Below are 112775 nucleotides of genomic sequence, written 5' to 3' on the forward strand. Positions count from 1 at the left end.
ACGGGCAGGGTTAACCCTTCGTTGACCGTGCCACGCTTGGATCACGGGGCCGTCCCATTCTGGTCACGGCCGGCGTCGATAGGGCGGCCGCTTCGAGAAACCCGGCCGACAGAGCCGGGCCGATGCAAGGACCGATCTAGAAGAGGACCAATGATGGGGGTTTTCCCGGAGCCGGCGCATCGCGCCGACGACGTGAACCGACTCGTGCCGCAAATCCTGAACGGCGCGGGCCATTTCGAGGATGAAGCCGTGGCGTGGCTGCCGCGGGCTGGACGCAAGACAGAGCGCCGGTCACTTCGCCGCACCGGCCTTGGCCGGCTCACCGGGACGCTGGCGCTCGGCCTCGTCGCCGGGTTCGGCCTGCCGCAGGCAGCCTTCGCGCCGGCCGCCCAGGCTCACGACCGGATCGACACCAGCCCGCGTGCCGCCCAGTCGCTGGCTCAACGGGCGTCGGAGCCCACGGTTCCCGCCGAGGGGCCGGCTTCGTCGGCCGCGGAGGCCTGGAAGGGCCTGCCCGTGCCGGAGCAGGAGCCTGCCACCACGGCCCTGATTCAGGAAGACCTCGCGGCCCTGCCGCGGGTGAAGCAGGACCAGGGTCAGGATGCGGTGCAGTTCGGCGAGCGGAGCGTCCCGCGAAAGGTGGTCGACACCATCGTCAAGGCCTCCGACGAGGCCGGGGTCGACCCCGTCTACATGATGGCGCTGGCCGACAAGGAATCGAGCTTCGACACGGACGCGAAGGCCGCGACCTCCTCGGCGGCGGGCCTGTTCCAGTTCGTCGCCCGCACGTGGCTGGAGATGATCCGCGACTACGGCGCCCGCTACGGGCTCGCCGAGGAGGCCGCCGCCGTGAAGGGCCGGGGCTCCGCCATCACGGTCACGGGCAGCATGCGCGCCCGGATCCTCGGGCTGCGCAACGATCCCCGCGTCGCCGCCCTCATGGCGGCCGAGCTGATCAAGCGCGACCGCGAGCGGATCGAGGCCCGGGTCGGGCGCGCGCTCACGACGACCGAGCTGTATCTCGCCCATTTCCTCGGCACCGCGAGCGCCGGACGCTTCCTGTCGCTCTCCTCCGAGAAGCCGGACGAGGTCGCCGGACGCGAGTTCCGGAGCGCGGCCCGGGCCAATCGCAGCCTGTTCACCGAGAAGGCGGGCGGCAAGCGCCGCAGCCTCACGGTCGCGGAACTGCACGGTCGGCTCGACGACATGATCGACCGGCGCCTGACCCGCTACCAGGGTGTCGCGGCGGTGGCCGAAGCGCTCGACAAGGCAGGGGCCGCGACCGACGTGGCGTCCGACGAGTCCGGCCGGAACGCCGGCACCCGCCGCGTCGAGGTGACGGAGGCCCTGCCGCCGGACGGGGTGTGATGATCCTGTCGGGCCGCGGGCCTTCCGGACCGGGCCGCGTCGTCCGGCGGGACCCGAGGGCCGCGCGATGCGCGGCTCTCCCGTCCCCTTAATGCCCCCCTGCCGGTGCGCCGCCCCCGAGCTTGACGCTCTTCAGGCTCAGGGCCAGGGGCACCGCGCAGGCGGCGACGAGGCCCATCACCCAGAACACGTCGATATAGGCCCAGTAGGCCACCTGGGTGCTGAGGATGTTGCCGAGCCACGCGGTCGCCTGGCTCTGGGCCTCGACGCCGGCATAGCCGTGTTCGGAGAAGTACTGCGTCGCCTGCCGCATGGTCTCCTGATAGGCCGGTGACGTGGGGTTGACGCTCTCGACCAGCCGGCTCTGGTGGAACTGGCTCCGGTAGGCCAGCATGTTCTGGGCGAGGGAGACGCCCATCGACCCGCCGACGTTGCGGGCGACGTTGATCAGCGCCGAGGCCTGATCCGTCTGATCCTTGCGGAGCCCCTCGTACGAGGCGGACGTGATCGACAGGAACACCATCGGCAGGCCGAGGCCGATATAGACCCGCGACCACGCGAAGAACGAGAACGTGGTCGAGCCGTCGATCCGCGTCAGGTCGTACATCCCGAGGGCGACGATGGTCATGCCGGCGGCGATCAGCCATTTCGGCTGCAGGTAGGCGGAGACGCGTCCGGTCAGGAACATCATCACCACGGTGACGATGCCGCCCGGACCGAGCACGAGGCCCGACAGGGTGGCGGTGTAGCCGTAATATTCCTGCGTGATCTGCGGGATGAACTGCGTCGTCGCGATCAGGATCGCGCCGGTGAACATCATCACCAAGAAGCAGGAGCCGAACTGGCGGTTGCCGATGAGGCTGAGGTCGACGGCCGGGTTCTTCTTGTTCAGGAGCCACGGAATCATGGCGGCGAACGAGACCACCATCAGCACGCCGGATACGTTCATCAGCGTCGAAGTGCCGAACCAGTCCTTCCGCTGCCCCTCGTCGAGGATCACCTCCAACGAGCCGAGGAACAGGGCGACCAGCACGAAGCCGACGATGTCGAAACGGATGCCCTTGCGGACCAGGGCGCGCCGCTCCTTCTTGGCCGCCGCGCTGTCCTCGATCAGCCAGTACATCAGCCCCAGGGCGATGACGCCCACCGGCCCGTTGATCAGGAAACACCAGTGCCAGGAGGCGTTGTCGGAGAGCCAGCCGCCGAGCGTCGGGCCGATCACCGGCGCCACCACGATGGCGACCCCGTAGAGCGCGAAGGCCTGGCCGCGCTTCGCGGGCGGGAAGGAATCGGCCAGGATCGACTGCGCAAGCGGCGCCATGCCGCCGCCGCCGAGCCCCTGCAGCACCCGGAACAGCAGCAGGGATTCCAGGCTCCAGGCGAAGCCGCACAGGATCGACGAGACGGTGAACAGCGCCACCGACCACATGAAGAACGCCTTGCGTCCGTAGCGCTTGGCCAGGAAGCTCGAGGCCGTCAGCGTGATCGCGTTGGCCACGAGGTAGCTCGTCACCACCCAGGCCGCCTCGTCGGGGCCGACCGCGAGGCCGCCCGAGATGTAGCGAAGCGCCACGTTGGCGATGGTGGTGTCCAGCACCTCCATGAAGGTCGCCAGCGCCACCACGCCGGCGATCAGCCACGGATTGTGGCCGCCCGGCGCCTTGGCCGACGCCTTGCTTGACGCCTTGCCCGACGCCGTGGCGGACCCTTTGCCCGACCCCTGGCCCGAAGCTCCGGCCGTCTGCGCCCGACCCGCGTTCGCGCTGCGGCCGGACGCGGCCGCGCTCCCCTGACCGGCCACAATGCTCACCGCACCGTGACGGTCGGGACGATCGACATGCCCGGGCCGATCGACACGTCCGTCGGCCAATCCCTGACGACGATCTTGACCGGGATGCGCTGGGTCACCTTCACGTAGTTGCCGGTGGCATTCTGGGCCGGGAGCAGGCTGAAGGCGGTGCCGGAGCCCGGCTGGACGGAGGCCACCGTCCCGTGGATCTTGCGGCCCGGATAGGCGTCGATCTCGAGATCGACCGGCTGGTCCGGGCGCATGTCGGCGATCTGGGTCTCCTTGAAGTTCGCCGTCACCCAGATGTCGTCGGGCACGAACATCGCCAGGCTCTGGCCGGCCTGCGCGAGCTGGCCGACACCGCCGGTGAGCCGGACGACGCGGCCGGCCTGCACGGCGCGGACCGTCGTGTAGCCGAGGTTCAGCTCGGCCTGCTCGACCTGCGCCTTGTCGCGGGCGAGCTGCGCCTGGGTCGAGGCCTTCTGGGCCTGGAGGGCGCCGATCTGCTTCTGCGCGGCGACCACGCTGGCATTGGCGCTCTGCACGGAGGCCTGCCGCTGCTGCAGCGTCGAGGTCGCGGATTGCGACTGCTGGATCGAGCCGGAGCCGCGCTCGGCGAGGTCCTTGTAGCGGGCCGCATCCTCCTGGGCGAACTTCAACGCCGCCTCGGCGGTGGCGACCTGCGCCTTGGACACGTCGATATTGGCGTCCTGCGCCTGGATCTGCGCGTCGAGGTTCTTGATGCCGGCCTCGTCGGCCTCGACCTGCGCCTGCGCCTGATCGAGGGCGATCTGGTAGTCGCGCCGGTAGATCTGGAACAGGATCTGGCCGGCCGCGACATGCTGGTTGTCGGTGACCGGCACGTCGACGAGGTAGCCACCGACCTTCGGCTGGATCGCGATACTGCGCGCATCGACGAAGGCGTCGTCCGTGCTCTCGTAGGGGTGCATGTACAGCAGCCAGTAGAAGAACACGCCCACGCAGAGCGCGACGACGGCGAGGCCGCCGAGCAGGAACGCGAACGGGTGGCGGCGCAGGATGTTGGGACGTCCCTCATCGTCGTCCGCGTCGTCCGGCTCCACGCCGTCGTCCGCCTCCGGCGCGTCGGGCTCCTCAACGGCTCCGTCGTTCGTGCCGGGTTTGCGCGCCGACGCGTCGTCCGCGGCGGGCGGATCGAAGGTCGCTCCGGCCGATCCGACATCGAGGACATCGCGATCGGGCGCGCCGCTCCGGCCGCCGGCCGAACGCGCGCGTGCCGCGTCCTCGAAGGACTGCCGCTGATCGTCAAACATGGGAAGTCGCCGCCCGATGGGCCGGCCACCTGTCGGTGACCGGGCTTGTCGCATCGCCCGCCTCAGGCAGCACAAGCCAGTCGCCGGTCCAAGGTTCCATGCGTGGCGCCCCCGGGTCAGGAACGCATGCCGCACTGCGGCGTTCTGCGCACGGAACCTTTGCCGTTCTCGGCTCGAAGACCCAGGAGTCCGCCATGACCAGCAGCCCATCCCCGAGGCCGCACATACCCGGCACCGGTTCCACGACCTCGCCCACCGGCATCCCGCTCGTCGGTGTCGCCCGCCTCGATGCCATGAGCGCCGCGCTCGCGCGGAACTGGTGGCTCGTGGCCCTGCGCGGGGTCGTCGCGATCCTGTTCGGCGCCATCGCGTTCATCGCGCCCGGGGCGTTCGTGCTCTCCCTGGTGCTGTTCTTCGCCGCCTACATGTTCGCCGACGGCGTCATCGCCATCGTGGGCGCGGTCCGGGCCGCGCAGCGGCACGAGCGCTGGGGCTTCATGCTGATCGAAGGCCTCGTCGATATCATCGTGGGCGTCGCCGCGGTTCTCGTGCCGGCGGCGGCGGTCTGGGCCTTCGTGCTCCTGCTCGCCGTATGGGCGCTGGTGACCGGCGGCCTGATGATCGCGGCGGCTTTCCGCCTGCACCTCCATTACGGGCGGTGGTGGCTGGTCCTCGGCGGCCTCGTCTCGATCCTGTTCGGGGTCGCCCTGATCCTCGAGCCGGGCATGTCGGCCCTGGTGCTGACGTGGTGGATCGGATCCTACACCTTCGCCTTCGGCGTGCTGCTCCTGATCCTGGCCTTCAAGCTGCGCAGCCGGTACGGGCCGGCCGCGGGACCGACCCCGCCGCTCGGCCGCTGAAGCGGACCGGACGCCGGCTCGAACTCCGTGGCCCGATCCACACGGTCGCGGCGCGATCGGCCTGCCGGTCCGTCTGCGTCGTCACAAGTGGGGGACACGGGATCGGATGCGGCTTAGAAGACGCCCTCGACCGGAAGGGCCGGTCCCGGAACCCGCAACGCGATGACGCCCGACGCGCCGGAACGCGCCCCGGCCGACGAGCCGAACTCGACGAGGCCGGTGCCTGCCACCGAGAGCCCCGACCCGCGCCTCGCCGCCCGGGAGGCAGGGCGCGCGGCCCGCGACCTGCTGCGTCACCTCTGGGCATTGATCGCCGCCGCCGGGCTCGGCGTCGCGCGCCTTGGCCGGAGCGTCTCCGCAGGCGCGGCCGAGCGTCTGGCCCGAGTGCGCGCGACCCGTCCGGCCGCACCGGTCGATCCGAGCCGCCCGGCCGTCGAGCCGCGGGTGCGGCGTCGCTGGCGGCCGCCGGCCCTCGCTCGCCTCGGGCGGCGCCCCGCCCTTCTCGTCGCCGGCGCCGTGATCCTGCTGCCGGTCCTGGCGCTCGCGCTGTTCCTGATCGCCGCGCTCGTGACCCTGCCGCCGCTCGGCGGCGCCGTGGTCGAGACCGGCCAGCGGGCGATCACCGTGGAGGCCGATGACGGCCGGGTCTTCGCCACCCGCGGCAGCTTCCGCGGCCAGAAGCTCACCGCCGCCGACCTGCCGCCGCACCTCGCCCAGGCGATCGTGGCGATCGAGGACCGGCGCTTCTACAGCCACTGGGGCATCGACCTCCGCGGCCTCGTCCGGGCGGCGTGGCGCAATTTCCGCGGCGGCGGCGTGCGCGAGGGCGGCTCGACGATCACCCAGCAATATGTCCGGCTGATCTCCCTCAACCAGGAGAAGACGCTCTGGCGCAAGGTGCAGGAGGCCATCCTGGCGCTGCGGGTCGAATCGACCATGAGCAAGGACGCGATCCTGCTCGGCTACCTCGATTCCGCCTATTTCGGCGCCGGCGCCTACGGGGCCGACGCGGCGGCGCGACGCTATTTCGGCAAGCCGGCCAAGGCCCTGAACCTGCCGGAATCGGCGATGCTCGCCGGGCTGGTGCGGGCGCCCTCGCAGCTCGCCCCGACGCGCAACCTCGGCGGCGCCAAGGAGCGGGCCGATGTGGTGCTCCAGGCCATGGTCGAGTCCGGCGCGATCACGCAGACCGAGGCGGATGCGGCGCGCAAGCAGAGCGTGACCCTGAAATCACCCCCTGAGGCGCCGCCCGGCACCAACTACTTCCTCGACGTGATCGCGGGTGACGTGAAGCGCCTCGCCGGCACCGACGGCGACATGACGGTGCGCTCGACCCTCAACCTCGACCTGCAGAGCCTCGCCGAGGGTGTCGTCGCCCGCCGCCTCGACAAGGACGGCGCCCGCCGCAAGGTCGGCCAGGCCGCCATGGTGGTCCTGTCGAAGGAGGGGGCGATCCTCGCCATGGTGGGCGGCCGCGACTACGAGGACAGCCAGTTCAACCGCGCCGTCCAGGCCAAGCGGCAACCCGGCTCGCTGTTCAAGCTCCTCGTTTACCTGACCGCCTACGAGAAGGGTTACACGCCGGACTCGGTGCTCGTCGATCGCCCGGTCCAGATCGGCGAATGGGAGCCCGAGAACGACGACGGGCGCTACCGCGGCTCGGTGCCCCTGCGGACCGCCTTCGCGCTCTCGATCAACACGGTCGCCGCCCAGCTCGGACAGGAAGTCGGTATTCCGGCGGTGATCGCCACCGCGCGCAGGCTCGGGATCCAGTCGGACCTGCCGAACGTGCCGAGCCTCGTCCTCGGCTCCGGCGCGGTCAGCCTCTTGGAGATGACCCGTGCCTACGGCTCGGTCCTGTCCGGGCGAACCCCGCTCCAGGCCTACGGAATCCAGGCGATCCGGGGCGGGGCGCCGCAGCCGCTCTACGTCCGCACGGACCCGGCGCCGGGCTCGACGCTGGCGCAGGGGCCGCGCACCATGATGCTCGATTCGCTGCAGGCGGTGGTGGAATCCGGCACCGGCCGCGCCGCGCGGGTGCCGGGCCAGATCATCGGCGGCAAGACCGGGACGAGCCAGGATTTTCGCGATGCATGGTTCGTCGGGATGACCCCCGACCTCGTGGTCGGAATCTGGGTCGGCAACGACGACGACAGCCCGATGAACCGCATGTTCGGCGGGGAGATGCCGGCCGGGATCTTCCACGACTTCGTCCAGCGCGCCGCGGAGAAGCTCGCGAAGGGCAAGCCCCGCCCCTCGGCGGAGCGGGCCGAGCCGGCCCGGGCGCCAACGCCCGCGGCGGAGCCCGTCGCGGCCGGCGAGATCCGCGGCGTGCCGGATGTGATCGACACCGGCACGCTGAACCTGCGCGGGCGCGTCGTCCACCTTCTCGGCGTCGTCGGTGAGCGCGGGCATCTCGCCCGCCAGCTCGCCAGCTACCTGCGCCGCCGCGAGGTGGTCTGCACGGGGATCGCCGACGGGGCGACGGCCCGATGCCGCATCGAGGGCGACGATCTCGCCGGGCTGATCCTGGCGGCGGGCGGGGCGCGGGCGTCGGAGGATGCGCCGCCGGACCTCCTCGGCGCGGAGGAGCAGGCCCGCGCGGAGCGCGTCGGCCTGTGGGGGCGGTGAGCCGCTAGGCCGCCCCGAGCTTCGCCAGCGTCCGCGGATCGGGGGCGCCGTCGAAGTAGCGTGCCAGCGCTTCGGCGAAGAGCGGCTCCCCGGGCACGGCGCGGGCGAACAGCGTCATGCTGGAGCGGAACTTCAGGTCGTCGGGCGATCCGAAGATCGCGTGGGCCGACCGCCCCGCGACGGCGTTGACCGCCGCCGTGCAGGCACGCAGGCGCGCGCCCAGCACCGGATGCGCCGCATAGGCCTCGGCCTCCCCCAGGGATCCGATCGCGTAACGCTGCGCCATCGGGCTCGCGCCCAGCCCGGCGATCTGCGGAAAGACGAACCACATCCAGTGGCTGCGTTTCGCGCCAGCCTTCAGCTCCACCAGGGCGCGGTCGTAGACCCCGTCCTGCGCGGCGACGAAGCGTCCGAGGTCGTAGGCGTCGGTCATGGTGCTGCTCCGATCGTCCGGTCCCGCTTCCTCGATAGCGCTCCGCCGGCCCCCGGGGCGGGCCGCCGCAGACGCAGCGTCCGGATTGGTGTAAACGCCGCCCATGCTCGGAACGCTCGTCGCCTTCATGGTCGCGAATCCGGCGATGAGCCATGCCATGACGGCGATCCTCGAGACCGTCGGCATGGCGGCCGCGCTGATCCTCCTGCGCAGCCCCCGCCCGGAAGGTATCGCGGCCCTGGTCGTGTCGACCTATTATTACGGCCGCGAGGCCGGCCAGCGGGAGCATGACATCAAGCATGCCGGCTGGGATGCCGTGCAGGCGCATCTCGGCGCCGAGTTCCTGTACGGGTGGTCGCTGCCCAACCTGCAGCAATGGGTGGCCCCGACCTGTGCGGCCTGGGCGGTCGCGAGCCTGATCTTCCTGTTCCGGTCGCGAACGGCGCGCGCCGCCACCGTTCGGGTGCTGAGACCCGGGCCGCCCTGAAGCGTGCGGACGAGCCGGGTTCGGCCCCGGCCTTCCGTGCTCAGGCGTGCAAGAGCGGACCATCCGACGGTCCGATCTCACTGCGGTCGCCGAGAAGCCGCCGTCCCGAGGCGATGATCTGGACGGTCTCGCGGCTGCCGCACTCGCGGCGCGCGAGGGCTTCCAGGTCGCGCAGGTAATCGATCACCGGGCGCCGCTCCCTGTCGCCGCGGCCGATCACCGGCTCGACCTTGGCGGTCACCAGCCCGGCAACCGACTCCCAGAATTCCGCCGGGCGGATTTCGGCGTTGTCGATCGAAGGTTCGTGCATCGCTCGTACCCTCCTGATTTGCAGCCGCCGTTGTCGAGCGCTTCATCGGCGCGCGCATTGACCCATGTTGGACCCGGCGCGCCGATCCGCGCCCATGCCGGACGGCTCGCGGCATCGTCATCCCGGGGTGGGGCGGAGGCAGCGAGACGGCCATGACCGGTCGCGCCGCCGCGCGTTTGTCTCGGATGGATCTGAGGGAGGCCGCCTGCACGCCGACGATATGTCAGCCCATCGCCGCCCCATCCCCGGGAAACAGCCGACCGCCGCCCGGGGAGTATCGCGTCCGCTCGATCGCCAAAGCCGTGAGCTTGCGCGTCGTCGGAAGTCTCGACACGCTGCTGTCCTATCTATTCACAGGGACCGTCCTGATCGCCGGCTCGATCGCCTCGACCGAGACTGCGACGAAGACGCTTCTGTACTAGCTGCACGAGCGCGGATGGGGCTTCATATCCCTGGGCCGCGCGTGAGCGACGAAGCCGTCGGGGAGTTCGCGATGCCCTCCATCATCGAAACCTTCGACAAGCGCACCTCCAAGACATCCGGCGCGCGAAGCGGGCCGAGTTCGAGGATGCAGGCGCCGATCCTGTCGGGACGGCCGGCCTGTTTGAGCGCGTGATGATCACGCGCTGGCGCAGACCCACTCGCGCCGGCACCTGCTTCCTGCCGGCGTCCCACCCCTGAAAGCCACGGACCGGAGTGAACAGCATGCCACAGATCGATGTCGGGGGAATCGGGTTCCGCTATCTCCTCGAAGGCCCCGGGGACGCACCCGTGGTCGCGTTCTCGAACTCCCTGGGTGCGACCCTGGAGATGTGGGATGGGGTTCTCCCCGCGCTCGCCGGGCACTTCCGCACGCTGCGCTACGACACGCGCGGCCATGGCGGCTCCGAGACCCGCGACCGGCCGACGGAGGTGGTGGACCTGGCCCGAGACCTCGCGGGCCTGCTCGACGCCCTCGGAATCGGCCGCGCCCACCTGGTCGGTCTCTCGCTGGGCGGCATGACCGTGCAGGCTCTTGCGAGCGCCGAACCCGGTCGCGCGCTCAGCGCGACTCTGATGGCGACGGCCGCCTACATGCCGAGCGCGCAGAGCTGGAACGAGCGCGCCGCGACCGTCCGCGCTCAGGGGACCGCGGCCGTGGTCGAGGCGACGCTGGGGCGCTGGTTCACGGCGGATTTCGCGCGGAACAATCCCGCGGCGATCCAGGCCGTCCGCGAGCGGTTCATCGCCTGCGATCCGGTCGGCTACGCGGTGAGCTGCGGCGCGATCGGGCGCATGGATCTACGGCCGGCCCTGCCTGCCATCGCAGCCCCGACCCTGGTGATCGCCGGCCGCGACGATCCCTCGACGCCCCCGGCCATGGCAGAGGAGATCTGCGGCGGCATCGCCCAGGCCGAACTCCTCGTCCTGCCCCGCGCCGCGCATCTGCTGGCCGTGGAGCGCGCCGAAGCCGTCGGCCGGTATCTGCGCGCCTTCCTGGACCGGGCTGCGCTGGAGGCGCGGCCGACGCGTCAGTGACAGGGTATGCCGGCCTCGGCGGGCGACATCCCGCGCGCCAGTCTCCGCCCGGTGTGCAACAGGGCCTTGCCGATGAGGGCGAGGGTCAGCGGGTCACCGTCCTTCGCCGCGAGGCCATAGGCGATCAGCAGACTGTCGCCGATCTCACCGAGCAGATCCGCCGAACCGGGATCCGGATCGACGGCCTGAGCGTCGCTCTCGGCACCGACCGTCGCCCCGTGCCCGTCACCCACCGGCCGTCCCGCCCCAGTCTCCCGCGACGCATCGGTGATGGCGCTCGTACCTGCCGGTTGAATCGTATTCGCTCCGTCCCCGGATCGGTTATTGCGCATCGTGTCGGTCCCTCAACCTCCCTCAGGTTGCACCCACAGGTTGCGGACCGTCAACTGCGTCAGCACGTCCCGAATGAGCGGTCGAGCGTCGCAGCTCGCGCCCTGTTCACCACGCCCGACCTTCCGCCAAGCGCGCGTCACACAGGTGAATTTCGGCTGACAGGCGCCCGAGAAGTCGGGTGCCCCACGACGTCGCCATCCTAAGCCACACGCCAAGGCAGCGACGGGGGCGTGGCAACGATCACGCCTGGACCGTCAGGCTCGAGACGCGATCAAAATTCAACTTTTAGATGCAGCGTCCAGAAATCTGCAGCCTGTAGAGGAGCTGGAGGACCGCCGGATACGCAACAAGGCCCCCGCGATGTTGTCGCGGGGGCCTTGCTCGTTCGCGCTCCTACGGACCGCCGGGTCGGGTTTACTTGATGAGGGCGAGCAGCGACTTGCCGGCCTTCGAGTTCAGCTCCTTGGCATCCAGCGTGCCGTCGCCGTCCGGATCGGCCAGCTTGAAGCGCTCGCCGACAGCCGCGAGGTATTCCTTCTTGTCGAGGGTGCCGTCGCTGTCCGGATCGGCCTGCTTCACACCAGCCTGGCTGAGGCGACCTTTCAGCTCGCGGGTATCGAGGGTGCCGTCGGCATCCTTCTCCAGCCGGTCGAAGGTCGCGGAGGCAACCGCCTCTACTTCCTTCAGGTCGACGGTGCCGTCGTTGTCGGTGTCGATCATCTTGACGGCGCTGGTGCCGCTTGCCGGCTTGGCCAGGGCGGCCGGGACAGACAGGCCGCACACCGCCAGGGTCACTGCCGCGAACCCACTGATGAAACGAAGGGTCATTGCCAAATGCTCCTAAAAAATGCTGCCCGAACTTCCTAGTCATCGAGGTGGCGTGCTGCAAGTGCGAAATGAGCCGATGCGGGCGGCTCGGTGCGTCCTGGGGCTGTCGCGTCAGGGGCGGGGTGACCGGGCTCGGCCGGTGACGCTGGTGGTACCCCTGTCGGCGGAGGGCGAACGGCGCGTCGATAGCCTTTCGGAAGCCACACCAGCACATGGATCGGCGGTCGTCATCGAATCACGCAGGCAGGAATTCCAACCGGCATCATCGGGCGAGATCCGGCCGACACACGACGCGCAGGACGTCGGAAGCGTGTCCAAGCGCCGCCTGATCATACCAAGTCGGTGGCTTCAACTCCTTGCGACGCCGCACATCGGTTCGAAAGGCTGGCATCCACGGCGTCGGACTGCGTCCTCGCCGCGGGTTCGGAGGCCCGCACTCTGGCCGTCTGGACCGAACGCGATTCGCTGCGGTGCAGCAATCGCAATGGAGGCGGCCCCGGGGGACGTCGGAAAGATCGGCGGCCCGCACGGCGTCGGTTGGCCGGCTGCCCGGGACTCGCCGTCCTGCGCGAAGACCCGGCCGGGTCTTCGCGATCATCTTGTTCACCCGTCCGTCTCCCACTTCCGGGCGAGACGGGTCCGAGCGGATCAGGCCAGCGTCGCCAGATCCTGAAACCAGTGCTGTGCCTGGACATAGTTCTTCACCCGCGGCGACAGGGCATGCGGGTTGGTGTCGTGGACCACCCAGACCTGCACGGCGTCGTCGACGACGATCTCGTGGATGCGGGCCAGCAGCTTGTTCTGTTCCGTCACGTCGAGGCTCGCCTTCACCTTGTCGCAGAGGGCATCGACCTCGGGATTGCGGTAGTGGCTCCAATTCACCCCGTTCGGTGCGATCTGCCGCGAATCGTAGAAGCGCAGGATCGCGTAGAACGGGTCGGAGGTGACATAGGCAATGTTGCCGGCGCTCACGCCCTTGAGGCTCGGATCCGCGGCGCCCTGGCGCCACGCCGTGTAGGCCACTTCCAGTTCGACGGTCTTGAACTCGACCTGGATGCCGACCTCCGCCAGGCTCTGCTGCACGAATTCGTTGATCGGCAGCGACAGCATTTGCCCGGTGCCGCCGGTCGGGATCAGGATCGTAGCCTTCACGGGGTTCTTCACCGAGAAGCCGGCCTCCTCGACGAGCTTGCGCGCCGCGTCGACGTCGGTCTTGATCTTGAAGCCCGGCTTACCGAACCACGGACTCGATTCCTGGACCTGCCCAACCGCCGGCTGCGCGAGGCCGCCCATCAGCTCGACGACGCCCGCGCGGTCGATGGCGAGGTTGGCGGCCTTGCGCAGGCGCAGGTCGCGCCAGGGCGACCCCTCCAGCATCGACAGGTGGTAGTTCCAGACATGGGGCGTGTCGTTGCCCACGACCCGCATGCCCGCGGCCTTCAGGCGCGGGACCGCATCGGGCGCCGGCGCCTCGATCAGGTCGACGCTGCCCGACAGGAGCGCGTTCACCCGGGCGAGATCCTCCGGCACGCAGGTGAGGGTCAGCTTCGCGAGCTTCGGGACGCGTTTCGGGTTCCAGTAACCGGCGTTCGGCAGCAATTCGAGGCGCACCCGCGGCACCAGCTGTCCCATCCGGAACGGCCCCGTCCCCGAGGGCTCGAAAGCGAACTTCGCCCAGTCCTTGCCGACTTTCTCGTACTGCGCCGGCGAGGAGATCAGGAACCAGAGCATCTGGTAGGGGAACAGGCTGTCCGGGCTTTTCGTGATGACCTGGATGGTCTTGGCGTCGAGCTTCCGGTAGCTCGCGACCCCGGGCAGGCGGGGGCGGACCTGAGCCGCCTGCCGCTGGTCGAAATGCGGTGCCTCCTTGTTCAGCACCTTGTCGAAGTTCCAGATCACCGCGTCGGCATCGAAGGCCGAGCCGTCGTGGAAGGCCACGCCCTCCCGCAGGTGGAACGTCCAGACCTTCGGATCGGCCGGATCGGCTTCCCACGCGGTGGCGAGACCGGGCACCATCTTGCCAGGCCGGTCCGAGACATCAAGTTCCCAGGCGACCAGGGGATCGTAGAGGGTCAGGCCGGTGAATTGGTATCCGCCCGCGCCCCGGTCCGGCTGGCCTGTGGTGAGCGGCAGATCGGTCATCGAGATGCCGTAGGTCAGGGTGCCGGGGGCCGCGCCCTGCGCGCCGGCCCGGCCCGCCGCCCCGAACGCGGCCAGGGCGACGCCCCCGGCCATCAGTGAGCGGCGTGTCGGCTTGATCGGGTCCATCATGTCTCTCGGCTGAAAGCGGATGCGCTGCACGGAGCGCCCTCGCCCTCAGGCGCGCCGCGGCGCTGCCCGGGCCGTGACCTCATGCTGCATACAGTATGATGCACGCATCGTGCCCAACCGCCGGAGCCCGGCGGCCGGGGCGTTCACGCCTGCCAGACCTGGCCGGGCCTCAGGGCCACGAACCGTTCGGCCGGGATATCGGCGTCGAAGAGCGCGGCCGACAGCGCCTCCGCGGGACGCTCGACGCCCTCGTCGGTGAGCTGAAACGTGCCCCAATGGTGCCCGAGGGCCTGCTCGCCGCCGAGCAGCGCGAAGGCGGCCACCGCCTCGTCCGGGTTCACATGCTGCGCCTGCATGAACCAGCGCGGCTCATAGGCGCCAATCGGCAGGGTCGCGAGCCGGGGCGGGCCGAAACGGGCTCGGATGTCGCGGAAGAGCGCGCCATCGCCGAAGCCGGTGTCGCCCACATGGTAGTGCACGCCGCGGGGCGAGGTGATCACGAAGGCGCACCACAGCGCCATCCGCCGGTCGTTGACGCCCCGCGCCGACCAGTGGTTCGCCGGCGTCAGGTGGACCTGCAGGCCGTCGCCGAGATCGACCGACTGCCCCCAGTCGCGGGTCTCCACGTGCATCGTGTCGTCGTAGCCGCGCAGGATCGCGTCGTTGCCGAGCGGCGCGACGATCAGCGGCTGGTGCGCCTGCCAGATCCGGGCAAGGCTCGGCCCGTCGAGATGGTCGTAGTGATTGTGGGTGATCAGGACCGCATCGATCGGGGGCAGGTCGGCGAAGGCGATGCCCGGCGGGTTGACGCGCTTGGGACCGGCGAAGCGGACCGGGCTCGCGCGCTTGGCGAAGACCGGATCGATGAGGATGTTGCGGCCGGCGACCTGCACGAGGTAGCTCGCATGGCCGATCAGCACGACCCTCAGGCCGGCGACGCGCTCGGGCGGACGATCGGCCGGATAGGGGCTGGGAACGCTCTTCGGCCAGGTTTCGCGCTGCCGCTTGGCCTGCCAGCGCAGCACGTCAGGCAGCGACTTGTCGGTGGCCTGATCCGGCAGGAAGAAGCGCAGGCCGTCGAAATGATCGGAGGTCGGCCCGCGGTAATAGGGATTTCGGCCGCGCCGATGCGCGGCATAGCCGACTCCGCCGAGCGTCATCACCGTGGCCGCACTCGCGACCGTGAGCAGGCTGCGCCGTTTCATGGACCGGAGATGGCAGGAAGCGCGTCCCGGTCAAGCGCCCGGGCGGCGCGGCGGGGCGCCTCAGGCGTGCCGGGACGCGGTCGGGCTTATTCGACCAGCTCGGCGGCGAGCGACAGGCGCGCCCGGTAGACCACCTTGCCGACTCCGTTGCGGACGCAGGCGACGTAATCCTGCCGCTCGACATCCGGCAGCATGTCGCGGGCGATCGCCGACATGATCCGGGTCACCTTGGCGCGGGCCGCCGGCAGGTCCGGCAGGTCGAACCCGACCTCATCGTGGATCGGCTGTGAGCCGTCGTGCAGGTCGATGAAGAAGCGAGGCATCGGCGCGAAGCGTCTCAAGGAGAAGTAATCTGCCGGGAAGATTGGTCTCGCTATGGTTAATAACGTCTTACATTCGGCGTCCGAGGGTGACGCCGGGCCTCCGGTCAGGAGCGCCAGCGCAGCTCGCGGCGCTCCAGCGGATTGGCAAAGGGACGCCGGTCGCGGGCCGATTCGAGCGCCTCGCGCTTGAGCCGGAAATACCATTGCGACGGCAGGTCACCCTGGCCGAACAGGACCATGGTGGGCTTGCGGTCGAGCCCATCCTGGGCGTGCTGGAGCACCTGCTGGTCCTGGGTCAGGAACTGGCGCATCAGCGGACGCGCGATCGGCTTGAGCAGGTTCAGGACCGGCATGCTCCAGTAGAGGACGTTCGTGAGCAGCGTCCGATCCGGCGTCAGCGGCGTCGCGAAGGTGTAGTTCGCCACACACTTCTCCCCCGCGCGGATGCGCTCCAGGCGCACCCCCGGCAGGCGGAACTCGATCTCGACCTCGGGCACCCCGCCGAGCAGCCGGTAGACCGGCGAACTCGTCGTGGTCGCGTGGCTCGTCATGACGAAGCCGTGCGGCACCGGCTGAAAGGTCTTCACCTTCTCGCGGAGCTGCTTCGAGGGGCGGAACCACCAGGAATCGTGGACGAAGGCGACGTGACCGGGATCGACGAGGCTCAGGGTCGTGAGGTCGAAGGAGGCCTCGACCTCCAGTTCGACGACGAGGGACCCGGCCGGCTCGAAATCCAGCTCCGGAACCGCCGGCACATCTCCGGCGGCGGAGCCCAGATGCGGGTTCACCCAGAGGAAGCCGGCGCTCTCGCGAACGGGAAAGCGCTGGACCTGGATGCGGGAGAAGTCGGCGACATCGTGCTCCGACAGGGTCGGCACGTCGCGACAGCGTCCGTCGGTGCCGAAGCGCCAGCCGTGGAACGGGCACATGAGCGTGTCCCCGTCGAAGCGGCCCTTCGACAGGGCCATGCCGCGGTGGGGACAGCGGTCGCGCAACGCGAAGGGCGTGCCGTCGGGGGCGCGGCCCAGCACGATCTGCTCCCCGTTCAGGGCCACGGCCCGCAGGCCCGACGTCCCGGCCAGCCGGCCCCCCGACCGGCCGAGGCTTCGGGACTGCCCCACGCAGTACCATGCATTGCCCAGGGGCTGGCGCATCGCATCGGGGTCGAGGGCGGCCTCGTCGGCGACAGGCGGCGGATCGGCGAGGGACGCGGTCAAGGCGGTTCGGGCTGCCATCGGGACGCCCGTCATACGCCCCGGGGAAGGAGCGGGAAAGCGCCGGCCGGGGGAGGACAAACGGGCGCAGGCCCGGGACTTCACAAGCCCGGCGCGGCCACCTACCTTCGCGTCATCCGCAACCAACGAAAGGAGGTGATCCAGTGTCTCATTGTCATCAGCCGTGTGTCTCGGCTCATCGGACCTGGACCGTCGCCTCCGGCGCGTCGCTCTAAGACGCGTCAGAGACCCGATCTCGGGACGGTTCCGCCGGACGACACGGTTCGGCAATGGAAGGGCCACCCTCTCGGGTGGCCCTTCGGCATTTCAGGGTGCGGTTTCGGCCGGCCGTCAGCGACGCTGGGCCTGGAACAGCGGTTGGGCCAGCGCCTCCGTCCGGGCGCGCCACAGGTCACGCTCCTCGCGCAGGACGTCGCGCTCGCCCGCCAGAGCGAGCCGCTCGGACCGCAGCGCATCGCGCTCTGCGACCGCCCGGTCGCGCTCGGCCCGCATCTCCTCGCGCTCGATCCGGAACCGCTCCCGCTCGCCGCGGAACTCGTCGCGCTCGATGCGGATCTCCTCCTGCTCGGCCCGCAGATCCTCGAGCGAGCCGATCTCCTCCCGGATGTGCTCGCGGAGGATTCGGATCTCATCCGCAAGAATTGCCTGCAGCTCGTCCTGGCGCTCGGCCTCGACCCGGAGCTTGGCCTTGAGCATCAGGTTCTCGGCCATCAGCTCGGCGATGTCGGGATCCTCGATCGCAGCCCGGGGCGCCTCGGCCGGCTGCACGACCCGGGGCGACCACGCCGCGTCGCCGGCGCGAACCCGCTTGGGTTCCGGCAGGGGCTCCTCGGGCCGCGCCTCGACGCGCAGCTCCGACGGCGCCTGGGCCTTCATCGCCGCAAGCCAGTCGCGCAGCGGACCGGTCGCAGGAAAGTTGCCGGACTCCGGCGGCGTGAGAGAGCGGGCGGGTTCCGACATCGGCGGGCGTCCTGAGCGAATACGGACCGAAGACAATCCCAACATGCTTAACGATCGGTAAAAGTTAACTCCGCCCGCTGACCCAATTCCGGGCTTCGGGCTCGCGCAGCGGACCGGCACCCCGGCGAAAAATTGACTTTCCGCCCGGGTGCGGCTACGCCCCGCCCTCCCGATCCGTTGCAGATCGACCCGTTCCAAGCCGACCGGTCCCCAGAGGCCGGAGGTCAACGCCCGACAGCGCGTCCGCGCCCTCGGGCGCGATGGGCGTTGGGCCGATCCGCGGCGACGGGACCCGCCGGGCGAGGCATCCGCATGACGCGAGAGCAAGAAGCGTTGAACATCGAGGACGCGATCAACGAGACCTGCCCCTGGTCGGGCAAGCCGATCTCGGCCGATTCGCTGACCCTCTACAACGGCGCCGTGGTGGGATTCTGCAACCCGGATTGCCGGGACAAGTTCGCGAGCGCCCTGCGCAGCTTCGAGGCCGCCCTCCAGGCGCGCCGCGTCGAGCGCGCCGGCCTCGAACAGTAACGGCGGGACTTCAGAATCATGTTCGAAGGCCTGTCCGACCGCCTCTCCGGCATCCTCTCGGGACTGACGCGCCGCGGCGCGCTCACCGAGGCCGACGTCACCGCCGCCATGCGCGAGGTGCGCCGTGCCCTGCTGGAGGCCGACGTCGCCCTGGAGGTGGTCCGCGGCTTCACCGACCGGGTGAAGGAGAAGGCCGTCGGCGCCGTCGTGCTCAAGTCGGTGACGCCCGGCCAGATGGTCGTGAAGATCGTCAACGACGAGCTCGTGGCGATGCTCGGCACCGATGCCGAGACGGTCGACCTCAACGCCCCCGCCCCGGTGCCGATCCTGATGGTCGGCCTGCAGGGCTCGGGCAAGACCACCACCACCGCCAAGATCGCGCGGCGCCTCTCCGACCGCGAGAAGCGCAAGGTCCTGCTCGCCTCCCTCGATACGCGCCGCCCGGCCGCCATGGAGCAGCTCGCGGTCCTGGCGAAGCAGGTCGGCGTCGAGTCCCTGCCGATCATCGCCGGACAGTCGGCGGTGCAGATCGCCAAGCGCGCCATGGATGCCGCGCGGCTGGGCGGCTTCGACGTGGTCATGCTCGACACCGCCGGCCGCACCACCGTGGACGAGGCCCTGATGGCCGAGGCCGCCGAGGTGAAGGCCGCGACCCGGCCCCACGAGGTGCTGCTGGTCGCCGACGCGCTGACCGGCCAGGACGCGGTCAACACCGCCCGCGCCTTCGACGAGCGCCTCGGCGTCACCGGCATCGTCCTGACCCGGATGGACGGCGATTCCCGCGGCGGCGCGGCCCTGTCGATGCGCGCCGTCACCGGCAAGCCGATCAAGCTCGTCGGCGTCGGCGAGAAGGTCGACGCGCTGGAGGAGTTCCACCCGGCCCGCGTGGCCAACCGCATCCTCGGCATGGGCGACATCGTCTCCCTCGTCGAGAAGGCGGCCGAGACCATCGACCACGAGCAGGCGCTCCGCACCGCGGAGAAGATGCGCAAGGGCAAGTTCGATCTCGAAGACCTGTCCATGCAGCTCGGCCAGATGGAGAAGATGGGCGGCATCGGCGGCCTGATGGGCATGCTGCCCGGCATGGGCGCCATCAAGAAGCAGGTCGAGGGCGCCAACCTCGACGAGAAGATGTTCAAGCGCCAGCGGGCGATCATCTCGTCGATGACCCCGCAGGAGCGGAAGAACCCCGACCTCCTCAAGAACAGCCGCAAGAAGCGCATCGCGGCGGGCTCGGGGGTCGACGTCTCGGAGATCAACAAGCTCCTGAAGATGCACCGGACCATGGCCGACATGATGAAGGCGATGGGCCAGGGCAAGCGCGGGATCGGGCAGGCGCTCGGCTCGATGTTCGGCCTGGGCGGCGGCGGGATGGGCGGCATGCCCGGCCTTCCCCCCGGCATGCCGGAGCCGACGCCGGAGCAGATCGCGCAGCTCGAGAAGCAGTTCGGCGGCAAGCTGCCTCCGATGCCGCCGGGCCTGGGCGGGGGCGGGATGCCCAAGATGCCGGGTCTTCCCGGCCTCGGCGGTCCGAAGCTTCCGGGTCTCGGCGGGTTCATGCCGGGGAAGAAGAAATGAGCCTCCTCTCCGCTCAAGCCGTAGATCCCGAACTGGCACGCCTGCGCGACAGCATCGACAATTTCGATGCGGCGCTGATCCATCTCCTCGCCGAGCGTTTCCGCTGCACGCAGCGGGTCGGCGAGTTGAAGGCCCGAAAGGGGATCCCCCCTTCCGATCCGGACCGGGAGGCCCGTCAGGTCGCCCGGCTCCGCAAGCTCGCGGTCGACGCCAATCTCGACCCCGATTTCGCCGAGAAGTTCCTGGCCTTCGTGGTCAAGGAGGTCATCCGGCACCACCAGTCGATCGCGGCGACGCACGAGTCGGCGACCGACACCGAGAGAAAGTCCTAAGTCATGGCCCTCAAGATCCGTCTCACCCGCGGCGGCGCCAAGAAGCGCCCCTACTACCGTATCGTCGTCGCCGATGCCCGCGCCCCGCGCGACGGCCGCTTCATCGACAAGGTCGGCGCCTACGACCCGATGAAGGCCAAGGACGATCCGGCCCGCATCGTGCTCGACAACGAGAAGATCCAGGGCTGGCTCGCCAAGGGCGCGCAGCCGACCGACCGCGTCCTGCGCTTCCTGGATCAGGCCGGCCTCGCCAAGCGCCCGACCCGCAACAACCCGCAGAAGGCCGAGCCCGGCGAGAAGGCCAAGGAGCGCGCCGCCAAGCGGGCCGAGAAGGCCACCGCGCCCGCCGAGGACGCCGCCGCGTAAGGCGCCTCGATCATGGCGCGCCGCCCCGCAGGTCCCTCCCCCCGCGACGGCGGCCGCCGTGGCCGCTTGAATGCGGCGATCGGCGCGATCGCGCCCGACGCCGCGACATCGCCCAAGGCGCCGGCCCAGAAGCCGGCACCGCAACCCGCGGCCTCCGACCCGAACCTCGTCCTCCTGGGCGAGTTCGGGCGGGCTCACGGGCTCAACGGCGAAGTCCGGCTGAAATCCTATACCGCCGACCCGTTGGCGATCGCCGGCTACGGCCCGCTCCTGACCTCCGACGGACGCACGGTCACGCTGTCGACGGTGCGCACGGCGCCGGGGTCGTCGCCCGACATGCTGATCGCCCGGGTGACCAGCGTCAGCGCGCGCAACGCCGCCGAGGCCCTCAACCGCGTCGCGCTGTTCGTCCCCCGCGACCGCCTCGCGAAGCCCGAGGATGACGACGAGGTCTATGCCGCCGACCTCCTCGGGGCCACGGCCGTGGACGAGGCCGGGACCGTCGTCGGAACGGTCGTCGCGGTGCCGAATTACGGCGGCGGCGACCTGCTCGAACTGCGCCCCGCCGCCGGCGGCGCGACCGCCCTCCTGCCATTCACCAAAGCGTTCGTGCCGGTCCTGGATCTGGCGCAGGCGCGCGTGACCGTGGTCCTGCCGGACGACTTCTTCGCGCCGGCGGGCGAGAAGCCGGCCGACGATCCTGGCTGAGGCGGCTCGGGGCATCCCGCTCCGGGATCGGAGCCGCTCAGCGCGGCGTCGCGGCGTCCCGACACGGGCGAATCGAGGACGGGCTCGGTCGGTCTTCGGGGGCGGGCGCCGCGAACACCGCCAGATAGGCGCCCCCGTTCAGGGGCTGGAATCCCGTCTCCCGGTAGCCCGCAGCGGCCAGCTCGCAGCGCAGGAGTGCCGGCGGCGTGCCGTGTCGGGAGGGGATGTCGTCCGCGTCGACGATGCCGATCCGGCCGCCCGGACGCATCGCCGGGGCGAGATTGTGGAGGAGCCCGAAGGGCTGGGCGATTTCGTGGTACATGTGCACGAGGATCGCGGCATCTACGGAAGCCGGGGGCAGGCGTGGGTCGTGCGGCTGGCCCCGCACCACGGTGACGTTGCCGAGGCCTGTCACCCGCCGTTCCAGGCTCGTCAGGTAGGCGGGGGTGACGTCCTCGGCCAGGACCCTGCCGCCCGGTCCGACCCGGGGACTCAGGCGCATCACGTAATAGCCGCTGCCGGCGCCGATATCGGCCACCGTCTCGCCGGGGGCGATGCCCATCCCGCGGGCGACCGCATCGAATTCGCCGGCCTTGTCGCGCGCGGCCTCCGACGACCATTGCGGTGCCACGATCTCGGCCACCGGCCGGTCGGGTTTCGGGAATGCCCCCGCAGGGGCGCCCGGAGGTGACAGAGACCCCGCCGCCAGGGCCGGTCCCGCCAGCAGGGCGGTGAGGAGGAGTGCGCGCCGGATCATCGCCGACAACCCGCCGCGGGGCCGAACGGTGCCCGCACCGTTGACCGTGCCGCACCCCGCGCGCGATCAAGCGCCATGACGCGCGCGGAAACGCCCTGGCGGGCCACGATCCTCACCCTGTACCCGGAGATGTTTCCGGGACCCCTCGGCCTGTCGCTCTCGGGCGATGCCCTCGCCCGGGGCGACTGGAGCCTGGAGGCCCGCAACATCCGCGAGCACGGGCTCGGCCGTCACCGCTCGGTGGACGACACCCCCGCCGGCGGCGGCGCCGGAATGGTGCTGCGCTGCGACGTGCTGGCCGCCGCCATAGACGCCGCGACGGGGGACGACGACCCGCGTCCCCGGCTGCTGATGTCCCCCCGCGGCCGGCCGCTGAGCCAGGCGCGGGTCCGTGCCCTGGCCAACGGAGCGGGCGTGCTGATCGTCTGCGGCCGGTTCGAGGGTGTGGACGAGCGCGTGATCGCCGGGCGCGGCCTGGAGGAGGTGTCGATCGGCGACTACGTCCTCTCCGGCGGCGAGATCGCCGCCCTCGCGGTGCTCGACGCCTGCGTCAGGCTCCTGCCCGGGGTGATGGGCAAGGCACAATCGGGCGTCGAGGAGAGCTTCGAGGGCGGGCTCCTCGAATACCCCCACTACACCCGGCCCCGCGACTGGGAGGGGCGGCCGATCCCGGACGTGCTCTCGGGGGGCAACCATGCCGCCATCGCCCGCTGGCGGCGGGCGGAGGCCGAGCGGCTCACCGCCGAGCGGCGGCCGGATCTGCCCGGAGCCTCCGATCAGGCGGCCTCCAGATCGATCACCGGGCCGTCGAGATCGTAATCCAACGGGTCGAGCAGCAGCGGCTGCGGCACCGGGCGTTCGAGTCGGCTCGCGAAGGCGAGGCTGGCCGTTAACGCACCGATAACCACAAGCAACGCGGACCAAACCGCCAATATCGCGGCGCTGGGAAGAGTCATAAGCGTACCTCAAACGCAACACGGTACAGCATTAAGGGTAACGGCTCGCGATTAATCGACTGTTCCCGGCCTCCGGACAGGCTGTCCCGGGCAGGGTCAAGCGGCGAAGACTGCTTGCGGGACAGACGCTTGCAAGCCGGCCGGTTTGGGCGCATGCGCGGATCCGGGAACTCCTCCCCACCGAGGAGCGCCCATCTGCAAGGATGGATCCGACATGACCAGCCGCCCCACGCAGCGACCGCGCGTGCCCCATTTCTCCTCAGGCCCCTGCGCCAAGCGTCCGGGCTGGACCCCGTCCGTCCTGGTCGACGCCGCCCTCGGCCGGTCGCACCGCTCGCCCCTCGGCAAGGCCAAGCTCGGCCGGGCGATCGACCTGACGCGCACGGTCCTGCAGGTGCCCGCCGACTACCGGATCGGCATCGTGCCCGCCTCCGACACCGGCGCCGTCGAGATGGCGATGTGGACGATGCTCGGGCCGAAGCCCGTCGAAGTCGCGGCCTGGGAAGCGTTCGGCAAGGAGTGGGTGACCGACGCCCTCAAGCAACTCAAGATCGATCCGCGCATCCACCAGACTCCCTACGGCGTGCTGCCGGATCTTGCGGCGATCGACACGAAGCGCAGCGACGTGGTGTTCACCTGGAACGGCACGGCGGCCGGGGTGAAGGTGCCGGACGGCGACTGGATCGCGTCCGACCGCGAGGGCCTGACGATCTGCGACGCCACCTCGGCGGCCTTCGCGCAGCCACTGCCCTGGGACAAGCTCGATGTCGTGACGTTCTCCTGGCAGAAGGTGATGGGCGGCGAGGCGGCACACGGCATGCTGGTCCTCTCGCCCCGCGCCGTGGCGCGCCTGGAAAGCCACGTGCCGGCCTGGCCGCTGCCGAAGGTCTTCCGCCTGACGAAGGACGGCAAGCTGATCGAGGGCATCTTCAAGGGCGACACGATCAACACGCCCTCGATGCTGGCCGTCGAGGATTACCTCGACACCCTGGCCTGGGCGGAGCGGATCGGCGGCTTGCGCGCGCTCCACGCGCGGGCCGACGCCAACGCCCGGGTGATCTACGACTGGGTCGCGCGTACCCCTTGGATCGCGCCCCTCGCCGTCGACCCCGCCACCTATTCGAACACCGGCGTCTGCCTCGTGATCGCCGACCCGGACGTGCTCACCCGCGGCGATGCGGCCGTCTCGGCCTTCGCGGCGGGGATCGTGGAGCGCCTCGAGCGCGAGGGCGTCGCCCTCGACATCGGCGCGTATCGCGACGCGCCGGCCGGGCTGCGGATCTGGTGCGGCGCGACGGTCGAGACGGCGGATCTCGAAGCGCTGACGCCCTGGCTCGATTGGGCGTTCGCGGAAGAGAAGGCGGCTCTGACGCGGGCGGCGTGACGGGGGCCTGACGGCGTCGAGAGCGACGCCTTTCCCCGACGGCCGGGGTTCGCATCGCGGCGGGACGCGCCAAAGCGAGCCCCGCGCATCCACGAACCGGCGGCCGTGATCCGTCAGGATCCGCGACAGGACCTGGAGCCCCGCTTCACGGTGCGCCCGTCGCGGCGGCGGACCCTGACTGGGCCAGCCCTCCGGTCCGAGAGGTGCCCCACGCGCGGCACGACCTGCCGCTGCCGGCATCGCGCAACCTGACCAAGACGTCGAATGTGCTCACGATGCAGTGCACGGAGCGCCCGTGCGGGTGCACGCGCACGGGTTGAATCCACACCGAAACCGTGCAGTATTCAAACCCATCGATCGAACCAATACAGCAAAGATTAAATATCGCGCTGCGGAAAGCGCCTCTTACGAGCCAGAGATCAGGAACACGTTCCCCCAAACCAGAAATCGAGAGGTCCCGCCATGGATCACGACACGATGCGCAGGGCGACCGCCGAGCTGTTCGGCACCTTCTGGCTCACCTTCGGCGGATGCGGGGCGGCGATCCTGTCGGCGGCCTTTCCGGAACTCGGCATCGGCTTCCTCGGCGTGGCCTTCGCGTTCGGCCTCACCGTGCTGACGATGGCCTACGCGGTCGGGCACATCTCGGGCGGACACTTCAATCCGGCGGTGACGCTGGGCCTCTGGTCGGCGAAGCGGTGCGCGAACCGGCACGTGCTTCCCTACATCGCCGCCCAGGTGATCGGGGCGATCCTCGCGGCAGGGGTGCTCTACACGATCGCAGCCGGCAAGGCCGGCTGGATCCCGAACGGATTCGCGGCGAACGGGTACGGCGATCTCAGCCCCGGCAAATACAGCCTCACGGCCTGCCTCGTCACCGAGTTCATGACGACGTTCTTCTTCGTGTTCATCATCGTTGGCACGACCTCGAAGGGTGCGGCCGTCGGCTTCGCCGGGATCCCCATCGGCTTCGCCCTGGTCCTGATCCACCTCGTCTCGATCCCGGTGACCAACACCTCGGTCAACCCGGCTCGCAGCACCGGTCCGGCCCTGATCGCGGGCGGCGCCTACGTCACGCAGCTCTGGCTGTTCTGGCTGGCGCCGATCCTCGGGGCGATGACCGCCGGAGCGATGGGGCGGTGGTTCTACGAGCCCGCGGACGTGGTGGAGACGCGCGTGATCGAGAAGCGCGCGGTGGCCTGAGAGTCGCGCGCGATCTTGATGCACGGCACCGCCGCCGGAGGCCCAGACATGAAAGACCCCGGCCCACGCGGAGCCGGGGTCTTTCCGTTCGGGAGGCACGGCCCCGCAGGGCCGCGCCGTCCGTCTCAGTAGTTGTAGGCGCGCTCGCCGTGATCGGCGATGTCGAGGCCCTCGCGCTCCTCCTCCTGCGTGACACGCAGGCCGATCGTCACGTCGACGAGCTTGTAGAGGATCGCCGAGCCGAGGCCCGACCACAGGAGCGTCAGGCCGACGGCCTCCGCCTGGATGATGAGCTGGCTCATCATGTCGTAGGCGCCGACCGCCAGTTCGCCCGGCTTGGAGGTGTAGTCGGGGATGCCGACGCCGCCGAGGTTCGGGTCGACCAAGATGCCGGTCGCGAGCGCGCCCAGGATGCCGCCGATGCAGTGGACGCCGAAGACGTCCAGCGAATCGTCGTAGCCGAGGGCGTTCTTCACGGTGGAGCACATCACGAAGCAGACCACGCCGGCGACGAGGCCCAGCACGATCGAGCCCATCGGACCGGCGAAGCCCGAGGCCGGGGTGACGGCGACGAGGCCGGCGACCGCGCCCGAGAGCATGCCGAGCAGCGACGGCTTGCCCTTGAGCGCCCACTCGGCGAACAGCCACGCCACCGCGGCGGCGCAGGTCGCCACGAAGGTGTTGAGCATGGCCAGCGCGGCGGTGCCGTTGGACTCGAGGTTCGAGCCGGCGTTGAAGCCGAACCAGCCGACCCACAGGAGCGAGGCGCCGATCATGGTCATGGTCAGGGAGTGCGGGGCGAGGAGATCGCGGCCGTAACCGATGCGCTTGCCCATGATCAGGCAGCCGACGAAGCCGGCGATACCCGCGTTGATGTGGACCACGGTGCCGCCCGCGAAGTCGAGGGCGCCCTTCTGGAAGAGGAAGCCCGCATCCTTGTTGACCGCGTCGAGGGCCGCCTGGGCGGTCGCCTTCGAGGCGTCGTCGGTGGCGGCGGCCAGCGCCTTCGCGGCGTTGCCGACGGCATCCGGGCCGGCCCAGTACCAGACCATGTGGGCCATCGGGAAGTAGATGACCGTGACCCAGAGGATCGTGAACACCACCAGCGCGGAGAACTTCATCCGCTCGGCGAAGGCGCCGACGATCAGCGCGGGCGTGATCATGGCGAACGTCATCTGGAAGCACAGATAGGCGTATTCGGGGATCACGACGCCGTTCGAGAAGGTCGCCACGGTCGAATTGGCGTCGATGCCCTTCAGGAACGCCTTCGAGAGGCCGCCCACGAAGTCGTTGAGGCCGCCACCGTTGGTGAAGGCGAGGCTATAGCCGTAGAACACCCAGAGCAGGCCGACGATCGACACGATCGCGAACACCTGAGTGAGCACCGACAGCATGTTCTTAGTGCGCACGAGGCCGCCGTAGAACAGCGCGAGGCCCGGGATGCTCATCATCAGCACCAGGGCCGACGAGATCAGCATCCAGGCCGTGTCACCCTTGTTGGGGATCGGCGACGGCGGCGGTGACGCGGCTTCCGGAGTCGGCGTCTGGGCGAGGGATGGCTCGATCAGGAGGGCGGCGATGGCCGCCCCTCCCAAGCCGAGCATGAGGGCGTGACGAAGTTTCATGGGCACGTGGCTCCCGGTCTTAAATCCGTGTTGGTTCAGGAGGTCTGAGACTCTGCAGGCCCGGGCGCGCCGGGCCGCGGATCAGAGGGCGTCGGCGTCGGTCTCGCCGGTCCGGATGCGCACCGCCTTCTCCAGCGGCATCACGAAGATCTTGCCGTCGCCGATCTGGCCGGTGCGGGCGGCTCCCGCGATGGCGTCGATGACGCTCGATGTCAGGTCGGAGGCGACGGCGACCTCGATCTTCAGCTTGGGCAGGAAGCTGACCGCGTATTCCGCGCCGCGGTAGATCTCGGTGTGGCCCTTCTGCCGGCCATAGCCCTTCACCTCCGTCACCGTCAGGCCATGGACGCCGATACCGGTGAGCGCGTCGCGCACCTCCTCGAGCTTGAACGGCTTGATGATGGCCATCACGATTTTCATGGGCGACGCCCCCTTCGAAGTCCCTGGGAACCGTTGCCGTCACCCGACTTGCAGGACGACCCGGCCCGGATCGTCCGCAGGCTCGGGATGGCCCGCGGTTGGAAGCCGCTATTCAAGGACTATGCCAGGCAAGCTTGACCGGGAACATTTTCACCGATCGTCATTCTGCCCATGGATTAGCCCGTCTGGGCCAGATCCCGGGCAGGCCACGGGGATCGATCGCACAACGATGAGGCAATCGGTGAAAAATTGTGCATCCCCGGCCGTTGCGAGTTCGCAACACACGGATGAGATCGCGCTTTAATCCCTGACGGGGCGGATCAGCCCTTCCTGCGCGACCGAGGCCACGAGGTTCCCGCTTCGGTCGAAGATCTGACCCCTGGCGAAACCGCGGGCGCCCCCCGCGACCGGACTGTCCTGCGCATACAGGAGCCAGTCGTCGATCCGGACGGGGCGATGGAACCAGAGGGCATGGTCGAGGCTCGCGGCCTGGATCGTCGGATCGAACACCGAGCGCGCATGCGGGATCAGCGAGACGTCGAGCAGGGTCATGTCAGAGGCATAGGCCAGCACGGCCCGGTGCAGTGCCGGGTCGTCCGGGAGCGCCGAAGCCGCTCGCAGCCAGACATTGAAGACCGGCTCGGGCGGGCGGCCGCCCGCTCCGGCGGGGAGATAGCGGTTCAGGTCGACCGGACGGAGCGCGATCGGGCGCTCCCGTCCGAAATAGGCCGCGATGGCCTCCGGCATGTCGGTCCCGCCGGCCGATGCCAGGGCCTTGCCGTCGAGGAGCCCCTCCGGCCCCGCCACTTCCGGCATTGCGGGCTGGTGCGTGAGGCCGTCCTCCACGACCTGATAGGAGACTGTCGTGGCGAAGATCGCCCGACCATGCTGGATCGCCTTCACCCGGCGGGTGGTGAAGCTGCGCCCATCCCGGATGCGCTCCACCTCGTAGACGATGGGCGTCCGGGGATCGCCCGGCAGCAGGAAGTAGGCGTGCAGCGAGTGGGCCGGGCGATCGTCCGGAACCGTCCGGGTCGCGGCGACGAGGGCCTGCGCCACCACCTGCCCGCCGAAGACCCGACGCCACCCGGTCTTGGGATTCTGCCCCCGGAACAGGTCGACCTCCAGGCGCTCCAGGTCGAGGATGGCGATCAGTTCGGCGACGGCATCCGTCATCGCGTCGGTGTTGGCGTCGGTCATGACCCGCGGGGTTTCCGTTCGTTGTCCGCGTGCGACATAGGCTTTTCAGACGAACCAATCCACGCGTCCCGCACGCGCGAACCACACCGGAGATCCGAGCCATGACGGCCGAGACGCCCCGACCCGGCAGCCGCAGCCTCCTGATCGCCGGCGGCGGCCTCCCCAGCCTCGCCCTGGCGCTGGCCCTCAAACAGGCCCACGGCCCGGCGCTCGCCGTGACGGTGATCGATCCGGGCGCGGCCGATCCCGGGCGGCATCGCGGCCGCGCCTACGCCCTCGCGGCGGGCGGCCGGCGGATGCTGGGACAGCTCGGCCTGTGGACGCGTGTCGTCGGCGCGGCCGAGCCGATCGTCCAGATGGTGATCAGCGACAGCCGCCTCGCCGATCCGGTGCGGCCCGTCTTCCTCACCTTCGGGGGGGAGCACGAGGAAGACCGCGACGACGGTGAGCCCTACGCCCACATGATCGAGGCCGAGCCCCTCGCCGAGGCCCTGGGCGAAGCCTGCCGCGCGGCGGGGGTGTCGTTCGTCGACGCGGCCGTGGTGCGCGCGACGCCGGCGGGCGCCGCGATCCACGCGGTGCTGACGACCGGCGACAGTTTGCGGGGCGACCTGCTGGTGGCCGCCGACGGCGCGCGATCGCGGCTGCGCGAGGCGGCGCGGATCGGCTGGGTCGGCTGGTCCTACCCGCAGGTCGGTATCGTGGCGACCATCGGTCACGCGCGGCCGCATGGGGGGCGCGCCTTCGAGCATTTCCTGCCCGCAGGCCCGTTCGCGATCCTGCCCCTTCGGGACGGGGGCGCGCTGGGGCATCGCTCCTCCATCGTCTGGACCGAGCGGGCGGACGAGGCGGAGGCCCTGCTCTCCGGGGAGCCCGACGAGGTACTCCGGGAGATCGAGCGGCGGTTCACCCTCGATCTGGGCGACCTCGTTCTGGAACACGGCCCGAGCCGGCATCCGCTGTCCTTCGGCATCGCCCGGGCCTTCCGGGCCGAACGCCTCGCCCTGCTCGGCGACGCCGCCCACGTGATCCACCCGATCGCCGGCCAGGGTCTCAATCTCGGGCTCGCGGATGCCGCAGCGCTTGCTGAAGCCGTGACCGGCGCGCTGCGCCTCGGACTCGATCCCGGCGGTCCCGACATCCTGCGCGCCTACGAGCGTGCACGGCGGTTCGACAGCTTCGCCATGGCGGCGGCCACCGACGGATTGAATCGCCTGTTCTCGAACGACGCCCTGCCTCTGCGGCTCGCCCGCGACCTCGGCCTCGGCCTCGTGGACCGGCTGCCGGGGCTCAAGCGCTTCTTCATCGGTGAAGCCTCGGCCGCGCGCGGGTCGCGGCCGAGGCTGATGCGGGGGGAGGCGCTGTGAGCCTCGGGTCCGAGCCGCGTACGCAGCCAGGCGGCAGCTTGGCATCGCGGCGGGTTCGCGGCCTCCCCCTGCGCTGCCCCTGAGGTCGCCGGCCGCGCCCGACCGGTCGTGGCTCTCAGCCCGTGACCAGCGCGCGGACCCGGCGAACCCAGCGCATCGAAGCTTCGACCAGGGTGGGGCTGCGATGCTTGAGGATTGCGGACTTCAGGAGGTTCCCGGGCACGTCCCAGAGCTGGACGGACCCGACCGGGAAATGCGCCACATCGCCCGGGGTGAGGTGATGCCGCTTGCCATCCGCCTCGGTGATGAAGACCTCGCCGTCGAGGATCGTGATGATCTCGTCGGCGCCATGGGTCCAGCGGAAGGTGCTCGCCGTGGTGCGCCAGAGATAGACCTGCGCGCTGCCGTCATGGGTCTCCGACACCGTTGCGACCTCGGTGACGGGGCTGCCCGCGACGATCCACTCCGCCGGGATCGGTGAAGGGCTGAAGGCGGCGGAGCCGGGCCGGATCGCGGTCCCGGCGACCGGGCGCGCCTGCTCGTGCAGCCGGATCTCCGCATGGACACCCGCGCCGGCCAGGAGGAGGGCCGCGGCGACGAGGAACTTCTTCACGGTCAGCTCCGGAGCGCGGTCCACGGGGGCCTTTCGAACGGCGCCGGCATCATCCGCGCGTCCTCCTTCAACGCGCGGCGGCCTGAACCATTCGATTTCAGTATATACCCACGGTCTTTAGTTTATTTCGTTAATCAAACCCCCGAAGCCTGCGTTCGCCACGCGCGGTCGAACATTCGCGACCGGGACCGTTCAACGCCCTCCCTGCGCCCCGGCCGCGACGGGATGAGGCCGGAGCGGAGGATGTCTCCAGGCCGCCGGCGCTACGCCGCCGCGTTCGCAAGCCGCTCCGTGATCCACCGCGTCGCGTCGGCGCGCGGGGCGACCACGTCGGTGTCGGTGCGCAGCTGCGGGCTGTAGGCGGGATCCTCGGCCAGGACGTCGTGCCACCGGCGCAGGAAGCGCGCGATCTGCGAGCCCGGGGCGAAGCTCGTCTGCCGCGAAGCGCTCTCGTGGTGCGCCATCTCGGCGAAGGGCGTGTAGACGATGCGGTAGCCGAGCTGGCGCATCTTCAGGCACAGGTCGACGTCGTTGAAGTCGAGGGCGAAGCGCTCGTCGAAGCCGTTCACGGCCTCCAGCACCGCCTTGCGGGTGGCGAACAGCGCCCCGGTCACCGCCGAGCAGTCGCGCTGCGCGAGAGCCCAGTCGCCGTAGGTCGGCTCGGCCGCGTCCCGGTTGTACCAGGGGTGGGCGAACACGTCGAAGATGCCGCCGGTCATGCCGGCATGCTGGATCCTGCCGGTGGGGAACAGCAGCCGGCCGCCGACGCCGCCGACGCCGCGATCCAGCGCGAAGGTCAGGAGCGCCTCGATCCAGCCGGGCCGGCGCACGACGAGGTCGTCGTTCATCAGGATGACGCAGTCGGTCTCGGCCGCGCGCCAGAGGGTGTTCATCTTGGCCGCGTAGTTGAACCGCTCGCCTGGAGCACGGGTCGTCAGCAGGCGGGTCACGGCGAAGCGGTCGGAGCGGCCGCGATAGATCGCGTCGTCGGCTACGTCGTCGCCGATCAGCACGCGGATCCTGTCGGACGGGTAGGTGCTGCGGCCGAGGCTATCGAGCAGGTTGATCACGTGGGGCTTGGCGCCCTCGACGGCGCGGCCCTGATCGTCCTTCGGGCGGCTCTGGTTGGTCGGCACGACCAGGGTCACGGCTGGCCGCGCGTCGAAGGTCCTGCGGATCTCAAGCGTGTCCGCGGTCAGCCCGGGGGCGGCGCGTAGCGGCATGCCGGACGTCTCGAACCACCGGTCGAGGGCGTGGGCGCGGGCCGTGCGCGTCGCCTTCGGGCGTTCCAGCGGCGAGGCGATCAGGGTCTGCGGGATCCGGTCGATCCCGATGCCTGCGGAGACCGCGCCCAGCAGAAGCCGGAACCACGCGGCACTCCCGTGGCGCCGCGGAAAGTCCGGCGTCAGGTTCGCCAGAGCCGTGACCCGGATGAGGAGCGGGAAGCCGACATAGTCATCGGCCATGAGCAGGGCCGGGTTGAAGGCCGGCTTGCAGTGGACGCTGCGGACCTGGCCGGCGCCATCCACCACGGCGTCGTCACCGTAGAAGATGCCGATATCGGGCCGCTCGGCCATCGCGCGCATCAGGTGCGCCACGAGGTCGGGGCGCAGCTCGGAGGCCGCGGGGGCGACGAAGATCGCCCGGCAGGCCGGTAGCTGGCCGGCGGCAATCTGGGCGAGCCGACGCTCGTCGACAGGGCGAAACTGCGCGTCGAGGGGCAGCGGCAGGATCGCGTCCGGCCAGGCGATTGTGCCCCAGGAGGTCGACGGGGCCGGAGCCGGCTTCTTCTTCAACACGGGTCGGGTCTCCGGGGAATCAGGACCGTTCGGCGGCCAGGAGGCGGGTCAGGCTCGCCTCCATGGCGGAGGCCACCGCGCCGATCGACAGCCGCGCGCGGATCCGCGCCCGGGCGGCGGCGCCGATCCGGGCCGCGTCGCCGCCGGTCACGGCCCGGGCCGCGTCGTTGAGGGCACGGGTGAGGTCCGCCTCGTCGACCTGTCCCCACTCGGCGCCGCGCAGGTACGGGCCGTAGGTCTGGTCGAGGGCCGTGACCTCCGCCTTGACGGGGAAGCCGCAGGTGGCGTCGAGGAAGTCGCGGCAGCCGCCGTAATCGGTGGCGACCACGACCTTGCCCATCTCCATCGCCTCGGCGATCGTCAGGCCGAAACCCTCCGAGGAATGCGACGAGGCGTAGACCGCGCAGAGGTCGAACAGCGCGCCGAGCTCGTTCTGGGACAAGGGCTGATCGATCACCACCACGTCGCCCGACGTGCCCACGAGGTCGAGGAGCTTCTTGCCCTCCTCCGGCAGGTCGAAGACGTGCTTGGTCTTGAGCACGAGCTGCCAGCCCGCCTGCCCCAGCCCGGCCGCCCGGAAGGCACGGATCAGCGCGTGCGGGTTCTTGCGGGCGAGGTAGCTCGAGCCGTCGAAGGCGTAGAGGATCACCCGCTTGGACGGGTCGATCGCGAAGGCCTTGCGCAGGTTCGCCTTGGCGGCGGCGCTCACCGGCTCGCCGGCCTCGTTCTCGACCACGTAGGGCACGACGTCGACCGGGATGTCGGTGATCTGCCGGAAGATCGCCGCGCAGAACTCCGTGGGCGCCCAGATCGCGTCGAGGCCATCGACGGTCGGCAGCCAGCCGCCGGGCACGTGGGAGGTCTCCCAGACGAACAGCCCGATCTTCAGCCGCGCCTCCGCGGCGATCGCCCGCTGCCGGTCGCTCATCAGCGAGTGCCAGCTGTCGCCGTTGAAATGCACCAGGGCGACATCCGCCGGCCCCGAGAACGTCCGGGCCTGCCACGCGGGCGCGACCCGGGCGTGGACGTGGAACGGCCGCTCCATCGGGTGGACGTTCAGTGCGAAGGGCGCGCGGTGCAGGGCGCGGGCGTAGCTGCGGGCCGCGACGCCGAGGCCGTTGGCGTAGTTCATCGGCGAGACGTAGGCGACGCGCAGCGGGCGCTCCGGCGCCTGGGGCCTGCGCAGGTCCGCCCAGATCCGCCCGCCCGGATAGGTGTAGGTCACGTCGAGCCGGTCGAGGTCGAAGCCGCGCTCGGCAATCGCCTCCCGCACCGCCGCCCCGCCGATCGCGGCGTGCTCGCCCAGCAGCGAGCGCTTCACGAACGGGAAGCCCTGGCTGAGCATGTTCTCCCAGTCGAACAGGGTGCGGTTGTTGCGGGGGTCGTTGACCAGCGACATGTGCTTGTTCTGGGCCGAGAACAGGCTGCGCATGCCGAGGCCGGCGGCGCGCATCCGCCCGGAGAAGGTCAGCTCGTACTCGGTGATCACCGAATTCTTGTCCGGCCAGTTCGCCACCGACAGGAGGAACTGGCTGAACGCGTAGGACGACAGGCAGCGCTTCTTCAGGGCCAGGAAGAAGCTCTGCAGATGGTGGCTGTAGTAGAAGTTGTCGGCGAGCCCGATCACCGCCTCCGGGAAGGCGTCGATCTTGGCGAGCAGCCCGGCGAAGTCGTCCCGGTCGAGGGGGCCGACGAGGCTGTCATTGGCGAGATAGAGGGTGTCGGAATCCAGGAGGTCGGTGTCCTCCAGCAGGACATGCGCCCAGGCCGCGAAATCGAACCCGCGGTTGTCGCGCAGGTAGACGGAGGCGCAGAGATCCAGGATCGCCTGCGGCACGGCGTTCTTCTGCTGGTCGGCGGCGATGATCAGGACGATGTCGGCGCCGTTCTCCGCGAAGGCCTTCAGGTAGGGCTCGACATGGCCGCGGATCCGCCCTTCGGGGCAGTGGGTGATGAACAGCGCCGTGCGGCCGTGCCGGCGGGGCGTGCGCTTCAGGCAGGACAGGCGCGCGTCGGAGGCCTCCGGCACCGCGGCGCCGGGAACGCGGCGGGTCAGGCGCCCCGCCTCCAGGCCGGTGGTGACGTAGTCGATGAGCGGGTTCAGGCCGAGGGCTGCCACCTTCGGGTAGCGGGCGAGATACCAGGGGGCGTCGAAGCGCGGCGACGGGCTGGTGCCGCGCCCGCCATCGGTGAGGTAGTGGACGAGCGGGTTCAGCCCAGCCTCGTCGTCGGCGAGGTATGTCGCGCGGTACCAGCGCGTGTCGAACCAGGGACCGGGGTCGAGCCCCTCTTCGGCGCCGTGTTCCAGGTAGTGGACCAGGGGGTTGAGACTGTCGGCCCGCACCGCGGGGGCCTGCGCGGCGTACCAGTCCGGATCGAACAGCGGATGGGGGGCGTAGCGGCGGTAGCCGCCGGCCATCACGTAATGCTCCAGTGGCTCGAGACCGCTGGTCTCCGCCTCCGGGCAGCGCCCGCGGTAGAATTCGGGATCGAACAGGCCCGACCGGCGGATCAGGTCGACGTGCCGGGACAGGCCGGCGAATTCCTCCGGATTGCGCAGGTAGCCCTGCTTCCGGCCGGTCTCGTAGAAGTGGCTCAGGGCGTTGCCGCCTGCGGCGCGGGCATCCGGGTAGCGGGACAGGTACCAGGCGGTGTCAAACAGCGGCGACGGGTCGGTGTCGGTCCGGCTCAGGAAATCGAAGAACGCCCGGCCGCGGTTCTCGGCGCCGCCGAGATAGCGCGTGGCGTACCAGTCCGGATCGAACAGCGGGTTGGGCCGGATGCCCGCCGCGGCGCCGCGGTCGACGTAGTGGAGCAGCGGATTGATGCCTTCGGCCCGCAGCCCCGGAACGGAATCGAGGTAGAGGTCGCCGTGGAACAGCGGATGCGGCCAGCGCCCCTCGCGGCCGCCATGGACCGCGTAGTGGAGCGCGGGATCGAGCCCCTCGCCGACGACGTCGGGATAGCGCCGCGCGTACCAAGCCGGGTCGAACAGGCCGGATTCCTTGACCGCACGAACGAGGTCCGCCTGCCGAGGTTCGCCGTGGCGGCGCCGCTTGAAGCGGCGGGCCAGCGGGCGCGCGAGGGATTGCGCCGCTCCGGCGAGGCCGGCTTTCTCCGACGATCCGGCAACGAACACATCTCGAAGGCGCATGGTCAGGTCCGGATAGACGGGAAGCCCGCAACGCTGCCCACGCCGCGATCCGCGAGAGACATCAGGGGGTTCGGCCGGCTCGACGGTCGCGGACGGGACTGCGCCGGCTTGGGCGCCTTCCTAAAGGTGTCGGCCGCCTGCGCCAAGGCCCGGTCCAAGAAGGCCCGGTCCACACTGCCCGTTGCGACCGCCGGTGCGCGGGGTCCCGCTGATCGGGACGCCGCTCCCGCAGCCCGCGCGCCGTTCCGTCCCGGACCGGGGTCCACCCTGCCGCTCCCGTCTGGGACAGCGGCGGCTGCAAACCCCGGCAGCGCCGGGGGAAAAGCGTCCGGGAACAGCGTGCGGCGATCCCGACCTTGCCAGCCCGGTATCATCCGCCCCACACTTGCAGGATTGACCGGCAGGCCCTTTCGAGGATCCGCGCAGGAGATGGATATCGGCATGACGCAGGGGACCAGCCCGGCCACGACCCTCGACGACGGCATCGTGGCGACCGCGGAGAGCTGCCTCGCCGCCGTCGGCGCGGCGCGAGACGCGATCCACGGGGTGATCTTCGGTCAGGAGAGGGTCGTCGATCTCGCCCTCGTGACGATCCTGGCGGGGGGCCACGGCCTGCTGGTCGGCCTGCCGGGGCTGGCCAAGACCAAGCTCGTGGAGACGCTCGGCACCGTGCTGGGCCTCGACGCGCGGCGCGTGCAGTTCACCCCGGACCTGATGCCCTCCGACATCCTCGGCACCGAGATCCTGGAGGAGGATGCCGAGCGTCGCCGCGCCTTCCGGTTCGTGCAGGGGCCGGTCTTCACCCAGCTCCTGATGGCCGACGAGATCAACCGGGCGAGCCCGCGGACCCAATCGGCTCTGCTCCAGGCCATGCAGGAGGGCCACGTCTCGGTGGCCGGCGCCCGTCACGACCTGCCGCGCCCGTTCCACGTGCTGGCGACGCAGAACCCGATCGAGCAGGAGGGCACCTACCCGCTGCCGGAGGCGCAGCTCGACCGGTTCCTCCTGGAGATCGACGTCGGCTATCCCGACCGCGCCGCCGAGCGCCGGATCCTGATCGAGACCACCGGCGTCGACGAGGTGCGCCCCCGCGCCGTGATGTCCACCGAGCAGTTGCTGACCGCCCAGCGCCTCGTGCGCCGCCTCCCCGTCGGCGAGGCCGTGGTCGAGGCGATCCTCGACCTCGTGCGCGCCGCCCGGCCGGATGGCGGGGACGCCCTGGTCAAGGACAAGCTCCTCTGGGGTCCCGGTCCCCGGGCCAGCCAGGCGCTGACCCTCGCCGCCCGCGCCCGGGCGCTGATCGAGGGCCGGGTCGCGCCCTCAGTGGCCGACGTGAAGGCGCTCGCCGAGCCGGTGCTCAAGCACCGGATGGCGCTGAGCTACACCGCCCGCGCCGACGGGGAGACCATCGAGGGTCTGATCGCCAAGCTCGCGGAGAAGATCTGATCCGGACGCATTTTCGAGTTGGGTGGATGCCGGCTGACGTGAAGACCATGCGCAGGTTCGAACCATCGCCGGCGCGCAGCCGTGCAGACGGGCGGCGCTGACGATGGTCGCGACGAACATCCTCGACGCGGGCAGGCGCGTACCCGGCCGGCGCGAAAGCGAGGGCGCGACCGCCCTGTCGGACAAGATGCCCCGCCTCGTCCTGGAGGCGCGGCGCGTGTCGAGCCTGCTGGCCCACGGCCTTCACGGCCGACGGCGGGCCGGGCCGGGCGAGAGCTTCTGGCAGTTCCGTCCCTTCGTCACCGGCGAAGCCGCCGCCCGGGTCGACTGGCGCCGCTCGGCCCGGGACGACCGGCTCTACGTGCGCGAGCGCGAATGGGAGGCGGCCCACAATATCTGGCTGTGGATCGACCGCTCGGCCTCCATGGGCTTCGCCTCGGACCTGGCATCGGCCTCCAAGATCGAGCGCGCGCTGATCCTCGGGCTGGCGCTGGCCGACGCCTTCGTGGAGGGCGGCGAGCGAGTCGGCCTTCTCGGGCTGACCCGGGCCAGCGCATCCCGGGGAATCGTCGAGCGGCTGGCGCAGGCCCTCGTGGCCGACGCGGCGGGTCTCGCCCAGGACCTGCCGCCCCGGGCGAGCCCGGCCCGCTTCGACGAGGTGGTGCTGATCGGCGATTTCCTCGCCGAGCCCGACCGGATCGCCGCCTCGGTGCAGAGCCTCGCCGGCCGCGGCAGCCGCGGGCATCTTTTGATGATCGTCGACCCGATCGAGGAGACCTTCCCGTTCACCGGGCAGGCCGTGCTGCACGACCTCGAGGGCAGCCTCAGCCTCGATATCGGCGACGCCGATGCCTGGGGCGCGCGCTATCGCGCCCGGATCGCCGAGCACCGGGCGGCGCTCGCCGCCATCGCCCGCGGACAGGGCTGGACGCTGACGATCCACCGCACGGACCGGCCGGCGAGCGAGGCGGCCCTGCGGCTCGCCACGCTCATCGCCGCCCGCGGCACGGAGTGAGGCCGCCATGCTGGGTCTGACCTTCGCCGCCCCGCTGGCGCTCGCCGCCCTGATCGGCCTGCCCGCCCTGTGGTTCCTGCTGCGGGTGACGCCGCCGCGCCCGCGGCGGATCAACTTCCCGCCGCTGAAGCTCGTGGCCGACCTGATCCCGCAGCGGCAGACCCCGGCGCGCACGCCGCCCTGGCTGCTGATCCTGCGTCTCCTGATCGCCGCCGCCCTGATCCTGGCGGTGGCCGGTCCGGTGTGGAACGCCGGGGGCGTCGGGGCCGGCGGCGGCCGCAGCGCCCTGCTCGTGCTGCTCGACAACGGCTTCCCGTCCGCCCACGACTGGCGCGACCGGCTGCGCGTCGCCACCGACGCCGTCGAGGGTGCCGCCCGCGACGGCCGCCCGGTGGCGGTGATCGGTCTGGCCGACGCCCCCGCGGCCTTCGAGGCGAAGACGCCCGCCGCCGCCCTGGAGCGCCTGCGCGCCCTGGCGCCGCGGCCTATCCTCCCCGCCCGCGACTCGCATCTCGCGACGATAGAAACCTTCCTCGACAAGAACCGGGGCGCCGGACTGGTCTGGATCAGCGACGGCGTGGCCGGAGCCGAGGACACGCGCTTCACCAAGGGATTGGCCGATCTCGTCGGCGGCAGCGGCGCCGCGCTGACGATCCTGCGGGCCGACCGCCCACCGGCCCTGGCGCTCACCGCCACCGAGAATGGCGGCAAGCTCGTCACCCACGCCCTGCGGGCGGCGCCGAACGGGCGCGATGCCGGGGTGATCCGCGCCCTCGACCAGAAGGGACTGCCCCTCGCCGAACGCGACTTCGCCTTCGCGGCCGACGCCACCGAGGCGGACGCCACCTTCGAGATGCCGGTGGAACTGCGCAACAGCATCAGCCGCCTGGAGATCGCGGGCGAGCGTTCCGCGGGCGCCGTGGTGCTGCAGGACGAGCGCGGCAAGCGCCGTCGCGTCGGCCTGGTCTTCGGCGGCACCCTCGATCAGGCACAGCCCCTCCTGGCGCCGACCTACTACCTCGCCCGGGCGCTCCAGCCCTTCGCCGACGTGCAGGAACCGCGGGGCGCCAAGGGGATCGCGGAATCGATCAATCAGCTCCTCGACAACCAGGTCTCGGTCCTGGTGCTCGCCGACGTCGGCGCCCTCGACGACAAGACCACCGCCCGGATCGAGGCCTTCGTGAAGGAGGGCGGGATGCTCCTGCGCTTCGCCGGCCCGCGGCTCGCCGCCGGCAACGATCCCCTCGTTCCGGTGCGGCTGCGCCGGGGCGGCCGGACGCTCGGCGGCACCCTCTCCTGGGACAGCCCGAAGACGATCGCGCCCTTCCCGCCCGAGAGTCCCTTCGCCGGCCTGACGCCGCCGGCCGATATCGGCGTGCGCCGCCAGATCCTGGCCGAGCCGGACGGCGACCTGCCGAACCGGACCTGGGCGTCGCTCCAGGACGGCACGCCGATCGTCACCGCGCAGAAGCGCGGGCAGGGCACGATCGTGCTGTTCCACGTCACCGCCGACACCACGTGGTCGAACCTGCCGCTCTCGGGCCTGTTCATCGACATGCTCCGGCGTGTCGTGGGGCTGGCCGGTGCCGCGGCGCCCGTCCAGGGCGACACGCCGCGGGCCGCCGCCCCCGTGCTCGCCCCGCGGGTGACCCTCGACGGCTTCGGCGCCCTGGGCTCGCCCCCCCCCTCGGCCACGGCGGTGTCGGCCGATTACGCCGACCGGGCGACGCCCGAGCATCCCCCGGGCTTCTACGGCCCTCCCGACGGAGGCATCAGCGTGAACGCCCTGAAGCCGGACGACCGTCTGAAGCCCCTGGACACCGTGGCGCTCGAAGGCGCCCGCTTCGGCTCCCTCGCCGGGGCGGAGACCCTCGACCTGCGCCCGACCCTGTTCACCCTGGCGCTGCTGCTGCTCGCCCTCGACACCCTGGCGGGCCTGTGGCTCGGCGGCTTCCTGCGCCGCGGAGGATTGGCGAGCCGCCTGCGCGGACGCCCGGCGATCCTGGCGGTCGCAGGGCTCATGCTGGTCGCTGCCCTGCCGGTCCGGTCGCCGCATGCCGAGGAGCCCCCAGCCAACCGGCCGAACGGAATCGAATCCGCGCTGGTCACCCGGCTCGCCTACGTGATCACGGGCGATTCGGCGGTCGACGAGGCGAGCCGGACCGGGCTGACCGGCCTGACCCAGATGCTCGCCGCGCGCACCGCCCTGGAGCCGGGCGAGCCCGCCGGAATCGATCCGGCCAAGGACGAGCTGGCCTTCTACCCGCTGATCTACTGGCCGATCGCACCGAACCGGCCGCAACCCTCGGACGTCGCGATCCGCAAGATCGACGCGTTCATGCGCAACGGCGGCACGGTCCTGTTCGACACCCGCGACGGGCTCACCGCCCGGCCGGGGGGGCCGCCCTCACCGGAGGGGGCCTATCTCCGGAAGATGCTCGCGACGCTCGAGGTGCCGGAACTGGAGCCGGTGCCCCTGGACCACGTGCTGACCAAGGCGTTCTACCTCGTGGACAGCTTCCCGGGCCGCTACGCCACCGGCCAGACCTGGGTGGAGGCCCTGCCCCCCGCCGCGGAGGGTGCCGAGCGCCGTCCGGCCCGGGCCGGCGACGGGGTGAGTCCGATCATCATCACGGGCAACGACCTCGCGGCCGCCTGGGCAGTGGGGCGCGGCGGCGAGCCGCTCTACCCGGTGGTCGGCGGCGACCAGCGCCAGCGGGAGATGGCCTTCCGCGGGGGCGTCAACATCGTGATGTACACGCTCACCGGCAACTACAAGGCGGATCAGGTCCACGTGCCTGCGCTGCTGGAGCGGCTGGGGCAGTGATGGGTCCGGACACACGGCGCGAGGCCGCATCCTCTCCCGCCTCTGCGCGTCTGCAGATCCGAAGCGGGCGCGCGGCGATGCGGCAGCAGGACAGGGCGTGGGTCCCCTCTCCCGTGCGGGAGAGGGACAGGGTGAGGGGTGAGACCTCTCCGACCATAGCGCGCGCTGTCGGCACATCGACGGCGTGCTCGATCCTGGACCTTCTCATCCCTCACCCCAACCCTCTCCCGCACGGGAGAGGGAGCACGTCGCGCTTGTCCGAGTCGTCGTGTGAACAGAGCGGTGCCCGGAACGAAGCGCGGCGTCGCCTCACGGATCCGGAGTGCTCCGCCCCATGCTGAGCCTCAGCTTCACACCCCTCCTCCCGTGGCCGGCCCTCGCCGCCTTAGGCGTGATCGTCGCCGTGCTGGCGGTGTTCGCCGTCCTGGCGCGGGGCCGGACCGCGCTGCTGCGCGTCCTCGTCCTCGCCCTGGTGCTGGCGGCGCTCACCAACCCCGCGCTGGTGCGCGAGGACCGCGAACCCGTGAAGGACGTGGCGGCCATCGTGGTCGACCGGTCCGGCTCCCAGCAGCTCGGAGACCGGCCGCAGATGACCGACGCGGTCCGCGCCGAGCTGCAGCGCCGCTTCGGCGCGCTGACCAACATCGAGCCCCGCTTCATCGACGTGCCCGATTCCAAGGACGGGGACGACGGCACCAAGCTCTTCACTGCCCTCGGCCAGGCGCTGGCCGACGTGCCGCCGGAGCGGCTCGCCGGGGTCGTGATGCTCACCGACGGGGTGGTCCACGACATCCCGAGCGCGATGGCCCAGCTCGGGATCAAGGCCCCGCTGCACGTGCTGGTCACCGGCCATCTGGACGAGCGCGACCGGCAGATCAAGCTCCTGGAGGCGCCGCGATTCGGCATCGTCGGCAAGGACCTGACGATCCGCGCCGAGGTTATGGAACGCGGCGGCACCGGCCACGCGGTCGTCACCGTGCGCCGCGACGGCGAGGAGATCGGCCGGCGGGACGTCGCCACCGACAAGCCGTTCGCGTTGACCACCCGGATCGAGCATGGCGGTCCAAACGTGGTGGAGATCGAGGTCGAGCCCCTGCCGGGCGAACTCACCACGGTGAACAACCGCGCGGTTCTGCCGATCGAGGGCATCCGCGAGAAGCTCCGGGTGCTCCTCGTCTCCGGCGAGCCGCACCAGGGCGAGCGGACGTGGCGCAACCTGCTGAAGTCGGACGCCAACGTCGACCTCGTCCACTTCACCATCCTGCGCCCGCCGGAGAAGCAGGACGGCACGCCGATCTCGGAACTCTCCCTGATCGCCTTCCCGACCCGCGAGCTGTTCGTCCAGAAGATCAAGGATTTCGACCTCATCATCTTCGACCGCTACGCCAACCAGAGCGTGCTGCCGCAGGCCTATTTCGACAACATCGTCCGCTACGTGCGCGAGGGCGGCGCCCTCCTCATCGCGGCCGGCCCCGAATTCGCCGGGCCGGCGAGCCTCGCCCGCACCCGGCTCGCCGGCATCCTGCCGGGCGACCCGGACGGGCGCGTGGTCGAGAAGCCCTATAAGGCGACGCCGACGCAGGTCGGCCAGCGCCACCCGGTGACCCGCGCCCTGCCGGGGTCCGATGCGAACCCGCCCGCCTGGGGCGACTGGCTGCGCATCGTGGAGGCGCGCACCCGCGCCGGCATCCAGCCGATCCTGTCGGGCGCCGAGGGGCTGCCGCTGCTCGCCCTGTCGCGGGAGGACAAAGGCCGCGTCGCCCTGCTCCTGTCCGACCACGCCTGGCTCTGGGCGCGGGGCTACCAGGAGGGCGGCCCCTATCTCGACCTCCTGCGCCGCCTCGGCCACTGGCTCATGAAGGAGCCGGCCCTCGAGGAGGAGGCGCTGCGCGCCCAGACCACCGGCCGCGGCCGCGAGGTCCGGGTCGAGCGCCAGACCATGGCGGACCAGGCCGAGCCCGTCACCGTCACGGGTCCCACCGGCAAGGTGACGACGCTGACGCTGAAGCCCGGCGAGCCCGGCCTGTTCACCGCGACGTTCGACGCCGAAACGCTGGGGCTGCACACCCTGCGCTCGGGCAACCTCGTGGCCTTCGTCAGTGTCGGCCCGGCCAATCCGCGCGAACTCGCCGACGTCTTCAGCGACACCGAGCGCCTGAAGGCCGTGGCCGAGGGTTCGGGCGGTTCGATCCGCCGCATCGCGGATGCCGGGGGCGCGACGCAGGTGCCGCGCCTCGCCACCGTGCGGGGCGGACGCCTGTCGGGGGCGGACTGGATCGGGTTCCGGCCCAGCGACAGCGCCAACATCCGCGGCGTCGAGGTCTATCCGCTGGCGCTGGGGCTCGCCGCCCTGGCGGCGCTGGCGGCCGCCCTGCTCGCCATGTGGCTGGTCGAGGGACGCCGGGGGCGGGCGGCGTGAGCGGCACCACCGCCCGCAGGGCGCCCACCGCCTTGCGCCGGCGCGCACGGTCGACGGCCTGACGCTCCCGCCCTATGAGCAACCCTGGTTAAGATCGCGAGACCCGCGCCACGCGCGGTCCGACACAACGGAGACAGCCTGCCCGTGACAGCGCAGACCGCGACCGGACGCCTCCTCGCCGCGACGCTCCTCGTCGCATGCCTCCAGCTCGCCCCGGCCCGCGCGCAGGAACCGGCGGCGATGCCGTCGACGCCGACCACCCTTCCGGCCGCCAACGGCCAGTGGACCCACGCGATCACGCTGATGGGCCAGCCGAAATACGGCCCCGACTTCAAGCACTTCGACTATGCCGAACCGACCGCCCCCAAGGGCGGGATGGTGCGCTTCGGCGCGCAGGGCGGGTTCGACAACTTCAACATCGTCGTCGCGGGCCTGAAGGGCGACCTCGAAGGCGGCGTCCAGCAGATCTACGATTCGCTGATGACCGAATCCTCGGACGAGCCGTTCACCTCCTACGGCCTGCTCGCCGAGGCGGTGCGGATCGCCCCCGATCTCGGCTCGGTCTCGTACCGCCTGCGCGAGAACGCCCGCTGGCACGACGGAAAGCCGATCACCCCCGAGGACGTGGTCTGGTCCTTCGACGTACTGAAGGCCAACAGCCCGTTCTACGCCGCCTATTACCAGACCGTCGCCAGGGCCGAGGTGACCGGGGCGCACGAGGTGACCTTCACCTTCACGGAGACCGGCAACCGCGAGCTGCCGCAGGTGATCGGGCAGCTCCGCATCCTGCCCAAGCACTGGTGGACCGCCAAGGACGCCAACGGCAAGCAACGCAGTGTCACCGAGACGACCCTGGAGCCGCCGCTTGGCTCCGGCCCCTACCGACTCGCCAAGTTCGAGCCCGGCCGCACCGCCACCTACACCCGCGTGCCCGACTACTGGGGCAAGGACCTGCCGGTGAATGCCGGGCGCTACAACTTCGACACCGAGCGCTACGAGTATTTCCGCGACGGCACCGTGCTGGTCGAGGCGCTGAAGGGCGACCTATACGATTTCCGCATCGAGAACATCGCCCGGAACTGGGCCACCGCCTACGACGACTTCCCGGCCGTGAAGGAGGGGCGCCTGATCAAGGAGGCGTTCCCCGACCGCGGCATGGGCCTCATGCAGGCCTTCGTGTTCAACACCCGCCGGGACAAGTTCAAGGATCCGCGCGTCCGCCGGGCCTTCAACCTCGCGATGAACTACGAGGAGATGAACAAGGCGCTGTTCTACGGCCTGTACAAGCGGATCAACTCTTACTTTTTCGGCTCGGAACTGGCCTCCTCGGGCCTGCCGCAGGGCGACGAGAAGGCGATCCTGGAAACCGTCAAGGACAAGGTCCCGCCCTCCGTCTTCACGACGCCGTACGCCAACCCGGTCAACGACAGTCCCGAGGCCGTGCGCAAGAACCTGCGCGAGGCCGTCGGCCTCTTGCGCGAGGCGGGCTACGAGCTGCGCGGCGGCAAGATGGTCGACAAGGCGACCGGCGCGCCGCTGACCGTCGAGTTCCTGGAATTCCAGAACACCTTCGAGCGGGTGATCCTGCCGTTCTCTGCGCAGCTCAAGCTGATCGGCATCGACGCCACCCTGCGGGTGATCGACCAGGGACAGTACCAGAACCGCATTCGCAACTTCGACTTCGACGTCACCACGACCAACTGGGGCGAATCGCTCTCGCCCGGCAACGAGCAGCGCGAGTATTGGGGCTCGGCGGCGGCCGACAAGCCCGGCTCGCGCAACCTGATTGGGATCAAGGATCCCGGCATCGACGCGCTCATCGAGAAGGTGATCTTCGCCAAGGACCGGCCGAGCGTGATCGCGGCGACCCGGGCGCTCGACCGGGTCCTGCTCGCCCACGATTACGTGGTGCCCCAATGGTCCTCCGATCAGCAGCGGACCCTGCGCTGGAACCGGTTCAACCACCCGGCGATCCTGCCGCTCTACGCCAGTTCCGGCTTCCCGACGACGTGGTGGTACGACGAGGCCCGCGCCGCCAAGACCGGGGCGCCGCGTTGAAGGGCGCCGGCTTGACGGGCACCCCCTGGACTTCGACGCGGCGCGGACTGATCCTCGGGGCCGGCGCCCTCGCGGCGGTCCGGCCGGCCTTCGCGGCGGACGACGTGCGCCACGGCCTGTCCAGTTTCGGCGAGCTGAAATACGGCCCCGATTTCGAGCGGTTCGACTACGTGAACCCGATGGCGCCGCGCGGCGGGCGCTTCTCGGCGCAGCTCGCGGGGACGACCGGAAACCAGTCGCTCAACACCTTCAACACGCTCAACATCTACGTGCTGCGCGGCGACGGGGCCGCCGGCATGAACCTGACCTTCGACAGCCTGATGGTCCGCGCCCTCGACGAGCCGGACGCGCTCTACGGGCTGGTGGCGCGCTCCGTCACGGTGAGCGCGGACGGACTGACCTATGCGTTCGCCCTGCGCCCGCAGGCCCGGTTCCACGACGGCTCGCGGCTCACCGCACGGGACGCGGCCTTCAGTCTCAAGCTCCTGCGCGAGAAGGGTCACCCGGAGATCGCCGAAGTGATCCGCGACATGGCCGATGCCCAGGCGGAGGGCGACGAGCGGCTGGTTGTCACCTTCGCGCCGGGCCGCGCCCGGGATCTGCCGCTGTTCGTGGCGCAACTGCCGATCTTCTCGGCGGCCTATTACGGCGCCCGCGACTTCGAGGCCTCGACCCTGGAGACGCCCCTGGGTTCCGGCCCCTACCGGGTCGGCACGGTCGATCCCGGTCGCTCCATCGGTCTGGAGCGCGTCCCGGATTACTGGGCCGCCGAGCTGCCGGTGAATGTCGGCCAGAACAACTTCGACGCGATCCGCTACGAGTATTTCCGCGACCGCACCGTGGCCTTCGAGGCGTTCAAGAGCGGTGCCTTCACGTTCCGCGAGGAGTTCACCGCCCGGGTCTGGGCGACCGGATACGACTTCCCGGCGATGGCCGAGGGGCGCGTGGTCCGCGAGACGGTGCCGGATGCGCGGCCCAGCGGCACGCAGGGCTGGTGGATCAACACCCGCCGGGCGGCATTCCGGGACCCGCGGATCCGCGAGGCGATCGGCCTGTGCTTCGACTTCGAATGGTCGAACCGGAACCTGATGTACGGGGCCTACACGCGCACGGCCTCGTTCTTCGAGAATTCCGACCTCAAGGCCACCGGCAAGCCCTCGGCGGAAGAAATCGCCCTGCTGGAGCCCCTGGCCGACCTGCCGCCGGAGGTGTTCGGCGAGGCCTGGATGCCGCCGGTCTCGGACGGGTCCGGCCAGGACCGGGCCTTGCTGAAGCGGGCCGACGCCCTGCTGCGGGAGGCCGGCTGCACCCGCTCCGGCGGCAGCCTCATGCTGCCCGGCGGCCAGCCCCTGACCCTCGAATTCCTCGACGAGGATCCGGTCTTCCAGGCGGTCACCCAGCCGTTCATCCGCAACCTGGGGCTTCTCGGGATCAAGGCGAGCCTGCGCACGGTCGACCCGTCGCAGTACCAGGCCCGGCTCAAGGATTTCGACTTCGACGTCACGCCGCGTCGCTACAGCAGCGGCGTGACGCCCGGCGCGGAGCTGCGCGAGACCTACGGGTCCCGCTCGGCCGGCACCGCGGGGTCCAACAATCTCTCGGGGATCGCGAGCCCGGCAATCGATGCGCTGCTCACCGCCATCGCCGACGCCAAGTCCCGGGCGGAACTGACCACCGCCAGCCGCGCCCTCGACCGGGTGCTCCGAGCCGGGCGCTACTGGGTGCCGATGTGGTACGCCTCGACCCATCGCCTCGCCCTCTGGGACGTGTACGGCCGCCCGGCCAGCCCGCCGAAATACGACCTCGGCGCGCCGGCCACGTGGTGGTTCGAGGCCGACAAGGCCAAGCGGATCGGGCGGGACTGAGACCATGCTCGCCTACATCCTGCGCCGCCTCGGCCTGATGATCCCGACCCTGTTCGGGATCATGCTGATCACCTTCACCATCGTGCAGTTCGCCCCCGGCGGTCCGGTCGAGCGGGTGCTGTCGCAGTTGCAGGGCCAGCGCGACGGGGCGATGTCCCGCGTGACCGGCGGCTCCGGAGACCTGGGGGGCGCCAGTCGGCCGTCCGCCGGGGGCGGTGGCGAGGCCAGTTCGCGCTACCGCGGGGCACAGGGATTGAGCCCGGAATTCATCGCCAAGCTGGAGAAGCAGTTCGGCTTCGACAGGCCGGCGCCCGAGCGCTTCGCCAAGATGCTCTGGGACTACGTCCGCTTCGATTTCGGGCGCAGTTATTTTCGCGACGTCACCGTCATCCAGCTGATCAAGGAGCGCCTTCCGGTCTCGATCTCGCTCGGCCTGTGGATGACGCTCCTGTCCTACGCGATCTCGATCCCGCTGGGCATCCGCAAGGCCGTAACGGACGGTGAGCGGTTCGACCGCGCCACCTCCTTCGTGGTGATCATCGGCTACGCGATCCCGGGCTTCATGTTCGGGCTGATGCTGATCATCCTGTTCGCCGGCGGCTCGTTCTACCAGTGGTTTCCGCTCCGCGGCCTGACCAGCGAGGGCTGGGACGGGTTCTCGACCTGGCACAAGGTCACCGACTACGCGTGGCACATGGTGCTGCCGCTGACCGCCCTGGTGATCGGCGCCTTCGCGACCTCGACCCTGCTCACCAAGAACTCCTTCCTCGACGAGATCCGCAAGCAATACGTGCTGACCGCGCGGATGAAGGGCCTGTCCGAGCGGCGTGTCCTCTACGGGCACGTCTTCCGCAACGCCATGCTGATCGTGATCGCGGGCTTCCCGGGCGCCTTCATCTCGGCCTTCTTCACCGGCTCGCTCCTGATCGAGACGATCTTCTCGCTGGACGGTCTGGGCGAGTTGTCGTTCCGGGCGATCGTCGGGCGCGACTATCCGGTGGTGTTCGCCACGCTCTACATCTTCTCGCTGCTCGGGCTCGCGGTGAACCTGCTCTCGGACCTGATCTACGTGTGGATCGACCCGCGCATCGATTTCTCGGCGCGGGCGACCTGATACCAGCCGACGATGAGCCGGACTTATCGTCGGCTGCCCGCGCGACGGCGCGGCGGCGGGCGTCCGCCGGACGCGCTGAGCCCGACCATGGGTTGGGATCAGCGCACCTAGGTATGATACGACCGCTTGCGGTCGTCAGCCGTCCGAAAGGCTCTCCGCAGCGGCCCCCGTCGGCGGCTCGCCGCGCGTCGGACCGGTCAAGCCCAGGAGCGCTGCGATCGCATCCCCGTCCGGCGAGCCGAGGAGATCCGCCAGGGTGTAGCGATCGAGGACGGCGAGGAAGGCCGCCAGGGCCTCCCCCAGCACGCGCCGGAGCCGGCACGGCGCCGTGATGGCGCAGGCCCCGCCGCCGAAGCACTCGACCAGCGCCAGATCATCCTCGGTCTGACGCACGACCGCCCCGACGACGATCTCCCCCGGCGGCTTTGCCAGCCGGAGACCGCCCCCACGACCGCGGATCGTCCGGATCAGGCCTAGCCGTCCCAGTTGATGAACCACCTTGTTGAGGTGGTTCTCCGAGATGCCGTAGGCACGCGCGATCGCCGCGATCGAACTCTGCTCGGGCTCATGAAGGCCGACGTAGATCAAAGTCCGCAGGGCGTAGTCCGTGTAGCGGGTCAGCCGCATCTCAACTCCAGAAGACGATCCGCGCCGCCGGGCGTCGCGGCGTGAGGCGCCGGTCGGGTGCGTATGCCGCGCGGCAGCCGGGCTCCACCTCTCGGGCGGCGAAAAATATTCGTCCTATAAGGTATATTCTGTTTGCGCCTTTTCGAGGGGCGCGCTAAAAGGAATATGTTGAATATATCTTTAGGGCCGGACCATGCCTGCTCCCCTCTCCCCCGCCACCATCGCCCTCATAAAGGCCACCGTGCCGGCCCTGGAGGCCCACGGCCTCACGATCACGAAGCGCATGTACGAGCGCCTCTTCGCGGATGCGGAGATGCGCGACCTCTTCAACCAGTCCCATCATGGTGACAGCGGCGCGCAGCCGAAGGCCCTGGCGCAGGCTGTGCTCGCCTACGCCCGCAACATCGACAATCTCGGTGTCCTGGCGGGGGCGGTGGAGCGCATCGCGCAGAAGCACGTCGCCCTGAACATCCTGCCGGAGCACTATCCCCACGTGGCCGATGCCCTGCTGGGCGCGATCGGGGATGTCCTGGGTGAGGCCGCCACGCCCGAGATCGCCACGGCCTGGGGCGAGGCCTACTGGTTCCTGGCGGAATTGCTGATCGGCCGGGAGGCCGCGATCTATCGCGACCACGCCGGCAAGCCGGGCGGCTGGAACGGGTGGCGCGACTTCGTCGTCGAGAGCGTGACGCAGGAGAGCAAGACGATCCGCTCCTTCGTGCTGGTCCCCGCCGACGGCGGTCCGGTGCTGCGGCATCAGGCGGGCCAATATCTCGGTTTCCTCCTGGACCTGCCGGGGCGCGGCGTTCTGAAGCGGAACTATTCGGTGTCCTGCGCGCCGAACGACCGGGCCTATCGCATCACCGTCAAGCGGGAGGCCGCGGCGGGTCGGCCGGCCGGCATCGCCTCGAACTGGCTGCACGACCACGTCCGGACCGGCGCCGTGCTGAAGGTCGCCGCGCCCGCGGGTGACTTCGCCCTTGATGTCCAGACCGACGAACCCGTGGTGCTGGTCAGCGGGGGCGTCGGGCTGACGCCGATGATGAGCATGCTGGAGACCATCGCGGCGGAGAGCCCTGACCGACCGACCTGGTACATCCACGCTGCCCTGTATGGCCGCGTCCACGCCCTACGCGACCATGCCCGAGGCTTGGCGACCCGCGCGCGGAACACGCAGGTCGCGACCTTCTATGCCGAGCCCGAGGCCGGGGACCGGCAGGGCGAAGACTACGATGTCCAGGGCCTGATCACGGCGGATTGGCTCGTGCAGCACACCCCGCACGCCCGCGCGACCTACTACCTCTGTGGTCCCAAGCCGTTTCTGCGGGATCTGGTCACCGGGCTGATGCGCCACGGCGTCCCGGCCGAACGGGTGAAGTTCGAGTTCTTCGGGCCTGCCGACGAGCTGTTCGAGGAACCCCGGCAGGCCGCCTAGTGCTCAGACGCCGTCACTTCGTTCCCGCGCATGAGCCCTAGGCTTTGTTGGTGCATCAATTTCTCCAAACTTCTCTGACGCGTTCGTTTGGATCGATGCACTAGACGGCGATCAGTCGGCACCCTCGCCACGGAGTGGGCGCGCCGGACCGAGCACCCGCGCCATGGTCATCCGCAGGGCCTGCGCGCTCCGATAGCCCACGGCCGCCGCAACCGTCCGCGGCGGCCGTCCCTCGGCCGCAAGGGCCAGCGCCCGGATCACCCGAGCCCGAGCCCGCCAGTCGCCGAAGCTCAGACCCGTCTCGGTCCGGAACCCCCGCGTCAGCGTGCGCCGGCTGGCCCCAGCGCGGCCGGCCCAGGCGTCGAGGTCCTCGTCCGAAGCCGGATCATCGATCAGCCCGAGGCAGACCCGGCGCAGGCGCGGATCGCGCGGGAGCGGCAGAGCCAGCGGCGTCGCGGGGGCTCGGCCGATCTCGTCGAGCACCAGGGCGGCGAGGTGGCCGCCCCGGCCATCGACCGCGTAGAGGACGGGCTCCTCCGCCAGGGCCGTGAGCGCGGATGCGAGCAACGGGGACACCGCGATCACCCGGCAGCTCGCCGGGAAGGATCGGACGGCGGCCGGATCGAGATAGGCCGAGCACATCGAGACGGCGCCGTGGGTGGCGACCGCGTGCGGGAGGCGCGGCGGGATCCAGAGGGCGTGCCCCTCGGGCACGACCCAGGTGCCGTCGTCCGCGAAGGCCATCATCAGGCCGGCCGTGGCATAGAGCAGTTGCGCGCGGGGATGGAAGTGCCGGGCGAGATGCATGCCGGCCGCGTAGGTCTTGGGCATCACCGCCACCGGGCGGGGCACGTCCTGGTAATCGACCGCATCGGTCGACCGGCCCGCCGCGGCGCGCCCCGCCGTCAACAATGGCCCGTTCGCATACATATCCGACCCAACATCGCCATCGGGTCAGGCTATCAGGAGGCCGTCCCGGAGGATACGCCGCGATGGATTCGGATACGCTGTCCCGCCGCACCCTGCGCTTCGTGAACGTCGCGCACGCCCTCGATCATTTCGTCCTGCTGATCTACCCGACCGCGGTCATCGCCATCGCGGCCCAGACGGGGCTCGGCTACGGGGAGCTGATCGGGCTTGCCACCGGCGCCTTCGTGGCATTCGGCCTCTGCTCCCTGCCGATGGGTTCCCTCGCCGACCGGTTCGGGCGGCGCACCATGCTGGCGGTGTTCTTCTTCGGGTACGGCCTGTCCTGCCTCGGCGTGGCGAGCGCCTCCACCCCGCTCGGCTTCGCCCTTTGGCTGTGCGTGCTGGGGGTCGCCTCGGCGATCTACCATCCGGTCGGCTCGGCCATGCTGGTGACCCATGCCCGCCGGCTCGGGCGCGACCTCGGCATCAACGGCGTCTGGGGCAATTTCGGCGCGGCCTCGGCCTCCGGCCTCACGGCGCTGCTGGCCGCCGCCATCAGCTGGCGGGTGGCCTTCGTGGTGCCCGGCCTCGTCTGCCTCGCCTGCGGGATCGCCTTCCTGGCCCTCGTGCCGGGCGACGGCGAGACCGCCGGCCGGAAGACCGGGGGAGCCGCCGTGATCCCGGTGACGCGGCCCTGGGCGCTGATGGCCATGTTCGCCCTGTCGATCTTCGCGGGCGGACTGACCTTCAACCTCACGACGATCAGTCTGCCCAAGGTGATCGACGAGGGCATCGGGCAGAGCCTGCCGCTGGCGCTGACCGGATCGCTCGCCACCGGCGTGTTCCTGTTCGGAGCCCTGATGCAGCTGGCCATGGGCCGCCTCATCGACCGCTACAGCCTGCCGTCCCTCTTCGTGGCCCTGTCGGTGCTTCAGCCGCTGGGGCTCGGGATCGCCGCCCTCTCAACCGGCCTGCCGCTGCTCGCCGGGCTCGTCCTCGGCATGACCGCGATCTACGGGCAGGTGGTGATCAACGACGCGATGATCGCCCGCTACGTCCCGCCCGCCTACCGGGCTCGGGCATACAGCGTGCGCTACTTCGTGGGGTTCACGGCGAGCGGCTTCGTGGTACCGGCGATCGCCGTCCTGCACGACCGCGGCGGCTTCGCGCTGGTCCTCGGCGTCGCCTCGGCCTGCGGCGCGGTGATCTGGCTCTCGGCCCTCGGCTTCCTGAAGCTGACCCAGGGCGGCGGACGACCCGCGCTGGCAGCCGCCGAGTAGCCGGCGGTTTGCGGGTCGCGCCCGACGCTGCTACGCGGCGGCCGTCCGACCCGCGAGCATGCCGTGACCGACCTGTCCCTCGTCATCCGGCCGGAACGGCCGGAGGATGCCCCCGCTATCGAGCGCCTCCACGCCAGAGCCTTCGGCCCCGGTCGCTACGCCCGCACGGCCTACCGTCTCCGCGAAGGTGCGGCCGAGCGCATCGATCTCGGCGTCACCGCCTCGGTGGGCAGCTTCCTCGTCGGCTCGGTGCGCATGGGTCCGGTGCGAACCGGGACGATGCCCTTCGTGATGCTGGGTCCGCTGGCGGTGGATCCGAGTTTCGAGGGCCGCGGCATCGGTGCGGCCCTGACCCGCGCGGCGATCGAAGCGGCGCGGGCGGCGGGGGAAGGCTTGGTGATCCTGGTGGGCGACGCGCCCTACTACAGCCGGTTCGGCTTCACCCCCGTGCCGCCGGGGCGGCTCACCCTGCCGGGACCGGTCGATCCCGCGCGCCTGCTGTGGCTGGACCTCGTCTCCGGGTTTCACGAAGGCATCGCCGGCCCGGTGGAGACGGTGCGCGCGTAGCGACCGGTCTCCGGATCAGGCCCGCCGGAGCGCGAAGGCCGCGATCAGCCCGGCCGAGAGGAGCGCCAGCGCGACGGGCGTCGCCGAGGTCGCGGGCCAGGCCGAGGCGGCGACCGTGAACAGCGCCCCGAAGGTCATCTGAGTGAAGCCGTAAAGGCTGGAGGCTGTGCCGGCCGCGTGCGGATCGACGTTCATCAGCCCAGCCACCGCGTTGGGGCTGAGCAGACCGACGCCCACCGCGTAGGCGAAGAGCGGCACGATCAGGCTGACGACGCCGAGCATCCCGGTACGGTCCACGATCAGCAGTGTGAGCGCCGCCGCGATGCAGAGGAGGTTGCCGCTCCGTGCGGCCTTGCGGATCGGGACCCGGGCCGCGAGGCGGCTCGCCAGCACCGCGCCCCCGACCATGCCGAACACCACGATCAGGCAGTCGAACCCGACCTCCTGCGACGAGCGCCCGAGCCGGTCCACGAGCAGGAACGGCGCCACCGCCAGGAAGGCGTAGAGGCTCGTCCCGCCGCAGGCCCCCGCCACCAGGTAGGCGCGGAACACCGGGATCCGCACCAGCCGGAGGTAGCCCGCGAGCACGGCGACGAAACCCGGCAGCGCCACCTTGTGGCGGTTGGTCTCGGGCAGCGTGAACACCACCAAGGTCCCCAGCACGGCGACGAGTCCGGCCAGCACCACGAACACCGCGCGCCAGCCGAAGGCCTCGCTCACCACGCCGCCGACCGCCGGAGCCAGCGCCGGCGTCAGCGTCATCGCGGTGGTAAGGATCGCGAGCTTCCGGGCGGCGTCCTCCCGGGTCGAGACGTCGCGAACCATCGCCCGGCCGATCACCAGCGAGCCGCAGGCACCGAGCGACTGCAGGATGCGCGCGACGATCAGGACTCCGATATTCGGCGCCGGGATCGCGAGGAGCAGCCCGGCGAGATAGAGCCCGAGGCCACCGATCAGGATCGGGCGCCGGCCGTACCGGTCCGAGAGCGGGCCGTAGAGCAGCTGACCGCCCGCGAGCCCGATCAGGTAGACGGTGATCGTCAGCTGCGCGCCGGCGGCGTTGGTGCCGAGGTCCATGGCCGCCGCCGCCAGGGCCGGCACGAAGATGTGCAGCGCCACCGTTCCGGTCATGGTCACGGCGACGAGCAGCGGCAGGGGCGCCCGCCGCTCCACCACATCGGGACTTCGGTCAGCCAAGGAATCCTACGCGGTTCTCAATCCGGCAGGATGCCGGGATGCGGCCGCCATAGAGCAAGGGCCGCACCCGGAGCCATGCCGGCGCAACGCGCCTGACACGCGGGGGGCGGGACCGTCCTCAGCCCCCGCACCCGGCCGTGCCGCTTACTCCTTCGGCAGCGGCTGCGGGGTCGGCAGCGGCGCGTTCAGATCCTTGGTCGGGCTACCGACCTCCAGATCCTTCGCCCGATCGACCGCCTCGGGATTGGCCTGTGCCGGGGGTTCCTTGGCAGCCGGAGCGCTGGGCGCGGTCGGCTCGGCGGGAATCAGGCTCGACGGCGCACCCTTCTGGTCGCTGTCGTGGGCATTGGCGGGCGGCGCCGGCGCATTGCGGTCGCTCGATTCGCCGGTCGCCCGCGGGCTGCCGGGGGATTTCTCCTCGGCCGGCTTGGCGGTGCCGGTATCGGCGGGCTTCGCCGGGCTGGCCTTACCCTCGGACGCCGTGTTGGCGGCCGGCTTGTCGGCGGAAGGCTTCTCCGGTGCGGGCGCGGCCGCCGGCTTGTCTTCCGGCTTGGCCGCCGCAGGCGCGGCCGCCGGGGCGTCACCCTTCTCGACGGCCGGCAGCGGCTTGGGCGTCTCGGCGAGCGTGCGCAGGTAGCCGATGACGTTGGCCCGCTCCTGGGGCGAAGCGATGCCGGCGAAGGACATCTTGGTGCCCTTCACGTAGCCCTTCGGGTTTGTGAGGAACTCGTCGAGGTCGGCATACGTCCAGGCGCCGCCCTTCTCCTTCATGGCGGCCGAATACTCGAAACCCGGATGCGAACCCTTCGGCCGCTCCACGACCCCGTACAGATCGGGGCCGACCTTGTTCGGGCCGCCCTTCTCGAAGTTGTGGCAGGCATGGCAGGCCTTGGTGCCGGCCTCGCCCTTCTCGACATTGGCGCTGGCCAGCCGGACCGCGATCGGCTCGACCTTGGCCTCGGGGGCCGCGGCGGCGGCCACCGGCTCCGGCTCGGGAAGGTCGTAGCCGGCTTTGCCCGCCGGCTTCGGATGGTAGATCAATTCGGCGACGAAACCCGATCCGGCCGCGAACAGCAGGGCGCCAAGGACGGCGCCCAGGACTTTGTTCACCTCGAACGAGTTCATGCGCTTCTCGCAACTCGGCCGTGCCGAACGCGCGCCTGACACGGGCGAGCGGGCTCGGACACCGGACATTGGAAGATTTCGAGGTTGCCTTAGCGGTTCCGGGCCGCTCCTGACAATGCCGCCGGCGCGATCCGCGTCGCTCCGGCGCAGGATTGTTCCACCGAATGGCCCAGCTTGTCACCGGCTGGCAGCGTTTCTCCACCGCGGTCCCGCCTGTCCCGGGGGACGACAACCGGGAGCGGGCCTGTTAAGCAGCCGCCCGCCTCCTGCCGCGGCCGTCCGATCCGCGCATCCGGATCCGAATCTCGATGTCTGATCCCCTGGTCCTGATCCCGGCCCGCCTCGCCGCGACCCGCCTGCCGAACAAACCGCTGGCCGACATCGCCGGCGAGGCGATGATCGTCCATGTCTGGCGCCGGGCCGTGGAGGCCGGGATCGGCCCCGTGGTGGTGGCCACCGATACCGCCGAGATCGCCCGGACGGTCGAGGCCGCGGGCGGCCTGGCGGTGATGACCCGCGCCGATCACCCGTCGGGCTCCGACCGCCTCGCTGAGGCGCTCGACATCGTCGATCCGGAGGGGCGCCACGACGTGGTCGTCAACGTCCAGGGCGACCTGCCGACCATCGACCCGGCGATCATCGGCGCCTCCGTCCTGCCGCTCGCCGACCGCACCGTCGACATCGTCACTCTCTGCGCGCCGATCACCGACCCGCACGAGGCCGACAACCCCAACGTGGTCAAGCTCGTCGGCCACAGGGTCGGCCCCGGGCGTCTGCGCGCCCTGTATTTCACCCGCGCCCGCGCCCCCTGGGGCGAGGGACCGCTCTGGCACCATATCGGCCTCTACGCCTACCGGCGCACGGCCCTCAGCCGGTTCGTGGCCCTGCCGCCCGGCGAGCTGGAGGTGCGCGAGAAGCTCGAGCAGCTGCGGGCGCTCGAGGCCGGCATGCGCATCGACGCCGCCATCGTCGACGACCTACCGCTGGGCGTCGACACCCCCGCCGACCTGGAGCGCGCCCGCGCGCTGCTCCAGAGCCGGCGCCTCAACTGACACGACGAACGAATCCTGACCGCCATGACCGACCGCACCATCGCCTATCAGGGGGAGCCCGGGGCCAACTCGCACATCATCTGCGCGGAGGCGTATCCGGACTGGACGCCGCTGCCCTGCCCGACCTTCGAGGACGCCTTCGCGGCCGTCACAGAGGGCCGGGCGCAGCGGGCGATGATCCCGATCGAGAACTCGATCGCGGGCCGGGTCGCCGACATCCACCACCTGATCCCGATCTCGCCGCTGCACATCGTGGCCGAGCACTTCCTGCCGATCCACTTCCAGCTGATGGTCCTGCCGGGCACGGGCATCGAGGCGCTGAAGAGCGTCCACAGCCACGTCCACGCCCTCGGCCAGTGCCGCCGGATCATCCGCCGGCTGGGCCTGAAGGCGGTGGTCGCCGGCGACACCGCCGGGGCCGCCCGCGAGATCGCGGAGATCGGCGACCCGAGCCGCGCGGCGCTGGCGCCGGCGCTCGCCGCCGGGGTCTACGGCCTCGACATCCTGGAGCGCGATGTCGAGGACGAGGCGCACAACACCACGCGCTTCGTGGTGTTCTCCCCCGAGCCCGATCCGGTCGCCGCCGGGACGGGGCCGTGCGTCACGAGCTTCGTGTTCCGCGTGCGCAACATCCCCGCCGCCCTCTACAAGGCGCTCGGCGGCTTCGCGACCAACGGCGTCAACATGTCCAAGCTCGAGAGCTACATGGTCGACGGCGAATTCACCGCCACGCAGTTCTACGCCGAGGTCGACGGCCATCCGGACGATCCGGGCCTCAGCCGGGCGCTGGACGAACTCGGCTACTTCTCGCGCGAATTGCGGGTGATCGGCACCTACCCGGCCCATCCCTTCCGCGAGGTGGCGCGCCCGGCGGCCGAGTAGGCCATCACTCCCGCCGCAGCACCCGGTCCACCGCCAGGTCCGACCAGAAGCCCGGTCGGAAGTCGCGCTTGAGCGCCTCGGGATCGTAGACGGTCTCGACCCAGGTCAGGAAGTCGAGGCCCTTCGCCTCGCCCTCGACGCGGTATCGGGCGAAGAACGCGTCGAGGATCCCGGTCTTGGCGAAGCGGAGATGGCCGTAGCGGGCCGAGAGCTGACGGGCCGCCTCGGCCACCGGGCGCCCCTCATGCAGGATCAGGTAGAGGGCCGAGGCGAGGCCGGCCCGGTCGGCGCCCGACTTGCAGTGCATCACCGCCGGGTACTCGATCCCGGCGAAGAACGCCTTCGCACCGAGGATGGTGGCCCGGTCCGGCGCCTCCCGGGAGCGGAGCACGAACTCCACGAGCGTGAGTCCGTGACGCTCGCAGGCCTCGCGCTGCAGTGGCCACGACCCGTGCTCCCGCCCGCCGCGCAGCGAGATGACGGTGCGGACGCCCTCGGCGCGGAAGCGAGCGAGCTGGTGCGGGCCGGGCTGCGCCGAGCGCCAGAGCCCGCCCGAGCCGACGCGGTGCCGGTTGAGATAGGCGAGGCGGAAGACGCCGTGGTCGATCAGCAGCATGTTGGCCCAGGCCCTCAGCCGATCGCCGGGACCGGAGATCGGCCGCTCGAAGCGGGCGATGCGGGCCATGCGCCGCGCGTAGCGCGTCTCGGGCTTGAGGAAGCGGTTGAACAAAGCCGTACTGCCGAGGGAACGAGCCCGGGCTCTATCAGCCGCCCGACAGGCCGGCAATTCGCGGGCCGGCGGCGGCTGCGCGCGGGCGGCGCCGTTCTTGCCTTCACTCTGCCTGGATCGGCATCGAACCTGGGCGAACCGCGCGGGTTATCCGCCGGTCGGACGACGGGAGGCCCGAAGCCCATGAGCACGCGCACCACGAGCATCCGTCGAGCCCGCGAGGCCGATCTCGGCGGCTTGTCCAAGGTGTTCGATGCGTCGTGGCGCGAGGCCTATCGCGGGATCATCCCGGGCGTCGCCCTGGAGCGGCTGATCGCCACCCGCGACCGGGCCTGGTGGCAGGGCGCCCTGCGTCGCGGCCGGCCGATCGCCGTGGTCGAGACCGGCGACCTCGTGGTCGGATACGCCGCCTACGGTCGGACGCGCAGCCGGGCGCTCGGCACCGAGGCCGAGATCGACGAACTCTATCTGCAGCCGGAGTACCAGGGCGTCGGCCTTGGTCGGCGCCTGTTCCGGGCGGTGCGCAACGATCTCGCGGATCACGGCCTCGCCCGGCTCGGCGTCTGGACCCTGGAGGACAACGACCGGGCCGGCGCCTTCTACGCAGGGCTGGGCGGGCTGGCCGGACCACGGGCGCTGGACCGCGCGGCCGGGGTGCCGCTGCCCAAGGTCGGCTACCTGTTCGGCTGACGTTTTTCGGCACTCGTTGCCAGGCCGCAACGTCGCCCGATTTGCTTTGCGTAGCCGCGCCTCTAAGAGATCCGGGAAGCGGACGAGACCGCATTCCGGAAGCGATACGCCATGAAGATCGACGCCATCCCGCTCGGCAAGAAGCCGCCGCACGACGTCAACGTGATCGTCGAGGTGCCGCTCGGCGGCGAGCCGATCAAGTACGAGATGGACAAGGAATCCGGCGCCCTCGTCGTCGACCGGTTCCTCTACACGCCGATGTTCTACCCCGGCAATTACGGCTTCATTCCCCATACCCTGTCGGGCGACGGTGATCCCTGCGACGTGCTGGTGGCCAACACCCGCGCCGTTCTGCCGGGGGCGATCATCAGTGCGCGTCCCGTCGGCGTGATGGTGATGCAGGACGAGGGCGGCGAGGACGAGAAGATCATCGCGGTTCCCTCCCGCCACCTGACCAAGCGCTACGACCGGGTCGAGAACTACACTGACCTGCCCGATATCACGATCCAGCAGATCCAGCACTTCTTCGAGCACTACAAGGACTTGGAGCCCGGCAAGTGGGTCAAGTTCGTCCGCTGGGGCGACAAGGAAGAGGCCCACCGGCTGATCGAAGAGGCGATCGAGCGCGGCAAGGCCAAGAAGTAAGCGGCCCGGCCGCCCCCGCCGGGGCGCGGCCGATCGCGCTCAGCCGTCGATGCGGCGTAGCCCGGCCCTGTAGCGCCGGGCATTCTCCACGTAGCGCAGGGCCGCCTGCCGCAGCCCCTCCACCGCGGCCTCGTCGAGGGTGCGCACGGCCTTGGCCGGCGCCCCGACGATCAGGCTGTGATCCGGAAATTCCTTGCCCTCGGTGACCAGCGCGTTAGCGCCGATGAGGCAGCCGCGGCCGATCCGGGCTCCGTTCAGGACCGTCGCCCCCATGCCGACGAGGCTGCCTTCGCCGATGGTGCAGCCATGCACGATCGCGCCGTGGCCGATCGTGACATCGCTCCCGATCGTGAGGGGAAAGCCGGGATCGACGTGCATGATCACGCCCTCCTGGACATTGGTGCGGTCGCCGATGCGGATCGGCTCGTTGTCGCCGCGCAGGGCCGCGCCGAACCAGATCCCGACATCGAGGCCGAGATGCACGCGGCCGACCACCTGCGCGTCGGGCGCGATCCAGACCCGGTCGGGGTCGGCGAGATCGGGGACGTGATCGTTGAGGGCGTAGAGTGGCATGCTGGCCTTTCACGAGGGATCGGGGGCGGGCTTCACGGCCGCGCGTTCCGGCCGGGATCACAACAGACGACGACCATCGCCTGTCGCGGGAATGGTACGGCGCATCCAGGCTGCCAATGCTAGGCAGTCTCCGCAAGCGGCGAAGGCCGGGATTGGAAACAGCGATGGCGCGGCTCCCGGCCCTGATCGGTCTGACGGTCCTCCTGCTCACGCACGCTGCCGGGGCGGCAGATCTGCGGGCGGTTGCGCCGCGCGGCGCATTTCGTGCCACCTGCGAGGATCTCGGGACCTTCTGCTTCGCCGATGCCTGTGGCGGCGACCAGATCGCGGCGGCCCAGGGCTGCCGGGCGCAATGTCCCAGCGCGGCGATCCTCAGCGTCGTCCCGGCCGCCTGCCGGTTGCCCGAGGCCCGAACCGTCACGGTTCTCCGGCGGCGCGGCTAGGCTTCCCTCCGGACACGGTCGCGGTCGCGACGGAGCCCGGGATAAAATTCCGGCCTCTGCGGCAACGAAACGCGGCGCGCGGCATTGACCGTTCTCGAACAGTTGAACGACCAGGACGCGGACAGATGCTCGCAGATGCGCGCGATGCCCGCCGGCGCAGCCGGCTGACAAGCGATCTTCGTCCGCCCGAGGCGGGTCTGAATGCCGACCCCGTCCTGTATGGCGTGGCTGCAGGCCTGGCGGCCCTGTTTCCGCCGGTGGCGTCGCGGGCGCCGGCTGCCGCGGACCCGCGCGATCCCGAAGAGGCTGGCCGGTCTCGAGACAGGGGCGGCATCCGGTAATCCGCAGCGCCGACGCCCGCCTAGGATGCCAGCCGCGCGAGAAGGAGAAGCGTCGCCAGAGCCGGCGCTGCGGTGGCAAGCCACAGGGCGCCGGGATGGAAGCCCGCGGGTCCCGAGAAGCGCCCGATCCTCGCCGTTGCACGACGCGGAGGATCCCCGCGTCCGATACCGATCCCGACTGGCATCCGTGGCCTCCCCGACACACGAGGAGTGAGCCCCGACGGCCGTCAAAGGCTCCTGAATCGGCGTCCGGCTTCGTGCGGCGTGGTGAACCGGTCCTTAAAGGGCGCGGTCGAACTTCAGCTCGCCGTTCGGGCTCTTGAGCACGAGCTGCGAGCCGACGAGATCCCACACCGCCGCGGTGCGCAGGGCGACGAAGAAGGCCTGTTCGGCCGCGGCCAGCCCCTTGTCGCAGCTCTTCTTGGTCAGCGCGAGCGGACCCACGGCGATGTGCTGCTCCTTGAGCGGGAACGCGGTGGCCGCGAAGGTGTTGCAGCCGCCGTAGCCGCGGGCGCGGTACTGCTTGTCGATGATGAAGCTCGGCCGGTCGCCGCCGGCGAACGGCTTGCCGTTGATGCTCACGGCCGTCCAGGTCGAGTCGAGCGGGAAGATCTTCTCGCTGGCCTTGTTCCCCGGCACGTATTGCGGCTTCTTTTCCTCTTCACCTCCGGGGCGGCGGTTCCCCCGCCCGAAGCCCGTGGGCGAGCCGCCCATCTGGGCCTGCGCCTGCGTCGCTGCGGACAGGTCCATGGCCAGCACGGCACACGCCAAGCTCGCGATCAGCAGCCCTCTCATCGTCCAGTCCCCATTTCGCGCGCACCGCGCGCACAGGCCATCCCGGTTCGGAAGCGCCGCGCAGGCCGCGCAGATCGGCCCCACGCGAGACCGTTCCGAATCTTTGCTCCTGTCGGATGCGACAGGATTTCAGCACAATTATGGTCGCACGCTCCCGAGACCGACCGGAAACGATCGGCCAGCGTGATCGTTGTTGATGATCGCGGAGCGGGAGAGCGGACTTGGCAGGATCGGACGAGGGCGGCCAGAGCGGAACCCAGGCCCCCGCCATGAGCCCGGCTCAGTCGCGGGCGGCCCGGGGGCTGCTCGGCTGGTCGGAGGCCGACCTCGCGGCCAGGGTCGGCCTAGACACGCAGTTCGTGCGCGACTTCGAGGGTGGCTACGGCGATCCGCCGAACGGACAGATCGAGGCCCTGCGGAGCGCCCTCTGCGCGGCCGGAGCGGTCTTCTCGGAGGCGCCGACGCTCGGCGTCCACCTCGCGGCCCGGCCGGGCGTCGACGAGGGCACCCGCGCCGACGACCTCACCACCGAGAACGACCGCTAGCGTCGGCCGGGACTGTCCGAACGCGCCGCTCATGGCGCGTTCAGCCATCCGAGACGATAGCTAGGGGGTCCGAACCCACGCATCGCTCTGGAGCGTACCGTGACCGATCCCGTCAGCGGCCCCGCGCGGCACCACCCGCCTTCCGTCGCCACACCGAGCGGGACGGAGGCCCGCTGATGCGCGCCGATGCCTTCCTGGCGGCCGCCGAGGCGTTGCCTCTGGCGACCCTCGACACCCTCGTGGGAAGCGGGGGGCTCGTCGTCGTCGCCCCCCATCCCGACGACGAGAGCCTCGGCTGCGGCGGCCTGATCGCGGCCGCGCGGGCCGCCGGCCGGCCCGTGCACCTCGTCGTGATCAGCGACGGCTGCGGCTCGCACACCCATTCCCGCCTCTACCGGGCGGAGACGCTGCGCGCCCTGCGCGAGGCCGAGACGCTTCGGGCCGTGGCGGTCCTGGGTCTCGCGGCCGAGGCGGTCACGTTCCTGCGCCTGCCCGACGCCCATGTGCCGAGCGAAGGCCCGGCGGCCGAGGCGGCCGCCGAAACGGTCGCCCGGGCAGCCGCCGCCTGCGGCGCCGGCGCGGTGTTCGTGACGTGGCGGCACGACCCCCATTGCGACCACAAGGCTGCGGCGCTCATCGTCGCGCTGGCCCGGCCGCGGATGCCGGGGGTGCGGATCTACGAATATCCGGTCTGGGGTTGGACCTTGCCGCCCGAGACCGAGGTCGGCCCGGCGCCCTCAGGCCTGCGCCTGGACGTCTCCGCGCACCGCCAGACCAAGGCCCTGGCGGTGGCGGCGCACGAATCGCAGACCACCGACCTCATCGCGGACGATCCGCAGGGGTTCCGGCTGGAACCCGCGATGATCGACCGGCTCTGCGGCCCCTACGAGCGCTTCGTGGCGGTGCCGGCATGACCCGGCGCAAGCAGACCCTGCCGGACGATTATTTCGCCGGCATCTATGCCAGCGATTCCGATCCCTGGCGCTTCGCGACCTCGCCCTATGAGCGCGACAAGTACGCGGCGACGCTCGCGGCCCTGCCGCGGCCGCGCTACCGGAGCGCCTTCGAACCAGCCTGCTCGATCGGCGTCTTCACCCGCGCCCTGTCCGAGCGCTGCGACCGCCTGCTCGCCGCGGACCTGGTCGCGGCGGCCGTGCAGGCCGCCCGGTCCCGGTGTGCCGACCGTCCCAACGTCGAGATCCGCCAGGGCGCCGTGCCGGCCGACTGGCCAGAGGGTCGATTCGATCTGATCGTGCTGTCGGAATTCCTGTATTTCCTGGCGCCGGCGGATCTCGCCGAGTTGGTGCGCCGGGCCGGGCAGGCGATCGAACCGGGCGGCGACATCGTGCTGGTCCATTGGCTCGGGGAGACCGATTATCCCCATTCGGGGGACGAGGCCGCGGACGGCTTCATCGGGCTGGCCGCGCCCTTCGCCGGGCTCCTCGCTCAGCTCCGGACGGCCGATTACCGCATCGACGTCCTGCAAGCGGGCAGCGTGGCGGGATGAGCACCGCGGTCATCACCCTCAACAAGGGCCGGCGCACCCATCTCGTGCGCCTCCTCGAAGGTCTCGGCCGCGGCACGCCCCCGGATGCGTGCATCGTGGTGGAGATCGACGGCGACGACGCCGCATTCCCGCCTCTGCCCTTCCCGGTCGAGCGGGTGCCGTTCCCGCATGCGGGCCTGCCGCTGGCGGCGGCGCGCAATGCCGGCCGCCGGGCCGCCCGGGCCGATACGCTGATCTTCCTCGACGTGGATTGCATCCCCTCGGCGGATCTCGTGGCCGGCCTGTCGCGGGCGGTGGACGAGCAGGACGGGTTGGTCTGCTGCGAGATCGGCTACCTGCCGGCCGGCGCGGTGGTGGACGGCTGGCGCGAGGCCGACCTGGCGCGCCTCGGGCATCCGCACCCGGTGCGGGCCTTCCCGCCGCCCGGCACGGTGGCGCCCGCCCCGCAGCCTGGCCTGTTCTGGTCGCTCGCCTTCGCGGTGCGCGCCGCGACCTACGACCGGCTCGGCGGGTTCGACGAGGCGTTTTCCGGTTACGGCGCGGAGGACACCGATCTGGCGTTCCGGGCCGACAAAGCCGGCGTGCCGATCCTGTTCCTGGGCGGCCCGCGGGCCTACCACCAGCATCATCCGGGCTACGATCCGCCGCTCCAGCACTTCCGCGACATCGTGGCCAACGCCGACCGCTTCCACGTCCGTCACGGCTTCTGGCCGATGGACGGCTGGCTCGACGGGTTCGCCCGCCTCGGGCTGATCGCGGCGGACCGGTCGAACGGGATCGTCGTGCGCCGCGATCCGACGCGGGAGGAGATGGCGGCCGCGCGTCTGCCGGACGAGCGGCCGTTCTGAGACCGTCCCGACCGTCGGAGGCAGGCCCGCTTCGATCGCCTGCGAGTCGGAATGCGTCGCGCCCGGCCGGGCGCGACGCATCACAGGGCTGAGGCCGTCAGGCCAGGCTCATCACGCCTTCATGGCATCGGCCTTCTCGATCAGCGCCTCGGCCATGCGGATCGAGGCGATGTCGATGAGGCGGCCGTCCAGCGAGACGGCACCGCGTCCGGCCTTGGCGGCCTCTTCCATGGCCTCCAGGATGCGGCGGGCCTTGGTGACCTCGGCCTCGGACGGCGTGAAGACCTGGTTGGCGAGGTCGATCTGGCTCGGGTGGATCGCCCACTTGCCCTCGAAGCCGAGCGCCGCGCAGCGACGGGCCGCCGAGGTGTAGCCGTCCGGATCCGAGAAGTCGCCGAACGGACCGTCGATCGGACGCAGGCCGTAGGCCCGGCAGGCGATCAGCATCCGGTTCTGGGCGAAGAGCCACGGGTCCTGCCAATGGGTCTGGCGGTTGCCGCTTTCGTCCTTGTCGGTGAGCACCGAGAAGTCCGGGTTGACGCCGCCGATCACCGTGGAACGGGCGCGGGTCGAGGCGGCGTAATCCGCCACGCCGAACGACATCGCCTCCAGGCGCTTCGAGGACTGGGCGATCGCCTCGACATTGGCCATGCCGAGCGCGGTCTCGATCAGCACCTCGAAGCCGATCTGCTTCTCGCGCTTCTTGGCCTGCTCGATCTGGGTGACCAGCACGTCGATGGCGTAGACGTCCGCCGGAACGCCGACCTTGGGGATCAGCACCATGTCGAGGCGCGGACAGGCTTCGACGATATCGACCACGTCGCGGTACATGTAGTGGGTGTCGAGACCGTTGATGCGGATCATCATGGTCTTGGTGCCCCAATCCAGGTCGTTGAGCGCCTGGATGATGTTGGTGCGGGCCTTCTCCTTGTCGTCGGGGGCGACCGCGTCTTCCAGGTCGAGGAAGATCACGTCGGCGGACGAGGAGGCCGACTTCTCCATGAAGGTCGGGTTCGAGCCCGGCACGGCCAGCTCGGACCGGTGCAGGCGGGCCTTGGCCTGCGGGATCAGGGTGAAGCTCATGGGTGTTCCTCTCTCTTGGTGACGGTTCTGATGCCGTTGCGGGATGTGGTCCCGGTCATCGGCGGCAAATGGCGCGCGCAGTGGTCGCTGACAGGGCGCGGCTGCACGAATGGACCGGTTTCCCGGTATGGGATCGAAGCCCGGGTTCCCTCTCCCGTGCGGGAGAGGGAGCAGGTTGGACCCTGCCCTATCCGGTCGCCCCGAAGCCGACTGCGATGCAGTTGATCGAGAGCAGCAGGGCCGATTTCACCGCCTCGCGACGGTCCTCATCGGTCTCGGCGCGATAGCGGGCGAGGAGTTCCACCTGCTCCCGGCCGACCTGGTTGATGGTGGGCAGCCGGCCCTTCAACCGGTCGCGGAACAGCGGGAAGCGCTCGGCCAGCTCCGTGCCGCCGCTCACCCGCAGGACCATATCTCGGGTCAGGGCGTATTCGGCCTCGATCATGGAGAAGATCCGGTCGCGGACGCCCGCATCCGGGACGAGCCCCGCATAGGCCCGGGCGATGTCGAGATCGACCATCATCAGCGTCTTCTCGACCTCGTCCAGGACAAGGCGCAGCACGCGGGATTCCTGGAACAGGCGCTTCAGCGCCGCCTCGCCCTCGCGGCCGCGCACGTCGATGAAGCTCGCGAGCCCCGAGCCGACGCCGTACCAGCCGGTGATGACGTGCCGGTTCTGGGACCACGCGAACACCCAGGGGATCGCCCGCAGGTCCGAGAGCGAGCGGGCGCCGAACCGGCGCGCCGGGCGGGAGCCGATATTGAGCAACGCGATCTCGTCCAAGGGGCTCGCGGCCTGGAAATAGTCGACGAGGCCGTCGGTCTGAAGGAGCTGGACATAGGCCGCCCGGGACGCGCCGGCCAAAGCCTCCAGGGCGTCGTCATGGCCGGGACCCGACCGCTCGCCGTCGCCGGCCAGAGCGTGCTCGAAGACCGAGGCCGCCAGCAACTCCATCTGGTAGGCGGCGGTGCCGCGGTTGGCATACTTGAACGAGACGACCTCGCCCTGCTCGGTGGTGCGGAACCGGCCGCGGATCGAGCCCGGCGGCTGGGCCATGATGCCCCGGTGGGTCGGCACGCCGCCGCGGCTCACCGAGCCGCCGCGGCCGTGGAAGAAGGCGATGCCCACGCCGAGTTCCTGACCGAGCCGGGTCAGCTTGCTCTGCGCCTTGTACAACTCCCAGTTGGCGGCGATGAAGCCGCCGTCCTTGTTGGAGTCTGAGTAGCCGATCATCACCTCCTGCACCCCGCCCTGCCACCGGGTCGAGCGGCGCACCACGGGCGTGCCGAGGAGCGCCCGCATGATCGCCGGGGCGGCACGCAGGTCGTCGATGGTCTCGAACAGGGGCACGATCGGCAGCGGGCAGATCTCGGTGCCGGCCGCGTCGAGGAACACCCCCGCCTCCTTGGCGAGCAGGTAGGCGCCGAGCACGTCCTCCACCGAGCGGGTCATCGACAGCACGAAGGCGCCGAAGGCCTCACGGTCCAGGGCCTCGCGCATCTCGGCGACGAGGGCGAAGGTGGCGAGCGTCTCCCGGGCGGCATCCGGCAGATCCTCGAAGGAGCGCTCGGGATCGCGCGGCCGGGCGAGTTCGGTGTCGAGCCATTGCCGCCACGCGGAGGAGCCGAGGGCTGGCGGCTCGGCGTCGCCGTTGCGCTGGCGCCAGAGGGCGTGGAGCGTGTCGGTGGTCCGGGTGGTGTTCTCGCGCAGGTCGAGCCGGACGGTCGAGAAGCGGAAGATCTCCACCATCCGCCGCACCGGGCGGACGAGGTCGCGGGCCAGCGCCCCGCACTTGGCGTCATCGAGGCCGCGCTCCAGCACGCGCAGGTCCTCGATCAACCCGTCCGCGCTGGCATAGTCGGGACCGGACGGGTGCTCGCCTTCGTTGCGGGCGATCGTCGCCTCGACCTTGCGCAGGACGCAGGACAGATACTGGCGATAGGGCTCGCCCGGGTTGCGCCGCGTGATCGCCCGGGCTTGGCCGCTCTCGGCGAGCTGCCGGTCGAGTTCCGCGCGGAAGCTCTCAGGCAGGGGCAGCGAGCGTTCGGTGAGCGACAGGGTGCGCCCCAGCTCGCGCACGCCGTCACGGTAGCGGGTGAGCGAGGCCAGCGCGTTGCGGTGCAGGGTCTGCCGGGTGACCGCCGCCGTGACGTAGGGGTTGCCGTCTCGGTCGCCGCCGATCCACGAGCCGAACTGGAAGAAAGGCGGCACCTTGAAGGTCGTGCCGGGATAGGTCTCGGCGAGGGTTTCCTCCAGGGTCTCCAGGGTCTCGGGCAACATCTCGAACAGGGTCTCGTCGAAGAAGTGCAGCCCCCAGGCCACCTCCCGCTCGACCGTGGCCTTCTCCAGGTGCAGCTCGCCGGTCATCCACACCAGCTCGATCTGGTCGCGCAGCTCGTTCATGAGCCCATTGCGCTCGCGATCGGTCCAGCGCGGCATCTCCAGTTCGCGCAGCACGAGGTAGATCCGCCGGAATTTTTCGAGGACCGTGACCCGCTTGCCCTCGGTCGGATGGGCGGTGAGCGTCGGCCGGATGCGCAGGTCGCTGAGCAGCGCCTGGATCTTCTCCGGGGGAACACCTTGGGCGCGCGCATCGGCGAACACCTTGGCGAAGGAGCCGCCCAGCGCGGCCCGCCCCTCGGTCCGTTCGACGTGGCGGCGGCGGCGCATCGCGGCATTCTGCTCGGCGATGGAGATCAGCTGGAACCAGATGCCCTGCACCTGGAGCGCGCGCGCCAGCATCTGCGGCGAGAAGCGCGAGATGTCGGCCGTCCCGTGCAGCACCGCCTCCAGGTCGGGGTCGTGCCGCCGGGCGACGTCGAGGAGCGCCTGGAACAGGATGTCGAGGGCCTGCTCCGACGACGTGCCGACGATCACCGGCGGCGCGAAGGCGGTCGCATCGGCGAGGCCGGGTGTTGCGTGAAGGGTGCGGGTCATGGGGCCACCTCGTGGCGCAGCGTGTGCGATCAAGCGCGACGTCCCCTCCCCCCTCCGCGGGAGACGGTGACCACCGCGTCAGCGGTGGCCGGGAGTGGGGAGCGCCCGTTCCGGAGAGGTCGCGACGGGAGCCGAAGCCCGCACCGTCGCGCGTCCCCTCTCCCGCCGCGCCTCGGCGGGGCACCCGCCCCCGCAGAGGGGGGAGGGTCGTGATGCGGCTACGCCGCCCGGGCCAGCACGTCGGCCACCGTCTGGCCGAACGAACCCGGATCCGGCGCCACGGTGAGACCGTAGGAGCGCATGATTTCGGCCTTCTCGGCGGCGCTGTCGCCGGCGGCCGAGATGATCGCCCCGGCATGGCCCATCCGCCGGCCCTTCGGCGCGGTCAGGCCCGCGACGAAACCGATCACCGGCTTCGACATGTTCTCGCGGATCCAGGCCGAGGCCTCGGCCTCCTGCGGGCCGCCGATCTCGCCGATCATCAGCACCGCGTCGGTGTCCGGGTCGGTCTCGAACAGAGCGAGGTGGTCGAGGAAAGACGAGCCGTTGATCGGATCGCCGCCGATCCCCACCGAGGTCGAGATCCCGAGGCCGAGTTCCTTGAGCTGCGAGGCGGCCTCGTAGCCCAGCGTCCCGGAGCGGGAGATCACGCCGACATTGCCCGGGAGGTAGATGTGGCCAGGCATGATGCCGAGCATCGCCTTGCCGGGGGAGATGATGCCGGCGCAGTTCGGGCCGACCACCATGGTCCGCCGCTCCTTGGGGTAGCGGTAGAGGTAGCGCTTCACCCGCATCATGTCCTGGGCCGGGATGCCGTCGGTGATCGAGCAGACCAGCCGCAGGCCGGCATCGGCCGCCTCCATGATGGCGTCGGCCGCGAAGGGCGGCGCCACGAAGGTGATCGAGGTCGTGGCGCCGGTGGCCGCCACCGCCTCCTTGACGGTGTTGAACACCGGCAGGCCGAGGTGGGTGCGCCCGCCCTTGCCCGGGGTGACGCCGCCGACGACGTTCGAGCCGTAATCCAGCATCTCCTTGGCGTGGAAGGTACCCTTGTCGCCCGTGATGCCCTGGACGATGATCGGGGTGGTCTCGTCGATGAGGATGCTCATGGCGCGGTCTCCCCTCAGTGCTGCGTCGTGTCGTTGTGGCCCTTGGCGGCGGCGCAGGCGTCGACCGCCTTCTTGGCCGCGTCCGCCAGGGTGTCGGCGGTGATCAGGTCGAGGCCGCTCTCGGCCAGGATCTTCTTGCCGGCCTCCACGTTCGTGCCGGCGAGGCGCACCACGAGCGGCACGTCGATCTTCACCTCCCGGGCGGCCTGGATCACGCCTTCGGCGACCCAGTCGCAGCGGTTGATGCCCGCGAAGATGTTGACCAGGATTGCCTTCACATTGCGGTCGGAGAGCACGAGCCGGAAGGCCGTGGCCACGCGCTCCGGAGAGGCGCCGCCGCCCACGTCCAGGAAGTTCGCCGGCTCGCCGCCCGCGTGCTTGATCATGTCCATGGTGGCCATGGCGAGGCCGGCGCCGTTGACGATGCAGCCGATCTCACCCTCGAGGCCGATATAGCTGAGGTTGTGCTCGGCGGCCTGCGCCTCCCGGGGGTCGCCCTGGGACGGGTCGTGCATGTCGGCGATGCCCGGCCGGCGGAACATGGCGTTGTCGTCGAAGCTCATCTTGGCGTCGAGCGCCAGCACCCGGTCGTCCTTGGTGACGACGAGCGGGTTGATCTCCAGCATGGTGCCGTCGCAGTCGCGGAACGCCCGGTAGGCGTTCATGATCGTCTTCACCGCGGCCGAGACCTGCTTGATGTTGAGCCCGAGCTGGAAGGCGATCTCACGCGCCTGGAACTGCTGCAGGCCGACCGCCGGCTCGACCACCACCTGGATGAGGGAGTCGGGCTCCTTGGCGGCGATCTCCTCGATGTCCATGCCGCCGCGCTGGCTGGCGATGACCCGTACGCGCTCGGCCTTCCGGTCCAGCACGTAGCCGAGGTAGAGCTCGCGCTCGAACGGGTCGGCGGTCTCGACGTAGACCCGCTGCACCGGCTTGCCCTCGGGTCCGGTCTGGTGCGTGACGAGGCGCTTGCCGAGGAGGTCCTTGGCGGCGTCGCGGACCTCGTTGTAGGTCCGGCATAGCTTGATGCCGCCTGCCTTGCCGCGGGCGCCCGCGTGGATCTGCGCCTTCACGGCCCAGAACGAGCCGCCCAACTCGGTCGCCGCGTAGACCGCTTGGTCGGGGCTGAACGCGATGGCCCCTTTGGGAACGGCCACGCCGAAGCTCGCGAGAAGCTCCTTGGCCTGATACTCGTGGACGTCCATTCGGCGTCTCCTCCGCGGTTCGTTGCCGCCGTTGACGCTCACTACTTTAGTTGAGTCGAAAGATTACGCCCGTCAAATTTTTTGATCTCGGGCTTGACGACGACTTTTTCGCAATCGCAGCACGGATCGTATTCGATGCTGCAATGCAGCATACAGAAAAACAACGAGGCCGGGGCATGATGCACCCGGCCTCGACTGTCGATCCGATGTCGGATTGGGTTCGAAGGCGCCGTTGAATTTGGAACGGCTTCAACGGACACGCGCCCGCCCTCCCCCCCTCTGCTGGGGCGGGAGAACCGGGCGACCGCTCAGTTCACCTTCGCCTTCACCACCTCGTAGATCTTCTCGGTCAGGGCGCCCGCCTCGGAAAGCAGGCCCTCGAGCTCTTTCAGCCGCTCGTCGGCGAAGTCCCGGTCCTCGAGCCCCTTGGCGTTGACGTAGACGTTAAGGGCCGCGCTGCGCAGGCCGGCATAGGCGGAGAGCACCGCCACGCCGGCATCCGACACCACGTTGAGGTTTCCCTTGTCGGCGGTGATCGCTGCGAGGTCGATCACCGCGCGGCAGGCCCGGCAGCAGGCGAGCGGCACGTCGCAGGCGGTCTTGAGCGCCGCCTGGATTTTTTCCGCACGCGCGACCTTCTCGTCGTCGGTGGCCTTGGGCAGGCCGTAGGCGCCCATCACGGCGTCAAACGCCTGGACGTCCTCGCCGATCATGCCGGTGAGCACGACCCGCAGCCCCTCCGATTTGGCCAGCACGTCCTTCAGCTCGGCCTCGACCTCGACGTATTTCTTCTTGCCGATGGTGAGGTTGCAGACCATCGACACCAGGGCCGCGCCCATGGCGCCGGAGATCGCGGCCGCGCCGCCGCCGCCGGGGGTCGGGGCGGCGCTCGCGAGCTCCGTCAGGAAGGTCTGGATCGTCGCGTTCTCTGGCTGCTGTGTGTCCGACATGGGCGCCCCTCCGGTCAGGCCATCTTCTTGGCGAGAGCGTAGATCTCCTCGGCGTCGAGCACCTGATCGGTGCTCTCGAAGAGCTGGCCGACGCAGGCCCGGTGCAGCTTGAGCTTCAGGCCGCCGATCCCGAGGGCGCCGAAGGCGTGCTTGCCGTTGCGCTCCTTGCCCTTGTCCATCACGTCGATGCCGCCGATGCCGGTCGGGGGCTGGGCGTTGTAGTCGGCGACGAACTCGATGGACGATTCCTGCGCCCAGGCGGCCTCCGGCAGCAGCTCGACACCGATCGCACCGGCGGTGAACACGAGGTTCGTGCCCTTCACCAGCGCGATGCGGGACGCCTCGTCGGGCGTGGCGGCGGCCTTCACGTTGACCTTGAAGCGCGTGTTGATCTGGTCGGCGGCGGCCTGAGTCTTGTCGAGGGCGCGGCCCGCGATCGTGACCTCGGCGCCTTCGCTGGCGAGCAGCGCCGCCGAGCGCATGCCGACCGGTCCGGTGCCGGCCAGCACGACGGCCTTCTTGCCCTGGAGCGAGCCCGCGGCCTTGGCCACCAGGGCGACGCCCGCGGCGGCCGTGGTGTTCGAGCCGTTGGAGTCGAGCATGACCGAAACGCGGAACGGGCCGAAGAAGCGCTTCTTGACCGCGGTGAACAGCGCCTCGCCGGCCGCCATGCTGCCGCCGCCGACGAAGATTGCGGTCGACTTCTTCTCGGAGCCGCCGCGGGTGTAGATCGTGCCGTCCACCAGCGCGCCGACATTGTCGGGGTTCACGCCGCCGTAGCCGGTGATGTGGTCGGCGCCGCCGTCGTAGCCGACGACCGTGTCGAACACGTTCGGCACGGCATCGGTGTCGAACAGGAACAGCAGCTTCTTCGTCATCTCGTTTCGGACCTTTCCGTCGCGCCTGCGCGGCGCTGTCGCTGAATCTTGGTTGGGTCGATACGGGGACGCGGCCCCTCTCCTCGCCCTTGCGGGGGAGGAGCCGGAGGTGGGGGTGGTTCAGGATCGAGCGGCGCGGCGCTCGCTGCGCCACCCCACCCCTACCCCTACCCGCATGGGGGAGGGGAACGCCCGCCATAGATCCTGAGGTTAGGCCTCGACCACGTTCTGCGGCTTGCCCGCCACGAACGCCTCGACGTTGTCGACGAGCTGATCGGCCAGGATCTGCATCGCCTCCTTGCTCGCCCAGGCCACGTGCGGCGTGACGATCAGGTTCGGCAGGTCGGCCTCGCACAGGATGTTGCCGTCCTTGGGCGGCTCCTGCACCACCACGTCGAAGCCGGCGCCCGCAATGGTGCCGTCCTTGAGCGCCGCGAGCAGCGCCGCCTCGTCCACGAGCCCGCCCCGCGCCGTGTTGATGAGGATGGCGCTCTTCTTCATCTTCTTGAGTTCGGCGGCGCCGATCATCCCCTTGGTGTCGGGGGTCAGCGGCACGTGCAGCGTGATCACGTCGGACTGCGTCAGGATCGTCTCGAAGTCGACGAGCCCGTCCTGCGGGAAGACGTCGTAGGCGAGAACCTTCATGCCCAGCGCCTCGGCCCGCTTGGCGATGGACTTGCCGAGCGCTCCGTAGCCCACGATGCCGAGGGTCGAACCGGCGATGTCGTAGATCGGATAATCGAAGTAGCAGAACTGCGTCGACTTCGCCCAGTCGCCGCGCCGCACCGAGTTCGCGTAGGGCACGATCGCCCGGCGCAGGGCGAACATCAGCCCGACCACGTGCTCCGGCACGGTGTTGAAGGCGTAGTTGCGGATGTTGACGACCGTGATGCCCTGGGCCTTGGCCTGGGCCTTGTCGACCACGTCCGTGCCGGTGGCGGCGACCGCGATCAGCTTCAGGTCGGGGAGCTGCTTCAGGGTCTCGGCCCGCATCGGGACCTTGTTGATCAGCGCGATCTCCGCCCCCTGGAGGCGGGAGACGGTGTCCTCCGGCGTCCAGGTCGAGTCGTGCTCGACGTATTCGTGCGGGAAGTTGAACGGTCGAACCCTGGCGTCGAGGGATTCACGGTCCAGGAATACGATCTTCTTGGTCATAGGACCCCTCTCGGACGACGGGCAGTTTCCTCGATAGTCTTGTTCTTACTTGCGCGTCGGGGCGGGTCCGGCAACCCGGTCCCGCCCCGATCGCGTGCGCCGATTACGCCTTATGCAGCGGATTCTCGCGCAGGTAGCTGGAAGCGGCCGCGACGCCCGAGCCCGGCGTGACCTTGATGCCGCAATCGATCATGGCCATCTCGGCGCCCGCGATGGCGCCCAGCAGCGACAGTTCGTTCAGATCGCCAAGGTGACCGATGCGGAACACCTTGCCGGCGACTTTCGACAGGCCGGCGCCCAGCGAGAGGTTGTAGCGCTCGTAGGCGTGGGTGATCACCTTGGCGGCGTCGGCGCCCTCCGGCACCACGATCGCCGTGACCGTGTCGGAGTTCCACTTCGGCTCCTTGGCACAGGGCTTGAGGCCCCAGGCCGCCACCGCCTGGCGGGTCGCCTCGGCGAGCACGTGATGGCGGTGGTAGACGTTCTCCAGCCCCTCCTCCTTCACGACCTGCAGAGCCTCGCGCAGGCCGTAGAGCAGCGGAAGGACGGGGGTGTAGGGGAAATAGCCGGTGGCGTTGGCGGCCAGCTGGTCCTTCCAGGCGAAGTAGGCGTGGCCGAGCCGGTCGTTGCGGCCGGTGCCGCCCTCGGCGATCTTGAGTGCCTTCGGGCTGATGCAGATCAGGCCGAGGCCGGCCGGCAGCATGAAGCCCTTCTGCGAGCCCGCGATGGCGCAATCCACCTTCCAGGCGTCCATCTCGAACGGCAGCGAGCCGATCGACGAGATGCCATCCACGAACAGCAGCGCCGGGTGGCCGGCGGCGTCGATCGCCTTGCGCACCGCGCCGATGTCGCTGGTGACGCCCGTGGCGGTCTCGTTGTGGACGACCATGACGGCCTTGATCTTATGGTCCTTGTCGGCGCGCAGGGCCTCCTCGATCTTCTGCGGATCGGCGCCGGTGCCCCACTCCTCCTCCTGGACGACGACGTCGAGGCCGAGGCGCTGAGCCATGTCGACCCAGAGATGGCTGAACTGGCCGTAACGGGAGGTCAGCACCGTGTCGCCGCGGCAGAGGGTGTTGGACAGGGCCGACTCCCAGATGCCGGTCCCCGAGGACGGGAACAGGATCACCGTCCCGTTGGTCGAGCCGAACACCATCTTGGAGTCCTGCAGGAGCGGCTTCACGAGCTCGGGGAAGCTCGGCGACCGGTGATCCTCCGACGGCACGTGCATGGCGCGCAGGACGCGGTCCGGGATGTTCGTGGGGCCGGGAATGAAAAGGTGGTTGCGACCGGGGCGCCGGGTTGCGGCCATGATGTTTCCTCCGAAAAGTTCATTGCGCGCGGGCGTGAACCCGCGCCGGGTTGTTCAAGTGTCCTCGGGAGTCGGTCCGGCGCACCGGAGCCGGCTTGCGCCGCGCCCCCTCGAACGCCTTCCTCTGCCGTAAGTCGGGGGGCGCAGCGGAGCGGCAGGCGGCCTCACGCCGCTCGCGTCGCGGCACGCCCCCGCGCACCGGTCGCCTCCGAAATGCCGTCCCGTCCGACGGCCCCAGGGCCGTCCTCGCCGCCTTCCTGTCAATGTCCGGCCGAACTCGTGTCGAGCCGCCGGTTCCTGGTATTATGAGGCGGTGGAGCCGGAAAGGAAAACCGGAAAAACTTCCGGAACTTGGCAAAAAAATTTTTTGTGCGTCGCAACGAAGCCGATCCTGGGTTGAGAGCCCCTGAGGCGACGGAGGTTCGGCGCGACCGCCGCGCGCACAACCCGCGTCATCAAACTGAGACGTGATCCCGGTCAGGTTTCCGGCACCGTACAGCCGCCGGGAGAGGGTGCCGTGGCCGAGGTTGAGGAGATGCCGGTTCGCGTGCGGACGCTGTTCCTGTCCGACCTGCATCTCGGCACGCGCGGATGCCAAGCGGGCCTGCTGCTGTCGTTCCTGAAGGATTACGACGCCGACACGATCTACCTCGTGGGCGACATCGTGGACGGCTGGCAGTTGCGCTCCGGCTGGTACTGGCCGCAGGAGCACAACGACGTCGTGCAGAAGTTCCTGCGCAAGGTCCGCAAGGGCGCGCGGATCGTCTACCTGCCGGGCAACCACGACGAGTTCCTGCGGGACTACGTCGGCACGAATTTCGGGGGCATCGAGCTGGCCGAGACCGCGATCCACGAGGCCGCGGACGGCAAGCGCTACCTCGTGATCCACGGGGACCAGTTCGACATGGTGGTGCGCCATTCGCCCTGGCTCGCCCATCTCGGGGACGGCGCCTACACCCTGGCGCTGACCCTCAACACCCTGATCAACAAGGTGCGGCGGCGGCTGGGCCTGTCCTACTGGTCGCTGTCGGCCTGGGCGAAGCTGCGGGTGAAGAACGCGGTGAGCTTCATCGGCCGGTTCGAGACGATCCTCGCCGAGGAGGCGCGTCGCCAGGGTGCCGACGGCGTGATCTGCGGCCACATCCACCACGCGGCGGACCGGCCCATCGGCGCATTGCGCTACCTCAACACCGGGGACTGGGTGGAATCCTGCACGGGGCTCGTAGAGCACTACGACGGCCGCATCGAGGTCCTGCACTATCCGAGCCTCCTGCGGGCGCGGACGGCCGAGGCCGTGCCCCAGACTCTGCCGGGCCGGCGCGCCGTGGCTTGAGGACACCGCCGTGAAGCTTCTGATCGCCAGCGACGCGTGGCATCCCCAGGTGAACGGCGTCGTGCGCTCCCTGGAGCAGATGGTCCGCCGCGCCCCGGACCACGGCTTCGAGACGGCGCTGCTCTCGGTGGCGGATTTCCGCTCGCTGCCGCTGCCGGGCTACCCCGAGATCCGCCTCGCTTACGCGGGCCGCGAGCGGGTGGCGGCACGCTGGCGGGCGGAGCGGCCGACCCACGTGCACATCGCCACGGAAGGGCCGGTCGGCCTCGCGGCCCGGCGGCACTGCCTAACCCACGACCTGCCCTTCACCACGAGCTACCACACGCGGTTTCCGGAATACCTAGCCGCCCGTGCGCCGGTGCCGGAGGCGTGGTCCTACGCCTACCTGCGCCGGTTCCACAGTGTCGCCCGGGGCACGATGGTCAGTACCGCCTCGCTCCAGGACGAATTGTCGGCCCGGGGCTTCCCCCGGCTGATGCGCTGGACCCGGGGCGTCGATACCGGGCGCTTCCGCCCCGCCGAACCCAAGGATCCGCCGCCCGCGGACCTCGCCGGCCTGCCCCGGCCGCTTTTCCTCTATGTCGGGCGGCTGGCGGTGGAGAAGAACGTCGCGGCCTTCCTCGGCCTCGACCTGCCGGGGACGAAGGTCGTAGTCGGCGATGGGCCGGACCGGGCGCGGCTCCAGGCCCTGGCGCCCGGGGCGCGCTTCCTGGGCACCCGCACCGGCGCGGACCTCTCGGCGGTCTACGCGGCCTGCGACGCGTTCGTGTTTCCGAGCCTGACCGATACGTTCGGCATCGTGCTCTTGGAGGCCCTGGCCAGCGGCCTGCCGGTGGCGGCCTTCCCGGTACCGGGTCCCAACGACGTCGTCGGCGGGACGGAGGTGGGGATCCTCGATCGGGATCTGCGCGCCGCCGCGCTGGCGGCACTGGGCCTGTCCCGTGCCGCGTGCCGGGCCGAGGCCCTCCGCTGCGGGTGGGAGGTGAGCGCGCGGCAGTTCTTCGTCAACATCATCGAGGCGCATGGCGGCGCGCGGAGTGCCCGGGATGCCGCCTGACGCGTGACGGCGCCCGTCCGGGATGGCAGGAGGCGCCATGCCCTTCGCCAAGCCTCTCGCCAAACCCCTGGCCACGCCCCTCGCGAAACGTCCGGCCGCCCGGCCACCCTTCGATCCAGCCCGCGCCGCCACCTACCCGACGGCGATCGGCTGCGACGAGGTCGGGCGCGGCGCGCTCTGCGGCCCGGTGGTGGTGGCCGCGGTCTGGTTCGACCCGGCCGCGTTCCCGGCCGACCTGCTCGCCGCCCTCGACGACAGCAAGCGCGTTCCCCAGGCGGTGCGGCAACGGCTGGCGCCCCTGATCCAGGCCCATGCCCGGGTCGCGGTGGCGGCGGGCTCCCGGGCGCTGATCGACCGGATCAACATCCGCGCCGCGACCCTCGACGCCATGGCGCGGGCGGTCGCCAGGCTCGGCCTCGCCGCACCCGTGCTGGTGGACGGGCGCGACGCCCTACCCGGCCTTCCAGGCCGCGCCGTGATCGGCGGCGACCGGTTGGTGCCCCAGATCGCCGCCGCCTCGATCGTCGCCAAAGTGTTCCGCGACGGGCTGATGCGGCGCCTCGCCCGGCGCCATCCTGGCTACGGCTGGGAGCGCAATGTCGGCTACGGCACGGCCGTTCACCGCGCCGGCCTCGCACAGCTCGGCCGCAGCCCGCATCACCGTCTCAGCTTCACCCGCGGCTTCGACTGAGCCGGACCGGATCGATCACGCGGCCCGGACGCCTTCCAGGAAGCGATCGACCTCGACGGCGAGTTGCTCCGACTGCCGCGTGAGCGCGGTGGCGGCTGCGAGCACGTGATCGGCCGCGCGCCCCGTCTGGTCGGCCGCCTGCGCCACACCGGCGATGTTGCCGGTCACCTCCTGCGTCCCCGCATTGGCCTGGGTGACGTTGCGGACGATCTCCTGGGTGGCCGCCCCCTGCTGCTCCACCGCCGCCGCGATCGCGGCGGCCACGGTGCTGATCGCGCCGATCCGGCCGGTGATCGTGCCGATCGCCTCCACCGCCTGACCGGTCACGGTCCGGATCTCGCCGATCTGGAGGCCGATCTCCTCGGTGGCGCGGCCTGTCTGCGCGGCGAGTTCCTTCACCTCCGTGGCGACCACCGCGAAGCCGCGCCCCGCCTCGCCGGCGCGCGCCGCCTCGATCGTCGCATTGAGCGCCAGCAGGTTCGTCTGAGCGGCGACGCCGGCAATCAGCGCGACCACCGCGTCGACCCGGGTGACCGCCGTGTTGAGCGCGGCCACCAAGCCGGCCGTCTGGTCGGCCTCGCCGACCGCAGCCCGCGCAAGCTCGGAGGAGCCCTGGACCTGTCGCCCGATCTCCTGAACGGAGTTGCCGAGTTCCTCCATCGCGGCCGCCACGGTCCGGACGCCCGCGGATGCTTCCTCGGCGGCGGCGGCCACGGTATCGGACTGGCTGGCGGTCTGCTGGGCGGTCGTGGTCATCTGCCAGGCCGTGGTCTGCAACTCGGCGGCAGCGGAGACCTCGCCGACGATGCCGGCCACCGCCGCCTCGAAGCCCTGCGCCATCGTGAGCGTCATGCTCCGACGCTGTACCTCCGCGATGCGCGCGGCCTCGGCCGCTTCAGCCTCGAGGGTGCGGGTGCGGATGAGGTTGTCCCTGAAGACCTGCACGGCGGCCGCCATCGCGCCGATCTCGTCCCGCCGCTGCCGGGCCGGGATCGCCACCGCGACGTCACCGGCGGCGAGCACCCTCATCGCCTGAATCATGGACCGGAGGGGCCGCAGCACGCCACGGAAGACCACGACGGTCCCGAGGCCGGCGAGCAGCAGCGAGGCGGCCAGGAACAGGCTCGTATCGCGCAGGCTCGCCCGCGCCTGTGCGGCCAGCGTTTGCGCGCGCTCGACCATCGCGTTCAGGGCTGCATCGGCCAGATCGGCGATCGTGTTGACCTCCCGCGTATTGCGGTTGCGCAGATCCTCGATCGCGATTCCGGGCGGCTTGCCCTGGCTCAGCGCCGCCCGCAAGGCTTGCCGACGCGCCGCGACCTCGCCCTCGAAGTTGTTGGCACGGGCCGTTCGAAAGGCGGTCTGGATCGCCTCCGGCACCGCGTCGTCCACGTGGTCGACGAGGATCGCCCAGTCCGCCGCGACCCGGCCGCGTTCCTCGGCCTCGGCGAGGCGCTCCGCCTCCGACCAGCCCATTCCCCGCGCCAGGGCCGTCTCGCCCCGCGCCACGTGACCGCCGATCGCGACGCGCGTGATCCAGGCCGCGCGCTTGATCTCGAGCGCGCGGGCCAGTGTCGCATCCCGACGCGGGATGGCGGCGTCGACGGCGCCATCGGCCGCCGCGAGCGCATCAAGGAGGGCCTGGAACGCCCGCGCGGCGGCTTCCGCAGTCGCGGCGGGGCGCTCCGGGATCGGGAGCGAGAGAGCCCGGTCGATCGGCGACGAGAGGTCGATCAGGGCCTCATGGGCGCGCCGCAGCGGGTCGACCATCCGCAGCACCGTTTCGGCATCCGTGTCGCGGATGCGCGCCAGGAAGCTGTCGAGTTCATCGGCTCTCGCGGCGCGCTGCGCGGCGATCAGGGCCGCGTCCGAGGGCGGGATCCGGTCCGGCGCGACGAGGGCCTGCAGGGTCCGAGCCCGCTCCAGACGCGCCGCGAGGAGAAGCTTGAGCAGATGGCGGCTGGCTTCGGTCAGGGCGACCACATGGCGACTCCGGTTCTCCTGCATCTGGGCGTCCAGCGCCGTCCGCGCGCCCGAGACGAGCAGCATTGCACTGAGCGAAACGAGGATCGCGCACAAACTTGTACCGATYGACAGACGTGGAAGCCGGACCATGGCAAGCCTTATTCTTCCCTGCAGTGCATCGAGTCGTGAGGTCGGCCGCCCGGTGGCCGGACGCGCGGCGGGAAACCGGTCGACCCGGACGGTCGGCGCCCATCCTGAGTGCCGGCTCGCGGTCGATTCGCGTGCCCTGATCCGCCCCGGAAGTCCGCCGTGTCGGCATCGGCGATCGGGCTCCGGACAGCCTGGACCTCCCCTGCCTCGCTGCGCGCGCGGCGGCCACCGGACGAAGCGAGATCCGGTCCGCGATCGTCAGGATCACTGCACGCTGAACCCGCCGCATCCGTCGCGTAGCATCCCGCGGCGTCGCAGTGCGTGACACGGCACCGATCGCGCAACTGTCGGCATCCGACATTGCGTGCCGAGACGCCATCTCAGGTGAGACACAGTATAAATGCTCGATCGAACAATCATAGGTTGGAATATTTATTGGATCCAGCAATCTTTCGTGCTGAAAAACGATCTTATGATGCGGATTTGAAACCTTAGCGATCCCTCTGTCAACTTTGATTTTTCGTTTTTTCGAAATCATTTTGGAAAAATTGTTCTTACAAATATTCGATAATATTTGGGTCGCAACACGATATCTGTAACCAAGATATCTTTATTCAGTCAGAATTGTTGTTGGCGACGATCCTGCGGCTTGTCCATTGGCTGGCTCAGACCGGGCGCCGGGTTGCCCGGCCAGCCCGCATGCCCAGAGTCAGAACAGCGTCAGTTGCGCCCCCGGCTTGCGGAAGGCGTCGCGGTTCAACGTGACTCTGCCGAAGGCGAAGCCAAGCCGCTTGCCGGCGAGCCGTACGCGCTGGCCGATCATGACCGCGTAGGCCCCCTCGCCGCGGAAGCGGTGGCCGAAGCGCGGATCGTTCTCACGGCCGCCCCGGGCCTCCCGCAGGAGGGCAAAGGCCCGCGCGCTGCGTTCCGGGTAATGTTCCGCGAACCAGTCCGCGACGAGGTCGGCGACCTCCCCTGGAAGCCGCAGAAGCGCGTGGCCGATCCGGCTCGCGCCGTGCCCCCGTGCGCTGGCCAGGATCGCCTCGATCTCGTGGTCGGTCAGGCCCGGGATGATCGGCGAGACGTTGACCATCACCGGCACCCCCGCCGCGCTCAGCGCCCGCATCGCCGCGAGCCGCTTGTCCGGCCGGGGCGCCCGCGGGTCGAGGCGGCGGGCGAGGACCGGGTCCAGCGTCGGAAGCGAGATCGCCGCCAGCACGAGATTGTCGGCCGCCATCTCGGCCAGGATGTCGAGGTCGCGCAGCACGAGGTCGGACTTGGTGGTGATGCTGACGGGGTGGCGGGCCTCCCGCAGCACCTCCAGCACCGCACGGGTGATGCGGTGCTCGCGCTCGACCGGCTGATAGGGATCCGTGGCGGTGCCGAGGGCGATCGTCTCCGGCCGGTAGCCCGGCGCGGCGATCTCCCGGGCGAGGAGGCGGGCGGCCTCCGGCTTGGCGAAGATCCGCGACTCGAAATCGAGCCCCGGCGACAGGCCGAGCCACGCATGGGTCGGGCGCGCATAGCAGTAGATGCAGCCGTGCTCGCAACCCCGATAGGGGTTGATCGACCTGTCGAAGGGAATGTCGGGGGAGGTGTTGCGGGCGATGATCCGGGCCGCGCGCTCCGGCAGGACCTGCGTGCGCAGGACGGCCGGCGTGTCCGCTGTCCAGCTCCCGTCGCTGAACACCTCGCGCCGGGCCGGCTCGTAGCGCCCCGAAGGATTGGCCGTGGCGCCCCGGCCGCGCCGCGCGTCCCGCGGCGCGGCGCTCGGTTCGAGGCGGCGCGCGGTTTGCGATCGGGCTCCCTCGGACCACTCCGCCATGACGACTCGCCTCTGTCCGTTGCGAATAGAACATAGCGCGAACACGACCTGGCGGAACGCCTTATTTTCAGGCAAACTTGGCTTTGCCGCCGTTCCGGACTGCGGCAGCTTTGCCCGCGCGCCCGCAGGCAGTTTACGGCGCCGCAGAATCGTCTATGGGCGCGCACATGCTCTCCGCGGTGACCTATCTGGCCGACCCAGCCGATCCGGACGCGATCGATCGTCTGGCCGACACGCTCAGCGTGCTCGTGTCCGGCGTAGCGGGCGGCCTCGTGGGCGACGCGGTGATCGTGTCGGGCCGCGCGAGCGAGGCCGTCGCGGCCGTCGCGGAGGCCACCGGCGCGACGCTGGTGCTCCAGGGGAGCGGCAATCCCTACGCCGTCGGCGCCGCCGCGGCCCGGCGGGACTGGGTTCTGTGCCTGGAGGCCGGCGACGTTCCGGCCGAGGGCTGGATCCGCACCCTCGACCGCTTCGTCGGGACGGCTCGTCCGGAGACCGGGCTCGGCCGCCTGCATCGCCCAGCCGCTGGCTGGCTCGGGACCGTCCGGAACCGGGTGGAGGCTCTGGCGGGCGCCCGGCAGGCCCGGGCCGGGGACGTCGTGCGCCGGGACGTGCTGAGGACCGCGGCCGTGTTCGCGCCGCGTCTCAAGGTGAGGCCGCTGATCGCGCGGATCGAACGGGCCTGATCGACAGAATCTTGCTCTGCGCCTCGTTGTTGTCCGTCGATCCTCCTCTACAACCTCTCGGGTAAGAAGATTTGCCGTCTCTCCATCCGCGGGAGAGTGCCGGCCGGCTCCCGCCCTGGAAGGATGGTGCAATGGATTCGTCGGGCCTGATGGGGCGCAAATCGGTCGACGACATCCTGGAAAGCGGCGAGGGCGAGCAGCAGCTCTCGAAATCCTTGGGCGCCCTGTCGATCACCGCGATGGGCATCGGCGCGATCATCGGCGCCGGCATCTTCGTCCTCACCGGCACGGCCGCGGCCCAGTATGCCGGGCCGGGGATCATGCTCTCCTTCGTGCTCGGCGGCATCGCCTGCGCCTTCGTCGGCCTGTGCTACTCCGAGATGGCGGCACTGATCCCGGTCGCCGGGTCGAGCTACACCTACACCTATGCGACGCTCGGCGAGTTCTTCGCCTGGCTGATCGGCTGGGACCTGATCCTGGAATACGCCATGGGCGCCGCCACCGTGGCGGTGGGCTGGTCGGGCTACGTCACGAGCATCCTGAAGGATGTCGGGATCGTGATCCCGGCCCAGTTCGCGCATGCGCCCGGGACGCCGATCGACAGCGGCGGGACCGCCCTGTTCAACCTGCCGGCCGTGCTGGTCGTGGCGCTGATCACGCTCCTGCTGGTGCGCGGGACCAAGGAATCGGCCCGCTTCAACAACATCATGGTCGCGGTGAAGCTCACCGTGGTGGTGGCCTTCATCGCGCTCGGCTGGGGGCATGTCGACACGGCGCACTGGAGCCCCCTGATCCCGCCGAACGACGGCACCTTCGGGCATTACGGCTACAGCGGCATCCTGCGCGGCGCGGGCGTGGTGTTCTTCGCCTTCATCGGCTTCGACGCGGTCTCGACGGCCGCCCAGGAAGCGCGCAAGCCCCAGAAGGATATGCCCATCGGCATCCTCGGCTCCCTCGCCGTGTGCACGATCCTGTACGTTCTGGTCGCCGCCGTCCTGACCGGGCTCGTTCCCTACAAGGACCTCAACGTCCCCGACCCGATCGCCAAGGGCGTCGACGTGATCGGCATCGGCTGGTTCGCCCTACTGATCAAGCTCGGAGCGCTGACCGGCCTGACCACGGTGATCCTCGTCCTGCTCTACGGCCAGAGCCGGATCTTCTTCACCATGGCCCAGGACGGCCTGCTGCCGAAGATGTTCTCCCACGTCCACCCGACCTACCAGACACCCTATCGCAGCCAGATGCTCATCGGGGCTCTGGTGGCCTGCGTGGCGGCCCTGGTGCCGATCAACATCCTGGGCGAGATGGTGAGCATCGGGACGCTCGCCGCCTTCATCCTGGTCTGCGGCTCGGTGATCTACCTGCGCCGCACGGACCGCCACATGAAGCGACCGTTCCGGGCGCCCGCCGTGCCGATCGTGCCGATCCTCGGGATCCTGTTCTGCCTGCTCCTGATGATCGGCCTGCCCCTCGACACGTGGCTGCGCCTGGTGATCTGGATGGCGATGGGGCTCGTCGTCTACTTCTTCTACGGCCGCAAGCACTCGGTGCTGCGCCGCAAGGAGGGGAATGCCGCCTAGAGCCGTTCCCGCGGGCGTTGCGACGGGTTAGCGATTGCGGCGTTGAGTGGTGAAGGAGCCAGCGATGCCTTCACCGTTGTCTGTCGATCTGCGCGAGCGCGTCGTGGCGGCCGTGGCCGAGGGCGCCTCTTTCCATCGGGCGGCAGCCCGGTTCGGTGTGAGCGTGTCGAGTGCCAGCCGGTGGTCGGCGCGGTTCGCGCAGGACGGCCACGTCGCGCCCAAGCCGACGCGGGGCGACAACCGTCTCCCGGCCCTTGAGGCGCAGGCCGATCRGATCCTCTCCACCTACGAAGCCCGGCCCGAGWTCTTCCTGCGCGAGTTGCGYGACGCCCTGGCCGCSCAGGGYGTGCAGACCAGCACGAGCGGSCTGTCGCGSTTCTTCGCCCGSCACGRCATCACCCGYAAAAAGGGGCTSTCTACGCGGCTGAGCAGGARCGRSCSGACGTRARGGMGGCCCGCCAAGCCTGGTTCGAGGCCMTGCCYGAYCTCGATCCKGACACMCTCGTCTTCCTCGACGAGACCGCRGCCGCCACCAACATGGCCCGCCGYTACGGWCGCGCCCCGCGCGGGTCCCGATGCCGGCTCCTCGTGCCGCAGGGCCACTACAAGACCACCACCGTCACCGCCGCCCTGCGCACAATCGGCCTGTGCGCACTCAGCCTCATCGACGACGCCACCAACGGCGCGCGCTTCCGCACCTACGTCGCCGACCGCCTCGTCCCAGTTCTGCGAGCCGGCGACACCGTGATCCTCGACAACCTGCAAGCCCACAAGGTCGCCGGCGTGCGCGAGGCCATCGCGGCAGTGGGCGCGCGGGTCTTGTACCTGCCGGCCTACAGTCCCGAGTTCAATCCCATCGAGCAGATCTTCGCCAAGCTGAAGCACCTGCTGCGCAGCGCAACCGCTCGCACCGTGCCCGACCTCTGGGTCGCCATCCGCGAAACCTTCACACGCTTCACCCCAGACGAGTGCCGCAACTGCCTCACCGCAGCCGGATACGAAGACGACTTGGCCGTCGCAACATAGGTGGGAACGGCTCTAGGCGCCATCCGGTGCCTCTCAAACCGCGATGCTCGACCCGCGCCGCAGGTGCTCGTCGAGCCGCGGCATGATCTCCACGAAGTTGCAGGGGCGGTGCCGGTAGTCGAGCTGCTGGGCCAGGATCCCGTCCCAGGCATCCCGGCAGGCGCCCGGTGAGCCCGGCAGGACGAAGACGTAGGTCGCCCGCGCGACTCCCGCGGTGGCGCGGGACTGCAGGGTCGAGGTGCCGATCTTGTCGTAGGAGATCCGGTGGAACACCGCCGAGAAGCCGTCCATCCGCTTTTCGAACAACGGCTCCAGGGCTTCCGGTGTCACGTCGCGGCCGGTGAAGCCGGTGCCTCCGGTGGTGATCACCACGTCGACCCCCGGGTCGCGCAGCCAGGCCTCGACCCGGCTCCGGATCGCCGGGATCTCGTCCGGCACGATGGCCCGGTCGGCCAGCCGGTGGCCCGCCTCAGCGAGGCGCTGACTCAGCGTATCGCCGGAGCGGTCGTCCTCCGGCCGGCGCGTATCGGAGACGGTGAGCACCGCGATGTTCAGGGGGATGAAGCGGCGAGCCTCGGACTGATCGGCCATCTTGGGAAATCTCCGGACACAGGCGCCCGATATGGGCCGGCCCGATCCCGTTGTCGCCCCCGTCCGTCCCGGTCCGCCCCTTGCGGCCCGGCGCAAAGTCGGCTGTGCTCCCCAGGCCCGGTCGGAGACCCCACAGACATGCACATGTACGGCAACTGGCGGTCGGCCGCCGCCTTCCGGGTGCGGATCGCCCTGAAGATGAAGGGCATCGCCTACGAGGAGACCTTCATCGACCTCGACGCGGGCGACCAGCACAAGGCGGAATTCCGGTCGATCAACCCCCAGGGCGCGGTGCCGGCGCTGTTCGACGGCGACGGCCCGCCCCTCACCCAGTCGCTGGCGATCCTCGACTACCTGGAGGAGACGCGGGACGGCGTACGGCTCCTGCCCGAGGAACCCCGGGCGCGGGCGCGGGCCCGCTCCCTGGCGCAGGTCGTCGCCTGCGACACCCATCCGCTCTACGTGCCCCGGGTGCGCACGTTCCTGATGGAGCATTACGGCCTGCCCCGGGAGCGAATGCTGGATTTCCTGCGCAACGCCTTCGAGACCGGCCTGCGGACCCTGGAGACGCGGCTCGGCACCGAGGCCGGGACCGGCCGTTTCTGCCAGGGTGATTCGGTGAGCCATGCCGACCTCTGCCTGGTCAGCCTGTGGGTCGGGACCGGAATCTTCGGCATCGAGACGGCGGCCTACCCGACGGTGGCGCGGATCGCCGAGGCCTGCCTCGCGCTCCCCGCTGTCGCGGAGGCTCACCCGTTGCGCCAGCCGGGCGCCCCGTCGGCGTGATGGGGGCGAACGCGCGTTCGTGACGCGGGCCGCATGAGGCGGATGTGGAAATCGGCAACCCAAGGGGTGTAAGCAGGCCGGCGTTGAATCCCGGTCCGGGGGAAGAAAGAGTGTCGATGGCATCCGTCGAGAACGAGTCCGGCCTGCATCGCGTCGTCGTGGTCGGCGGCGGCGCCGCGGGGCTCCAGCTGGTGACGAAGCTCGGCGACAAGCTCGGGCGCGGCAAGCGCGCGCACATCACCCTCGTGGACCGGGCTCGGACGCATATCTGGAAGCCGCTGCTCCACGAGGTGGCGGCCGGCAGCCTCGATGTCGGCCACCACGCGGTCGACTACCTGCACCACGCCCACATGCACGGCTTCCGCTACCGGATCGGGCGCATGACCGGGCTCGACCGGCAGGCGCGCACCATCCAGCTCGCGGCGAGCCACGACTCGGAAGGGCGGGAGGTGACGCCGGAGCGCTCCGTCCCGTACGACACTCTGGTGATGGCCGTGGGCTCCACCACCAACGATTTCGGCACCCCGGGCGTGGCCGAGCACGCCATCGCCCTCGACACCCAGGACCAGGCGGTGCGCTTCCACCAGCGCCTCGTGAACGCGTCGCTGCGGGCGCACACGCAGGCCGGCCCGGTCCGCCCCGGCCAGCTCCACGTCACGGTGATCGGCGCGGGCGCCACCGGGACCGAACTCGCCGCCGAGCTGCACCGGACCCTGCGCCACGTGGTCTCCACCGGCCTCGACAGGATCGACCCGGGCAAGGACATCCGCATCACCCTGGTCGAGGCCGCCGACCGGATCCTGCCGGCGGTGCCGCAGCGCCTCTCGGCCGAGGTGATGCAGCTGCTGCACAAGATCGGCGTCGACGTCCGGGTGAAGGCGCGGGTGACGGAGGTGCGGGCCGACGGCGTGCAGCTCGCCGACGGGACCTTCATTCCGTCGGAGCTGGTGGTCTGGGCGGCGGGCGTTAAGGCCCCCCCGTTCCTCCAGGGCATCGGCGGCCTGGAGACGACGCGGACCAACCAGCTCGTGGTGACCCCGACGCTCCAGACGACCCGCGACCCCGACATCTTCGCCGTCGGCGACTGCGCCTACCTGGTGGAGGCCGGCTCCGACACGCCGGTGCCGCCCCGCGCCCAGGCGGCGCACCAGCAGGCGAGCCACCTCATCGGCCAGATTCAGGCCAAGATCGACGGCAAGCCCCTGAAGCCGTTCAAGTACAAGGATTTCGGCTCGCTGGTCTCCCTCGGCGAGTACTCGACCGTGGGCAGCCTGATGGGCTTCGTGCGCGGCAAGAACATGCTGATCGCCGGCCTGTTCGCCCGGATGATGTACCGCTCGCTCTACAAGATGCACGAGCGGGCGCTCCACGGGACCGCCAAGACGGTCCTCGATACCCTGGCGCGCGCCCTCACCCGTCGCACCGAGCCGCGGGTCAAGCTGCACTGACCGTCGCGATACGAACCGAAACGGCGCCCGGGCGGACCGGGCGCGACACGGGAAGGAACCCCCATGATCCTGGTAAGCGTGATGTATCCGGCCGGCCCGAGCTTCGACATGGGCTACTATCTCGGACACCACATGCCGCTGGTGCGCGAGCGCTGGTCGTCCCTCGGCCTCCACGACGCGAAGGTCGTCAAGGGCGCCGGCACGCCGGACGGCGGCCCGGCGCCGTTCCAGGTGATGGCGCTGCTGACCTTCGAATCGGTCGACGCGTTCAAGAAGGCCGCGGCCGCCCACGGCGAAGAGATCTTCGCCGACATCCCGAACTTCACCGCGGCGCAGGCCCAGGTCCAGATCAACGATTTCGCGGAAAACCCGTGATCGACATCGTCAAGGCGGTTCAGGAGGCCGATCGCAGCCTCGGCACCTACGTGGTCGTGCTGCGCAGCGATGCCCGCGCTCTCGACGGCCCGGAGCGCTTCACGCCGGAGGCGGAGGCCTGGATCGCCGACCGGGCGCCCAGCGGCCGGCTGGCCCGGGTGCGGATCCTGCTCGCGCCCTACCCCGGTGCGGCGCCGGCCGAGCGCGAGGTCACCGTGGCGGCCTTCGCCGACGCGCGGGAACTCGCCGCCTTCGCGACGACCTGGACCGCCGACCCGCTGCCCGACGGGGACGACGCGTAGGATTCCACCGAGCGCGATGCGGCGCCCCTCGGGGCGTCGCATCGGTTCAGGCTGCGCGCAGCTGCCGGATGGCCCGGAGCGCCGTCGCCCGCTGGATCTCCAGGCGCCGGATCAGCGGCATCAGATCGGCGCCCGCATGGGCGGCGGCCTCGACCTCGCGGCAGAGGCTCGACAGGCCGACGAAGCCGAGCAGCCCGGCGGCCGCCACCAGAGCGTGCGCGTCGTGGGCGATCTGGAGGCGGTCGGTCTCGCTCGGCCGGAACCGCTCGGACAGCTCGTTGGCCAGCAGATCGAGCAGCGCCCCCACCCGGTCCGAGCCGAAGCTCGCCTCCATCTCGGACAGCACCGCGGCGTCGAGGACGGTGGAATCCACCTCGGGCACGCGACGCGGCTCGTCGGTCCCCGACGCTCGGCGCGCCCCGGGGGTCGTCCAGCGGCTGATCGTGGCGAACAGATCGGCCCGGCGGAACGGCTTGCCGACATAGTCGTCCATCCCGGCCGCGCGCAGCTCGTCGATCTGTTCGGGCAGGATGTTGGCGGTCATGGCCACGATCGGGATGTCGCAGGCCGGAGGCGCCAGCGCGCGGATCCGGCGGGTGGCCGTGAGCCCGTCGACGCGGGGCATCTGAACGTCCATCAGCACGAGATTGTAGCCCTGGCCCGACGCCACGGACGACCCGACCGCCGTGATCGCCTCGGCCCCGTCCCCGGCCACGTCCACCGTGTAGCCCTGCGACTCCAGCACCGCGCAGGCGAGTTCCTGATTGAGCGGCACATCCTCGACGAGGAGCAGCCGCAGCGGCACGCCCGGACCGGCCCCGGAGGCCGGGACGGTCGCGGGCAGCGGCCGCAGCAGCGTCGAACCCGCGCCCGGCTCGATCCCCTGTTCACCGCGGGGCAGGACCAGACGGAACCAGAAGGTCGAACCCTCCCCCTCGCGGCTCTCGACGCCGATCTCGCCGCCCATGAGCGTCACGAGATGCCGGGAGATCGCCAGGCCCAGGCCCGTCCCGCCGAAGCGTCGGCTGATCGACCCGTCGACCTGGCTGAAACGCTTGAACAGCCGGTCCTGCTGCGCGGGCGCGATGCCGATCCCGGTATCGGTCACGGCGAATCGCACCGCGTCGCCCGGGCGGCCGTCCGGGGCGCGGCCCGCGCCCTCCCGCTCCACGATCACCGTGACGGAGCCCTCCGGGGTGAACTTCACGGCGTTGTTCAAGAGGTTGAGCAGTACCTGCCGCAGGCGTCCCGGATCGCCGACCACGAAGGCCGGCAGGGCCGGATCGATCCGGGCCTCGATGGCGAGGCTGCTGCGGAGCGCGCTGCCACGCACGATCGACACCGTGCCGTCGACGATCGAGATCAGCGGGAAGGGCACCGGGTCGAGGGTCAGTTCGCCCGCCTCGATCTTCGAGAAGTCGAGGATGTCGTTGACGACGGTGAGCAGCGCCGCGCCGGAACTCTGGATCAGCTCCAAGCGGCGGCGGTCCTCGTTCTGGATCGTGGAACCATCGAGGAGCAGGTCGGCGTAGCCAAGAATGCCGTTGAGCGGCGTGCGGATCTCGTGGCTCATGGCGGCCAGGAACTCGCTCTTGGCCGCGCTTGCGCGCTCCGCCTCGGTGCGGGCCGCCTCGGCGTCCCGCGTGGCGGTGCGCAGGGCGGCCTCGACCGCCTTGCGCTCGGTGATGTCGAGGTGGAGGCCGACCATCCGCTGCGGATGCCCGCCTGCGCCGCAGAGCGTGCGCCCGCGCGCGTAGAGCCAGCGGTTCCCGACCCGGAACTCCGCCGCGTAGGGCGTGCCGGATTCGACCGCGCGGCGGATCTCGTTCCAGACATCGGTGACATCGTCGGGATGGATCAGGCTCGTCCACGCGGAGGCCGTCATCGTATGCGGCTCGCCGGTCTCCGGCAGCCCATGCATCCGGGCGCTCTCCGGGCTCAGGGTAGCGAGCCCGGTGCGCATGTCCCAGTCCCAGGCGCCGGCCTCCGCGGCATCCAGGGCAATTCCCAGAAGGCCTCGGGCCTCCTCGACGGCGAGGCGGGCCGTGATGATGTCGTCGACATCGAGCGCCGTCCCGAGCCACTCCGCCACCGCGCCGTTCGCCGGATCGAGGCGGATCGGGATCAGCGAGAGCGTGTGCCACCGGTAGACGCCATCGTGACGCCGGATCCGCCACTGGCCGCTGAAGGCTGTCCCGCTCTCGACGGCCCGGGTCCAGGCCACCTCCATGGCGGCGGCATCCTCCGGATGGTTCCGCCCGACGCGCTCCGCGCGCTCCGGTCCGATCGGGCCGTAATAGGACTGGAACTGCGCGTTAGCGTAGGTCGCCCGCCCGTCCCCGACCCGCATGGTCCAGACCAGGAGCGGCAGCGCCTCGGCGAGGCCGCGATAGCGCAACTCGCTGCGGCGGACCTCGTCCTCGGCCCGCCGGCGCTCGGTCACGTCGATGAGCACACCGACGAGGCCGGCGCTCTGGCCCTCCCCCCGGCACATGCCGCGGACGACCACGTCGCGCAGCTCGCCGTCGGGCCGGAGCAGCCGCGCCTCGAAATCGAACGGCGCCCTGCGGGCGATGGCGTCGGTGACGATCGCCTCGAGCCGCGCGCGGTCGTCGGGATGGTAGATCTGCGAGAAGGCGTCGAGGCGCGGTGCCGGCATCGCGGGGTCCCGGCCGGCGATGGCGTAGAGGCTGGCCGACCAGAGGGGCTGGCCGTCCGCGAGCTCGACGCGCCAGTTTCCGACGCTGGCGAGCTGCTCGGCCATCTGGAGCTGATGGTTGGCCGCCTCCTGGGCGCGCGCCCGCGCGTTGATCTCGCGATGCTGCTCGCGGATCACCGCCTCACGGATCGCGGCCTGCGCGATCTCGCGGTCGCGCCTGACATTGGCCTCCGTCAGCCTCAGATGCGCCACGACGATCTCGGCGAGGTCGTGGAAGGCGGCCGCTTCCGCGGGCGAAAGGCCTTCCCGGGGCTCCGGGTCGGCGAGACAGAAGGTGCCGATACGCAGGCCGGGTTGGAGGCTCAGCGGGATGCCCGCGTAGAACCGGATCCCGCCCGGGGCGGCGGCGACGGGCAGGTCGCGAAAGCGCGGATCGAGCCGGGCATCCGGCACGACGAGCAGCGCGTCGCCGCGGATCGTGTGCTGGCAGAAGCTCTGGTCCCGCCGTACCGTGGTCGGGACGTCCGCGCAGGGTGTCTTCAGCCACTGCTCCGTGTCCCCGAGGAAGGCCACGAACGCGCTGCGCACACCGAACAGGCGGCGGGCGGTTCGGCAGACGGCCTCGAAATGCGGCTCTGACGGCGTGCCGACGATCGCGAGGGCCTCGAGGGCCGCGAGCCGCTCGCCTTCAGGGTCCAGCTGTGTGTTCACGGACGGACTCCCGGCGCGGACCGGCGGATCGGCCGGAGCCGAGCGATGCCGCGCCTAGCGCCCCGTTTCAAGCGCGCCCGCCTGCGGCGTGCCCGCGCGCAGCCGCGCGGCCTCGAGCGCCCAGACCATGCCCAGCATCATGTAGACATGGCGCCACTTCTCGATATCGATCTGAAAGGCCTGCAGGAAGAACATCAGCAGCGCCGGCCAGACGATCTGGGCGTGCGCCCGGACCGGCGACGGCCGCGCCAGGAGCCGGAACCCGACGAGTCCGGTGGTCACGACGAGGCCGATGAACACCGCGCCCCCGAGCCAGCCGCCGTTGGCGAAGGAGCCGATATAGGAATTGTGCGGCTCGAGCCCGAAGGTCAGGCGCCAGTGCATCGGCCCCATTCCGAACGGCCGCTCCAGCAGCATGGCGAAGCCGCGGATCTGGTTGCCGAACCGGCCGGTCTCGCCCTGATCGTAATCCTGGGTCAGGGCCGCTCGGGTCTCGAACATCTTGTGCACGTGATCGACCGAGAGCAGCCCGATCACCGCGACGGTGCCCAGGACGACCGTCGCGAGGGTCAGGAGCACGATGCGGCGGCGCAGGCGCGGCGACGCGCTGCCGGCATAGACGGATCCGACCATCAACAGCACCGCGACGACGCTCCCGCCCCACGAGCCGCGCGAGAACGACAGGAAGATGCCGGCCACGATGATCAGCAGGCCGACAAGGGACACCAGCGGCCGCCTGGCCGAACCGGTGAGCAGGCCGTGCATCAGGTAGAGGGCGCCGAGCGTCAGGAACGAGCCGAACACGTTCGGGTCCTGGAAGGTGCCCGATGCCCGGTCGTACTTGTAGAACAGGTCCTCGATCCCCAGCCATTGCAGGTAGCCGACGATGCCCAGCGCCGCCGAGAACACGCAGCTCGCCGTGTAGGCCTTGAGCGCCAGCTCCATCCGGGCCTGCGTGTCGTCCGCGAAGAACATCGCGAAGAAGATGCAGGTGAGCGAGAGGTAAAGCAGCTGCACCGTCCAGGTGACCGGGAACTCCTCGTTCAGGTAGGGCAGCAGGGCCGTGACGATCGCCGTGAGGTAGAGCAGGAGAAGAACGACGAGCGGTAGCGCCCCCCGGTGCAGCCGCACGCCGAGGCAGAGCCAGAGCAGGATCGTGGGGATCGCCACCGCGTCGTAGGGGGAGGTCTCGGAGAAGGCGAAGCAGGCGAAGAAGATGAACGCCGCGAACAGCGCTTTGGCCAGCCCCTCGACGGCTCTGATGAGCGGCAATCCGCCCGCGAACCCGGACGGGGCCGGGGCTGCGGGCGCAGCGGTATGGGCCATGGATACGCGGGCTCCACGGGCCGGTTACGCTGGCCCGCACGCCCCGTGATGCCATCCAATGGTTGAGAATCGCCTTCGCGGCGGCGGGCGCGGTGTTTCGGCCGCGGCGCCGGCCCGGGCGGTCAGGCCCGGCAGGCCTCGAATTCCTCCCTGATCGCCACCGGATCGAGGTTGCGACCGATGAACACCACCCGCGAGACCCGCGGCTCGTCCGCCCGCCAGTCGCCCTGGACGTCGCCGTCGAGGATCATGTGCACGCCCTGGAAGACGAAGCGCTTCGGCTCGTTCGGGAAGGCCACGATCCCCTTGCAGCGCAGGATGTCCGGCCCCTGGACTTGGGTGAGGTTGGAGATCCAGGGCATGAACTTTTCCGGATCGACTTCGCCATCGATCTTCGCCGAGATCGACTTGATGTCGGAATCGTGATGGTGGTGGTGCCCCTCCTCCAAGAAGTCGGGCTCCACGTCGAGAATCCGGTCGAGGTCGAAGGCGTTGCGCTCCAGCACGGCATCGAGGGGGACCGCGCAGTTCTGCGTGCGGTGCAGCTTGGCGAGCGGGTTGATGGTGCGGATCTCGGCCTCGACGCGGTCGAGATCGGCCGGCGCGACGAGGTCGCTCTTGTTGAGCAGGATCACGTCCGCGAAGGCGATCTGGTTGCGGGCCTCGGGGGCATCCTTCAGACGATCGGACAACCACTTGGCGTCGGCCACCGTCACGACGGCATCGAGCCGAGCGGCCTCGCCCACGTCCTGGTCGACGAAGAAGGTCTGCGCGACGGGGGCCGGGTCGGCGAGGCCGGTCGTCTCGACGATGATCGCGTCGAACTTGCCCCGGCGCTTCACCAGACCGTCCATGATGCGGATCAGGTCGCCGCGCACGGTGCAGCAGACGCAGCCGTTGTTCATCTCGAACACTTCCTCATCGGCGCCGACGACGAGGTCGTTGTCGATGCCGATCTCGCCGAACTCGTTGACGATCACGGCGTAGCGCTTGCCGTGATTCTCGGTGAGGATCCGGTTGAGGAGCGTGGTCTTGCCAGCGCCGAGGTAGCCGGTGAGCACGGTGACCGGGATCTTGCCGGCGGCTGGGGCGGGAGCGTTGCTCGTGTCGGACATGACGGCTTCTTCGATGACTGAGGCGGGGTCGGCCGGGTCTGAGCCCAGGAGCGTTGTCATATTGTAACAAATCCCGTCAAAGGAAGACGGGGTCACACGGTTTCGCGACTGGGGCGCCGGATTGATTGCCTGTCTGACAAGCTTTGCTCTACGCACGGCGTGCCGCGCGGGCTCTTCCACGCGGCACGCCATAGAAAAGCACCAGCGCTCGCATTGATGTAGGCGTCGTCCCGGCACGAATCGTACCCTCGTCAATCCGCCCGGTCTCTTGGCCCGGACCTAGAAGATCATCCGCATGGACGCCCGAAATCCGCTGGACCAGGACGAGGCCGTCACCGTGCCCGCGCGCAAGCGCCGGTGGCCTGGGTTCCTGGTCGTCGCCGTCATCCTCGCGGCCGCAGCGGGTCTCGCCTTCGCGTTCCCCGACCGGGTTCGCGAGACGGCCTCGAACCTCGTCGGCGCGCTGACCGGGCTGTTCGCGGCAGGCAATCCCGACCCGGGCATCGACGCGGAGAAGGCCGGCCCGGTCGAGCGCGTGTTCCGGCCCTCCAAGGAGCAGCGCGCCGCCTTCGAGATCCTGCCGGTCGCCAATTTGGTGTTCCGACCCGAGGGGTCCGCCGAGGGACGGATCGCCCTCAACGAGGACGACAACGTGCCGGTGGTCTCGCCCTATGCGGGCCGGGTGACGAAGGTGCTGGTCCGGGCCGGCGACGACGTAAAGGCCGGCGACGTGCTGCTGACGCTCGAGGCCACCGACATGGTCCAGGCGCAGAACGATTATCAGGCGGCCCTGAACAATCTCCAGAAGCAGCAGGCCCTGCTGAAGCTCGACCAGACCATCGCGCAGCGCCAGCAGGAACTGTTCCAGGCCCATGCCACGGCGCTCAAGGACTACCAGTCGGCGCAGAACGACGTGATCGCCGCCCAGAGTGACCTGAAGACCGCAGAGGCCGCCCTCGACGCGGTGAAGAACCGCCTGCGTCTGCTGGGCAAGACCGACGCCGAGATCGCCGCCTACGAAAAGAAGGGCACCCTGAGTTCGGAGACGCAGATCCGGGCGCCGATCGCCGGCACCATCGTGCAGCGCAAGGTCGGGACGGGGCAGTACCTCTCGGCCTCGAGCGACCCGGTCTTCGTGATCGGCGACCTCTCGACGGTCTGGCTCGTCGCCAACGTCCGCGAGAGCGAGATCCCCAAGATCCGCATCGGCCAGGAGGTCGAGGCGAAGGTGGCGGGCTTCGGCGCGCGGGTGTTCAAGGCCCGGGTGAACTATATGGCCTCCAGCCTCGATCCGGCCACGCGGCGGCTCGCGGTGCGCAGCGAGGTCGACAACCCGGACCGGGTTCTGCGCCCGGAAATGTTCGCCACCTACACGATCATCACCGGCAAGGGCGAGCCGAGCCCGAGCGTGCCGGTGGCGGCGATCGTGTACGAGGGCGACCGCACCCATGTCTGGGTGGCCCGGCCGGACGGAGCCGTGGAGGCCCGCGACATCAAGCTCGGTCTGATCAACGGCGACAACGCCCAGGTCGTCCAGGGCCTGCGCGCGGGCGAGCAGGTCGTCACCCGGGGCGCCCTGTTCATCGACCGGGCGGCCACGGGCGACAAGGCATCCTGAGCGGGGATCCGGTCCGATGAACGCCCTGATCGCCTTCTCCCTGCGCCAGCGCGTGCTGGTAGTGCTGCTGTTCGTCGTGATGCTCGGCATCGGCTACGGCGCCTACACGCAGCTCAACATCGAGGCCTATCCCGATCCGGTCCCGCCCCTCGTCGACGTGATCACCCAGAACCCGGGTCAGTCCGCCGACGAGATCGAGCGCTACATCACCATCCCCCTGGAGGTGGCGCTCGCCGGCATCCCGAACGCCCAGGTGGTCCGGACGATCTCCCTGTTCGGCCTGTCCGACGTGAAGGTCCAGTTCAACTACGAGTACACGTACGAGGAAGCGCTGCAGCGGGTGCTCAACCGCCTGTCGCAGGCGCCGACCCTGCCCAACGGCGCCACGCCGCAGATCTCGCCGACGAGCCCGGTGGGCGAGATCATGCGCTACAAGCTCGTCGGTCCGGCGGGCTACTCGCCCATGGACATGAAGACCCTGCAGGACTGGGTGCTGCAGCGCCGGTTCAAGGCGATCCCCGGCGTCGTCGACGTCACGGCCTTCGGCGGAAAGGCCAAGGAGTACGAGGTTGCGGTCGACCTGAACCGTCTCCAGGCCCAGGGCCTGACCCTGGTCCAGCTGACCACGGCGCTGAACAACGCCTCGATCAACGTCGGCGGCCAGACCCTCAACGTCGGCCAGCAATCGGCAGTGGTGCGCGGCATCGGCCTGATCCGCGACATGGACGACATCAAGGACACGATGATCAGCCTCGTCAACGGCACCCCGGTGCTGGTGCGGGACGTGGCGGAGGTGCGCGTGTCGAACGCGCCGCGGCTCGGCATCGTCGGTCACGACGATCAGCCCGACATCGTGGAGGGCATCGTGCTGATGTCCCGCGGCGGCAAGAGCCTGCCGACCCTGGAGCGGGTCGAGGCCGAGATCGACAAGATCAACAGCTCCACGGTCCTGCCGCCGGACGTGAAGATCGAGCGGATCTACGACCGGTCGGGCCTGATCCACACCACGACGCACACGGTGATGCACAACCTCGTCTTCGGCGTGGTTCTGGTCTTCGTGGTGCAGTGGCTGTTCCTCGGCTCGCTCACCAGCGCGATCATCGTGGCGGCGACGATCCCGTTCGCGCTCGGCTTCGCGATCCTGATCCTGGTGGTGCGCGGCGATTCGGCGAACCTCCTGTCGCTGGGCGCCATCGATTTCGGCCTGATCGTCGACGCCACCGTGATCATGGTCGAGAACGTGTTCCGCCACATCGCCGAGCCCGACCACGTGAAGGGCGAGGCGCCGCCCGCCGGGCTGACGGGCCGGCTCGGCACCATCGCGATCGCCGGCCACGAGGTGAACCGCGCGATCTTCTTCTCGGCAACGATCATCATCGTCGGCTTCCTGCCGCTGTTCACGATGACCGGCGTCGAGGGCCACATCTTCGGCCCGATGGCCAAGACCTACGCGTACGCGCTGCTCGGCGGCCTGCTCGCGACCTTCACGGTCTCGCCCGCCCTCTCCGCGCTGATCCTGCCGAAGAAATTGGAGGAGCGCGACACCCTGATCGTCCGGCTCCTGCGCATCGGCCACGAGCGCATCCTGGCTTTCGGCCTGCGCAACCGGATCCTGTCGCTCGCCGTGATGCTGGCGATCCTGCTCGTCTCGGGACTCGTGGCGCGCAACCTCGGCCTCGAGTTCCTGCCGCGGCTCGAGGAAGGCAACCTCTACGTGCGCGGCACGATGCCGTCCTCGATCTCGCTGGAGGCCGGCAACGCCTACGTCCAGCGCATGCGCAAGATCTTCCAGGAGGTCCCGGAGGTCACCACCGTCCTGTCGCACCAGGGCCGGCCGAACGACGGCACCGACGCCACCGGCTTCTTCAACGTCGAGATCCTGGCGCCGCTCAAGCCCATCGACCAGTGGCGGAAGGGGCTCGACAAGGACACGCTGATCCAGAACCTGAGCAAGCAGCTCGCATCAGAGTTCCCCGGCATCGAGTTCAACTTCTCTCAGTATATCGAGGACAACGTCCAGGAGGCCGCCTCCGGCGTGAAGGGCGAGAACTCGGTCAAGATCTACGGCAACGACCTCGCCCAGCTCACCAAGACCGCCAACGCCGTGAAGGCGGCCTTGGGCTCGGTCCAGGGCATCACCGACCTCTCGGTGTTCGAGTCGCTGGGCCAGCCGACGGTGCGGATCGACGTCGACCGCCACAAGGCCGCGCGCTACGGCCTGTCGATCGGCGACGTGAACACCACGATCCAGGCTGCGATCGGCGGCCAGACCGCGGGCGACCTCTACGAGTACGGCTCGGATCGCCACTTCCCCATGCGGGTGCGGCTCGCCAAGGAGTACCGCTCGTCGCTGGCGGGCATCCGCAACATCGCGGTCGGCGCCCAGAATCCGAATGGCGGCGTGATCCAGGTGCCGCTCTCCGAGATCGCCGACGTCGACCTCGTCTCCGGCGCCTCGTTCATCTACCGCGAGGACCAGGAGCGCTACATTCCAGTAAAGTTCTCGGTGCGCGGCCGCGACCTCGGCAGCGCCGTCATCGAGGCGCAGCGGAAGGTTGCCGAGGCGGTGGACCTGCCCCCCGGCTACCGGCTCGAATGGGTCGGGCAGTTCACCAACCTGAAGGAGGCGGCGGCCCGGCTCAGCCTCGTCGTGCCGCTCACGCTGCTGCTGATCGCGCTGCTCCTGTTCATCAACTTCTCCTCGGTGGCCGACATGCTGCTGACCCTGTCGGTGATCCCGATGGCGATGATCGGCGGCATCTTCGCCCTGGCGCTGACCGGCACGCCCTTCTCGATCTCGGCGGCGATCGGCTTCATCGCGCTGTTCGGCATCTCGACCATGGAGGGCGTGATCCTGCTCGCCTACTACAACCAGCTCCTCGAGGAGGGCTGGCGGCGCCAGGAGGCGGTTTGGCAGGCCGCCGTGGTGCGGATGCGCCCGGTGATGATGACCTGCGTCGCCGCCTGCGTCGGCCTTCTGCCGGCCGCCGTCTCCACCGGGATCGGCTCGCAGGTGCAGAAGCCGCTGGCTCTCGTGGTGGTCGGCGGCATCATCCTGGCGCCGAACCTGATCCTGGTGGTTGTCCCGGTGCTGATCTCCCTGTTCTCCCGGCGCCAGCCGAACCCGGACGCACGGGCGCGCACCGAGCATCGGGCCGCCGCGTGATCCGGTTCATGGGACGCTTCCGGCGCGTTGCAGGGCCGCCACAACGCCCGCTCCGCGCGCACAACCGCGGGACAGCTGGATTGACTTGGTTGCGCGCCGACCCGCTCTACCAGGGTCAGGTTTTCGAGGGCGGTATGGTGAGCTTTGCGCCGAACCGGTGCGGACGGGCAGCCGCTGTGCTGGCGGCCTCGCTGTCCCTGTCGGCCTGCGCGGTCGGCCCTAACTACGTGCCGCCCGAGGATCCGCCGGTCGGCCGCTACACCCGGGAGCCGCTGCAGAACCCCTCGGCGGCCGACAAGATCCGCACCCGGCAGGGCGGCTCGGCCGATCAGAGCCTCGTCTCCGGCGCCGACATTCCCGGCCAATGGTGGACCCTGTTCCACTCGAAGGCGCTGAACCGCCTCGTCGAGCAGGCGTTGGCCAACAATCCGAACCTTGAGGCCGCCCAGGCCTCGCTGCGGGTGGCGCAGCAGAACGTGCTCGCCCAGAAGGGCACGCTCTACCCGAGCCTGACCGCGACCCCGCAGATCCAGGGCGCCCTGGCGCCGGGGCTCGACCTGCAATCGCCCCTCAACAACCAGAACCAGTTCCTCTACAGCCTGTCCACGCCGCAGGCGGTGGTTTCCTACAATCCGGACGTGTTCGGCGGAAACCGCCGGCAGATCGAAACCCTGGAGGCCACCACCGAGAACCAGCGCTTTCAGCTGGAGGCAGCCTATCTCAGCCTCACGGCCAACGTCGTCGCCGCCGCGATCCAGGAGGCTTCGCTCCGGGCGCAGATCGACGCGACCCGCAAGGTGATCCAGGCGCAGACCGAGGTCCTGCAGCTCTACAACAAGCAGCTCTCCCTCGGGCAGATCGCCGGGGCCGACGTGGTGCAGCAGCAAGCGGCCCTGGCGCTGTCGCAGCAGCTGCTGCCCCCCCTGGAGAAGCAGCTCGCCCAGCAGCGCAACCTTCTGACCGCGCTGGCAGGGCGCCTGCCGTCGGACGAGATCCCCGAGACCTTCGACCTCTCCGCGCTCCGGCTGCCGACCAGGCTGCCGGTGAGCCTGCCTTCGCGGCTCGTGCAGCAGCGCCCCGACGTGAAGGCGGCGGAGGCCCTGGTTCAGCAGGCGAGCGCCGGTGTCGGCGTCGCGGTGGCCAACCGGCTGCCGCAGTTCAGCCTGACCGCGACCGGTGGATCCAGCGCCACGCGGATCGCCCAGGTCGCCAATCCGGGGGCGGCGTTCTTTACGATCATCGGGCAGGCGACGGCCCCGATCTTCGATGCCGGCACCCTGTTCCGGCGCCAGCGCGCCGCTGAGGAATCGCTGACGCAGGCCCAGGCGCAGTACAAGGCGACCGTGATCACCGCCTTCCAGAACGTCGCCGACGCGCTGCGCGCGCTCCAGGCCGACGCGAAGGCCGTGGCCGCGGCCGACGCGGCGGTCAGCGCCACGAACCAGAGCCTTGCGCTGATCCGCAAGCAGTACACGGCCGGGGCGATCACCTCCTCGCAGGTCCTGATCGCCCAGCAGGGCTATCTCTCCGCGCTGGTGACCTCGGCGGCGGCGCGCGCCACCCAGTACGCCGACACGGCGGCGCTGTTCGTGGCGCTGGGCGGCGGCTGGTGGAACCGCGCCGACGTGGCGCCGCCCCCGCCCGAGAAGGACCCGCTGAAGTTCCTGTGACGGCTTCGCGCCGCCTCAGGTGTACATCGCGATGGCGTCCTGAAGCATCTGGTCGGTGGTGCTCATGACCTTGGTGTTGGCCGTGTAGGCCTGCTGTGTCTCGATCATCTTCGAGAACTGGTCCGAGATCCCGGCATTCGACTGCTCCACGGAGCCGGCCGCGATGGTCGCGCCGTTGAGGCCGTAGCTCGGCGTGCCCGATTTGCCCGTGGCCACGTAGGTGCCGCCGTCGAGGGAGGCGAGGTTGTCCTGCATGCCGAACTGCGCCAGCGTCAGCGAGCCCAGCGCCACGGAACTGCCGTCCGCGGCCGTGCCCGTGAGCGTGCCGGCCGGCGAGACCGTGAGGCCCGACAGGGTGTTGGTGCCGGTCGGGACCTGGACGGGGGCACTCGCCGAGGGGCCGGCGAACAGGTAGTAGCCCGCGCCATTGGTGAGATAGCCGTTCGCGTCCGGAGCGAAGTCGCCGCGCCGGGTGTAGCCGGTCTCACCAGTGAAGCTCGGGCTCTGGGGCGTCCCGCTATTCTCCCGGACGATGAAGTAGCCGTTGCCCGAGATGGCGAGGTTGGTCGACACGCCGGTCGACTGCACCGTGCCCTGGATGTTGAGGCTGTTGCGCGTGCTCGACAGCACACCGCCGGCCGGCTGGGTGCCGCCCTCGGTCTGGGCCAGCATGTCGGCGAAGCTCGTCTCGGTGGACTTGAAGCCCGCCGTCTGGGTGTTGGCGATGTTCCCCGAGATGTTGTTCAGGGCCAGCGACTGCGCCGAGGCGCCGGATATCGAGTTCGAGAGCGCGGTGAAAAGGCTCATCGGGGTCTCCGTCCGCGGGACCGGCACGAGAGGCGATCCCACGGAGAGGCATAAGCGCCCGATATGGTTAACCGGCGGTGTGTAGCCGCATGTTGCTGATCGCGCCGTCGGGTCGATGGCAAGAGGTCGGCCGAACGGGCCTTCGGCGGCGTCACGCGCCGATCGCACTCAGGACGATCTCCCGCCGGTGCGGCCGGTCGCGGTGCTCGATCAGATAGATCCCCTGCCACGTGCCGAGCGCGAGGCGGCCTTCGACCAGCGGGACGGTGAGCGCCGAATCGGTGACCAGGGTGCGGATATGGGCCGGCATGTCGTCCGGTCCCTCGACGCCATGGACGTAACCGGCATGCCGCGGCGCGAACCCGTCCAGCGCGGTCATCAGATCGGTCTGGACGTCGGGGTCGGCATTTTCCTGGATGGTGAGCGACGCCGAGGTGTGCCGGCAGAACACCGTGACGAGGCCGTCCCGGATTCCGCTGCCGCGGACGAAATCCGCCACCGCCGCGGTGAAATCCGTAAATCCCTGTCCCGGCGTCGCAATGGTCAGGCGCCCGCTCGCGTGGCGCGCCACCGCGCCGGAGGCGAGCGCCTCGACCGGACCGATCCTGCCCTGTCTCATGCGGTCGTCTCCATCGGCGTCGTCCCCGGGGCGATCTCGCGCTCGCCCCGGGCGAGGATGCGTTCCAGCACGTCGATCCGGTCGGCCTCCGACGGCGGCTTGTCCCAGCGGATGCGGCTGACCCTGGGGAAACGCATCGCCACCCCCGATTTGTGCCGGGTCGAGCGCTGCACGCCCTCGAAGGCGATCTCCAGCACGAGGCCGGCCTCGCGGCCGTGGGCGACCTCGCGCACCGGGCCGAAGCGCTTGGTGGTGTTGTTGCGGACGTAGCGGTCGAGCTTGGCGAGCTCGGCATCGGTGAAGCCGTGATAGGCCTTGCCCACCGGCACCAGCTCGTCCCCGCCCTCGGGGGCCTCCCGCCAGACCCCGAACGTGTAGTCCGAGTAGAAGGACGAGCGCTTCCCGTGCCCGCGCTGGGCGTACATCATCACGGCATCGACGATGTGCGGCTCGCGCTTCCACTTCCACCACGGCCCCTTGGGCCTGCCCGGGAGGTAGGGGCTGTTCAGGCGCTTGAGCATCACGCCCTCGATGGCGTCCGCATCCGCGCCGGCGCCCACCGACGCCGGATCCGCCCGGGCGGCCGCCAGCGCCTCCCAGTCGGCGAAGGGCACCAGCGGAGAGATGTCGATCCGCGCGTGGTCGAGGCGCGTGACCAGGGCCTCCAGCTTCTGCCGCCGGGCTGCGAAAGGCTCTACGCGCAGGTCGTCGCCCTCCAGCGTGAGGAGGTCGTAGGCCCGCACGTGGGCCGGAAACTCCTCCAGGAGCTTCCCCGTCACGGCCTTCCGGTTCAGGCGCTGCTGGAGCACGTTGAAGCTCTGCACGCGTCGCTCTCGGAGGATCAGCAGTTCGCCGTCCAGCGACCCGGTGAAGGTGATGGCCTCGGCGAGATCCGGGAACGCCCCGGTGATGTCCTCGCCGGTGCGGGAATAGATCTTTCCGACCTGCACCCCCGCCCGGTCGCGGCCGCCGACGAGCTGGACACGGATGCCGTCCCACTTCCACTCGGCCGAGAAGGCGTCGGGCTCCAGCTTCTCGAGATCGGCCTCCTCCTCGATCGGATGCGACAGCATCGGCGGTCGGAACGGGGCGGGGTTGAGGGTCTCGGGGCGCTCGGCCCGGCCCTCGACCCAGGCGAACAGGGTCTCGAAGGGCGGCGTCAGACCGTGCCAGACCTCCTCCACCGCGTCGGCCTCGTGGCCGCCCAGTGCGCCCACCGCAGTCTTGGCGAGCCGCGCCGAGACACCGACCCGCAGGTTGCCGGTAACGAGCTTCAGGAGCGCCCAGCGCCCGGTCTCGTCGAGGGCGTCGAGCCAGTCCGCGAGATGGCGGGGCAGTTCGCGCTTGGGGATGGTCGCCAGCGTCTCGACGACCTCCGCCAGGGTCGGGACATGCGGCGGCGGGTTGTTGTGGCCGGAGCCCGGCTCCCGCGGTGCCTCCATCGGCCCCGGCCAGATCAGCGCCGTGGTCTCGGCGAGGTCGCCGACGTAATTGTGCGACAGCCGGAACAGCACCGGATCGATCCGCTCCTCCACCAGCCCGCGGATCAGCGCCGGCTTGGCCTCGCGAAAGCTCAGCGTGCCGGTCATGGCGCCCAGCGCGTAGCCCCTCTCGGGATCGGGCGTGCGCGCAAAGAAATCCTGGAGCATCCGCAGCTTGGCGTTGCGGCGGGGCTCGTAGGCGAGGCGGTCGAGGAGCTTGGCGAAGTCGTTCACGCCGCCGCCTCCGTCCCGGAACCCGCCTCTGCGGCGCCCGGCTCGGCTTCGCCGTCGTCGCCATAGCCCAGCAGGTGCAGCGGCTTCGCCTTGATGCCCTGCGTCCCGCACCAGTGGACCAGCGCGTCCTCCTGCCCGTGCGTCACCCAGACCTCCTCGGCGCCGGTGTCGCGGATGGTGCGGCACAGGTCCGGCCAGTCGGAATGGTCGGAGATCACCAGCGGCAGCTCGACGCCCTTCTGGCGCGCGCGCGCGCGCACCCGCATCCAGCCCGAGGCGAAGCAGGTCACGGGATCGGGAAATTTCCGCGACCACAGGTCCTGGATCGACGAGGGCGGGCAGATCACGATCGCCCCGTGCAGGTCCTTGCGCTCGGCGGCCACCACCTTCGGCGTGTCGCCGAGGGGCAGGCCCTCGTCCTTGTAGAGGGCGGTCAGCTTCTCCATCGCCCCGTGCAGGTGGATCGGCCGGTCCCAGCCCTCCTCGCGCAGCAGCGCCATCACCCGCTGCGCCTTGCCGAGGGCGTAGGCGCCGACGATGTGCGCCCGCTCCGGGAACAGTGACACCGAGTCGAGGAGCTTGCGGACCTCGCCCCGCGTGTCGGGATGCGTGAAGACTGGAAGCCCGAAGGTCGCTTCGGTGATGAACACGTCGCAGGGCACCACCTCGAAGGGCAGACAGGTCGGATCCGGCGCGCGCTTGTAGTCGCCCGAGACGACCACGCGTACGCCCTCCCGCTCGATGGCGATCTGCGCCGAGCCGAGGACGTGGCCGGCGGGCGCGAAGCGGACGGTGACGTCACCGATGCGGATCGGCTCGCCGAGTTGTGCTTCCTGCCGCTGGCGGCAGAAATCCGCGCCGTAGCGCACCGCCATGATCCGCAGGGTCTCGGGGGTCGCCAGGACGTGGCCGTGGCCCGACCGGGCATGATCGGCATGGCCGTGCGTGATCAGCGCGCGCTCCACCGGCCAGGTCGGATCGACGTGGAATCGGCCGAGAGGGCAGTAGAGACCCTCGCGGGTCAGGGTGAGGAGATCGCTGGCTCGTATCGGCATCGGGTCCGTGCTGCCGGTGGAATCCGCCGGTGGCCCCGGTATATAGGCGCCCCCGATCCGGCAGACGCATGGCCTCGCAGCTCAGTTCCGGCGACCTCCTCGCCGACCGCCGCTACCGATACGCGGAGGCCTGTCTGGCCGAGGGCGACCATGCCGTGGCCGCCGACCTCGCGGAGCAGGCCCTGGAGATCGCCCCGCGCTACGCACCGGCCTGGCTGCTCCTGGGCCGGGCGCGGGAGGGGCTGGCCGCAGCCGGCGCCGATCCGGCGGCCCTGGGTGCCGCGGCGCGCGCCTACGCCCGCGCCCTCGACTGCGACCCCGACGACACGCTGGGCGTGCGCCCCCACCTCGTCCGCCTGGGCGTCAGCGACGGCCTCCCGGCCCTCTCGGCTGCCCATGTCAGGGCTCTGTTCGACGGCTACGCACCGCGCTTCGAGCGTCATCTCGTGGACGGCCTGGGCTATGTCGGCCCGCGGCTCGTCCGCGACGCCCTGCCGCCGGTCCCGCCGAGCTTCACGGTCGCCCTCGACCTCGGATGCGGCACCGGCCTGATGGGCGCCGCCCTGCGGGACCGGATCGACCATCTCGTCGGGATCGATCTGTCGCCCGGGATGCTGGCGCTGGCGCGGGCCAAATCCTGGCAGGGCCGCCCGCTCTACGACCRCCTGATCGCGGGCGATCTCACGCACGTCCTGTCCGAGATCCCTGCAGGCTCCGCCGATCTCTGCCTCGCCGCCGACGTCCTGATCTACGTGGCGGATCTCGGTCCCCTTCTGGGGGAGATCGGCCGGGTCCTGCGGCCCGGCGGACTCGCCGCCGTCACGGTACAGTCCCACGACGGCGTCGGGTCGATCCTCGGTGAGGACGGACGCTACGCCCACGCGGACGGGTACATCGCCGCGACCGCCGCGCGCTCCGGACTGGACGTCCTGACCCTGCAACCCGCGTCAGTCCGGCGCGAGGCCGGCCGGCCTGTGCCGGGCCGCGTCGTTGTGTTGCGCCGCACAGCGGCATGAAACCGCTGGGCTGTTCGTCCATTGTCAGTCGGCCGCGACAGGCGTGGCCGCTCGATCGGGGGATCAGCATGGCGGATTACGGCAACAGGACGGGCGGCGGGGCGTCGGAGCGGAAGCCCGAACCGCCTGCCGACAAGTCGTTCCCGGCCGATCCCCGAACCCGAATCCCCTTCGCGATCGCACTGGCCGCACTCGCGGGCTGCGCCGATTCCATCGGGTTCCTGGAATTCTCGCAGCTGTTCATGTCGTTCATGTCCGGCAACACCACGCGCTTCGGCGTCGCGGTGTCCAATGGCGACTGGGAGAATGTCACCCGGGTTGCCAGCACCATCAGCATCTTCTGCTTCGGCGCCTTCCTGGGCACGCTGATCGCCGCCTGGGTCGGCCGCTGGCGCCTCGCCGTCCTGCTGACGCTCCAGGCGCTGCTGCTCGCGGGCGGCCTGCTGATGCCCTGGGGCACCTTCGCCTATCCGCTGCACGCCTACCCGATCGTCCTGGCCCTGGGGCTCCAGAACGCGACACTGCAGGACGACGGCGGCCGCTCCCTCGCTCTGACCTACGTCACCGGTGCGGTCGTCCGTTTCGGCACCGGCTGCGCCAACCTTCTGCTCGGCACGGTCGCCCCGTCGTTCTGGATCCAGGCGCCCCTCTGGGCCGGGCTCACCACCGGCGCGGTAGTGGGCGGTCTGCTGGACATCCGCTACGGCGAATCGGCCTTCCTGTTTCCCGCGGCGCTGGCCGCCATCCTGGCCCTGATCGCGATCGTGCTGACGATCGCCAAGCCCGGCAGCACCCTCGTGGCGGGCTCCTCGCCGGCCCCGGATGCCAGCCCGAAGGCCGCGATCATCGACGCGATCCACTGAGCGACCGCTTCGACCGCCCGGGTCAGCCGTCGGAATCCCGGATGCTGCCGCGGCCCTGCTTGATCGTGGCGCGGTTCTTCTTGGCGCCGATGCGCCGCTCCTGCGAACCCCGCGTGGGCTTCGTCGGGCGGCGGATCGGCGGGGGCGGCTTGGCGGCCTCGGCAACGAGGTCGACGAGGCGCTGGAGGACGTCGGCGCGATTGCGCTCCTGGGTCCGGTGCCGCTGCCCGCTGAGCACCAGGACGCCGTCCTTGGTCATCCGCCGCCCGGCGAGCCGCACCAGATTCGCCTTGACCCGGTCATCCACGGACGCCGACGCGAGCACGGCCCAGCGGAGCTGAACCGCCGTCTCGACCTTGTTGACGTTCTGGCCGCCCGCGCCCGAGGCGCGCATGAAGGACAGGTCGATCTCGGCCTCGTCGATGGCGATGCGCGGCGTCACCCGCAGGGACATGGCGGCCTCCCGACCCCGGTGGTGTGCACAGGGCGTGTCCGCCCATCCGGCACGAGGCCGGCGGTCAGGCGGATGCAGATCGGGGTCCCCATGGCCATATCCCGGTTCCTGTCTCCGCGCCTGGCGCGGGCCGCCGACCCGCCAAGTCCCCACAAGCGCGATCGGGCGACCCGGTGGCGAGCAACGCGCTTGCGTACGCCGCCGCCCACGGTGCTGCCTGCGCGCAGGGCCGGCGACGCCTCCCGAACCCTCTTCCGGACCAAGACCCGGACCGCCTCCCCGCCGACGCGGCGTTCGCGGTTCAGGCGGCCTCGGCGGGTGTGCGCGCGCGCAGGGCGAGGGCGTGAAGTCCCCGCTTGAACGCGTCATCGAGCAACGCGTTCACCAGCCGGTGCCGCTCCACGCGGCTCTTGCCCTCGAACGCCGCCGCGACGATGTCGAGCCGGTAATGGGTCTCGCCGCCCGGCCGTGCCCCGGCATGTCCGGCATGCAGATGCGACTCGTCGATCACGTCGAGGCGCGCCGGCGCGAGCTGCTCCCGCAATCGCGCTTCCATCCAATCCCGGAGCGTGCCGTTCCCGTTTGCACCGTCAGCCATCGCGTCGCATCCCTGCCATCCGTCAAGCCCGATCTCGCGCATGCGTCATCAGGCCCAGTGCCCTTGTGTCTCAGGTCCGCCCCCTCATAATCGGCCCGTCATGGATCTCAACTCGCGCCTGTTCGACAGCATCCGGATCAAACCATCCTGCGACGAGCCGAAGGCCTCGGCTGCGGCCGAGGCGGTCTGCGAGAGCCCGGGCTGCACCCAGCCGGGCCTGCATCGGGCGCCGAAGGGCCGGAAGGCGGAAGGTCAGTACTGGCGCTTCTGCATCGACCATGTCCGCGCCTACAACGCCACCTACAATTACTTCGACGGCATGAACGATGCCGCCGTGCAGGCCTACCAGAAGGACGCGATCATCGGGCACCGGCCGACCTGGGCGATGGGCGTGAACCGGGCGGGCGAGGCCAAGCCGGCCGACGAGCCGCCGCGGGACTGGGCCTATGTCGACCCGCTGGGCATCCTGCGCGGCGAGGGCGTGGGCGACGCGCGCCGGCGTGCCCGCCAGCCGGAGCCGCAGAAGCCTCGACACTCGGCCGCGGTGCGCCGCGCCCTCGACGTCATGGGGCTGGAGGACGGCGCGGACACGGCCGCCATCAAGGCGCAGTACAAGGCGCTGGTGAAGCGCTTCCACCCCGACGCCAATGGGGGCGACCGCTCGTTCGAGGAGCGGCTGCGCGACATCATCCGCGCCCACGACGTGCTGCGCGGGGCCGGCCTCTGCTGAACGGCACGAAGGATGCAGGCCGGACTGGTATCAGGATAGGGGAAACCGCGCGGCGACACCCTATATGGAGGCTGTGCCTGTCGGTGGCGCCCCGGCGCCCGGCCGTTTAAGGATGGCGCCGCCCCGCCGCGGAGGCCCGGCTCGACGTTCTTCCGCGCGGATGCTTCACTCTTGGAAGTGGAGCGCCCGCGCCTCACGAGGTTCCGAATGCTCTCTGACGATACGCCCGCCGCGCTGCCCGACCGCACCGTTTCCGTCCGCGAGGTCTTCGGCATCGATCTCGACCTTCAGGTCCCGGCCTATGCCGAACCCGAGGAACACGTTCCCGATCTCGATCCGGACTACATCTTCGACCGGGAGACGACGTTGGCCATCCTGGCCGGCTTCGCCCGCAACCGCCGCGTGATGGTCACCGGCTATCACGGCACCGGCAAGTCGACCCATATCGAGCAGGTCGCCGCCCGGCTGAACTGGCCGTGCATCCGCATCAACCTCGACAGCCACGTCTCCCGCATCGACCTGGTCGGCAAGGACGCCATCGTCCTGCGGGACGGCAAGCAGGTGACGGCCTTCCAGGACGGCATCCTGCCCTGGGCGCTGCAGAACAACGTGGCCCTCGTCTTCGACGAATACGATGCCGGCCGGCCGGACGTGATGTTCGTGATCCAGCGGGTGCTGGAGCTGTCGGGCCGCCTGACGCTGCTGGACCAGAAGCGCGTGATCCGCCCGCACCCGGCCTTCCGGCTGTTCGCCACCGCCAACACGGTGGGGCTGGGCGACACGTCGGGCCTCTATCACGGCACCCAGCAGATCAACCAGGGCCAGATGGATCGCTGGTCGATCGTCACGACCCTGAACTACCTGCCGCACGACCGCGAGGTCGACATCGTGCTGTCCAAGGCGATCCATTACCGGGGCGACCAGGGCCGCGACATCGTCAACCGGATGGTGCGCGTGGCGGATCTCACCCGCAACGCCTTCATGAACGGCGACCTCTCCACCGTCATGAGCCCGCGCACGGTGATCACCTGGGCCGAGAACGCCGACATCTTCAAGGATATCGGGTTCGCCTTCCGGGTGACCTTCCTCAACAAGTGCGACGAGCTGGAGCGGACGCTGGTGGCCGAATTCTACCAGCGCGCCTTCGGCAAGGAACTGCCCGAGAGCGCGGTGAACGTCGCGCTGAGCTGACCCGCATGGAGGACGCGATGGCGCATCCGACCCCGACGCGCGAGGACGCTCAGGCGCCTGCGCACGCACGGGTGCGGACGCGCTATGCGGACGATCTCTACACCTGGGTCCAGGAGCAGGTGGCGCTGCTCCGCGCCGGCCGGGTGGACGCCCTCGACCTCGACAATATCGCCGAGGAGCTGAGCGACGTGGGCCTGAGCGAGTCTTACCGGCTCCAGAGCGCAGTCGAGATCATCCTTCTGCACATGCTGAAATGGGATCATCAACCGGCGCGGCGGAGCCGCAGCTGGGCTCTCAGCATCGCCGAGCATCGGGAGCGCGCCCTCATACAGATGCGGAAGAGTCCGGGCTTGAAGGCGAGCCTCGACGAGATCCGGCACGACGCGTTCCGTCTCAGCCGCCTCGGAGCGGCCCGGCAGATGAAGCCGTCGCCCAAAACCCTGCCCGCGGACTGTCCCTACAGCTGGGACGAGATCCTGAACCGCCCCTTCGCGTTCGAGGACGACCGGTAGCGCTGATGTCCATCTCCAACCGCAAGCCCGGCGAGCGCCGCGAACCCGTGGCCGAGCCCCTCAAGCGCTCCGTGGCCGGGTGCCTGCGCGCCATCGCCCGGCGTTCCGAGGTCGAGGTCACCTACGCGACCGACCGGCCGGCGCTCACCGGCGACAAGGCTCGCCTGCCCGAGCCCCCACGCAAGCTGTCGGCGCAGGACGTCGCGGTGCTGCGCGGCAACGCCGACGCCATGGCGCTGCGCCTCGGCTGCCACGACGTCGCCGTCCACCGCCGCCTCGCCCCCGAGAACGCCCCCGCCCGCGCGGTCTACGACGCAGTCGAGCAGGCCCGGGTCGAGGCGATCGGCTCCCGCCGGATGGCGGGCGTCGCCAGCAACATCACGGCGATGCTGGAGGACCGCTACCACCGCGGCGGCAAGTACGAGACCATCACCGACCGGGCCGACGCCCCGATGGAGGACGCCGTCGCCCTGATGGTGCGTGAGCGCCTGACCGGTCAGAAGCCGCCCGAGGCCGCCACCAAGATCGTCGAGCTGTGGCGCGAGCATATCGAGGCCAAGGCCGGCAAGAACCTCGACGGGCTGATCGGCTCGATCGAGGACCAGCGCAAGTTCGCCCGCTCGGTGCGCGAGCTGCTCACGTCGCTGGACATGTCGGACGAGACGCCGTTCGACGCCGAGGACGACGAGAACGACGACGAGAACGACGCCCAGGACGACGAGCAGAACCCGAGCGAAGGCGATTCGGAGGAGAAGAGCCAGGGCGAGCGCGCCGAGATCGAGACCTCCGAGGAGGCCTCCGACGAGATCGAGGAGGGCGCACAGGAATCCGCCGACGCGCCGTCGGGCGAATTGCCGGAAGAGGCCGAGGATGCGGAATCCGAGGAGGCTTCGGAAGCGTCGCGCCCGCCGCAGAAGCAGGGCAACGAAGCGCGCGGGCCGGAGTACAAGGTCTTCAACGGCCGGTTCGACGAGGTGATCCACGCCGAGGAATTGTGCGACGCCGAGGAGCTGTCGCGCCTTCGCTCCTACCTCGACAAGCAGCTCTCCCATCTGCAGGGCGTGGTCGGCCGCCTCGCCAACCGGCTGCAGCGGCGCCTACTCGCCCAGCAGAATCGCGCCTGGGATTTCGACCTGGAAGAGGGCCAGCTCGATCCGGCCCGGTTGGTCCGCGTGGTCATCGACCCCTACCAGCCCCTCTCCTTCAAGCAGGAGAAGGACACGAACTTCCGCGACACGGTCGTCACGCTGCTCCTCGACAATTCGGGCTCGATGCGCGGCCGGCCGATCACCGTGGCGGCGACCTGCGCCGACATCCTGGCGCGGACGCTGGAGCGCTGCGGCGTGAAGGTGGAGATCCTGGGCTTCACCACCCGGGCCTGGAAGGGGGGCCAGAGCCGCGAGGCGTGGCTCGCCGCCGGCAAGCCGCCGAATCCGGGTCGCCTGAACGACCTGCGCCACATCGTCTACAAGTCGGCGGACGCCCCCTGGCGGCGGGCGCGGAAGAATCTCGGGCTGATGATGCGCGAGGGACTGCTCAAGGAGAACATCGACGGCGAGGCGCTGGACTGGGCGCACAAGCGCCTGCTCGGGCGGCCGGAGCAGCGCAAGATCCTGATGGTGATCTCGGACGGCGCCCCGGTGGACGATTCGACCCTGTCGGTGAATGCCGGCAACTACCTGGAGCGGCACCTGCGCTGGATGATCGAGGAGATCGAGACCCGCTCGCCGG

Annotated in this window: 100 protein-coding genes (1 of these 100 only partly in view); 54 read left to right on the plus strand and 46 right to left on the minus strand. The window is 70.3% G+C overall.

Annotated features, from left to right (window positions below):
* Positions 1-153: 153 nt before the first annotated feature.
* Positions 154-1368: a transglycosylase SLT domain-containing protein gene (locus ACXJKQ_RS02095; protein WP_457104238.1), complete on the plus strand. Its 1215-nt coding sequence runs from the start codon at positions 154-156 to the stop codon at positions 1366-1368.
* Between the two features lie 88 nt (positions 1369-1456).
* On the opposite strand, the gene ACXJKQ_RS02100 is transcribed toward ACXJKQ_RS02095, so the two are convergent.
* Together ACXJKQ_RS02100 and ACXJKQ_RS02105 are read right to left on the minus strand one after the other, a co-directional pair.
* A complete protein-coding gene (locus ACXJKQ_RS02100) occupies positions 1457-3178 on the minus strand; it encodes a DHA2 family efflux MFS transporter permease subunit (RefSeq protein WP_457104112.1) in 1722 nt (573 codons plus the stop codon).
* Positions 3175-4449 (minus strand): HlyD family secretion protein, encoded by a 1275-nt coding sequence (locus tag ACXJKQ_RS02105; RefSeq protein ID WP_457104113.1) that lies wholly within the window; start codon positions 4447-4449, stop codon positions 3175-3177. Before ACXJKQ_RS02105 ends, ACXJKQ_RS02100 begins: the two co-directional genes overlap by 4 nt.
* 194 nt (positions 4450-4643) lie before the next feature.
* Between ACXJKQ_RS02105 and ACXJKQ_RS02110 the strand changes: the two genes are divergently transcribed.
* Complete coding sequence (locus tag ACXJKQ_RS02110) at positions 4644-5309, plus strand: HdeD family acid-resistance protein (RefSeq protein WP_457104114.1); 666 nt, start codon at positions 4644-4646, stop codon at positions 5307-5309.
* Between the two features lie 162 nt (positions 5310-5471).
* Positions 5472-7940, plus strand: coding sequence for a PBP1A family penicillin-binding protein (locus tag ACXJKQ_RS02115; RefSeq protein ID WP_457104115.1), 2469 nt, complete (start codon positions 5472-5474; stop codon positions 7938-7940).
* A gap of 4 nt (positions 7941-7944) precedes the next feature.
* Here the strand turns inward: ACXJKQ_RS02115 and ACXJKQ_RS02120 are convergent, their stop codons facing one another.
* Complete coding sequence (locus tag ACXJKQ_RS02120) at positions 7945-8373, minus strand: DUF1810 domain-containing protein (protein WP_457104116.1); 429 nt, start codon at positions 8371-8373, stop codon at positions 7945-7947.
* A gap of 103 nt (positions 8374-8476) precedes the next feature.
* On the opposite strand from ACXJKQ_RS02120, the gene ACXJKQ_RS02125 reads away from it, so the two are divergent.
* Positions 8477-8860 (plus strand): hypothetical protein, encoded by a 384-nt coding sequence (locus ACXJKQ_RS02125; RefSeq protein ID WP_457104117.1) that lies wholly within the window; start codon positions 8477-8479, stop codon positions 8858-8860.
* 40 nt (positions 8861-8900) lie between these two features.
* Here the strand turns inward: ACXJKQ_RS02125 and ACXJKQ_RS02130 are convergent, their stop codons facing one another.
* Entirely contained in the window at positions 8901-9170 is a 270-nt protein-coding gene (locus tag ACXJKQ_RS02130) for a hypothetical protein (protein WP_457104118.1), read from the minus strand.
* A 152-nt stretch (positions 9171-9322) separates the two neighbouring features.
* Between ACXJKQ_RS02130 and ACXJKQ_RS02135 the strand changes: the two genes are divergently transcribed.
* The 3 genes from ACXJKQ_RS02135 (at position 9323) to pcaD (ending at position 10688) form a co-directional block, all read left to right on the plus strand.
* On the plus strand, positions 9323-9592 hold the full coding sequence (locus ACXJKQ_RS02135; RefSeq protein WP_457104119.1) for a DUF2061 domain-containing protein: 270 nt from the start codon (positions 9323-9325) through the stop codon (positions 9590-9592).
* A gap of 71 nt (positions 9593-9663) precedes the next feature.
* On the plus strand, positions 9664-9786 hold the full coding sequence (locus tag ACXJKQ_RS02140; protein WP_457104120.1) for a hypothetical protein: 123 nt from the start codon (positions 9664-9666) through the stop codon (positions 9784-9786).
* A gap of 89 nt (positions 9787-9875) precedes the next feature.
* On the plus strand, positions 9876-10688 hold the full coding sequence (gene pcaD, locus ACXJKQ_RS02145) for a 3-oxoadipate enol-lactonase (protein ID WP_457104121.1): 813 nt from the start codon (positions 9876-9878) through the stop codon (positions 10686-10688).
* Here the strand turns inward: pcaD and ACXJKQ_RS02150 are convergent.
* The 7 genes from ACXJKQ_RS02150 to ACXJKQ_RS02180 form a co-directional block, all read right to left on the minus strand.
* Entirely contained in the window at positions 10682-10921 is a 240-nt protein-coding gene (locus tag ACXJKQ_RS02150; protein ID WP_457104122.1) for a hypothetical protein, read from the minus strand. The genes pcaD and ACXJKQ_RS02150 overlap by 7 nt on opposite strands.
* A 514-nt stretch (positions 10922-11435) precedes the next feature.
* Positions 11436-11849: an EF-hand domain-containing protein gene (locus ACXJKQ_RS02155; protein WP_457104123.1), complete on the minus strand. Its 414-nt coding sequence runs from the start codon at positions 11847-11849 to the stop codon at positions 11436-11438.
* 648 nt (positions 11850-12497) lie between these two features.
* Positions 12498-14117: an ABC transporter substrate-binding protein gene (locus tag ACXJKQ_RS02160; RefSeq protein WP_457104239.1), complete on the minus strand. Its 1620-nt coding sequence runs from the start codon at positions 14115-14117 to the stop codon at positions 12498-12500.
* Between the two features lie 146 nt (positions 14118-14263).
* A complete protein-coding gene (locus ACXJKQ_RS02165) occupies positions 14264-15325 on the minus strand; it encodes an MBL fold metallo-hydrolase (RefSeq protein ID WP_457104124.1) in 1062 nt (353 codons plus the stop codon).
* An 86-nt stretch (positions 15326-15411) separates the two neighbouring features.
* On the minus strand, positions 15412-15648 hold the full coding sequence (locus ACXJKQ_RS02170; protein ID WP_457104125.1) for a DUF6894 family protein: 237 nt from the start codon (positions 15646-15648) through the stop codon (positions 15412-15414).
* Positions 15649-15752: 104 nt separating this feature from the next.
* On the minus strand, positions 15753-16883 hold the full coding sequence (locus ACXJKQ_RS02175) for a Rieske 2Fe-2S domain-containing protein (RefSeq protein ID WP_457104126.1): 1131 nt from the start codon (positions 16881-16883) through the stop codon (positions 15753-15755).
* Positions 16884-17213: 330 nt separating this feature from the next.
* On the minus strand, positions 17214-17843 hold the full coding sequence (locus ACXJKQ_RS02180; protein WP_457104127.1) for an ATPase: 630 nt from the start codon (positions 17841-17843) through the stop codon (positions 17214-17216).
* A 312-nt stretch (positions 17844-18155) separates the two neighbouring features.
* Here ACXJKQ_RS02180 and ACXJKQ_RS02185 point away from each other — a divergent pair, with 312 nt between their 5' ends.
* From ACXJKQ_RS02185 to rimM, 5 genes are read left to right on the plus strand one after another with little or no spacing between them, the layout of a single operon-like run.
* Positions 18156-18374, plus strand: coding sequence for a glutathione S-transferase (locus tag ACXJKQ_RS02185; protein WP_457104128.1), 219 nt, complete (start codon positions 18156-18158; stop codon positions 18372-18374).
* An 18-nt stretch (positions 18375-18392) separates the two neighbouring features.
* Complete coding sequence (ffh, locus tag ACXJKQ_RS02190; protein WP_457104129.1) at positions 18393-19952, plus strand: signal recognition particle protein; 1560 nt, start codon at positions 18393-18395, stop codon at positions 19950-19952.
* Positions 19949-20284 (plus strand): chorismate mutase, encoded by a 336-nt coding sequence (locus ACXJKQ_RS02195; RefSeq protein ID WP_457104130.1) that lies wholly within the window; start codon positions 19949-19951, stop codon positions 20282-20284. The genes ffh and ACXJKQ_RS02195 overlap by 4 nt, the downstream gene beginning before the upstream one ends.
* Before the next feature lie 3 nt (positions 20285-20287).
* Positions 20288-20650 carry a 30S ribosomal protein S16 gene (gene rpsP / locus ACXJKQ_RS02200; RefSeq protein ID WP_457104131.1) on the plus strand — a complete coding sequence of 121 codons (363 nt, stop codon included), beginning with the start codon at positions 20288-20290 and terminating at the stop codon, positions 20648-20650.
* A gap of 12 nt (positions 20651-20662) precedes the next feature.
* On the plus strand, positions 20663-21358 hold the full coding sequence (gene rimM / locus ACXJKQ_RS02205; protein ID WP_457104132.1) for a ribosome maturation factor RimM: 696 nt from the start codon (positions 20663-20665) through the stop codon (positions 21356-21358).
* A 37-nt stretch (positions 21359-21395) separates the two neighbouring features.
* Here the strand turns inward: rimM and ACXJKQ_RS02210 are convergent, their stop codons facing one another.
* Entirely contained in the window at positions 21396-22115 is a 720-nt protein-coding gene (locus tag ACXJKQ_RS02210; protein ID WP_457104133.1) for a class I SAM-dependent methyltransferase, read from the minus strand.
* A gap of 75 nt (positions 22116-22190) precedes the next feature.
* Here ACXJKQ_RS02210 and trmD point away from each other — a divergent pair, with 75 nt between their 5' ends.
* Positions 22191-22934, plus strand: a complete 744-nt coding sequence (gene trmD, locus ACXJKQ_RS02215; RefSeq protein ID WP_457104134.1) for a tRNA (guanosine(37)-N1)-methyltransferase TrmD — start codon at positions 22191-22193, stop codon at positions 22932-22934.
* Here trmD and ACXJKQ_RS02220 read toward each other — a convergent pair.
* Positions 22892-23071 carry a hypothetical protein gene (locus ACXJKQ_RS02220; RefSeq protein ID WP_457104135.1) on the minus strand — a complete coding sequence of 60 codons (180 nt, stop codon included), beginning with the start codon at positions 23069-23071 and terminating at the stop codon, positions 22892-22894. The two genes, trmD and ACXJKQ_RS02220, sit on opposite strands and share 43 nt — an antisense overlap.
* A 214-nt stretch (positions 23072-23285) precedes the next feature.
* Here ACXJKQ_RS02220 and ACXJKQ_RS02225 point away from each other — a divergent pair, with 214 nt between their 5' ends.
* Both ACXJKQ_RS02225 and aqpZ read left to right on the plus strand, forming a co-directional pair.
* On the plus strand, positions 23286-24455 hold the full coding sequence (locus ACXJKQ_RS02225) for a phosphoserine transaminase (protein WP_457104136.1): 1170 nt from the start codon (positions 23286-23288) through the stop codon (positions 24453-24455).
* Between the two features lie 462 nt (positions 24456-24917).
* Positions 24918-25658: an aquaporin Z gene (gene aqpZ / locus ACXJKQ_RS02230; RefSeq protein ID WP_457104137.1), complete on the plus strand. Its 741-nt coding sequence runs from the start codon at positions 24918-24920 to the stop codon at positions 25656-25658.
* Positions 25659-25783: 125 nt separating this feature from the next.
* On the opposite strand, the gene ACXJKQ_RS02235 is transcribed toward aqpZ, so the two are convergent.
* The 3 genes from ACXJKQ_RS02235 to tesB all read right to left on the minus strand — a co-directional run bounded on the left by ACXJKQ_RS02235 (position 25784) and on the right by tesB (position 28903).
* The gene (locus tag ACXJKQ_RS02235; protein WP_457104138.1) at positions 25784-27283 is read right to left on the minus strand and encodes an ammonium transporter; all 1500 of its coding nucleotides are present in this window, start codon (positions 27281-27283) and stop codon (positions 25784-25786) included.
* Positions 27284-27364: 81 nt separating this feature from the next.
* Positions 27365-27703 carry a P-II family nitrogen regulator gene (locus ACXJKQ_RS02240; protein ID WP_010683623.1) on the minus strand — a complete coding sequence of 113 codons (339 nt, stop codon included), beginning with the start codon at positions 27701-27703 and terminating at the stop codon, positions 27365-27367.
* Between the two features lie 300 nt (positions 27704-28003).
* Positions 28004-28903: an acyl-CoA thioesterase II gene (gene tesB, locus ACXJKQ_RS02245; RefSeq protein ID WP_457104139.1), complete on the minus strand. Its 900-nt coding sequence runs from the start codon at positions 28901-28903 to the stop codon at positions 28004-28006.
* A gap of 101 nt (positions 28904-29004) precedes the next feature.
* Here tesB and ACXJKQ_RS02250 point away from each other — a divergent pair, with 101 nt between their 5' ends.
* Positions 29005-30270, plus strand: a complete 1266-nt coding sequence (locus ACXJKQ_RS02250) for an FAD-dependent monooxygenase (RefSeq protein WP_457104140.1) — start codon at positions 29005-29007, stop codon at positions 30268-30270.
* Between the two features lie 115 nt (positions 30271-30385).
* On the opposite strand, the gene ACXJKQ_RS02255 is transcribed toward ACXJKQ_RS02250, so the two are convergent.
* From ACXJKQ_RS02255 to ACXJKQ_RS02265, 3 genes are all read right to left on the minus strand, one after another.
* Positions 30386-30907, minus strand: a complete 522-nt coding sequence (locus tag ACXJKQ_RS02255) for a cupin domain-containing protein (protein WP_457104141.1) — start codon at positions 30905-30907, stop codon at positions 30386-30388.
* Between the two features lie 239 nt (positions 30908-31146).
* Positions 31147-32682: a glycosyltransferase family 2 protein gene (locus tag ACXJKQ_RS02260; protein ID WP_457104142.1), complete on the minus strand. Its 1536-nt coding sequence runs from the start codon at positions 32680-32682 to the stop codon at positions 31147-31149.
* A gap of 19 nt (positions 32683-32701) precedes the next feature.
* Positions 32702-35836: a rhamnan synthesis F family protein gene (locus tag ACXJKQ_RS02265; RefSeq protein ID WP_457104143.1), complete on the minus strand. Its 3135-nt coding sequence runs from the start codon at positions 35834-35836 to the stop codon at positions 32702-32704.
* 441 nt (positions 35837-36277) lie between these two features.
* Between ACXJKQ_RS02265 and ACXJKQ_RS02270 the strand changes: the two genes are divergently transcribed.
* The 7 genes from ACXJKQ_RS02270 (at position 36278) to ACXJKQ_RS02300 (ending at position 48580) form a co-directional block, all read left to right on the plus strand.
* Positions 36278-37282, plus strand: a complete 1005-nt coding sequence (locus ACXJKQ_RS02270) for an AAA family ATPase (RefSeq protein WP_457104144.1) — start codon at positions 36278-36280, stop codon at positions 37280-37282.
* Between the two features lie 103 nt (positions 37283-37385).
* Positions 37386-38297 (plus strand): DUF58 domain-containing protein, encoded by a 912-nt coding sequence (locus ACXJKQ_RS02275; protein ID WP_457104145.1) that lies wholly within the window; start codon positions 37386-37388, stop codon positions 38295-38297.
* Positions 38298-38304: 7 nt separating this feature from the next.
* Complete coding sequence (locus tag ACXJKQ_RS02280) at positions 38305-41124, plus strand: DUF4159 domain-containing protein (protein WP_457104146.1); 2820 nt, start codon at positions 38305-38307, stop codon at positions 41122-41124.
* 334 nt (positions 41125-41458) lie between these two features.
* A complete protein-coding gene (locus ACXJKQ_RS02285; protein WP_457104147.1) occupies positions 41459-43543 on the plus strand; it encodes a hypothetical protein in 2085 nt (694 codons plus the stop codon).
* Positions 43544-43687: 144 nt separating this feature from the next.
* Positions 43688-45601 carry an extracellular solute-binding protein gene (locus ACXJKQ_RS02290; RefSeq protein ID WP_457104148.1) on the plus strand — a complete coding sequence of 638 codons (1914 nt, stop codon included), beginning with the start codon at positions 43688-43690 and terminating at the stop codon, positions 45599-45601.
* 11 nt (positions 45602-45612) lie between these two features.
* A complete protein-coding gene (locus ACXJKQ_RS02295; protein WP_457104149.1) occupies positions 45613-47466 on the plus strand; it encodes an extracellular solute-binding protein in 1854 nt (617 codons plus the stop codon).
* 4 nt (positions 47467-47470) lie between these two features.
* Positions 47471-48580: a microcin C ABC transporter permease YejB gene (locus ACXJKQ_RS02300; RefSeq protein ID WP_457104150.1), complete on the plus strand. Its 1110-nt coding sequence runs from the start codon at positions 47471-47473 to the stop codon at positions 48578-48580.
* Positions 48581-48715: 135 nt separating this feature from the next.
* On the opposite strand, the gene ACXJKQ_RS02305 is transcribed toward ACXJKQ_RS02300, so the two are convergent.
* Positions 48716-49207 (minus strand): Rrf2 family transcriptional regulator, encoded by a 492-nt coding sequence (locus tag ACXJKQ_RS02305; protein ID WP_457104151.1) that lies wholly within the window; start codon positions 49205-49207, stop codon positions 48716-48718.
* A 193-nt stretch (positions 49208-49400) separates the two neighbouring features.
* Between ACXJKQ_RS02305 and hmpA the strand changes: the two genes are divergently transcribed.
* The gene (gene hmpA, locus ACXJKQ_RS02310) at positions 49401-50642 is read left to right on the plus strand and encodes an NO-inducible flavohemoprotein (RefSeq protein ID WP_457104152.1); all 1242 of its coding nucleotides are present in this window, start codon (positions 49401-49403) and stop codon (positions 50640-50642) included.
* A 111-nt stretch (positions 50643-50753) separates the two neighbouring features.
* Here the strand turns inward: hmpA and ACXJKQ_RS02315 are convergent, their stop codons facing one another.
* Complete coding sequence (locus ACXJKQ_RS02315; RefSeq protein WP_457104153.1) at positions 50754-51572, minus strand: AraC family transcriptional regulator; 819 nt, start codon at positions 51570-51572, stop codon at positions 50754-50756.
* Between the two features lie 62 nt (positions 51573-51634).
* Between ACXJKQ_RS02315 and ACXJKQ_RS02320 the strand changes: the two genes are divergently transcribed.
* A complete protein-coding gene (locus tag ACXJKQ_RS02320) occupies positions 51635-52831 on the plus strand; it encodes an MFS transporter (RefSeq protein WP_457104154.1) in 1197 nt (398 codons plus the stop codon).
* A gap of 63 nt (positions 52832-52894) precedes the next feature.
* Complete coding sequence (locus ACXJKQ_RS02325) at positions 52895-53398, plus strand: GNAT family N-acetyltransferase (protein ID WP_457104155.1); 504 nt, start codon at positions 52895-52897, stop codon at positions 53396-53398.
* Positions 53399-53413: 15 nt separating this feature from the next.
* Here the strand turns inward: ACXJKQ_RS02325 and ACXJKQ_RS02330 are convergent, their stop codons facing one another.
* Both ACXJKQ_RS02330 and ACXJKQ_RS02335 read right to left on the minus strand, forming a co-directional pair.
* Positions 53414-54529 carry a multidrug effflux MFS transporter gene (locus ACXJKQ_RS02330; RefSeq protein WP_457104240.1) on the minus strand — a complete coding sequence of 372 codons (1116 nt, stop codon included), beginning with the start codon at positions 54527-54529 and terminating at the stop codon, positions 53414-53416.
* A 210-nt stretch (positions 54530-54739) separates the two neighbouring features.
* Entirely contained in the window at positions 54740-55720 is a 981-nt protein-coding gene (locus tag ACXJKQ_RS02335) for a c-type cytochrome (protein ID WP_457104156.1), read from the minus strand.
* A gap of 308 nt (positions 55721-56028) precedes the next feature.
* Here ACXJKQ_RS02335 and ACXJKQ_RS02340 point away from each other — a divergent pair, with 308 nt between their 5' ends.
* Positions 56029-56772, plus strand: a complete 744-nt coding sequence (locus tag ACXJKQ_RS02340; RefSeq protein ID WP_457104157.1) for a 3-deoxy-manno-octulosonate cytidylyltransferase — start codon at positions 56029-56031, stop codon at positions 56770-56772.
* Between the two features lie 24 nt (positions 56773-56796).
* On the plus strand, positions 56797-57654 hold the full coding sequence (locus tag ACXJKQ_RS02345) for a prephenate dehydratase (protein ID WP_457104158.1): 858 nt from the start codon (positions 56797-56799) through the stop codon (positions 57652-57654).
* A 4-nt stretch (positions 57655-57658) separates the two neighbouring features.
* On the opposite strand, the gene ACXJKQ_RS02350 is transcribed toward ACXJKQ_RS02345, so the two are convergent.
* Positions 57659-58384 (minus strand): tyrosine-protein phosphatase, encoded by a 726-nt coding sequence (locus ACXJKQ_RS02350; RefSeq protein ID WP_457104159.1) that lies wholly within the window; start codon positions 58382-58384, stop codon positions 57659-57661.
* A 183-nt stretch (positions 58385-58567) separates the two neighbouring features.
* On the opposite strand from ACXJKQ_RS02350, the gene ACXJKQ_RS02355 reads away from it, so the two are divergent.
* Both ACXJKQ_RS02355 and ppa read left to right on the plus strand, forming a co-directional pair.
* Complete coding sequence (locus ACXJKQ_RS02355; protein ID WP_457104160.1) at positions 58568-59074, plus strand: N-acetyltransferase family protein; 507 nt, start codon at positions 58568-58570, stop codon at positions 59072-59074.
* Between the two features lie 111 nt (positions 59075-59185).
* A complete protein-coding gene (gene ppa, locus ACXJKQ_RS02360) occupies positions 59186-59719 on the plus strand; it encodes an inorganic diphosphatase (RefSeq protein ID WP_020092642.1) in 534 nt (177 codons plus the stop codon).
* Between the two features lie 39 nt (positions 59720-59758).
* On the opposite strand, the gene ACXJKQ_RS02365 is transcribed toward ppa, so the two are convergent.
* Positions 59759-60292, minus strand: coding sequence for a gamma carbonic anhydrase family protein (locus tag ACXJKQ_RS02365; RefSeq protein ID WP_457104161.1), 534 nt, complete (start codon positions 60290-60292; stop codon positions 59759-59761).
* Positions 60293-60456: 164 nt separating this feature from the next.
* Between ACXJKQ_RS02365 and ACXJKQ_RS02370 the strand changes: the two genes are divergently transcribed.
* The gene (locus ACXJKQ_RS02370) at positions 60457-60735 is read left to right on the plus strand and encodes a hypothetical protein (protein WP_457104162.1); all 279 of its coding nucleotides are present in this window, start codon (positions 60457-60459) and stop codon (positions 60733-60735) included.
* 620 nt (positions 60736-61355) lie between these two features.
* Here the strand turns inward: ACXJKQ_RS02370 and ACXJKQ_RS02375 are convergent.
* Positions 61356-61871 (minus strand): META domain-containing protein, encoded by a 516-nt coding sequence (locus tag ACXJKQ_RS02375; RefSeq protein WP_457104163.1) that lies wholly within the window; start codon positions 61869-61871, stop codon positions 61356-61358.
* A gap of 221 nt (positions 61872-62092) precedes the next feature.
* Here ACXJKQ_RS02375 and ACXJKQ_RS02380 point away from each other — a divergent pair, with 221 nt between their 5' ends.
* The 4 genes from ACXJKQ_RS02380 (at position 62093) to ACXJKQ_RS02395 (ending at position 64771) form a co-directional block, all read left to right on the plus strand.
* Entirely contained in the window at positions 62093-62416 is a 324-nt protein-coding gene (locus ACXJKQ_RS02380; protein WP_457104164.1) for a helix-turn-helix domain-containing protein, read from the plus strand.
* A gap of 176 nt (positions 62417-62592) precedes the next feature.
* Positions 62593-63330, plus strand: a complete 738-nt coding sequence (locus ACXJKQ_RS02385) for a PIG-L deacetylase family protein (RefSeq protein ID WP_457104165.1) — start codon at positions 62593-62595, stop codon at positions 63328-63330.
* Positions 63327-63923, plus strand: a complete 597-nt coding sequence (locus ACXJKQ_RS02390) for an SAM-dependent methyltransferase (RefSeq protein ID WP_457104166.1) — start codon at positions 63327-63329, stop codon at positions 63921-63923. The genes ACXJKQ_RS02385 and ACXJKQ_RS02390 overlap by 4 nt, the downstream gene beginning before the upstream one ends.
* Positions 63920-64771: a glycosyltransferase family 2 protein gene (locus ACXJKQ_RS02395; protein WP_457104167.1), complete on the plus strand. Its 852-nt coding sequence runs from the start codon at positions 63920-63922 to the stop codon at positions 64769-64771. Before ACXJKQ_RS02390 ends, ACXJKQ_RS02395 begins: the two co-directional genes overlap by 4 nt.
* 111 nt (positions 64772-64882) lie before the next feature.
* On the opposite strand, the gene ACXJKQ_RS02400 is transcribed toward ACXJKQ_RS02395, so the two are convergent.
* The 8 genes from ACXJKQ_RS02400 to ACXJKQ_RS02435 form a co-directional block, all read right to left on the minus strand.
* Entirely contained in the window at positions 64883-65854 is a 972-nt protein-coding gene (locus tag ACXJKQ_RS02400) for an HpcH/HpaI aldolase/citrate lyase family protein (RefSeq protein WP_457104168.1), read from the minus strand.
* Positions 65855-66041: 187 nt separating this feature from the next.
* The gene (locus ACXJKQ_RS02405; RefSeq protein ID WP_457104169.1) at positions 66042-68792 is read right to left on the minus strand and encodes a phosphoenolpyruvate carboxylase; all 2751 of its coding nucleotides are present in this window, start codon (positions 68790-68792) and stop codon (positions 66042-66044) included.
* Between the two features lie 218 nt (positions 68793-69010).
* Positions 69011-69901 carry a succinate--CoA ligase subunit alpha gene (gene sucD / locus ACXJKQ_RS02410; protein WP_457104170.1) on the minus strand — a complete coding sequence of 297 codons (891 nt, stop codon included), beginning with the start codon at positions 69899-69901 and terminating at the stop codon, positions 69011-69013.
* Between the two features lie 14 nt (positions 69902-69915).
* On the minus strand, positions 69916-71109 hold the full coding sequence (locus ACXJKQ_RS02415) for a malate--CoA ligase subunit beta (RefSeq protein ID WP_457104171.1): 1194 nt from the start codon (positions 71107-71109) through the stop codon (positions 69916-69918).
* Positions 71110-71417: 308 nt separating this feature from the next.
* Positions 71418-72059, minus strand: a complete 642-nt coding sequence (fchA, locus tag ACXJKQ_RS02420; RefSeq protein ID WP_457104172.1) for a methenyltetrahydrofolate cyclohydrolase — start codon at positions 72057-72059, stop codon at positions 71418-71420.
* Positions 72060-72073: 14 nt separating this feature from the next.
* Positions 72074-72937 carry an NADP-dependent methylenetetrahydromethanopterin/methylenetetrahydrofolate dehydrogenase gene (locus ACXJKQ_RS02425; protein WP_457104173.1) on the minus strand — a complete coding sequence of 288 codons (864 nt, stop codon included), beginning with the start codon at positions 72935-72937 and terminating at the stop codon, positions 72074-72076.
* A gap of 210 nt (positions 72938-73147) precedes the next feature.
* The gene (locus tag ACXJKQ_RS02430) at positions 73148-74092 is read right to left on the minus strand and encodes a D-2-hydroxyacid dehydrogenase (protein ID WP_457104174.1); all 945 of its coding nucleotides are present in this window, start codon (positions 74090-74092) and stop codon (positions 73148-73150) included.
* A gap of 103 nt (positions 74093-74195) precedes the next feature.
* A complete protein-coding gene (locus ACXJKQ_RS02435; RefSeq protein ID WP_457104175.1) occupies positions 74196-75404 on the minus strand; it encodes an aminotransferase class V-fold PLP-dependent enzyme in 1209 nt (402 codons plus the stop codon).
* 517 nt (positions 75405-75921) lie between these two features.
* Here ACXJKQ_RS02435 and ACXJKQ_RS02440 point away from each other — a divergent pair.
* The 3 genes from ACXJKQ_RS02440 to ACXJKQ_RS02450 are packed head-to-tail and all read left to right on the plus strand — an operon-like array spanning position 75922 to position 78485.
* The gene (locus ACXJKQ_RS02440; RefSeq protein WP_457104176.1) at positions 75922-76737 is read left to right on the plus strand and encodes a UDP-2,3-diacylglucosamine diphosphatase; all 816 of its coding nucleotides are present in this window, start codon (positions 75922-75924) and stop codon (positions 76735-76737) included.
* A 10-nt stretch (positions 76738-76747) separates the two neighbouring features.
* On the plus strand, positions 76748-77794 hold the full coding sequence (locus ACXJKQ_RS02445; protein WP_457104177.1) for a glycosyltransferase family 4 protein: 1047 nt from the start codon (positions 76748-76750) through the stop codon (positions 77792-77794).
* A 37-nt stretch (positions 77795-77831) separates the two neighbouring features.
* Positions 77832-78485, plus strand: a complete 654-nt coding sequence (locus ACXJKQ_RS02450; RefSeq protein WP_457104178.1) for a ribonuclease HII — start codon at positions 77832-77834, stop codon at positions 78483-78485.
* Between the two features lie 15 nt (positions 78486-78500).
* Here ACXJKQ_RS02450 and ACXJKQ_RS02455 read toward each other — a convergent pair whose 3' ends face one another.
* Together ACXJKQ_RS02455 and ACXJKQ_RS02460 are read right to left on the minus strand one after the other, a co-directional pair.
* On the minus strand, positions 78501-80600 hold the full coding sequence (locus ACXJKQ_RS02455; RefSeq protein WP_457104179.1) for a methyl-accepting chemotaxis protein: 2100 nt from the start codon (positions 80598-80600) through the stop codon (positions 78501-78503).
* A gap of 709 nt (positions 80601-81309) precedes the next feature.
* Positions 81310-82425 carry a PA0069 family radical SAM protein gene (locus tag ACXJKQ_RS02460; RefSeq protein WP_457104180.1) on the minus strand — a complete coding sequence of 372 codons (1116 nt, stop codon included), beginning with the start codon at positions 82423-82425 and terminating at the stop codon, positions 81310-81312.
* A gap of 155 nt (positions 82426-82580) precedes the next feature.
* Here ACXJKQ_RS02460 and ACXJKQ_RS02465 point away from each other — a divergent pair, with 155 nt between their 5' ends.
* The 3 genes from ACXJKQ_RS02465 to ACXJKQ_RS02475 all read left to right on the plus strand — a co-directional run bounded on the left by ACXJKQ_RS02465 (position 82581) and on the right by ACXJKQ_RS02475 (position 85717).
* On the plus strand, positions 82581-83111 hold the full coding sequence (locus ACXJKQ_RS02465) for a hypothetical protein (protein WP_457104181.1): 531 nt from the start codon (positions 82581-82583) through the stop codon (positions 83109-83111).
* A 131-nt stretch (positions 83112-83242) separates the two neighbouring features.
* Positions 83243-84691 carry an amino acid permease gene (locus ACXJKQ_RS02470; protein ID WP_457104182.1) on the plus strand — a complete coding sequence of 483 codons (1449 nt, stop codon included), beginning with the start codon at positions 83243-83245 and terminating at the stop codon, positions 84689-84691.
* Positions 84692-84755: 64 nt separating this feature from the next.
* Positions 84756-85717, plus strand: a protein-coding gene (locus ACXJKQ_RS02475) for an IS630 family transposase (RefSeq protein ID WP_457104183.1) whose coding sequence is annotated in 2 segments (ribosomal slippage) — positions 84756-85107 and positions 85107-85717 — 963 coding nt in all. Because the reading frame shifts where the segments join, the coding sequence is not laid out codon by codon here.
* A 33-nt stretch (positions 85718-85750) separates the two neighbouring features.
* Here ACXJKQ_RS02475 and moaB read toward each other — a convergent pair.
* A complete protein-coding gene (gene moaB, locus ACXJKQ_RS02480) occupies positions 85751-86308 on the minus strand; it encodes a molybdenum cofactor biosynthesis protein B (RefSeq protein WP_457104184.1) in 558 nt (185 codons plus the stop codon).
* Positions 86309-86446: 138 nt separating this feature from the next.
* Between moaB and maiA the strand changes: the two genes are divergently transcribed.
* The 4 genes from maiA to ACXJKQ_RS02500 all read left to right on the plus strand — a co-directional run bounded on the left by maiA (position 86447) and on the right by ACXJKQ_RS02500 (position 89219).
* Positions 86447-87094, plus strand: coding sequence for a maleylacetoacetate isomerase (gene maiA, locus ACXJKQ_RS02485; protein ID WP_457104185.1), 648 nt, complete (start codon positions 86447-86449; stop codon positions 87092-87094).
* Positions 87095-87210: 116 nt separating this feature from the next.
* A complete protein-coding gene (locus tag ACXJKQ_RS02490; protein ID WP_457104186.1) occupies positions 87211-88542 on the plus strand; it encodes an NAD(P)/FAD-dependent oxidoreductase in 1332 nt (443 codons plus the stop codon).
* 63 nt (positions 88543-88605) lie between these two features.
* Positions 88606-88917 (plus strand): EthD family reductase, encoded by a 312-nt coding sequence (locus ACXJKQ_RS02495; RefSeq protein WP_457104187.1) that lies wholly within the window; start codon positions 88606-88608, stop codon positions 88915-88917.
* Positions 88914-89219, plus strand: a complete 306-nt coding sequence (locus ACXJKQ_RS02500; RefSeq protein ID WP_457104188.1) for a hypothetical protein — start codon at positions 88914-88916, stop codon at positions 89217-89219. The genes ACXJKQ_RS02495 and ACXJKQ_RS02500 overlap by 4 nt, the downstream gene beginning before the upstream one ends.
* Positions 89220-89265: 46 nt before the next feature.
* Here the strand turns inward: ACXJKQ_RS02500 and ACXJKQ_RS02505 are convergent, their stop codons facing one another.
* From ACXJKQ_RS02505 to ACXJKQ_RS02515, 3 genes are all read right to left on the minus strand, one after another.
* Positions 89266-92589, minus strand: coding sequence for an ATP-binding protein (locus ACXJKQ_RS02505; RefSeq protein WP_457104189.1), 3324 nt, complete (start codon positions 92587-92589; stop codon positions 89266-89268).
* A gap of 54 nt (positions 92590-92643) precedes the next feature.
* Entirely contained in the window at positions 92644-93915 is a 1272-nt protein-coding gene (locus ACXJKQ_RS02510) for an O-antigen ligase family protein (protein ID WP_457104190.1), read from the minus strand.
* A 122-nt stretch (positions 93916-94037) separates the two neighbouring features.
* The gene (locus ACXJKQ_RS02515) at positions 94038-95030 is read right to left on the minus strand and encodes a CobW family GTP-binding protein (protein ID WP_457104191.1); all 993 of its coding nucleotides are present in this window, start codon (positions 95028-95030) and stop codon (positions 94038-94040) included.
* A 295-nt stretch (positions 95031-95325) separates the two neighbouring features.
* Here ACXJKQ_RS02515 and ACXJKQ_RS02520 point away from each other — a divergent pair, with 295 nt between their 5' ends.
* From ACXJKQ_RS02520 to ACXJKQ_RS02530, 3 genes are all read left to right on the plus strand, one after another.
* Complete coding sequence (locus ACXJKQ_RS02520) at positions 95326-96648, plus strand: efflux RND transporter periplasmic adaptor subunit (protein WP_457104192.1); 1323 nt, start codon at positions 95326-95328, stop codon at positions 96646-96648.
* Positions 96649-96664: 16 nt separating this feature from the next.
* Positions 96665-99814, plus strand: a complete 3150-nt coding sequence (locus ACXJKQ_RS02525; protein WP_457104193.1) for an efflux RND transporter permease subunit — start codon at positions 96665-96667, stop codon at positions 99812-99814.
* A 134-nt stretch (positions 99815-99948) separates the two neighbouring features.
* Positions 99949-101484 (plus strand): efflux transporter outer membrane subunit, encoded by a 1536-nt coding sequence (locus ACXJKQ_RS02530; RefSeq protein WP_457104241.1) that lies wholly within the window; start codon positions 99949-99951, stop codon positions 101482-101484.
* 15 nt (positions 101485-101499) lie between these two features.
* Here the strand turns inward: ACXJKQ_RS02530 and ACXJKQ_RS02535 are convergent, their stop codons facing one another.
* The 4 genes from ACXJKQ_RS02535 to ACXJKQ_RS02550 all read right to left on the minus strand — a co-directional run bounded on the left by ACXJKQ_RS02535 (position 101500) and on the right by ACXJKQ_RS02550 (position 105680).
* On the minus strand, positions 101500-102291 hold the full coding sequence (locus ACXJKQ_RS02535) for a flagellar hook basal-body protein (protein ID WP_457104194.1): 792 nt from the start codon (positions 102289-102291) through the stop codon (positions 101500-101502).
* A gap of 151 nt (positions 102292-102442) precedes the next feature.
* Positions 102443-102910 (minus strand): secondary thiamine-phosphate synthase enzyme YjbQ, encoded by a 468-nt coding sequence (locus tag ACXJKQ_RS02540; protein WP_457104195.1) that lies wholly within the window; start codon positions 102908-102910, stop codon positions 102443-102445.
* On the minus strand, positions 102907-104625 hold the full coding sequence (locus tag ACXJKQ_RS02545) for a cisplatin damage response ATP-dependent DNA ligase (RefSeq protein WP_457104196.1): 1719 nt from the start codon (positions 104623-104625) through the stop codon (positions 102907-102909). The genes ACXJKQ_RS02540 and ACXJKQ_RS02545 overlap by 4 nt, the downstream gene beginning before the upstream one ends.
* Positions 104622-105680 (minus strand): ligase-associated DNA damage response exonuclease, encoded by a 1059-nt coding sequence (locus tag ACXJKQ_RS02550; protein ID WP_457104197.1) that lies wholly within the window; start codon positions 105678-105680, stop codon positions 104622-104624. The genes ACXJKQ_RS02545 and ACXJKQ_RS02550 overlap by 4 nt, the downstream gene beginning before the upstream one ends.
* Positions 105681-105748: 68 nt before the next feature.
* Here ACXJKQ_RS02550 and ACXJKQ_RS02555 point away from each other — a divergent pair, with 68 nt between their 5' ends.
* Both ACXJKQ_RS02555 and ACXJKQ_RS02560 read left to right on the plus strand, forming a co-directional pair.
* Positions 105749-106696: a methyltransferase domain-containing protein gene (locus ACXJKQ_RS02555; protein WP_457104198.1), complete on the plus strand. Its 948-nt coding sequence runs from the start codon at positions 105749-105751 to the stop codon at positions 106694-106696.
* A 68-nt stretch (positions 106697-106764) separates the two neighbouring features.
* Positions 106765-107559, plus strand: a complete 795-nt coding sequence (locus ACXJKQ_RS02560; RefSeq protein WP_457104199.1) for a YoaK family protein — start codon at positions 106765-106767, stop codon at positions 107557-107559.
* 22 nt (positions 107560-107581) lie between these two features.
* On the opposite strand, the gene arfB is transcribed toward ACXJKQ_RS02560, so the two are convergent.
* On the minus strand, positions 107582-108013 hold the full coding sequence (gene arfB, locus ACXJKQ_RS02565; RefSeq protein WP_457104200.1) for an alternative ribosome rescue aminoacyl-tRNA hydrolase ArfB: 432 nt from the start codon (positions 108011-108013) through the stop codon (positions 107582-107584).
* 301 nt (positions 108014-108314) lie between these two features.
* A complete protein-coding gene (locus tag ACXJKQ_RS02570; protein ID WP_457104201.1) occupies positions 108315-108611 on the minus strand; it encodes a BolA family protein in 297 nt (98 codons plus the stop codon).
* Between the two features lie 100 nt (positions 108612-108711).
* Here ACXJKQ_RS02570 and ACXJKQ_RS02575 point away from each other — a divergent pair, with 100 nt between their 5' ends.
* The 4 genes from ACXJKQ_RS02575 to cobT form a co-directional block, all read left to right on the plus strand.
* Positions 108712-109341, plus strand: coding sequence for a J domain-containing protein (locus ACXJKQ_RS02575; protein WP_457104202.1), 630 nt, complete (start codon positions 108712-108714; stop codon positions 109339-109341).
* 207 nt (positions 109342-109548) lie between these two features.
* Positions 109549-110532, plus strand: coding sequence for a cobaltochelatase subunit CobS (gene cobS, locus ACXJKQ_RS02580; RefSeq protein ID WP_457104203.1), 984 nt, complete (start codon positions 109549-109551; stop codon positions 110530-110532).
* 17 nt (positions 110533-110549) lie between these two features.
* A complete protein-coding gene (locus ACXJKQ_RS02585; protein ID WP_457104204.1) occupies positions 110550-111044 on the plus strand; it encodes a DUF29 domain-containing protein in 495 nt (164 codons plus the stop codon).
* Positions 111045-111049: 5 nt separating this feature from the next.
* Positions 111050-112775: the 5' portion of a cobaltochelatase subunit CobT gene (gene cobT / locus ACXJKQ_RS02590; protein ID WP_457104205.1), read on the plus strand. It continues 182 nt past the right edge of the window; the window shows 1726 of its 1908 coding nt (coding positions 1-1726); it begins with the start codon at positions 111050-111052; its stop codon lies beyond the right edge, outside the window.

It is taken from the genome of Methylobacterium sp. P5_C11 (assembly GCF_054049775.1).

Coding starts and splice junctions, on each gene's coding strand:
- ACXJKQ_RS02125 (WP_457104117.1), top strand. CDS start 8,477: ATGCTCGGAACGCTCGTCGCCTTCATGGTCGCGAATCCGGCGATGAGC.
- ACXJKQ_RS02400 (WP_457104168.1), bottom strand. CDS start 65,854: ATGAGCTTCACCCTGATCCCGCAGGCCAAGGCCCGCCTGCACCGGTCC.
- ACXJKQ_RS02220 (WP_457104135.1), bottom strand. CDS start 23,071: ATGACTCTTCCCAGCGCCGCGATATTGGCGGTTTGGTCCGCGTTGCTT.
- ACXJKQ_RS02340 (WP_457104157.1), top strand. CDS start 56,029: ATGTCTGATCCCCTGGTCCTGATCCCGGCCCGCCTCGCCGCGACCCGC.
- sucD (WP_457104170.1), bottom strand. CDS start 69,901: ATGAGCATCCTCATCGACGAGACCACCCCGATCATCGTCCAGGGCATC.
- ACXJKQ_RS02105 (WP_457104113.1), bottom strand. CDS start 4,449: ATGTTTGACGATCAGCGGCAGTCCTTCGAGGACGCGGCACGCGCGCGT.
- trmD (WP_457104134.1), top strand. CDS start 22,191: ATGACGCGCGCGGAAACGCCCTGGCGGGCCACGATCCTCACCCTGTAC.
- ACXJKQ_RS02345 (WP_457104158.1), top strand. CDS start 56,797: ATGACCGACCGCACCATCGCCTATCAGGGGGAGCCCGGGGCCAACTCG.
- ACXJKQ_RS02525 (WP_457104193.1), top strand. CDS start 96,665: ATGAACGCCCTGATCGCCTTCTCCCTGCGCCAGCGCGTGCTGGTAGTG.
- ACXJKQ_RS02435 (WP_457104175.1), bottom strand. CDS start 75,404: ATGGCCGCAACCCGGCGCCCCGGTCGCAACCACCTTTTCATTCCCGGC.
- ACXJKQ_RS02175 (WP_457104126.1), bottom strand. CDS start 16,883: ATGGCAGCCCGAACCGCCTTGACCGCGTCCCTCGCCGATCCGCCGCCT.
- arfB (WP_457104200.1), bottom strand. CDS start 108,013: ATGTCCCTGCGGGTGACGCCGCGCATCGCCATCGACGAGGCCGAGATC.
- ACXJKQ_RS02275 (WP_457104145.1), top strand. CDS start 37,386: ATGGTCGCGACGAACATCCTCGACGCGGGCAGGCGCGTACCCGGCCGG.
- ACXJKQ_RS02465 (WP_457104181.1), top strand. CDS start 82,581: ATGGGCGCGCACATGCTCTCCGCGGTGACCTATCTGGCCGACCCAGCC.
- ACXJKQ_RS02155 (WP_457104123.1), bottom strand. CDS start 11,849: ATGACCCTTCGTTTCATCAGTGGGTTCGCGGCAGTGACCCTGGCGGTG.
- ACXJKQ_RS02460 (WP_457104180.1), bottom strand. CDS start 82,425: ATGGCGGAGTGGTCCGAGGGAGCCCGATCGCAAACCGCGCGCCGCCTC.
- ACXJKQ_RS02280 (WP_457104146.1), top strand. CDS start 38,305: ATGCTGGGTCTGACCTTCGCCGCCCCGCTGGCGCTCGCCGCCCTGATC.
- ACXJKQ_RS02330 (WP_457104240.1), bottom strand. CDS start 54,529: ATGACCGGAACGGTGGCGCTGCACATCTTCGTGCCGGCCCTGGCGGCG.
- pcaD (WP_457104121.1), top strand. CDS start 9,876: ATGCCACAGATCGATGTCGGGGGAATCGGGTTCCGCTATCTCCTCGAA.
- ACXJKQ_RS02265 (WP_457104143.1), bottom strand. CDS start 35,836: ATGCGCCTTCGAGATGTGTTCGTTGCCGGATCGTCGGAGAAAGCCGGC.
- ACXJKQ_RS02365 (WP_457104161.1), bottom strand. CDS start 60,292: ATGCCACTCTACGCCCTCAACGATCACGTCCCCGATCTCGCCGACCCC.
- ACXJKQ_RS02195 (WP_457104130.1), top strand. CDS start 19,949: ATGAGCCTCCTCTCCGCTCAAGCCGTAGATCCCGAACTGGCACGCCTG.
- fchA (WP_457104172.1), bottom strand. CDS start 72,059: ATGTCGGACACACAGCAGCCAGAGAACGCGACGATCCAGACCTTCCTG.
- ACXJKQ_RS02285 (WP_457104147.1), top strand. CDS start 41,459: ATGCTGAGCCTCAGCTTCACACCCCTCCTCCCGTGGCCGGCCCTCGCC.
- ACXJKQ_RS02240 (WP_010683623.1), bottom strand. CDS start 27,703: ATGAAAATCGTGATGGCCATCATCAAGCCGTTCAAGCTCGAGGAGGTG.
- moaB (WP_457104184.1), bottom strand. CDS start 86,308: ATGGCCGATCAGTCCGAGGCTCGCCGCTTCATCCCCCTGAACATCGCG.
- rpsP (WP_457104131.1), top strand. CDS start 20,288: ATGGCCCTCAAGATCCGTCTCACCCGCGGCGGCGCCAAGAAGCGCCCC.
- ACXJKQ_RS02395 (WP_457104167.1), top strand. CDS start 63,920: ATGAGCACCGCGGTCATCACCCTCAACAAGGGCCGGCGCACCCATCTC.
- ACXJKQ_RS02375 (WP_457104163.1), bottom strand. CDS start 61,871: ATGAGAGGGCTGCTGATCGCGAGCTTGGCGTGTGCCGTGCTGGCCATG.
- hmpA (WP_457104152.1), top strand. CDS start 49,401: ATGCCTGCTCCCCTCTCCCCCGCCACCATCGCCCTCATAAAGGCCACC.
- ACXJKQ_RS02115 (WP_457104115.1), top strand. CDS start 5,472: ATGACGCCCGACGCGCCGGAACGCGCCCCGGCCGACGAGCCGAACTCG.
- ACXJKQ_RS02235 (WP_457104138.1), bottom strand. CDS start 27,283: ATGAAACTTCGTCACGCCCTCATGCTCGGCTTGGGAGGGGCGGCCATC.
- ACXJKQ_RS02530 (WP_457104241.1), top strand. CDS start 99,949: ATGGTGAGCTTTGCGCCGAACCGGTGCGGACGGGCAGCCGCTGTGCTG.
- ACXJKQ_RS02470 (WP_457104182.1), top strand. CDS start 83,243: ATGGATTCGTCGGGCCTGATGGGGCGCAAATCGGTCGACGACATCCTG.
- ACXJKQ_RS02535 (WP_457104194.1), bottom strand. CDS start 102,291: ATGAGCCTTTTCACCGCGCTCTCGAACTCGATATCCGGCGCCTCGGCG.
- ACXJKQ_RS02390 (WP_457104166.1), top strand. CDS start 63,327: ATGACCCGGCGCAAGCAGACCCTGCCGGACGATTATTTCGCCGGCATC.
- ACXJKQ_RS02160 (WP_457104239.1), bottom strand. CDS start 14,117: ATGGACCCGATCAAGCCGACACGCCGCTCACTGATGGCCGGGGGCGTC.
- ACXJKQ_RS02490 (WP_457104186.1), top strand. CDS start 87,211: ATGGCATCCGTCGAGAACGAGTCCGGCCTGCATCGCGTCGTCGTGGTC.
- ACXJKQ_RS02515 (WP_457104191.1), bottom strand. CDS start 95,030: ATGTCCGACACGAGCAACGCTCCCGCCCCAGCCGCCGGCAAGATCCCG.
- aqpZ (WP_457104137.1), top strand. CDS start 24,918: ATGGATCACGACACGATGCGCAGGGCGACCGCCGAGCTGTTCGGCACC.
- ffh (WP_457104129.1), top strand. CDS start 18,393: ATGTTCGAAGGCCTGTCCGACCGCCTCTCCGGCATCCTCTCGGGACTG.
- ACXJKQ_RS02320 (WP_457104154.1), top strand. CDS start 51,635: ATGGATTCGGATACGCTGTCCCGCCGCACCCTGCGCTTCGTGAACGTC.
- ACXJKQ_RS02575 (WP_457104202.1), top strand. CDS start 108,712: ATGGATCTCAACTCGCGCCTGTTCGACAGCATCCGGATCAAACCATCC.
- ACXJKQ_RS02425 (WP_457104173.1), bottom strand. CDS start 72,937: ATGACGAAGAAGCTGCTGTTCCTGTTCGACACCGATGCCGTGCCGAAC.
- ACXJKQ_RS02370 (WP_457104162.1), top strand. CDS start 60,457: ATGGCGCGGCTCCCGGCCCTGATCGGTCTGACGGTCCTCCTGCTCACG.
- ACXJKQ_RS02585 (WP_457104204.1), top strand. CDS start 110,550: ATGGCGCATCCGACCCCGACGCGCGAGGACGCTCAGGCGCCTGCGCAC.
- tesB (WP_457104139.1), bottom strand. CDS start 28,903: ATGACCGACGCCAACACCGACGCGATGACGGATGCCGTCGCCGAACTG.
- ACXJKQ_RS02165 (WP_457104124.1), bottom strand. CDS start 15,325: ATGAAACGGCGCAGCCTGCTCACGGTCGCGAGTGCGGCCACGGTGATG.
- ACXJKQ_RS02450 (WP_457104178.1), top strand. CDS start 77,832: ATGCCCTTCGCCAAGCCTCTCGCCAAACCCCTGGCCACGCCCCTCGCG.
- ACXJKQ_RS02355 (WP_457104160.1), top strand. CDS start 58,568: ATGAGCACGCGCACCACGAGCATCCGTCGAGCCCGCGAGGCCGATCTC.
- ACXJKQ_RS02300 (WP_457104150.1), top strand. CDS start 47,471: ATGCTCGCCTACATCCTGCGCCGCCTCGGCCTGATGATCCCGACCCTG.
- ACXJKQ_RS02250 (WP_457104140.1), top strand. CDS start 29,005: ATGACGGCCGAGACGCCCCGACCCGGCAGCCGCAGCCTCCTGATCGCC.
- ACXJKQ_RS02110 (WP_457104114.1), top strand. CDS start 4,644: ATGACCAGCAGCCCATCCCCGAGGCCGCACATACCCGGCACCGGTTCC.
- ACXJKQ_RS02415 (WP_457104171.1), bottom strand. CDS start 71,109: ATGGACGTCCACGAGTATCAGGCCAAGGAGCTTCTCGCGAGCTTCGGC.
- ACXJKQ_RS02095 (WP_457104238.1), top strand. CDS start 154: ATGGGGGTTTTCCCGGAGCCGGCGCATCGCGCCGACGACGTGAACCGA.
- ACXJKQ_RS02510 (WP_457104190.1), bottom strand. CDS start 93,915: ATGGCCCATACCGCTGCGCCCGCAGCCCCGGCCCCGTCCGGGTTCGCG.
- ACXJKQ_RS02520 (WP_457104192.1), top strand. CDS start 95,326: ATGGACGCCCGAAATCCGCTGGACCAGGACGAGGCCGTCACCGTGCCC.
- ACXJKQ_RS02430 (WP_457104174.1), bottom strand. CDS start 74,092: ATGACCAAGAAGATCGTATTCCTGGACCGTGAATCCCTCGACGCCAGG.
- ppa (WP_020092642.1), top strand. CDS start 59,186: ATGAAGATCGACGCCATCCCGCTCGGCAAGAAGCCGCCGCACGACGTC.
- ACXJKQ_RS02120 (WP_457104116.1), bottom strand. CDS start 8,373: ATGACCGACGCCTACGACCTCGGACGCTTCGTCGCCGCGCAGGACGGG.
- ACXJKQ_RS02385 (WP_457104165.1), top strand. CDS start 62,593: ATGCGCGCCGATGCCTTCCTGGCGGCCGCCGAGGCGTTGCCTCTGGCG.
- ACXJKQ_RS02540 (WP_457104195.1), bottom strand. CDS start 102,910: ATGAGACAGGGCAGGATCGGTCCGGTCGAGGCGCTCGCCTCCGGCGCG.
- ACXJKQ_RS02270 (WP_457104144.1), top strand. CDS start 36,278: ATGACGCAGGGGACCAGCCCGGCCACGACCCTCGACGACGGCATCGTG.
- ACXJKQ_RS02405 (WP_457104169.1), bottom strand. CDS start 68,792: ATGACCCGCACCCTTCACGCAACACCCGGCCTCGCCGATGCGACCGCC.
- ACXJKQ_RS02140 (WP_457104120.1), top strand. CDS start 9,664: ATGCCCTCCATCATCGAAACCTTCGACAAGCGCACCTCCAAGACATCC.
- ACXJKQ_RS02570 (WP_457104201.1), bottom strand. CDS start 108,611: ATGGCTGACGGTGCAAACGGGAACGGCACGCTCCGGGATTGGATGGAA.
- ACXJKQ_RS02305 (WP_457104151.1), bottom strand. CDS start 49,207: ATGCGGCTGACCCGCTACACGGACTACGCCCTGCGGACTTTGATCTAC.
- ACXJKQ_RS02550 (WP_457104197.1), bottom strand. CDS start 105,680: ATGCCGATACGAGCCAGCGATCTCCTCACCCTGACCCGCGAGGGTCTC.
- ACXJKQ_RS02315 (WP_457104153.1), bottom strand. CDS start 51,572: ATGTATGCGAACGGGCCATTGTTGACGGCGGGGCGCGCCGCGGCGGGC.
- ACXJKQ_RS02225 (WP_457104136.1), top strand. CDS start 23,286: ATGACCAGCCGCCCCACGCAGCGACCGCGCGTGCCCCATTTCTCCTCA.
- ACXJKQ_RS02180 (WP_457104127.1), bottom strand. CDS start 17,843: ATGTCGGAACCCGCCCGCTCTCTCACGCCGCCGGAGTCCGGCAACTTT.
- cobS (WP_457104203.1), top strand. CDS start 109,549: ATGCTCTCTGACGATACGCCCGCCGCGCTGCCCGACCGCACCGTTTCC.
- ACXJKQ_RS02170 (WP_457104125.1), bottom strand. CDS start 15,648: ATGCCTCGCTTCTTCATCGACCTGCACGACGGCTCACAGCCGATCCAC.
- rimM (WP_457104132.1), top strand. CDS start 20,663: ATGGCGCGCCGCCCCGCAGGTCCCTCCCCCCGCGACGGCGGCCGCCGT.
- maiA (WP_457104185.1), top strand. CDS start 86,447: ATGCACATGTACGGCAACTGGCGGTCGGCCGCCGCCTTCCGGGTGCGG.
- ACXJKQ_RS02495 (WP_457104187.1), top strand. CDS start 88,606: ATGATCCTGGTAAGCGTGATGTATCCGGCCGGCCCGAGCTTCGACATG.
- ACXJKQ_RS02135 (WP_457104119.1), top strand. CDS start 9,323: ATGACCGGTCGCGCCGCCGCGCGTTTGTCTCGGATGGATCTGAGGGAG.
- ACXJKQ_RS02210 (WP_457104133.1), bottom strand. CDS start 22,115: ATGATCCGGCGCGCACTCCTCCTCACCGCCCTGCTGGCGGGACCGGCC.
- ACXJKQ_RS02185 (WP_457104128.1), top strand. CDS start 18,156: ATGACGCGAGAGCAAGAAGCGTTGAACATCGAGGACGCGATCAACGAG.
- ACXJKQ_RS02560 (WP_457104199.1), top strand. CDS start 106,765: ATGGCGGATTACGGCAACAGGACGGGCGGCGGGGCGTCGGAGCGGAAG.
- ACXJKQ_RS02335 (WP_457104156.1), bottom strand. CDS start 55,720: ATGAACTCGTTCGAGGTGAACAAAGTCCTGGGCGCCGTCCTTGGCGCC.
- ACXJKQ_RS02130 (WP_457104118.1), bottom strand. CDS start 9,170: ATGCACGAACCTTCGATCGACAACGCCGAAATCCGCCCGGCGGAATTC.